Origin of the sequence: Stenotrophomonas maltophilia, from assembly GCF_023518235.1 — a bacterium.
GTDB lineage: Bacteria > Pseudomonadota > Gammaproteobacteria > Xanthomonadales > Xanthomonadaceae > Stenotrophomonas.
The window spans coordinates 3,535,997-3,651,339 of the sequence record NZ_CP090423.1 but is presented as its reverse complement, the minus strand read 5'-3'; the positions used below and the strand labels follow the sequence as shown (position 1 = coordinate 3,651,339).

Here is a 115,343-nt window from a genome sequence, read left to right as displayed (position 1 = left end):
ATGAGCTCTTCTTTTTCTGCCAAGGAAGGACCGCCGCTGTAGTACCCCACTCCGCGGACACCAATGAGGGGCTGCAGGAGTAGATAGAAGCGATGCCGCCAATGTTCTTCCTGTTCCTCCAGAACAAGCTTATGCGGGACGGAAGTCACCCGTTTCTTGATCCACTGATACTGGGTAAGTAGGCGTGCAGCACTAAGCCAGGCGATGCGATCTGGTTCAGGTGGATTGTAGGGCTTGGCATGTTGGCGCGCATCCAGAACTGACCCACTTTCGGCGGTGATGCGCGGGTAAAACTGACCCACCTGAAGCCCACATCCTGAGCATCTTTTGCTCGGGGGATTTCAGGAGTGATCACCATGGTCATGTTGGCCAAGATCCGGCGGATGCATTTCCGCGATGGCCTGCCGCTGCGCGAGATCGCCAAGCGCACGGGCCTATCCCGCAATACCATCCGGCGATGGCTGCGCAGCGGCCAGTCCGAGCCGGTCTATCCCAGGCGAGCCTCGCCCTCCCGGCTCGATCCCTACCGGTCCCAGTTGGAGACGTGGCTGCGTGCCGACAGCCATCGTCCCCGGCGGGAACAACGCACCGCCAAGGTGCTGTTCTCGCAGTTGCAGGCGATCGGCTATCCGGGCACCTACACCCGGGTGACGGCCTTCATCCGCCAGTGGAAGGCGGCCGGCGGCGCCAGCCGCCGCCCGGCCTTCGTGCCGTTGCACTTTCCTCCGGGTGAAGCCTTCCAGTTCGACTGGAGCCGCGAGTACGCCTTCGTCGGCAGCCACGCCAAGATGCCGCTGGATCTCGCCCACGTGAAGCTGGCCTGCAGCCGCGCCTTCTGGTTGGTGGCCTATCCCACCCAGAGCCACGAGATGCTGTTCGATGCTCATACCCAGGCGTTTACCGCCTTCGGTGGCGTGCCGCGCCGCGGCATCTACGACAACATGAAGACGGCGGTGGACGGGATCGGCCAGCACCGGGAACGGCGGGTCAACGCCCGCTTCCACGCCATGACCAGCCACTACCTGTTCGCCGCGGAGTTCTGCAACCGCGCCGCGGGTTGGGAGAAGGGGCGGGTCGAGAAGAACGTGCAGGACCGGCGCCGACAGATCTGGATCGAGGCCGGGGCCCGCCACTGGCCAGATCTGGACACCCTCAATGCCTGGCTCGCCAGCGAGTGCCGCGCCGCTTGGCCGATGCAGGCGCATCCGGATGCCTCCGACATCACCGTGGCCGAAGCTCTGGAGGACGAACAGCCCCACCTGATGCCGATGCCCGCGCCCTTCGACGGCTACATCGAGCGGCCGGTGCGGGTCAGTTCGACCGCGCTGGTCAGCTTCCAGCGCAACCGCTACAGCGTGCCGTGCGAACACGCCCACGCCGTCGCCAGCCTGCGCGTGTATCCCTTCGAACTGGCCGTGGTGGTCGGCGAGGCCGAGGTCGCCCGCCACCGGCGCAGCTTCGAGCGTGATCGGGTCCACTACGACTGGCAGCACTACATCGCCCTGGTCCAGCGCAAGCCGGGGGCACTGCGTGACGGCGCGCCGTTCCTGTCCATGCCCGATCCGCTGCGCAAGCTGCAGCAGGTGTTGCTGCGCCAGCCTCACGGCGACCGCGCCATGGCCCAGGTGCTGGCCGCCGTACCCGTGCACGGGCTCGAAGCGGTACTGGTGGCGGTGGAACTGGCACTCGAGTCCGGCCTGGTGCGCGCCGACCACGTGCTCAACGTGCTGGGGCGATTGCAGCATCCGGACCGCACGATCGAGACGGTCGCCTCGCGAGTGACGCTGCGTCATCCGCCGGTGTCCGATCCGGCCCGCTACGACGCCCTGCGGGAGGCAGATCATGTCGACGCCTGACCTGCCGCTGCGCATGCAGCAGCTCAAGCTGCACGGCATGGCCAGCCAGTGGCCCGAACTGCTGGCCAAGATGCGCCTGCACACCATGGAGCCCGAACACTGGATGGCCGAACTGCTGCAGGCCGAGTCCGCCGAACGGCAGGTTCGTGCCCAGGCCAACCAGATGAAGGCCGCACGTTTCCCCGTCCATCGTGACCTGCTCGGGTTCGACTTCGCGGCCAGTCCCGTTGATCGCGCACTGGTCGAACGACTCCACCAGGGTGACTTCATCCACACCCCCGAGAACGTCGTCCTTGTCGGTGGACCGGGCACCGGCAAGACCCACCTGGCCACCGCCATCGGCATCCAGGCCGTGCGCCAGCATCGCCTGCGCGTGCGCTTCTTCTCCACCATCGAACTGGTCAATGCGCTGGAGAAGGAACAGGCCCAGGGCAAGGCCGGGCAGATCGCCCTGCGCCTGACCTATGCCGACCTGGTCATCCTCGATGAACTGGGCTACCTGCCGTTCACCCCCTCAGGCGGCGCGCTGCTGTTCCACCTGATCAGCAAGCTCTACGAGCGCACCAGCCTCGCCATCACCACCAACTTGGCCTTCTCCGAATGGGGTCAGGTGTTCGGCGACGCCAAGATGACCACCGCGCTGCTGGATCGCATCACCCACCACTGCCACATCCTGGAGACCGGCAACGACTCCTGGCGGCTGCGCAACAGCACCGCCGCCAACAAGACCAAAGCCAGAATCAGGGCAAAGGAGGCCACCACCCAGACCACCAACTGATACCCTCAGCCCCGTACACCGGGTGGGTCAAAGTTCAACGCGCAGCCTGGGTCAGTTTTAAGTGCGCGCCAACAGCAACTCAAACCAGAACAGTCATTGATCAGACAAGGCCGAACGTTGGCAGCAGCTCAACCAAAGAAGGTTCTCCGCTTCACAGGTGGCACCCCCAGAAAGAGCCCACATGAATCATCTGGCTTGACGCGATCGCCACCGTCGCTCGCTAGTGCCGGCCCTTAATCTGGCTGCCGCGCACGCTCTGTAGCATCTTCATGACCTGATCAGATACCTCAGCCGGAGAGAACCCCAAGGCAGCAGCGATGAGGCAGAACTCCAATACGTCCAAGCGTCGGGCCCCAGACTCAACGGAAGAGACTCGCTGCTGAGGCCACCCCAGATGAGCGGCTAGCCGGGTTTGACTGATACCCAACGACTCACGTCGCTCGCGGAGCAGACCGACCAACCGAAGGTACGCACTTTGGTAGATCGTCTTGGTAGCCATCAGGTCCGCCTGGAGGAGCGGAACGAAATCTATGGCCGAGCCGGGCACTACATGAAAATTGTGTAGACGACTTTCCGGTGGCTTGCTAGCATCAGAGCCGGTTGAACTGCCGGGGATCGAGTGATCTATGGTCGTGACCAACAGACCCTCATCCCTCCGTGGCCAGACCTCGATGCGCTGCTAGTATCGCTTGGGCCGTTCTACGCGTGCGCGTGGTGTGCGCTCGAGCGCTCCACTTCGATTTCCGCACCTGTGGCCGCTGACACAGCAGTTGCGCAGCACTTGCTGCTGTTCCTTCAGACAGCGGGGGTCCTAGCTGAGACGAGCTCGTCAAATGGCTCTACAAGGCGATCTCTTTACGACCCTATTAGCTGGAGCTATCGGGAGAGCAGTCAGCTGCCTGACGACCTGAGTAGTTCACTAACCCATGCACTTAGAGCATGGCGCCCCTCGCTTGGAGCACAGGACCGACAGTGGCTCTGGCGTCAGCTTTCCGACCGCGAAGCTGCTGCCTATCTCGTGTCATTGCTACGCAAGCATCGGATCCGTACTCAACACGCCGAGGAGATCCTATGTGTACAGGAAAGAGAATGGCGTGAGCTGAGTTTGGGACGCAAGCGATACGTGCTTTGGTCGTCAGTCCGGGGAGCTGCGAGTGAGTTCTTAAGCACCGGCGGCGACGAATCCGCAGCATTGACCGTGCTGAGCCGCGAGATACGCAGTCGAGCAGATTGGCTATCTCGCAAGCAAGCATCAGGAACGCTAAGCAAGTCTGACTACTGCTTTCTGCCGGACCCTGCATGGCGGCGACCGCTGATGGTCGATGTCGCGCTGGAGTGCCTACTGCCTATTGGCGACGACTACTGGCTCGCCCCTCCTATTCTGGCTCGGCAGCAAGAGGGGCCAGGACTCAGATCGCGTCTCTTACGACGCACTCAAACGTAGATAGGCTCCTATCGCATGCGCCCCAGTATCCTCGCCCTCGATCTTGAGGGAACCCTGATCTCCAATGCGGTCAGCCAAATTCCTCGACCAGGACTTCGGGATTTCCTAGATTATGCTAGAACCACCTTTGATGAGGTTGTGCTTTTCACAACGGTATCTCGGCATATGTCGCTAAGAATCGCCTTACTTCTGGCTGAGGAAGGCCATGTGCCTGGCTGGTTCACAGGGGTCCGCTACGTCGAATGGACTGGGCCTACCAAGGACCTTCGATTCGTGTCTCCACTACTTGGCCAAGCTCTGCTGCTTGACGACCACCGCCCCTACATCCACCGGGGTCAACACAAGTTCTGGGTTGAGGCCCCGCTATTCGCATCACCGTACCTTGCTGATGACAGTGGGTTGCAGGCCGCCCAGCGACGCATCGGGGAGAGAGTGTCGCTGCTTTCTAGCTCGCCTGACTAAGCATCAATCGAAGCCATCGCGCCAGAGCCGCAGACGAAGCCACGTCTAGGTTCTCTGCATGACAGAGCGCGCCATTCAATCGCCGGAGTCAGCGTGACCAGAACCAGTCTTTCCCACCCCCTTCAGATTGCGACTCTCCCGGTTGGCCATTGCGGTGGGGCCATCGGGGTGACGTTCGCGCCTGGCAAGCATCAAGTCACAGCTATGACCGGATCGTGGTCGCGAGACTTGGATATGGACCTTCAAGCTATAAGTTCATGGGGCGCAAGTCATCTCATCAGTCTAATTGAGCCTTGGGAGTTCGAGGATCTTCAGATCGCCGCTCTGCCAGAGCGTGCAGCAGACCATGGTCTACGGTGGTACGGACTGCCGATCGTGGATGGCGCCGCGCCCGACTACGGGTTCCTCCAGCGATGGAAGGAGTTGGAGACGTCCATCTGCAACGCGCTACTTAACGGCAAACGGGTTGTCGTCCATTGCAAGGGCGGACTTGGCAGAGCAGGCACTGTCGCCTGCATGCTTCTCCTCAGCACCAAGACTTCCCTGAGCAGCGAGGATGCGATCAGGCGCGTGAGAATGGTACGCCTTGGTGCCGTTGAGACATTGGAGCAAGAGGAGTTCCTGCACAACTGGGCATCTGCCTCACATCACCTCTAGGGAAGCACTGATCAGCTTCCTGTCCTTCTGATAAGACCAACCCCAACGTGTCGCTGCTGAGGATCGTCGCGTTAGGAGAGGGCGCGGCAGCAGCCGGCGCAAGTCAGTATCGGGCGACTGACCAATGCCCGGCTTCGGTCAGAAGACGATAGCCCCCTCCCCCGATAGATCTTTCTTATCCACGACTAGCCTTGAGCCTACTGGTCCCGCGGAGAAGAGAAATAAGGGGCGGACGGATTCTGGCGTTAGCCGGATTGCCGCCAACGACCTAGATCTCTCCAAGATCCTTGAGCACGGCCTGTCCCTTCTGCAAGAACCCAGCCAGCAACCGGCCTCCCGCCACTCGCCGGCCAAGTTGCTCATTGAGGTAGCTGGCCTGCAGGCGTGCGTGGGCCAGCAGATCCTTCTGGGCCATGCTAGGAATCACGGCCCGGAGCGGTTCGCCTGGTGAGGCCAGCTGCCCCCGGATCGGCTGGACCACGCAAGGGTGCTGGCTGCCGCTCTTGGCATATGCCGTGGCCATCATCCGGTCGCTCTTCGACGACCAGCCACCAAACACCAACTCGGTCCCGAGCTGCTCGATCGGTAATCCTGCCTCGGCTGCCGCCTTCTCGTAGTTCGGCCACAGCTGGTCCACCACCAACCCCAGCTCGACAGATAACTGTTCCATTGTGAAATCTGCGCGGTAGCTAGCCTGCAGCGCCAGCTCATAAATGCGAAGGAAGAACTGCGTAGAACCTCGCGTAGCAAACATCAGGTTGTGCTGAGGGATCAGCAGCAGCTTTGCCCCGGCGGAATGTGCCCCTGTGAGAGCATCCTCTGCCAAGGTATCCACGGCGACGACAAGGTGATCACGAGTGAGCAGAAGGTTGAGGATGCTCATGGCGGACTCGTCCAGATGTTCGCAAACTATCGCCTTCCCACCCCTTGCCTGTCCAGACTGCCATGACCTCCGAGATCACAGAAATCCTTGAGCGCCTCCACGCTTGCGAGGCCGCACTTGAGATGCACCGCGGCTACCTCAAAGCAATGGAGTATGGGTTGCGGGTTTCGTTTCTAACACACCAAGACCCGGTGATTCTGCTCGACACGTGGACCAGACTGCTCCCCTCGATCGCCCATAGCCACGAGAGGGAGGGCAGCCAGCAATTCGCCGCCGCATTCCAGCAGTCCCTGACAGTTCTCACTGAGCAGATCGGCACCGAGTGCAAGAGACCCTAAGCAGCCAAGGCGTACGGCTCAACGAGGCGGGCAATGTCCGATCTCGGCCAGAAACGGACGTCCCAGCACACGGTGCCTGCACTGCGACTTCTGCATCAATGTGGCCCGACACTTACAGCCGGGCCACATTGCCCACCGCTTACTTCTTCTTAGCGCCCGAAGCCGCCTCGGCGTCGCAACGCTCCTTCAATGCCTTGGTCTGAGAGTCATTCAGATCAACCTTGTACTTCGATCGATCAGCCAGCTGCTCGCACGTCTTTGGCTTAGCTTGTGGCGCGGCGGCCGGCACCGGATCGGCATGCAAGGCAGGATCGTGGGCAGATGCGCCTGAGGACCATGTCAGGCCGGCAACGAGGCATACAGCGAACGTATAACGCAGTTTCATGGATTGACTCCTGGGTTGGTTCCGGCGGAATGCCGGGGGTGTTACGGCTGATACAGGTCGGCCTGATAGCCATTCAGTTCGATTGTGATGATCACCGGCGAGGTACCTCGGTTCTGCCAATACCAGCCATGTGTTCCATCGAAGGGAGCGATGAAAGTCCCCTCTGCTTTCGATTGGGCGCCCTCTACGGCGTAGCTGGTCCAGGCTCCCTTCACGTCAGGTCTCTCGCCATGCATGTCCACGGCAACCGGAGCGCTGGATGTCCAGCGGAACAGCATTCCTGCACCCGTGGTCATGTGGGACTTCAGCTCCATGCCTTTGCCTGGCTCGATTTCGATGGTCATGGTGTCCTGACGCAGCGCGCCAGAACCAAAACCTACAGCCGCTGGATCAAGGGATTGCCCCTTGTTCTCTCCGAAGGCGACCTTGGCCTTCTCGGACAAGGCCGCAATGGCTTCCGGGCGCCCATTTGAGGTTTGAGGAACGGCTTCAGATGCGGAGGAATCGCCGCTCGCGGCCAGCGCATCCAAACCGAGGGCACGACCCACGCCAGTCGGGTCAATGCCGTACTCGGCGGGCAGTACGGTAGTGATCAGAATCACACCAGCGACCGCCACGGCGAGCGCGGTCGATTTGAGCAGTCGGCGAGTGCTGGGAAGTTGCTGATTGATGGAAATGGACATTGAAAGCCTCGATCAAAGGTCAGGAAACGAAGTAGCCCGTCAGTTGCATGCCCATCAGCACGAAGCCGGCACACATCAGGACGGTATTGATGCTGTAGGCCTGCCGATGGAAGGACGGCAGGCGACGCCAGAAGCCCATCAGAATCAGGATGCCGGCCAAGGCCAGCAGCTGGCCCAGCTCCACGCCGACGTTGAACGCCAGCATGTTCGGGACAAGACCATCAGCCGACAGGGTGAAATCCTGCAACTTCGTTGCCAATCCGAAGCCATGGAAGAAGCCGAAGATCAGCACGGCTGCTTTGGTGTTGGGCTGCACGCCGAACCAGCGCTTGAACGCCCCCATGTTGTCCAGTGCCTTGTAGACCACTGACAGTCCGATGATGGCGTCCACCAAGTAGGCATTCACGTGGAAGCCACCCAACACGCCCAGCAGCAGCGTCGTGCTGTGACCAATGGCGAACAAGGTCACGTAGATGCTGACATCACGCATCCGGTACAGGAAGAAGATCACCCCGAACAGAAACAGCAGGTGGTCGTACCCTGTGACCATGTGCTTGGCACCCAGGTAGGTAAATGCAATCAGCTGGGTGCCCGTGCTGTCCTCCAGGAAGGCTTGGTCACCCTCACTGACACCGTGGGCGAACGCAGCCCAGGGAATCAACAGCGCGGCCAGCAGGAGGAGCCACGACAACGGTCTGTTCAACGGAATCAAGCGTAGGTTCCTCAACGTTGGAAAAAGGGAAAGCGTCATTCGGCTTCATCCTTGGACGTATCGCCCTCGCGATGGATGAGGCGGTAAAGCGCAGGAAGCACCAGCAGCGTCAGAAGCGTGGACGAGACGATGCCGCCGATGACCACCGTGGCGAGAGGACGCTGTACTTCAGCGCCGGCACCGACGTTCAGTGCCATGGGCAGGAAGCCCAGGCTGGCGACCAGGGCAGTCATCAGCACAGGTCGCAAGCGTCCCGCTGCCCCCTCGCTGACAGCGCGGTGGAGAGGCACACCCTGTTCCCGCAGGCTTTTGATGAAGCTGATCATCACCAGGCCGTTCAGTACCGCCACGCCCGAAAGCGCGATGAACCCGACACCGGCCGAGATGGACAGCGGAATGTCACGCAGCCACAGAGCCGCCACACCGCCGGTAAGGGCGAGCGGCACGCCGCTGAAAACGATGGCGGCATCACGTCCCGAACCAAACGCCATGAACAGCAGGCCGAAGATCATCACCAGCACTACGGGCACCACCACCATCAGCCGCTCGCTGGCCGAGATGAGCTGCTGGAACGTGCCGCCATACTCCACCCAGTAACCTTCAGGCAGCTGGACTTCATCTCCGACGGCGGCGCGCAGCTCCTCGACGAACGAGCCGAGATCGCGTCCGCGGACGTTGCTGGTGATAACCACACGCCGCTTGCCGTTCTCGCGGCTGATCTGATTCGGGCCTGGAGCCACCTCAACCTTGGCCAGCTGCCCCAGCGGAACGAAACCGCGATCAGCATCGGCCTCTGTCGAACCTGACACCGTTACAGGCAGTGATTCCAGCGTGCGCGTGTCCTGACGCAGGTTCTCGGGCAGCCGCACGACGATGTCGAAACGACGATCACCTTCGAATACTTGGCCAACGGACTCCCCACCCAATGCGACCGATACGGTCTTCTGCACATCGTCGATTGCCACGCCATAGCGCGCCAACGCGTCCAGGTCAGGCGTAATGGTCATCAACGGAAGGCCCGAGACCTGCTCCAGCTTCACGTCCGCTGCGCCGGTGATCCGGTTGGCAACGTCCTCGATCTGGCTGCCGATCTGTGCGAGTTGATCCAGATCGTCGCCATAGAGCTTGATCGCCACTTCCGCGCGCACGCCGGCGATCAGCTCATTCATGCGCATCTGCACCGGCTGAGTGAACTCGTAGTTGTTGCCGGGGATGGCTCTGACGGTCTTCTCCAGCTCGGCAATCAGCTGGGCCTTTGGTTTGCGCGGGTCCGGCCACTGGTCCCGATCCTTGAGCATGATGAAGGTGTCGGCGACCGACGGAGGCATCGGGTCGGTCGCCACCTCGGCAGTACCGATCTTGGCCACCACCTCGTCGACTTCAGGGAACTGCTTGATGGCAGCTTCCAGCTGGCGTTGCATGCCGATGGCTTGGGTAAGGCTGGTTCCGGGGATGCGCAGCGCGTGCAGGGCGATATCGCCTTCATCCAGGTTGGGGATGAACTCTGTACCCATGCGACTGGCACCGATGCCGGCCACCACGGTAAGTGCAACCGCTGCGCCGACCACCCACCTACGGGCACTGACCGCCCGCTCCAGCAGAGGGCCATACAGGCGGGTTACGCCACGCATGACCTTGGTTTCCTTCTCGGACACCTTGCCGGTGACGAACTGCGCCACGGCAGCCGGCACGAACGTCAGCGACAACGCCATGGCACCGGTGAGGGCGATTACCACGGTCAAGGCCATGGGATGGAACATCTTTCCTTCCACACCCGACAACGCGAAGATCGGGATGTACACCGCCGCGATGATGAACAGACCGAACAGGCTGGGCTTGATGACCTCGGCGCTTGCCGAAGCGGCCAGGGAGAATCGCTCCTCGCGCGTTAACAGGCGTCCCAGCGCATGCTGGCGTTCACCGAAGCGGCGCAGGCAGTTCTCCACGATGATGACCGCGCCGTCCACGATCAGGCCAAAGTCGAGCGCACCGAGGCTCATCAGGTTGGCCGATACCCGGTTCTGAACCATTCCGGAGATCGTTAGCAGCATGGTCAACGGGATGACCGCAGCGGTGATGAGCGCGGCGCGCAGATTGCCCAGCAGCAGGAACAGCACCGCGATGACCAGCAGCGCGCCCTCCAGGAGGTTCTTCTTCACCGTTTCAATGGTGCGATCCACCAGCTCGGTTCGGTCATACACCGGGTGCGCACGAACGCCCTCGGGCAGCGTGCCGTCGATCTCCTTCAGCTTGGCAGCGGTGCGCTGGGCGACGGCCCGGCTGTTCTCGCCGATCAGCATGAAGGCCGTGCCAAGCACAACTTCCTTTCCATCCTTGGTGGCGGCGCCGGTCCGCAGCTCGGTGCCTTCGTGGACATCAGCAAGATCGCCTACCCGCAGCGGCAGCCCCTCTCGATTAGCCACCACGATCTTGCGCAGGCCGTCCATGTCGGCAACCTGCCCAGGCACGCGTACCAGGTATTGCTCGCCGCTCTTCTCGATGTAGCCCGCACCGACGTTCGCATTGCTGCGGGCAACGGCCTCCATGACGTCCTGCAGGGTCAGGCCATAGGCCTGCAGCTTGCGGGGGTCTGGCGTGATATGGAACTGGCGGACGTAACCGCCCACGGTGTTGACCTCGGTCACGCCCTTCAGGTGCCGCATCTGCGGGCGTACCACCCAGTCCTGCAGGGTACGCAGTGCCATTGGCGTCCAGGTTTTCTCAGCTCCTGGTTCGGCCTCCACGGTGTACATGAAGATTTCGCCCAGGCCCGTGGCAACCGGTCCCAGTGTTGGCTTCAGGCCATTGGGCAACTGGGAGGCCGCCTGCTGCAGACGCTCAGCAACCTGCTGGCGGGCGAAGTAGATATCTGTCCCATCCTCGAATACCACGGTCACCTGCGAAAGGCCGTAGCGCGAGATTGAGCGTGTGTACTCCAGACGTGCCAACCCGGCCAGTGCGGTTTCAACCGGGAAGGTCACGCGCTGCTCGGCTTCCAGTGGCGAATAGCCAGGGGCTTCGGTGTTGATCTGTACCTGTACATTGGTAATGTCAGGCACGGCGTCGATGGGAAGCTTGCTGTAGTTCCAGATGCCCAGGCCGGACAGCGCCAGCACGAGCAGCAGCACAAGCCATCGATGCGCGATGGACGCGCGAATGATTCGCTCTAGCATGGGATGCCCCTCAGTGATCGTGGCTCGCGCCAGACTTTTCGATGTCCGCGCGAATCAGGTAGCTTTGCTCGCTGACATAACGGGTACCGGGCTTGAGGCCACCGAGTACCTCGACCAGCTGCCCATCGCGCTTGCCGAGCTCAAGCATGCGCACCTCATACGTGTCGCCCACCTGTGCGAAGACCACGGTGAAGTCACGGAAGCGCTGCAGCCCGGATTCCTTGACTGCCAACGGGACCTGGGTTTCGGACAACACGACCTCGGCCGACACGGCCATACCCGGGCGCCACCGGCCGTCTTCATTGGGGATGCTGACCCGTGCGACTACGCTTTGGCCGGCACTGGCCAAGGGGAGCAGGCTCTGCACCCGTCCTTGGGTTTCATGGGCGCCAGTGGCTGAGCGAAGCGTCACCACCTGGCCTGCAGCAAGCCGCTCGGCGTCGGTGCCCAGTGCCCGCAGGTCTACCCATACCTCGGAGAGGTCGGCGATCTCGAACAACGTGTTGTCTGCCGCCACGTCCCCAACGCTGGTATTACGCGCCAACACAATTCCGCCAAACGGCGCGATGACGGCATAGCTGCGCATGCTGTCGTTGCCTTCCACCGTGGCCAGAGTCTGGCCCGCACTGACTCGCTGGCCCATCTCGACTGCAACGCTGCGCACCACGCCGGGAAAGCGTGCTTTCACTGCGGCTTGCCGCGCCGTGTTGACCGTCACGTTGCCCATCAAGGTCACTGTGTCGCGGATGCTGGCACTGCCTGCTGCTTCCACCACGATGCCCGCGTCCTTAGCTGCTTGTGGTTCGATTCGCGTACGGCCTTCATAGGAGGGGTAGTTCCAGCGATGGGACTTGCCTGCTGCGGTGGCTTCGGCCACCACATCGAACGAGTGCGGCTCAGTGACCTCCCCACTGCCGACGAGGTAGCCGTTCTCCGGCTTGAAGCTGAAGGTATTGACCTCGCCGTCCAGACGCTTGAGCTGCATGCTCGCCTGCACTTCGGAAGGCGGAATCGGTTTGTCGTTGCGATACGCGTAAAGACGGAAGTGTGGCGGCGTGTTGGTTTCGTAAACGGTGATCTCGAGGGCAAAATCGCCGTCACGCAGCATGCGCCCTCGATTCGGCCCTCGTTCGTAGTCGGCGGATGCGGCAGCTGTCTCGGTAGAGGCTTCGGTCGCGGCTTTGTCACCGCCGCAGGCGGAAAGGACCAAGGGGAACATGATCAGGAATGCGTAGCGGTTCATGGGCGGATGTCCAGAGCGGAGGCGGTGAGGCGATCTGCCTCGACCAGCAGTCGGAGATAGCGGGCGGCGGCTTCAACTTCGCGCTCGCGAAGGTCGAACAGGGTCTTCTGCGCCTGGCCCAGCGCCAGATAGGAGAATCGGCCCTCCTCGAAGCCGCGCCGGCTCTGCTTCAGTGCTGCCTCGGCCTTGGGCAGCTGGCGTTCGCGTACCGACTCGACCTCCAGCTGCGCTTGCCGCAATTGCTGGTAGATATCGAAAAGTTCCTGTTGCAGTTCAACGGCCTGCGCTTGGCGCCGGGCACTGAGGGCAGACAGCTCGTGGTCGACTTCAGAAACGGAATACGCTGATCGCTTGCGGCTGCCCAATGGGACAGAAACCGACATCACCAATCCGCTGTCTTTGGTGGCTTCCAGCCGGCGAATGCCCAGGCCCACGCTGACATCTGGCCGGGCGGCGGCAAGCGCCACGTTACGGCGCGCGGTCAGCACGCCTGCCTGGGACTCAAGAAGCTGTTGCTGAGGTGTCGAAGGCAGCTTCGCGGCCATCGCCTGGAACTGCTCAAGGGGGGGCAGCACCGAGGTATCACCAGCGACGGCGCCAAAGTCGACCGTCAACGCACCCCATGAAGCTGCGAGCGCATGGCGTGTCGACTCCAGACGCTCCAGCGCCTGATCGCGCTTGAGTTCGGCGTCGGCAACTGCGATTTCTGCCGCTCGCAGGTCGGAATCAGGATTGCGCGCCGCCGAGACCCAACGCCCGACCTCTCGCTGCAGGGCGCGCGCCATCGCGATGCGCTCCTGCGCGTGTTCCACATGCTCCTGCGCGGCCAGCACATCGATGAACCGTCCTGCGGCTCGGGTGGCGATGGTTACGCGAGTCACGTCCCCTGCCCGTTGGGCCGCGTCGATCTCCGCGCCGCCCAATGCCTGTCGCGCAGCGCGCTTGCCGCCGAGTTCCAGCAGGCGGGATACGCGGAACGTTGCCTCAGCGGCATCCATCCCTGAAACGCTGCCGCTGCCAGCAACGTTCTCCAGTTCCCCGCCCAGAATGATTGGCGCCGGCAGGCCCTCCCGGGCTGCACGGCTGCGGGTTGCCTCCAGCTGGGCGGCATCAGCTGCGGCGCTCGGATGACTGCCCAGGGCGCGGGCGACCGCTTCCTCCAGGCGCAGAACTTCGGCGGCATGGCCAGGCACGGCCATACCGCAGGCGCCGGCAATGGCCAGCGCCCACACACTACGGAATTTCACGGAAGCCTCCGGAAAGATGTTAGAACAACGCGCTGCCGCCCGCTAAGGCAGGCAGCAGAACAGGCCGCGCGGACGCGGCAGGCGTTGTCAGACGATCGGAGGCCGGAAGGGCGAGGCGGGATAACCCAAAGGCACGCGCAGCAGCCGCAATGCGGGCACGTCGGCGCTCAGTGCGAGAGCGACTACCTGGTGGTGGCCATTGAACAGGCTCCCTGCGAAGCTTGCGTCTGCCTGGTGCAGCACGCTGTGCGCACCAGAGGCGTGGTCGTCGTCGAGGTTGTCACTGGCTCCGGCCGGATGGGAATGCCCATGGTCGAACGCAGCGGCGATGTCGTGCTCCAGACCATGCAGTTCGCTCAGCTGGATCACCATCGGCCGCGCCACAACACTCAGCAGCATCAGCGCGAAAAGGCTGATGCGGGCGAGCACACGGTGGCGGGCGGAAAGACGCATGGGATCTAGGGTAAATGTGGCACGTGGCCTTGTCGAGATGGTAGGACGAATGTTTGCAGAGGAGCGTACCCGGCTGCCCCGGGCACGCCCTCCTGGCCTGGTCTTACATTTTCTTCAGCTGTTCATACTGCCCGCCCGTACGCAGCAGCAGGGTGACCGGTTCCTCGCCGCGATTGCGCCAGAACCAGCCGTGGTTGCCCGTAAAGGCGGCCAGAAGTACGCCCTGGTCGGACGCCTCACCTCGCCCCTTCTCATAGCTGATGGCACGACCACCGCCGTCACCATGGGTGTCGAAGTTCACCACCCCGCCCTGGACCGACCAGGTGTAGGTCGCACGCTCGCCTTCCTTCATGGAAAGCTTGATTTCGGTACCCTGACCGGGCGCCAGCACGACTTCGGCTTCGTCACGCCACTCCGTAGCTGCGGGCGCTGAGGCCGAAGCAGCGGCCGGCTTGGAAGTGACTTCGACTGTCTGGCGATCCCGCGTGGAGACCTGGGTGAGCACGGCGAGGCCCTCCTCGGCCCGGGCATCCATGGCCGCATCCGCTGCGGCTTCTTCGGACAGTTGCTGCTTGATCTGTCCCATCTCGGTCAGACCCAGCATTCGGCCTATACCCAACGGATCCACGGCGTGTTCCGCAGGCAGCACGACACCGATGAGAAGCACGACGGCGATGCCGGCGGCGATGAGGGTAGTGCGCGCCAGCTGACGGCTGCTGGGGAGGTCACTTTCGAGGGGCTTGCTGTTGTACATGATGGTAGGGATCTCTCAAGGATTCAGGAAATGGCGTAGCCGGTCAGCTGCATGCCGATCAGGACGAAACCTGCGCAGAGCATTGCCGCGTTGGCGAAGTAGGCGTGCTTGAAGAAGCTGGCGGTGCGGCGCCAGTAGCCCATCACAATCAGGATGGCGCCCAGGGCAAGCATCTGCCCCATTTCCACCCCGACGTTGAAGGCGAGCAGGTTCGGCAGAAGACCATCGGGGGAGATGTCGTATTCGATGATCTTGGTGGACAGGCCAAAGCCATGGAACAGTCCGAACACCAGTGTCGCGACCTTGGTATTGGGCTGGAAGCCGAACCAACGCTGGTAGGCACCGAGGTTATCCAGCGCCTTGTAGACCACTGACAAGCCGATGATCGCATCGATCAGATAGCTGTTGATGCCCACATTGAAGAGCACACCCAGCAGCATAGTCGTGGAATGACCGATGGCAAACAGGGTGACGTACAGCGCGACATGCTTCATCCGGTAAAGGAAGAAGATCACGCCCAGCAGGAACAGAATGTGGTCATACCCGGTGGCCATGTGCTTGGCGCCCAGGTAAGCGAAGGCGATCAGATTTACCCCTGATATCTCTTGGATGTAACCCTTGTCGCCCTCGGCGATGGCATGCGCCAGAGCACCATCGGCAGTGAAAACAAGCAACAGCATGGTTATCGCTGCGAGCAGCGTGCGCGGCCAATGCGACGGCATGGCCATGGGATGGGTACGGGTGGATAGCCCGGAATGTGGTCTGGGGATCATGATGGAGTTCTTGAGTGACATGACATGCCACGGTCCTCCGCGCCGCGCCCCGCCACAGGCGCACGGCAACGCCATGCAGATGTGTGCCAGGGCACGCATGCACGTCGTTACCGCGCGGTGGCGCAGGAGTCAGCCGGATCGTGGCCGGAATACAGAGGGGAACCGCGATGCGTCTAGCCGCAAGCCAGCCGCATGCCCGCAGAAAGCAGGCAGCGCGGCAGACATGCGCCCGGCATCAGGCCGCGACGATGGGAGGCCTGAACAACGATGAGCAGTGATGGGCAATGAACGCTGCCTGGCGATGCCAAGGGTGCGCACCACGGCCGATGGCTGGATCGTGGAGTGCTACGTCCAGCAGGATGCCAAGTGACCCGCCCAGATCGGACTGGTGCAGCACGCCATGGCCGCCCGACGCGTGCAGAGGATCCCGATCTGCAGCATCACGATCGCCCGCGTGCGGATGTCCATGTTCGGCTGCGGTCTGCACCATGTGCTGCAGACCATGCAGCTCGCCAAGATGATTCAGCACCGGGCGCAGGAACATGCTTGCCACCAGCATCAGAAAGATGCTGGTGAGCAGTCGCACATTCGATATCCGGCGCAGTGATGTCATGCTCAAAGACTAGTGTGTTGCTGGATCAAAGTCGACACGAAAAAGGGGGGTTGTTCAGCGTGCGCGCGCTACTGGGCATCTCTGGTGACTCGTCGTTCAACCGGGCCAACGGGTATGGTTGTCATCGATGACAAAACGGTGCGAGTGGCCTTGTTCCGTATGCGCGTGTTCCTGCATGTGCGGGTGGTCCGCAGGGAGATCATCATGTCGGTGGGTGATTGCGTCAGGATCATTCGCAGGCCAGGTACGCCAGGCGAATAGAAGCCCCGCGCAGGCCACCACCGCGAGCGCCAGAACCGCCACCGGCATGCCCAGGCGTGCCCCCACGGTACCGGCCAGTGGGTAGGCAATCAGCCAGCAGACGTGGGAAAGCGAGAACTGCGCGGCGAACAGGAAAGGAAGGTCAGTGGACTCTGCCGAGCGCCGTAGCAGCCGGCCGCCTGGTGTCACCAAGCCGGCGTAGCTCATGCCCAGCAATGCCCAGCCGGACAGCACCAGGGGCCAGCCGATCGCGGAGGGCGTCAGCCACCACGTAACCCCCAAGGCGGTAAGCACCGCAAGCATCATGCTGGCTGCAGAGAGCATCACGCGACGGTCCGGTACGCGGTCCAGTACCTTGGGAAGAACCAACGCCATCAGCATCGAGCCGCCGCCGAACGCAGCCAGGGCCCAGGCGACCTGGGCTTCAGCACCGCCCAGCACGTTGCGCACGACCACCACCGTATTGACGAATACCATCGCACCACCCGCGGCAGCGCACAGGTTCAGCGCCAGCAGGCCTTTCAGTCGAGGCGTCTTCAGATAGATACGCATGCCACGGATGGCCCGTGCATAGGGGCCTTCCTTGCGCGGCGAGGCTGCAACGAAGGGGAATGCCGTGACCACGACCAGCAGCGCTGAGCAGACGAAGCCCACCGACGTACCGGCGAAAAGGCCATGGAAGCTGATCAGTGTCAGCAGGGCCGCCGCCAGCGCAGGGCTGAGCAGGCTTTCCAGGTCATACGCCAGCCGCGACAAGGACAATGCACGGGTGTAGTCGCGCTCTTCCTTGAGGATTTCCGGAATGGTCGATTGGAACAGCGGCGTGAAGCAGGCTGATGCCGACTGCAGAAGAGCGATGAGCAGGTACACCTGCCAGATCTGATTCACGAAAGGCAGGCACAGTGCCGCGGCCGCGCGCACCAGATCAAGCCCGATCAGGACCGGCTTACGCAGATTGGCTGGCACGACCGCGCCGGACATAGGCGCGAGCAGGACGTAGACCACCATCTTGATGGCCAGTGCCGTGCCGAGCACCTGGCCGGCCTGCGCGCCAGCCAGGTCATAGGCGAGCAGCGAAAGCGCCACGGTCGCCAAGCCAGTACCGACCAACGCAATCACCTGGGCAGCGAACAGATTCCTGAAGGTCGGAAAACGGAGAACCTCGATCATGGCTGTCCTCGGAGGAATGGAGTGCAGAAATGCCAATACCCTGCGGATCGTAGAACGATCCGCAGGGCCGGGCGTGAAACTGTGGAAGGGAACGTACTCAATCGGTTTCCGGCGCCGGCAGTGGGTCCTCGATGCCCGCTGCCTTCCTGCGCGCAGTCCTGCGCAGCACCAGCCCACACAGTGCCGGCAGGACGAACAGGGTCAGCACGGTGGCCGTGATGAGGCCGCCGATGACCACGGTTGCCAACGGCTTCTGCACTTCAGCACCCGTGCCGGTTGCGATCGCCATGGGCACAAACCCCAGTGAAGCAACCAAGGCCGTCATCAACACGGGCCGGACGCGCTCCATTGCACCCTGCTCCACCGCCTCGTCCGGCTCCATGCCGTCATGCAGACGCTTCTTGATGGCGGAGATCAACACCAGTCCGTTCAGCACCGCCACACCCGAAACAGCAATGAACCCCACTGCTGCCGAGATCGAGAACGGAATGCCACGCAAGGCCAGCGCGAAGAAGCCACCGGCCAGCGCCAGCGGTACGGCCGTCAGCACAGTGCCGGTCAACAGCCCGTTGCCGATGGCCATATACAGCACCGCGGCAATCAGGATGAAGCACAGCGGCACGATGATGGCCAAACGCTGGGTAGCTGCCTGCAGGTTCTGGAACTGCCCGCCCCACTCGATCCACGAGCCGGTCGGCAGTTGCACCTGCTGTGCGATCGCTACCTTGGCATCGTCCACGAAGCTGCCCAGATCACGCCCCACTACGTTGGCCTCTACATAGATCCGGCGCTTGCCGTTGTCACGACTCACCTCGTTCAGACCCTGCGTGAAGCGGAAGCTGACCAGCTCACGCAGCGGCACCGAAGGGCTGCCTTCCTGATTCCCCGGCGGCAGCATGACCGGCACCGCACCCAGGACGTCCAGATCACTTCGGTCGACGCGGGGCAGCCGAACCACCACATCGAAGCGGCGATCGCCCTCAAAGATCTGGCCCGCCTGGCGTCCGGCCAACGCGGCCGACACCGTATCAGCCACATCCTTCACGGTCAGGCCATAGCGGGCGATCGCTGCGCGATCAAACGCCATGTCGAAGGTCGGGAAGCCACCGGTCTGGGCCACACGCACATCCGATGCCCCGGGAATCTTCTTCAGCACAGCAGCAATTTTGTCTGCGCTGGTGGCCAAGGCCGTCAGGTCTTCGCCGTAGATCTTCACCGCCACGTCGCTGCGCACACCACCGATCAGCTCGTTGAAGCGCATCTCGATCGGCTGCGTGGCGTCGTAGTTGTTGCCCACCAGGAACGCGGTCTTCTCGCGGATGCGCTCGATGACCTGCTCTTTGGTCTTCACACCATCAGGCCACTGGTCCTTCGGTTTCAGGATGACGTAGTTGTCCGATGCGTTTGGCGGCATGGGGTCTGCGGCAAGGCTCGCCGTACCCGCCTTGGAGTAGACGGTCTGCACCTCGGGAAGCGTCAGCACAGCCCTTTCCAAGGGAAGATCGATGGCCACCGACTGTTCGATGGAGGTGGAGGGAATACGAACGGAGGACAGGTTCAGGTTCTGCTCGTCCAGTGTCGGCATGAACTCACGTCCGACGAAGGAGAACGCCACCGCGCCGGCCAGCAATACGCCCAATCCGCCGGCAAGATATGGCATCGGTTGCCGGATCGCATTGCGCAGCAACGGCTGGTAACGGCTCTTCGTGGCCGCCACTACACGCACTTCCTTCTCGGAGATGTGGCCCTTCAACATGACCGCGACCATCGCCGGAACGAATGTCAGCGAGAGGACAAAGGCCGATGCAAGCGCCAGCATCAGGGTGATCACCATCGGCGAGAACATCTTGCCTTCCACGCCCTGGAACGTCAGGCACGGAACAAAGACGAGGAAGATGACCGCCTGTCCGTAGATCGTCGGGCGGACCATCTCCTTGGAGGACGCGATGGTCTCGTGCAGGCGCTCGCTCAGAGTGAGGATTCTACCTTCGGCATGCTGACGCTCGGCCAATCGTCGCAGTGAGTTTTCGACAATGATCACAGCACCGTCGATGATCAGTCCAAAATCCAGCGCTCCCAGGCTCATCAGGTTGCCGGAGATGCCCAGCTTGTTCATGCCGATGGCGGTGATGAGCAGGGACAACGGAATTACCAGTGCAGCAATCACTGCCGCACGCCAGTTACCCAGCAACGCGAACAGGATGACCACCACCAGCAGCGCGCCCTCCGTCAGGTTCTTGGCGACGGTCTTGATGGTCGCCACCACCAACTGCGAGCGATCCAGCGTCGGGACGATGCTCACGCCCGGCGGCATGGTCTTGCTGATCTCCTTGAGCTTGTCGCCGACGGCGGCGGCCACGGTGCGGCTGTTGGCGCCCACCAGCATCAGCGCGCTGCCCACTACCGTCTCGTAGCCGTTGCGACTGGCGGCACCTCGCCGCAGCTCGCCGTCGATCACCACCCGCGCAACATCACCCACCGTGACCGGAACACCGTTGCGGTTACCCACCACGGCCCGCGCGATCTCATCCACCGAACGGATACGGGCATCAGCTCGCACCAGATAGGATTCGCCAGAGCGCTGGATGTAGTCCGCACCCACCGAAAGATTTGCATCCTGCAGCGCGTTCGCCAGGTCGGTGTAGGAGAACCCATACTCAGCAAGCTTGGCTGCATTGGGCTCGACCACATACTCCTTCACATAGCCGCCCAGGCTGTCGACGTCAGCCACGCCCGGCGTCGTGCGCAGCTGCGGGCGCACGATCCAGTCCTGTACCGTGCGCAGGTACGCTAGGCGCGCCATGTCATCGGCCAGGCGATCGCCCTGATCGGTCAGGAACGAGCCATCGCTCTGCCATCCGGGCTTGCCATCGTTGCGTGGCGCGTCCTTGCCATCGGGGTGTGTGAACTCGACGCTGTAGTGGAATACCTCGCCCAGGCCAGTGGAAACCGGCCCCATCAGCGGCTCGGCGCCTTCGGGAAGCTGCGGCCGGGCCTGGGTCAAGCGCTCGGTGACCTGCTGGCGCATGAAGTACAGATCGGCACTTTCATCGAAGATGACCGTCACCTGGCTGAAACCGTTGCGCGAGAACGAACGCGTGTTGGCAACGCCGCGCAGGCCCGCCATCGCGGTCTCGATGGGATAGGTCACCCGCTTTTCCACTTCCACCGGGCTGAGCGTGGGGATGACGGTGTTGATCTGCACCTGCTTGTTGGTGATGTCCGGGGTGACATCGATCGGCAGCATGTTCAACTGCCAGGCACCGATGACCGAGATCACCAGCGTGATGAACAACACCAGCCAGCGGTGCCGCACGGCACCTGTAAGCACCTGTTCGATCATCACTCGTCTCCGCCGGACTTGTTCATTTCCGCCTTCACCAGGAAGGCGTTGCGGGTTGCTACGCGGGTTCCTGCGGAAACACCGGAGAGGATCTGCGCCATTCCACCACTACGCACGCCTACGAACACGGGCTGGGCGTTGAACCCCTTCTCCGTGCGCACGAACAGCACGTCTTTGCCATCGATGTTCTGCACGGCTTCTTCGGGAACGGACATGCCACCGGACTGCCCGGCTGACGCCACAAGGCGCACCTGCACGCCGTCACCGACGACAAGTCCGGCGCCAGCGTTTTCCGGCGTAATCACCACGGTTGCAGCTCGAGTCAATCCTCCCACCGCCGTCGCTACAGAACGGACCTTGCCTGATACCACGGTGCCGTCAGAGCGCACGATGGTGGCAGGATCACCGGAGCGGATCCGGCTGGTATCACCCGCGCGCACCGATGCCTGCACCTCCACGCCGTTCGAGCCGGTGACGCGATAGAGGGTGGCCTGTGGTTCAACGAATACACCCAGTGTGGCCTGGGAACTGCTGATGGTCCCGGCGATGGGGCTGACCACCGAAACGCTGCCGCCGCCATCGACGTTGGCGGTGCGAGCCACCAGCGCAGCCCGTTGCGCTTCGGCCTGTGCCGACAGGTAGGCAGCTTGGCTGGCTTCGGCCTCCTGCCGGGCAAGCACCCCCTGCGCCAACAGCGACTGGTCCCGGCTGGCGTTCTTCTGCGCCAGGGAAAGACCGGCATTGGCCACGCGCAGATCTGCTGCAATGCGTGCGCCATCAGGGCTGGCGACCCGTGCAAGGACATCGCCCTTGGCGACCTTGTCGCCCACCTGGCGAAGCACCTCGGTCACGTTGCCTGCGGCCCTGGATACAACCACGGCTTCGCCACCCGGAATGGCAACGACGGAGCCTGCTGCGCCAATGTTGGCTGCCACGTCGGCAGAGGTGACAGCCTCCACGGCAATACCGGCTGCTCCAAGATATGCATCGGGAATGGCAACGGCCTGCACGCCGCCGGTATCTTCAGCGGCAGTGGGCGCAGCGTCTGCCGGGGCAGGCGCGCTGGAGGACTGCGAAAGGCGGGCGATGCCGAAGCCTGCGCCAAGCGCCAGCGCGGCGACGCCGAGCATGCCCAGAGTATTCACGGAAGGGGTGTTTCGCTTCATTCAACGGTCTCCGAAGACGATCTGGCCATTGGCCATTGCAAGTGATGCGTAGGCACGGACCCGGGCAAGGCGCGCATCGACCACGGTCAGCCGCGCTTCTGTCAACGTGCGGCGGCTGAGCAGCAGTTCCACCAGGGGCGTGCGGCCGGCCTCGTACCCCAGACGGCCCATGCGGTAGGCCTCGGCCGCGGCTTTTTCACCCTCGGCAGCTGCCTCGAGGCCGCGTCGTGCCGCAGCCACCTGGGACAACGCGGTAGCGCGATCTGCCTGGCTCTGCAGGCGCGCAGCGTCCAATCGCGCCCTGGCCGCGTCGGTACGGGCACGGGCGGCGCTGATGCCGCCACTGTTGCGGTCGAACAGCGGCACGGACAGCGAAAGGCCCACGACCAGCGCGTCCCCACCTGCTGCAAAGCTGCGACGCCCTGCAGACACGCTCAGGTCCGGCGCACGCTTGAGCCTTTCGATACGCAGTTGGGCTTCGGTAGCGTCCACGTCCGCCTTGGCTGTCAGCACCGCCGTGGCATCGCCTGCGGTTGCGCCCACCGTTGGCCAGTCGCGCTCTAGAAGGGACTGGCCCACACCTGAGTACGTCTCGGTCTGGCCGGCCAGCACCGACAACTGCTCAAGAGCAGCCGTCGTCTCGGCATCGCGACTGGCAGCAGCCGATTGCGCCGCGCTCAGGCCGGCCTGGGCTTGGGCGGAACGAAGGCTGGCCTCTTTGCCAGCTTCCACCAGAGCCTTGGCCGCACGCAGGTCGCCCTCGGCGCGCTCCACATCCTCCTGCGCGATTGCCCGGCGAATCAGGCTGGCCTCGGCAGCGGCGTAGGCCACCGCCAGCGCTGCCGAGAACTCAACCTGCGCTTGGTGTTGCCGAGCTTCGGCCGCCTGCAGGCCCTTCTCGCCCGCCTGGATACGCGCGCTCCGCTGGCCGAAGATCTCCAGCGGCTGGGTTAGGGTGTAGGTCGTCTGGCGCTGGCTGCTGCCATTGCTTAAGGGTGCGTTGAGATTCTCGACAAGGCCGTCGATAGTGGGGTTGCGCAATGCTCTGGCCTGCCGGGCATCGCCGGCGGCCGCTGCGGTGTCGAAGCGCTTTTCCTGCAGGTAAGGCGATTGCGCCCTGCTCTGTTCCAGTAGATCTTCGTAGGTGGGCGCGTCGGCGGCCCACGCCACCGATGTGCCGAACAGCGCCAGCAGTGTCGACAAGGCAAGCAATGAGTACTTCATCCAGGGGTCCAGTGCAGTGATGCCGCATCAGCGGTCGTCTCATGCACTACGCGGCCTGTGTGCCGCTCCCCTCACATCTGGGAGATTTTTTTCTAACGACCCAACGCCGAGGCCAGTTTTGCCCGGGCGCGAAGTACGCGGCCTTCGATCGTTTTCAGGCTGATTCCCAGCGCAGCGGCCGCTTCAACCTGGGACAGACCGACGAATGCCGTCAGCACCAGTGCCTCGCGTAAGGCGGGATCGATGCTGTCGAGCACGCGCATCACGCTGGCGAGTTCAAGGCTGGAACTGGCGCTCTGTTCCGGGCCGGCCTGGTCCGATACCAGCGTCCGGCTCTCTTCATCGTCGATGGGCCGGGCCTTGAATAGGAAGTAACGCACGCGGCGGAAACGCTGGGTATCGCGAACCTTGTTGATTCCGATACGCATCAACCACGGAAGCACCGGGCGAGCGGGGTCATACTCAGCCAACGCGCGCCACGCCGACACGAACGTTTCCTGCACGACGTCGTCCACGTCGGTTTCCGGAACGCCCATGCCTCGCACCATCTGTGTGATGGCCGGCGAGTGCCTGCGCACCAGGCGCGCGAATGCCGCTGGGTCACCCGCAGCAGCTTCGACGGCCCAGTTGTTGTCTTCCTCGATCGTCACGCTCAGGCCATGCTTTCAAGGGGAATCGTTGCGCAGTGCGTCCAGCAGCGCCTTGTCGTAGGCAGCGCGGTGATCGGGCTTCAGCCCTGCACGCATCTCGAAGACGTGCTCCAGCGTGATACGCTGCAGATCACCCGCCGCACGCTCGACCTCCCTGCTTGCCGCCTCTACCTGCGGACTCCAGCGAGGATCGGCCGCAATGGCATCGGCAAGTTGACGGTTGGCGATTCGCAAGCGCGCCTCGATCTCGCCCCTGCGCGTCGCAAAGAGCTGCTCTTTGGCCTGCAGGATGTCCTTCTCCGAATTGTCCAGGGGCACCACGGCGTGCAGCCGTTCATGCAGGTCGCTGTGGCCAGGGTTGAGGTAGTGCCAGCCCCAGCCGATCCCCAGGGCGCAAACCACGCCGATGACCGCGCCGGCCAAGGTCGCCAAAGGCAGGCGCATGGCGGTTCCGATAGCCATCAGCGTTCCACCAGCAGGGCGTAGGGGGACATGGCAGACGGCGCCGCGACCCAGGTGGGCCGCGGGTTGGACTGGGTGACGAGGAATGCAGAGCCCACCCCGCCACAGGTCAGCACCGCAGACAACGCAGCACAGGTCACAGCGCGGCGGAGCTCGCGGCGTCCCGCCCACTTGGCAGGTGGCGGCTCCTGGGCCAGGCGGGCCAGCAGCGCATCGGTTCCCGCGCTGGCATCTGCGCGCGTTGCGTTTGCGGCTTTTGCAAGCCAGTCATCAAGGTTGTTCATCTGCAGATCTCCTCGTCCACATACTTCATACGGCTGCCAGGGCGGCTTCCCCTCGAACACTAGCAGTTGATGAACGTGGTTTCTGAATAGGCCTTCCGGGAGCTCTGCCCCAGCGGGATTCGTCAACGATGTCTGCTTTCGGCCATAAGCGATCGCCTAACCCGGGCTAGACACCGCCCTACTCTGCCAGCGGAGCGAACGATGCTTGGCTTGGCGTCCCCATGACTTTCTGGACAAGCTCGTAACCAGAAACCTCCTCGTACCGTGAGGGTATTCTTGCCTTTAGCCCATGGAGGCGCCGGTTTGCTGTCAATGCGAGCTGGTTGTAAGTGGTCGCTGTTACCCGTCCGCGCTGGGCTCCGTTGTATTCCAGGTTATTGACAGTTGGGATATTGGATGCGACCGAATGGCCGACCACGAAGGCATGGAAGAAAGGCCCACCCTGTATGCCTCCGCTGGAGACAAGTTCATCGACATACTCTGCCGCCTGATTCATTTCTTTGCGACCGATTTCAGAACGCCCTTTTTTCAACTCGATGAGCAGGACATCGCGCATCATCACGAGCTGATCCTTGCCGGTATCAAAACTTTCCGTCCCGACGATTGAGAGAGTGGCATCGGAGAGGACGACGATGTCGGGGCGCTTCGCAGCATTAGCAAAGGTCTGATTCTGCTTTCTCGCTTTGAATAGACTGGTGGCGACTGTTCGCAGGGTGTTGTTCGACGCATACTCCGAACTGTCGAACTCCGGCCCAAACAGCCAACGCGCCTGCGTCACGAGCGGATGAAGGGTATGCAACTCGTCAGCTTCCGGGTCGCCGCTGAGCTTCTCCATGGCGGCAATGATGGACAAACGACTGTCGATCTCATCCAGAACCGTGAGCGCATCCTCCACAGTCCACTGTCCTAGCAATCGATCCAGCCCGTCGATGTCGTGCTCATCCAGCTGCATCAGCTTGTCAAGGAAACTTGAACCGCTTCGTGCCTTCTGAATCTTGATAACCGCTTTGACGACCTTGTTGAGGGTCTCCGGCGGTATCCCTGGCTGGTCATGCACCACGGTCTTTGTGAACTGGGCTACTTCAAGCATGGATCGCCTAGGTAGCGTCCGCAGATCCTCTCGATTCTTGTAGAGCGCGTCTTCTGAGTTCTCCTCGATCAGGTGGGCCGACAACTTCTCGACCATTTCCTGGGCATACCCGTTGGCCGCTTCGAAAAGGTGATCAGTTCGCTCCGTAGTCTTGAACTTCGACCAGTCTGGTTCGATTTCGGAAAGCCACTCCGATCCGCACTCAATCACGAGGGCATAGCGCTTGGCAAAGCGCACCCGCCCATCCAGAACGACCATCGGCCCAACGGTCCAACTCGGCAGCCCGACCAACCGATTGCTCACCCAAAACGCTACGCCTTGGTAGCGGGTGGATTTCGCTGTGCGTGTTGTGTCCACCACATACGCCGTGACATCAAAGCCAGGTTCGACCTGAATCTTGCGTTCCTCCAGAAGGCCCTCATGCTCAGACAGCGGGACGGACTGGCCGTTCACCGAAACGACGAACTGCGGATCGTGCAGGAAGCGTCCTGACAGGACCGTCCTGATCCGATCTGGATCTGGGCGGTGGCGTTCAACCTCCACCAACAACCGGGTGCCATGGCCCGAACGGGTGGCTGTCTCATGGCTTTGGATGTAGAACGGCGACGGCTGATTTCGGGTCCCAATCACGAAGGTAGAAAGAACGCCATTTGTCCAAGTTTCGACCGTGTAATGATCAGAAAAGCACAACAAGCCATGGCGACCAATACCGTTGCGTCCGAAGGCCATGCGTACCCAATCGTCGCGTTCGGAAGGAAACTGGACGTTCGCCCCTTGGCTTCGATGCCTGTTGTATCCCAAGGTCATCCAGCGCTTGCGAAACTGGTCCTCGGTCATCCCGTGGCCATCGTCTTCGACCGACAGCATGCCACTTGTTTCCTCGGGGATGATCACGGCAACCCTGGCAGCCCCTGCATCCCACGTGTTGGCCACCAGCTCAGTGAGCGCCATATCTGGGTCATAGCCAATCCGCCCGAGTGACCGCAGCACGTAGTCTTCCTCAAAGAGAGCTTGGTTGGCTGCCTTGCCCTTCTTGGCCATGGGAATATCCGCTAAGTGCTTGATCGGTAATATGTGCAAGACTATGCCGCCTTCCGCCGAGTTTGGCAAAAAGCTAAGCCCAGCCCATCTCACCTGCCGCGACGCCAGCCGACGCGTGTGCTATTGCCGGAGCGCCGTTCAATCCCTCGCCCGCTCCGCTTGACCCACTTGGTAATCTCCGTCAGCACGCCGACCAGGAATGTGCCGTATAGACAGCCACTGAGCTAAGCGTCCGCTTTCGGCCAGAAGCGGATATCAGAGTTTCACGTCAGCAGCCCAGCTGCACCCGCTCAGCTGATGCGCTTTGGGCTGGTTCCCGCGGGACGTTGAGCACAATCGGTATCGGCGCCAGCCCAAGCGCTCCTCCGGACTGTCCGGCCTCGCCCCCGCCCAAGCCGCTTTTCCAATGACCTCACCCATCCAAATAGAGTCAAATAGCGCTCCGAAAGCGGTTCGGTTCCGACCAGCAGCGCAACACGCGTGACCGAGCAATGCCTGGCCCAAGGCTCTGGGAACCTATAGCGAAGACGGTGCGGCCGACGATCAAGCACGCTACCGTTGCCCAGAATGCCTGAGCATCCAGCGGAGAGGGCACCGAGGGAAACGAGCTACACGCTCGAAGTACGACGCCAGCGAACAGCACGACCGCCAACGATTGAATTCCGGTCAGTGCAAGGGCGACTCGGAACGCGAACCATGTGCTTTCGGGCACTCACGCGCGCATCCATTATGGCTGTGAGCCCGTGTTGGTGATGCTTCGCTGGGACGCCTGGTGGGACGACCACAAGCGTGTGCATCGCATCCGCAAGGAAGAAGGCGCTTTTTACGGCGTCGCCGGCAACCGATCAAGGTGGTCACGACACCCAATACTCTGTAGGACATTCACTGTCCCCAGTGACGCCCTGTTCGATGGACGTCGCTTCCGGCTACTAGAGGTGCTGGATCGCCCGCACCACACCAACAGCAAAGGGCTCTCACCCATACCACCGGCGCCCCTGCACAAGCAGTTCATCCCAGCCCCATCCCTTGGTGGGCGAGTACACCCAGTTTCGGAGCCTTCTCAAGCTGCGAAGCAAGTGCGCTACGAACCCGGCTAAGCAGGGCTTTCCCTTCGGAGCTTTCTATCGCCGCATCACCAAAAACCTCCAGTTCCCGGATGAGCTCGCCAATCTCCAAGGTCCCGCGGTTCTCGGCATCCGAGGCCATTTCCTGATAGGCCCAGTCAATGTAGTCCCACATGCTAGTAGGATTGGAGTGGCCGCTTAAAGAAGCCACCTGTGCGAGTACCGTTGCTGCTGCCTCAACGCCAAGAATCCCAATGTTTCGAAGCCTCTTGATCCGATCGATGACCTGAAGAGTTATGTACCTGTGTCGAAGCATATGAGCCGTAGCGCGCTCTGAAACTCCGGCAAGCGCCCGCAGATCCGAGAAAGTCTGGCTCACCGTTGCAGCAGCTAGCCTTGAACCGCTCTGAGAGCAGAAGACCCAACCCTTGTCGCGACTCCCCCGTCCGGACTTGGTATGGCGGCGCATATGCATTTCCCGTTGCACCCTGATGTACTTCATGACCTCCTGCAAAGTTAGTGCGGGAACAGGAACCAGACGTATAGGGTTCCCCCTCCTCTTCGAGGTCCGCACCTTCAGCATGCCATCACCCTTCGATGCATCAAGTACATCGGTGACCCTGATCCAAACAAGCTCTTCGCGCCTGATCCCGGTATCCGCGAGTATCAGGAGCATCGCGCGATTGCGACTCTTTACAAAGGTGCGCTTCGCGCTTCGCTCGCACTGCGCCAGGAGTCGGCGAAATACCTCAAGAGGCATTGGTCGTACGACTCGCTTTGCACCACTTGGAAGCATCGCTGCATGCCTGTCCGAGGACACCCGGTCCAGCCGTTTCGTCCTCACCACGCGCCTTTCAACCGTGATAATCGCCTGCTCACCAAGCCGGCCGATCTGGGAAGGGCCGAGACTGATACATTCGGCCCAGCCAATGAAAGCGAGAACACGTGAGAGGATACGATTGATGTGCCTTGCGCTGGACTCATCCCGAACCACCAGCCAATCAGCAAACTCGATCAGATGATCATCATCGATCTCTCTCAGCTCCAGGCGACGCAAGTACAGAAATCGTACCAGCAGGCTTAGCTCACTCGCATAGGTGGATATCGTACCTACCGTCAGCCCAAGGCGTCGGCAATGAACTAGGTACGCATTCACTTCCCAGCAAGAACGGCCGTTTGGGAAGAACACCACCTTCATGCCTCCTGCGGCGCCCCTATCGAGGAACGAGGTGACGCGTCCAACCCCCGGTAACCGGAATTGATTGCTGGCCCTCCTACACAAACCACCATCAATCTTCACTTCACTACCCGCAGGGAGCTAGAGCCGCGGTACCGATCGAAGTGTCGCTTTAGCTCATCGGCTGCGACCTCCGATCCAAGAGCCAGCCTCTTGAAGCGTTGCACGAGATCACTGTACCTAGCGGTCATGTCCAGAACAGCATCCTCCAGCCAAGCCTCATCTTCCTGCTGTGCAACAGGCTTCCTCGCGGCCCCCAGAAGCTCTCCGATGGCACGCCTAAACGCTTCCATCCCGCCTGGGTACAGCGATTCCACATTGTTCCTGAGTGTTCGAACCGACATCGGAAAGATGCCTCGAGCCTCATCATTCATCCCGGCAAGATCACTCATGCGTCTAAAGAGATCACTATGCTCTTCAAGAAGGGACCCAACTGCCACCGCCTCGTCCAGGATGGCGATGATGCCCCGAACACTCCGTTCAGCACGAAGCTGCTTGTCCCGCACACCCGCAGCTACCTGTCCTTTACTGAGCCTTGGCATCATTCCCCTCTGTGCGAAATGAGGATTGTGAACGTACTACGATCGCCGGTTGTAATCTGAATCGGCTTGACACTGATCTTTCGCTCCTCAGAGAGCATCTCCAGATACTCCAAGACATCATCATGATCGAGAACAGCGAGATCGTCGCTTCCGAAGTGCTCGAGAAGAAGCGTCTTCAATTTTTGGGCAGATTCCGAGCCATCACCTGAGTTCACAGCCGCCATCGCCAAACAGGCTTCTGCATGACTGATCTCCTTGCCCGTCATAGACTCCTTCACGTATCTCCAAGTCTCCTCGACATCATGATGACCCATGAGCCACGCGAGCGCAGGTAGAGATGACTCTTCCCCCTCCGAATGAAAGAATGTCATAGCAAAGCTCCTTCGCAGTTGATGAGGCTCAAGCACCCATCGCTTTCCGTCGGGGCCACGGAGATCAAAGTAGTCACTTATGAGCTGGAGAACGACGCGCGGATGATTCTCACTGAATGGCCTGATGCCCTGCATTCCGACGAAGAACATCACGCGATCATCCAGCAACGCATCCTCCCTGGGCATCACCCGAAGTAGTTGCGTCCTGAGATTGTTCATGATCGATATCGCCATGGCAACGATACGTGGCACAGGCTTGTCAAACCTCGGCCTCTCGTTCCCTTCCCCCCGCTTTGCCTGGTGAATCGTCAAGTGGTAGCGACCATCAGATGTCAGGAGCGCATGCAACCCCATGTCAATGATCTCGGATCTCCTTGCACAAGCAAACAAGGCCACAAGTCCAAAGCAAACTCCTAGATGGATTCGGATCAGTCCGAGAACCAAAGGGAACAACCGATAGGGTTCCAAATCACAGTACCTGTCATCCCCTCTCTCCCTGAAACGCTGGGAAACGAACCTCGAACAGCGTACTAGTGGACCGGTTTCAATCAGCGCTTCCGCATCCTTCAACAATGCAGTTGGCGACCGGTGGCCAAGGTCACCACTTTGGGCGATTTCATCAATCAACCCTGCAAGGTGAGCCTCCAATGCAGGCGCCTCCTCAAGCATCCACGCACACGCTGACCTAACAAACTGCCTACAGACGGTCGGTGGCAATGTCGCCGTGCGGCCCGACTGTTCTCTGCGAAAAGGTCGGCAAGCATCGCGAACCTCGCGAACATTGCTCAAAGCCCACGCGCTCAGGCTCTGGACGGAGTGCGAGGCCTGAGCCAGTAGCGGAAAGATATCCGCATAGCCGCTGGTGGTACGAGCGCCGCGGCTTAAGTCGCGTTCTCCTCGGTACCCGTACTGGGTCAGATGGCTCCGAAATGCGGGACTACTGCGCAGCCTCTGCCAGTCCACCGATATAGCCGCGCCAATGGCGACCAAACTCAACTGGTTTGTTTCCGTCAAACCAAAGTGGTTCCTAACCTCATCCGCGTCTAACCGTTCCAACGGAATCTCAGCCGAAAGGTAAGAGCTAAGCCGCTCAATGAACCGCCCCGTCCCGCAAGACCCCGCCTCAGCATAGGACTCCATGAATGCCTCTACGTCGTCCAGATGAGCGACTAGGAGTCCGTCACGCAGGAACTTCTCTTCGTACTTAAGGGCCAAGAACTCTGCGAAGAGAAACAGTGCGCCGTGAACTGATCTGAGCGACCGGGTTGATCCACGGACCTTCGCTACGGCGATGATCAACGCCTTACATTGTTCACAGATAACTGCGTGAGATGATGTGCTCAATCGTCCCGTTGGTAGCAGTAGATCCCATCTCAGAACCTGCCCACCGCGACTCTTCTCACCGACTTGGCGCAGATCTCTCTTTCCCGTCTCAACTCTCCATACAGATTCGTGGACCGCGGATTTCAGCCACCACGGACGCACTAATGGGCTCAAACCGGTTTGGGTCCGACTGAAGAAGGACAGGACCTCCGAGGGAAGTTGAGCCATCACCGGATCTCCGGCAGCCGAATGCGAGAAATGATGACAGTCTTTCTAGCCAATGCACACTCGACAAGATCAGTGATCTCAATCAATGCCGGGGGCAATGGCGCAGTCAGCGCATCCACAAAGTCTCTCCAGAATCGCGGGGCAACTCCGGTCCGGAGATCAGGTCGATCCAGGAAGGTCGCACTGGCGCTTTCCAAGCGATCCCGGTAGAGCATTGCAACCGCCAGCGCATCAGGATCCTTACAGAGGATCAGTCCCGCGCCAGGAGAAGCGGCCTTGTACACACGGCGGGGAACCTGAGCTTCAGCAGCCTCGTCCGCGCTACCCGAGAGGAACAGGTGGAGGTCCTCAACCGTCGAGAAATCCGACACTTCAAGAAGCCGCTCGTGATCAGAAAATGCTTGAACGATCAGTCTGTTCTGGTGCCGCCTAACCTGCCTCTCAAACAAGGCGATGCGAAGGGCATTTGGGACGTAGTGCCCCAAGGTCGTCTTGACCGATCGGTGGCCAAATATCCTCGCCGCTACGACAAGATCACCATCTGCCTCAAGGAACTTTAGCACTCCGGAGTTCATTCGTAGATTCTTGTAGGTGAGCTTCTCTCTCCATGGAGCGAGCTCGGCATGGCGCTCCCCGAAGTTCGTTGCCCGGGTGACCATGCCGGCTCCCCTGACACTGCGCCAAGCTTCAGATGCACCAAGTGCATTCAGGAACGCTTTCTCCGAGAAGGCTTTCAAACGGTAGTCGAGGCTACTGATGCCAATCCAAAGATGGTTTGCATCCTTCCTTCTCCCTTCCTGGATCATCCGAGTACGTACGGGCTCGGTCCACTCGAAGACCTTCACAAGAACTCGCTGGGCAAGAGGCGAAAGCTCCACACTCTTCTCCTCACCCGCACGCAGCTTCTCCACGCTAAAGCGAATACCCCCTTTTCCGACAAGACCATCGGAGGAGATGTAGGTTCCACCATGACGATCCCTTTCTATCCTGGCCCTGTACAACGCCACCGGGTTAAGAATCGGGTGTTCAATGAGTAGGATCAGTATGCAGACCGCCGCCTGCTTGCTACTCATGATGCCAAGGTATGGCAGGAGCTCGTTCTTTCCGAACGAAGAAACGAAGTCCCAGATTCTGCTAGACCCATCTAAGATGGATGCCTTGCTCGACTTCACATCGAATTTGCGTCGCTGCCTAGGAATCCCGCCCATATCAAAGACGCATATCCCCAAGGCAATCCTGAGACCCTTCTCATATCGCTCTTGATTCAGCAGGTGCCCCCAGTTCTCTCGGGAGAATCCGCCTCGGCGATGCGCCTTAAGCTCATGTAGTGAACCTACATCGAAACGGCTAATTTCAGCCAAGCCTCTCTCTCGTTGAGCCACGAACTCCTCGAAGTCCTTCACTGCGCAGCGGAGAATCGTGTTTACTGCCTTCCCAAGTTTTTCCTGATAGCGATCTAGGTACTCTGCACTTCCATCAACGATTGAGATCGACTCGAAGAGATTGTCGTTGTATGAGTTCTGTGCCGAATTCAAAGTCTTTGGGGCGTTGTTCAGGCACACTGGTGAGTTTGCAGCATGCTCCCTATCCGCAATGATGAGCGCGCGAGGCGGAGCGGAGATGGCAGCCAATTTCGATTCGACGAAGTTGATTGCACCGGTCTGAACAAGACAGGGGATGAATCGAACAAAGCTGGTCCACTGATTCGTGATCGTAGTTAGCGCGACTCCAACCGCCGCTCTGGCCGCGTAGAACTCACCCCGAAGATCAGACAATTGCGCGACCAAGGCAGCGGAACTCATTCGACGACTTGGAGCCGACCACCCCCTTCTTGCACCGAGGGCCTGCCAGAACTGAAGGACGCAGCGAACCGAGTACGTGTTCTGGGCCGCGACGTAGCGCCTTGATAGCTTGACAATTGCATCGACAAATGCGGCTTGACCGCGAGGTCCGATCCAACTCCGAAGAAATGTGAAGTCAATCGACGCTACTCCATGCGCCCGACCGATCGCCCTTACCGTGATCCAAAGTCCGTCCGGGCCCGTTTGGACCTCGCCGACACTCTTCTTCTTTCTAGTTGCCATGCAATGTGAGCTACCGTGGTGAGCAGAGCTAATTTGCCGCACCTTATCTTTTTTCCCAAGCACTATTCCTCACAAAACATCTGGATGAACCCGTGCCCCTGCGGCTGGGCCGGTGACCGCAGCAATCGCTGCCTGTGCAGTGATGAGCGCATCAACCGCTATCGTGCGCGCGTGTCAGGGCCGCTGCTGGACCGTATCGACCTTCACATCAATGTGGCGCGCATGGATGCGGTGGAACTGCGCGAGAGCACGCCGCTGGGTGAGCCCAGTGCATCAGTGCGCATGCGGGTGGAAGCTGCCCATGCCCGGCAACAGGCGCGCGGCGGGCTCAATGCGCATCTGCCGCCCGCGGCGCTGCGCGCATGCACGCGATTGAGCGAGGCCGATCAGGACTTGTTGGAGCAGGCGATTGAACGCCTGCAACTGTCCGCGCGCGCGATGCACCGGATTCTGCGGGTGGCGCGCACGATTGCGGATCTGGCCGGTTGCGAGGTGATCCAGACTGCGCATCTGACTGAGGCGATCGGGTACCGGCAGTTGGATCGGGGGAAGCCTTAGCAGCACTGGTTGGAGAGGGCGTTGGTAGAGTCGACTGTTAGTCGACTCGCGCGCGAAGTGCGGTCGCCTGCGAGGTGGATGCGAAGAGCAGTCGACTAACAGTCGACTCTACCAAGAGCAGGTCATGGCAGCGGATAGATCAACGCCAGAGCAGGTCATGCCAGCGGATGGTGCGAGGTTGCCAGGGCGGTTCACGGCGGTCCGGCGACGCCAGCGCCATCCCCGCGCATCACGCCGCCGTACCCAGCCGCCCACGCTTGGCCAGCACCGCCACCCGACGGCTGACCAGCGCGTGGAGCTCCGCCAGCTCCGACGCGCGGTCAGCCGTCATGTTCCCGCCGAACACCACGCGCGACAGTGCCACCTCGTCACTGTCGTGCGGGTACTGCCAGCGGTCGCGGTAGACCTTCTGGCAGACCAGCCAGGCCAGCCGCAGCCCACCGCCAGGCAGCGGCTGCACCACACGCTCGTACACCTGCCAGAACTGGTATTCGGCCCGCAGGTCGATCGCAGGCGCCACGGACAGCGCCTGCCGGGGCCGTCCTGGGCCCCGGATGCCGAACAGCGGTGATTGCGTGTGGTGCTGTGCCATGCCGACAGGATGACGCAGCAACATTGTGGGAACCTTGCGCCGCCGCCAGAAAATCCCTGTTGATTGCGCAAGGCAGGGGTTGGGGGTCAGAACGCCATCGAGGTACTGAACATCAGCTGCCGCGGCGCGCTGCGCTGCAGGGTCTGGTAATCGCCCGAGAACGACGAGCCGGCGATGGTGGCGGTGCCGATGTTGTGGCGGTTGAACAGGTTGCTCACGTCCAGCCGCAGCTCCAACCCCGGCACTGCACTGTCCGCGCCGAACCGGTAGGCGGCGTAGGTGTTGACCTGCCAGAACGTGGGCACGCGGATGTCGTTCTCGTACGTGAACGGCTGGCGCAGGTACGAGGTGCTGGTGGCACCGAAACGCCAGTCACCGAAGTGGGCAGACAGGTCGCTGACCAGCGAGATCTGCGGGTAGCCCGGCTGGGCGTTGCCCTTGATCGGGTACACGGTGTCGCCCACCAAGAAATCGCTGTCGTAATACGAACGCGCCACCGCCACCCCCTGGTAGAACTGCAGGTGGTCGGTCAGGTCGGCGGTGATGCCCAGGTCGGCGCCGATCACGTGCATCTTCGGCATCAGCCGCACAGTGTTGATCTGCGCGAACTGGGTGCCGATGGCGGCCGACAGCAGGCGGTTGCGGATGTCGTTGTAGAACACATCGCCGGTGATGGTCAGCCGGTCGAAACGATGCGACGCGCCCACCGTCAGGTTCCAGTTCTTCTCCGGGCGCAGGGTGCCGGCCACGCGGTCGAACTCCTCCTGGTCGGTGATGGTCCATGCCGAGGCGGTGTAGCCGATGTTGCCGCGCTGGGCCACGCGGTAGCCGTTCATGGTGTTGGCCAGGTCGATGAAGGCGTCGGTGGATTCGGTCGGGCTCCAGAACAGCGAGACGTGTGGCAGGAAGTTGCTCTTCGCACGCAGCGTGCCGTTCACCGGCCGGTCCTCGGCATCGCCGAGGCCGCCGCCACCGGTGCGGAAATCCACGGCCTTGAAGCCGACGCCGAGCTTCAGCGTGTCATTCAGCACGATGTCGTCCTGCAGGTAGAACTGGCGCGAGCGGGTCACCCAGCTTGAGGCGTTGTCGGTCTTGAACGCCGGCCCGTACACATCGAACGGCCCGGTGGCCTTCAGCGGCGGGCCCTCACCCAGCAGCGGCTGCTGGTACCACTCGGTCTTGGCTGCGGCCTTGCTCTTCTCCTGCCAGAAACCGGCGGTGAGGGTATGCGCACCGGCTTCAAACTGCACATTGAACATGCCACCCAGCCGGTTCAGGCGTGGCGTCTGCACCTGCTCGGAGAACGGTGCACCATTGGGCGATGACACGGTGGGGTCGGTCAGCGTGGCCTGGGTGTGGCTGTTGGCGTTGTACAGCTGCACGTTGCCACTCAGTGCCGGGGTGATCTGGAAGCGGTGGTTGATCGAGGACACGCGGTCGCGGGTGATCTGGCCGGTGTCGTACGGAATCAGTTCGGACAGCTCACCGCAGGTGTAGGCGCCGCAGGATTTGTCTACGTTCTCCGGCGAGGCCACGTACCAGGCCCATGCGTAATCCGGGTAGAAGATGTCGGCCTTCCAGCCAAGCTTGCGGATCATGTCGAAGGAGATGTTGTTGTAGCCCCAGACTTTGGCCTTGCTGTCGGACAGGAACACGGTGACATCGCCCCAGGCCACGTCCTGCTGCAGCTTCAGGTCGCCGCGCAGGAAGTTCTGGGTGCCTTCGCCCTGGTACTTGTCGGCCGACACGCGTTGCAAGTCGACCAGCACTTTCGGGCCGTGTTCGCCCAGCTGGCCGCTCTGCCCGGACACGGTGGTGACCAGGGTGCTGTTGCTGCCCACGCCCTGCTTCACGCGCAGGCTGGGCGTGTCCTGCAGTTCGCGCAGGCGGTATTCCAGGCTGCCGCCGTTGACGCTGCTGGAGAACACGCTGACCGGTGCGCCGCCCGGGCTGACCGTGATCGCGCCGATGCCATCGGGCACGCCCACATTCACCACGCTGGTGCCGGTGAGCGAGAGGAAGCCGTTGTCGTTCAGCGGCACGCCTTCGAAGGTAATGCCCATTTCATTCATGCGGAAGCCGCGCACGAACAGGCTGGTGGCCGAGATATCCAGGCCCAGGCCATCGGTGGCGGTGTAGCTGGCGCCGGGCACCTGCTTGAGCATGGCCAGGCCGTTGTTGCCGGTGACCACCGCGTCGAGGTCTTCGGCCTGGATGATGTAACGGTTCGGGCCGACCACCTGGGTGGGCGCGACGGCGGCGCCGCGCGGTGTGGCGATCACCTGCAATGCGTTCAAGGTAGTGGGCGTGTCGTGCGCGGTGTCAGCCGATTCGGCGGCATGGGCCGGTGCAGCGATGGCGGTGAGGATCGCCAGCGCCAGGCGCGTCGTGGGTGGGGTGTTCATGGAAAGATCCAGCGTGCAGTGGGGAAAGAGGGCGCAGGCGCACGCCCAGCGCGGGGCGGCACCGGTGTCGGCGCGCTGGCTGGTGATGCGATTGCGTTGGGGGTGACGGCGCAGTGCGCGCCGGTCAGCGGCGGGGGAAGACGATCCTCAGCCGCTCAATGCGATGGCGTGATTTCGACGTGCGAAAGTCTTGCATCGCTCGGCCGCATCCGCCATCGCGCGGTGGTACAGCACCGATGGCGATGGGGATGGGTGGGGTATACGTGGGTATAGCCAGCGCGATTTACCGCAGCACGAAACGCTCGATCGCGCGTGCCACGCCGTCATCGGCATTGCTGGTGGTTTCAAACCGCGCCACGGCCTTCACCGCGTCAATGGCATTGCCCATCGCCACGCTGGTGCCGGCGTACTGCAGCATGGTCAGGTCGTTCTCCTGGTCACCGATGGCCATCACGTTGCGGCGGTCGATGCCCAGGTGCTCGGCCAGCTTCTGCAGGCTCGGCCCCTTGCCGGCACGGTGGTCGAACACTTCCAGGAAGAACGGTGCGCTTTTCAGCACGGCAAACCGCTCGGTCAGCTCGCTGGGCAGGCGTGCGATGGCCGCGTCCAGCACTTCGGGCGCATCGATCATCATCAGCTTGATGAAGGACATCGACCGATCCATGTCGGCCACGCGGCGGTACGACAGCGGCATCTGCGAGAGATGCGAGTCGGCCACGGTGTAGTAGCTGATGTCCTGGTTGGGGGTGTAGATGCGCTGGCTGTCCAGCGCCTGGAAGTGCACGCCCAGTTCGCGCGCCACCTGCTCGCAGAACAGGAAGTCATCGAAGCTGAGCGGATACTCGACCACGGTTTCGCCGGTGCCGATGCGCTGCACCAGGCCGCCGTTGCAGGCGATGCAGTAGTCGTCGTCGCCATCGATGCCCAGTTCGTGCAGGAACGGGGCCAGGCCGGGAACCGGGCGGCCGCTGGTCAGCACGATATGCACGCCCAGCGCGCGCGCCTGTGCGATGGCCTGCTTGGCCCGTGCAGTGAGCGCGTGGGCCGGGTCCAGCAGGGTGCCATCCATATCGATGGCGACCAGTTCGATGGTCGATTGCCGGCGGCCCATGTCCATTGCGTTGCACTCGTGCGGGGCGTGCCAGTTTAGCGCCTCATGCCCGGTTCACCTCTTTGCCCACATTGGCCGGGATACTTCAGGGGCCTGTGCGTCCCCCACCGCAGGACGGCCCCCTGACCGCCCTTCCCTGGAAACCCTTTCGACGCATGACCTACCGTGCCCCCGACCCCAACGACACCGCGCCACTGGCCCAGCAGATCGAGCAGATGATCGACGAACTGCCCGGCGAACGGGTCAGCGTCGGTACCCTGCTCAGCGCCCTGGGCGATGAGGGCCTGCTGCTGGTGGTGATCCTGCTTTCGGCCATCTTCATCATCCCGGTGTCGATTCCCGGGCTGAGCACGGTGTTTGGCGCTTCGATCCTGCTGATCGGCCTGAGCCGGCTGCGCAACCGCCCGCTGCGGGTGCCGCAGAAGCTGGCACGCCGCGAGATCGCCACCGAAACGCTGAAGACCAACCTCGGCCGTGCGTTGAAGTGGGTGCATCGCATGGAACGGCTGTCGCGGCCGATGCGGCTGGCGGTGATGGTGCGTTCGAAGAAGATGATGCGCCTGAACAACCTGGCGCTGGTGGTGGCCACGGTGCTGCTGATGGCACCGGCCGGCCCGATTCCCTTCAGCAATACGCTGCCGGCGCTGGCACTGATGTCCTTCGCCATTGGTTTCATCCAGCGCGACGGCGCGGCGGTGGCGGCCGGCTATGCCTTCGTGGTGGCCACGATGGTGTACTTCGGCGTGCTGCTGGGCGGCGTGGGGTTTGCCGCCGAATCGGTGTTCAGCGGGTTCCGCAGCGGTACCTCATCTGTGTAGCGTCGAGCTTGCTCGACGGCTCTTCGACCCGTACGCGGAAACCCCGCGCAGCGCGCGCAAGCCGAGCATGGCTCGGCTCTACAAAAAGCAGTCGAGCAAGCTCGACTCTACAGGGCTACTTGGCTGACACCCGCCACACCACATCGCCCACGTCGTCAGCCACCAGCAGTGCGCCCTCGGCGTCCATCGCCATGCCTACCGGTGCGCCCATCAGGGTCTTCTCATCCTTCGAGGCGAAGCCACTCACCACGGTCTGTGGCCGCCCGGTCGGCTTGCCATCCTTGAACGGCACGTACACCACTTCGTAGCCGCTCAATGGCGAGCGATCCCAGCTGCCGTGTTCGCCGATGAAGGCACCGCCGTGGTACTGCGCGGGCAGCGCCTGGCCGGTATAGAACAGCAAGCCCAGCGGCGCCACGTGCGAGCCGATGGCGTAATCCGGCACGATCGCCTTGGCTACCAGGTCCGGCCGCTGCGGCTGCACGCGCTCGTCCACGTGCTGGCCGTAGTAGCTGTAGGGCCAGCCGTAGAAGCCGTCTTCCTTCACCGAGGTGAGGTAATCGGGCACCAGGTCGGCACCGATCTCGTCGCGCTCGTTGGCCACCGCCCACAGCGTGCCGGTGCTCGGCTCCCAGTCCAGGCCAGTGGGGTTGCGGATGCCCGAGGCGAAGATGCGGCTGCCACGGGTGGCCACGTCCACTTCCAGCACCACCGCGCGGCGGTACTCCACCGCCAGGCCGTTCTCGGTGATGTTGCTGTTGGAGCCCACGCCCACGTACAGCTTGCGGCCATCACGGCTGGCCAGCAGCTCCTTGGTCCAGTGGTGGTTGATGGTGCTGGGCAGATCGGTGAACTCGCGGCCCTTGTCGGTCATGCGGGTTTCGCCGGGCACGTAGTGGAACTGCACGATGTTGCCGGTGTTGGCCACGTACAGGGTGTCACCGATGAGCTGGATGCCGAACGGCGAATGCAGGCCCTCGATGTAGACGTGCTGGGTCCAGGTGTTGGTGCCGGGCGTGCGCCGCAGCAGGGTGACCTGGTTGCCGCCCTTGCCGGCCTTGCCCGAGCGCGCCTTCACCTTGCCGGCGATCCACTGCTTGGGCGTGGTGACCGGCTCTTCACCCGGGCCGTTGCCCTCCACCACCAGCACATCGCCGTTGGGCAGGGTCAGCAGGCGGCGCGGATGCTGCAGGTTGGCGGCGATGCGCTCGATCTTCAGGCCCTCGGCCACCGTGGGCGATTGACCTTCGGCCCAGCCGACGCCCTTGGGCACCTGCATGGGCGGCATCAGGAAGTTCTGCGGTGCCGGCAGCGGCGGCTTCGCGCCGGACTGGTCGGTGGGGTGGTACTCGGCCTTGCCCGCGCAGGCCGACAGCATCACCGCCAACGAAAGCATCGCAAGGGTGGGCAGGAAGGGCTTAGCCATGACGACCTCCGTGCCGCACCGGCGGCTGCAGCGACAGCAGGATGAGCCCCAGCGCGATCAGCGCCACAGTCAGCGCCGACAGGATCGTGCCCGGCACGGCAACGGCGTAGGCGTCGCGGCTGTGCACGAAGGCGTTCCAGATGGCCAGCAGCACCGCCACCAGGTTGAGGAAGAAGTCGATGCGGTCGATGCCGGTGGCACTGCCGTTACGGCGCCAGACCGCGAACAGGTTGATCAGGCGCGGCACGATGGCGATCAGCAGGCCGAAGGTGATCAGCCAGGCGGCGGCCTTGCCCCACATCACCTCGGCGCTGTTGAGGTAGATCGCATCGAAGATCAAGGCGCCGACAAAGAACCCGAACGGAATCGGGTTCAACAGGCTGAACAGGGTGGTGCCAAGGCCGCGATGGGCCTGGGCCAGGGGATTGACCATCATCGTGCTCCGCGCGGAAGGGGCTCGGGCTGTAGTAGCACAGCCGGATGTGAAGCCGCGCGATGAGACCCGGTCGATCCACGCCATGCACGGATGCGGGGTGCCAACAGAAATGTGTAGTCGTTATTACCGTGCGTCATGAGTGTTTGTGACGCATCTCCCATATCGAAACATTCGTGCCCATTCGACGTAGGGGGGGACTCGTGGTGTCGCGTTTGGCTCGTTGCGATGGGGCAGTTCCGCCCCGCCGTCCTGCCATGCCGATTCACAACAGAAGGATTCGTGTATGAAGCGACACACGCAACGCTCCGCGCCACCGCGCTCCGCGCGCCTGGCCCTTGCCACTGCCCTGGTGCTGGGCAGCCTGGCCGCCACCGCCCAGGCCCAACAGGCCGATCCACTGGCCGGAATCCAGTGGCATCTGCTCAATACTGGGCAGACGGTGCCGGCCGATACGCTGCCGGTGGCCGGCAACGATCTGAACGTGGATGGCCTGTTCCGCAATGGCATCCGCGGCCAGGGCGTCACCATCGCCATCGTCGATGACGGCCTGCAGATCGCCCACCCGGACCTGGCCGCCAACGTGGCGGCGGTAGCCGGCAAGAACTTCGCCAATGGCTCCAACAACCCCACACCCTCCAACCCGGACGCCGACAACCACGGCACCATGGTCGGCGGCATCGCCGGCGCGGTGGGCGCCAACAACCGCGGCGTGCGCGGCGTGGCCCCGGCGGCGACGCTGAAAGGCTTCAACCCGATCTCGAGTTCGGCCCAGGGCAACCAGCAGAGCAACATCGAGTACGCCTGGTGGGATGGCGCCGAATCGGCCGATGTGCAGGTGTTCAACAACAGCTGGGGCGCTGGCCCGGGCAATCCGAACCTGCCCTTCGCCTACAGCCAGAACGACATCAGCGCCTACGAACAGGCCCTGTCGGGTACCCGCGGTGGCCGGGGTGGCATCTACGTGAAGTCGGCCGGCAACAACCACAACAACGGCACGCTCTCCACCGGCCAGGACATCTGCACCGCCGACACCAAGAACCGCAACACCGGCTGCGTGCCCGCCGGGCGTGACCCGCGCAACAACCTGTTCAACGTGATCACCGTGGGTGCGGTGCGCGCCGACGGCGTGCGTTCGTCGTATTCCTCCACCGGTTCGGCGCTGTGGGTGTCGGCCTTCGGCGGCGAGTACGGCCTGCAGGCGCAGTACGCGCCCGGGCTGGTGGCGCGTGCCTACGACCCGGCCATCGTCACCACCGACGTGACCGGGTGCGCGCAGGGCAGCAACAAGAACACCAACCGCCAGAACACGCTGGACAGCAACCAGTCGGCCATCGACAGCACCTGCAACTACACGGCCAAGATGAACGGCACGTCCGCTTCGGCACCGATGGTGTCCGGTGTGGCGGCGCTGGTGCTGGAAACCAATCCGAATCTTTCCTACCGCGATGTGAAGTACATCCTGGCCACCACCGCCACCCGCACCGACCCGAACCGGGCGGCGGTGACGCTGGCCGATGGCCGCGTGCTGGTGCCGGGCTGGACGGTGAACGCCGCCGGACGCGCCTACAGCAACTGGTACGGCTTCGGTGTGGTCAACGCCGCGCGTGCAGTGCAGGTGGCGGAGAACTTCCAGTCGCTCGGCGCGCTGGTGGACAGCGGCTGGCGCAACACCACACGTACGGTGGCCATCGGCAACACCTCGGCCGCCGCCGCGCGCCTGACCTTCCAGCTGGCCAATGGCGCGCGCAACATCGAGAGCGTGCAGCTGGGCTTCCGCGTCAACCACAGCAACACCCGCCAGCTGCAGTTCGTGCTGGTCTCGCCCAGTGGCACGCGCAGCGTGGTGCAGCCGGCGTTCACCGCCATCGGCTCGGGCACCAATGGTGTGCAGCGCAACTTCACCAGCTGGGACCTGCTGTCCAGCAATGCCTTCCTGGATGAGAACGCCACCGGCACCTGGACGCTGGAAGTCACCGACATGGGGCAGGCCGCGAACGCTGCATCGCGTGGCAACCTCGAATTCTTCAAGATCCGCGTTCTGGGGCACTGATGATGAAGACGACCATTCTGTTGAGCACCCTCGCCTTCGCGGCGATCACCTCCACCGCCTGGGCACAGAGCTCCGGCCAGGCCCCCGCTGCAAGGACCCTGTCGACCGTGGACGCACAGGCACTGAAGGCCGAAGCCACCGGGCGTAGTTTCGATGTGGGCGGCAACCGCTTCCGCCTGGCACCGTCGGCCACCGTGCAGCAGGCCAGTGGTGGTCAGTTCAGGATCACCCCGGCTGCGGAAGCCGCCGCGGCAAGCACTGGTGCCCGTAGCAAGCGCTCGCTCGATGCCGGCAACACCGGTGCGGCGGCGCGGCTGGATGCCGGGGCCGGCAAGTTCGCCGCGGCCGTGTCCAATGATGGCGCACCGGTGGTGGCGACTTCGCGGGTCAAGGTGTTCTTCACCGATGCGGCCTCGGCGCAGCGTGCGGCGACCGCCACCAGTGGCACCGTGGTGAAGGTGTCCAAGGCTTCCGGCCGGGCGATTGTCGAATATCCGTCGGTGAACGCGGCGCTGGATGCAACCACCACCTTGCTGTCGACCGCCGGCATCAAGGCGGCCGAGCCGGACGTGGTGCAGTGGGAAGAAACCAAGTAAGGCGTTGAGTGGTGCCCCCGGCCGGTTGGCTCTCCTGGCCGGCCGGGGGATTGGTTCTGCCAGGGCGTGCCGACCAACGGTCGGCACCCACCGGGCGGCGAGCAGGTAGAGCCGAGCCTATGCTCGGCTGCTGTCTGCAGGGTGCACGGTGAACGCTGAGCCGAGCACGGGCCCGGCTCTACAGCTGTGCCAACCAAGGTTGGCACCTACCAGGAGCAGATCCGGATGTGCCGACCAACGGTTGGCACCCACCATTTTCCCGACCTGCCGACCAACGGTTGGCATCCACCGGCGTCAGCGCGCGGCGAGTGTTCCGGTGTGCTTGAGGCTGCAGCTGGCCAGTGCGTCGTTGCCGGCGGCCGGATGAGCCGGTTCCAGCAGCAGGCGCTGCACATCGGAGAACAGCTTCTCCACCGGCATGCCGTAGGGCGCGAACAGGCGCAGGCGGCCCTGGCGATCGAACACGTAGCCACCGGCGATGTGGCTCATCGTGTAGGTGTCGGGCAGCTGGCCCGGTTCCTTCTCGTAGAACGCCTTGAAGTCGCTGGCCATCGCGGCCAGCTGCGCTTGGTTGCCGACCAACGCCATCGCCTTGGGATCGAACGCTTCCACATAGATGCGCGCGACCTCGGGCGTATCGCGGGCCGGGTCGACACTGACGAACACCACCTGCAGCTGGTCGGCATCCTTGCCCATCAGGTGCTTGACCTGACCCAGCTCGACCATCGTGGTCGGGCACACATCCGGGCAGCTGGTGAAGCCGAAGAACAGATAGGTCACCTGGCCCTGCAGATCCTTCGGGCCACGTACGGTGCCGTGGCTGTCGGGCATCGACCACTGCTGGCCGAGTTCCTCGCAGGCGATGTCCTTGGAATAGAAGTCCATGCGCGACTGCGCGCTGCAACCGGCCAGCAGGCCGAGCAGCAGGCCTGCGGCCAGCCGCAGGCCACGATGGGGGAACGCAATGCCTTTCACGGTTCGCAGGCTCAGTTGATCATCATGTGGTAGTGCATGCTCCAGATGATCCAGACCGACAATGCGACGACGATGAACAGGATCACCAGGGTGAACACAAAGCTGGCCAGGTTCCAGCCACCTTCGGACTTGCGGTCCATGTGCAGGAAGAACACCAGCTGCACCAGGATCTGCGCCACCGCGAAGCCCACCAGCAGGAACAGCGTGAGCGGCCGCGACAGCACCGGGTTCATCACCAGCGCGAACGGCACCATGGTCAGCAGCGCGCACAGCACGAAGCCGATCAGGTAGGACTTGGTGGAGCCGTGTGCATTGCCGGCGCGCGAGGTTTCGACGTGGGCCATGTCAGAAGGCTCCGATCAGGTAGACGAAGGTGAAGACGCAGATCCACACCAGGTCCAGGAAGTGCCAGAACAGGCTCAGGCACGAGACGCGGGTGATGTTGGTCGGGGTCAGGCCACGGCGGTACACCTGGTGCATCACTACCGCCATCCAGATCAGGCCGCTGGCCACGTGCAGGCCGTGGGTGGCGACCAGCGCGAAGAACGCCGACAGGTAGGCGCTGGTGCTGGGGCCCGCGCCTTCGTGGATCAGGTGCGAGAACTCGTAGATCTCCATGCCGATGAACGAGGCACCGAGCACGAAGGTCACGCCCAGCCAGCGCAGCACGGCCGAGGCATCGTGGCGGTGCATGGCCAGCACGGCCTGGCCGTAGGTGATACTGGAGACCAGCAGCAGGAAGGTTTCGGTCATCACGAACGGCAGCGAGAACAGCTCCTTGCCGGTCGGGCCGCCGGCGTAGGCGGTGCTGAGCACCGCATACGAGGCGAACAGCGAGCCGAACAGCACCAGGTCGGACATGAGGTAGACCCACATGCCGAACACCTTCATGCCGCCCTGCTCGTGGGCGTGGTCGTGCGCGTGCAGTTCCTCGTGCACCTGCGTGTTGCTGGCCAGCTCCGGGCGGGTCAACAGGTTCATGCGCGTAGCTCCTTCAGCTTGGCCAGATTGGCCGCTTCGGTGCGCGCCACCTCTTCGGAACTGACGTAGTAATCCACGTCCTCATCGTAGGAGCGCACGATCAGGGTCACGATCATGGCGATGAAGCTGGCCGCGGCCATCCACCAGATGTGCCAGACCAGGGCAAAGCACAGCACCAGGATCCAGACATTGAGGATCAGCGGCACGCCGGTGTTCTTCGGCATGTGGATCGGCGCGTACTTCTTCGGCGGTGGCGGCAACCCACGTTTCTTCGCTTCATGGAAGGCGTCCAGCGCATCGGCCTTGGGCACCACGGCGAAGTTGTAGAACGGCGGCGGCGACGGCGTGGCCCATTCCAGCGTGCGTGCATTCCATGGGTCGCCGGTCAGGTCCAGGTTGCGCTTGCGGTCACGCACGCTGACGTAGATCTGCACCAGCATCAGGATGATGCCGGCGAACACGAACAGTGCACCGATGAAGGCGGCGATCAGGTACGGCGTCCACGCCGGGTTGTCGTACTGGTTCATGCGTCGGGTCATGCCCATGAAGCCGAGCATGTACAGCGGCATGAAGGCCAGGTAGAAGCCGATCACCCAGCAGGCGAACGACCACTTGCCCAGACGCTCGTTGAGGGTGAAGCCGAACACCTTCGGGAACCAGTAGACGAAACCGGCCAGGTAGCCAAACAGCGCACCACCGATGATGGTGTTGTGGAAGTGCGCAACCAGGAACAGGCTGTTGTGCAGCAGGAAGTCCGCGCCCGGAATGGCCAGCAGCACGCCGGTCATGCCGCCGATGGTGAAGGTGACCAGGAAGGCGATGGTCCACAGCATCGGCACGCTGAACTCGACGCGGCCGCCGTACATGGTGAACAGCCAGGTGAAGATCTTCACGCCGGTGGGGATGGCGATGATCATCGTCATGATGCCAAAGAAGGCATTGACGCTGGCACCGGAGCCCATGGTGAAGAAGTGGTGCAGCCAGACCACGAACGACAGGATGCCGATCGCCAGCGTAGCGCCGACCATCGACTTGTACCCGAACAGCTTCTTGCGCGCGAACGTGGCGGTGACTTCAGAGAAGATGCCGAACGCCGGCAGCACCAGGATGTACACCTCCGGATGGCCCCAGGCCCACACCAGGTTCACGTACATCATCGGGTTGCCACCCAACGTGTTGGTGTAGAAGTTGAAGTCCAGGTAGCGGTCCAGGGTGAGCGCGCCCAGCGCCACGGTCAGGATGGGGAACGCGGCGATGATGATCACGCTGGTGACCAGCACGGTCCAGGTGAACACCGGCATCTTCATCAGGGTCATGCCCGGCGCACGCATGCGCAGGATGGTGATGAACAGGTTGACGCCGGTCAGCAAGGTGCCGATGCCCGAGGCCTGCAACGCCCAGATGTAGTAGTCCACGCCGACGCCGGGACTGAACTCGATGCCCGACAGCGGCGGATAGGCGACCCAGCCGGTCATGGCGAATTCGCCAACGCCCAGCGAGATCATCATCAGCGCCGCACCGACCACGAAGATCCAGAAGCTGAAGGCGTTGAGGAACGGGAATGCCATGTCGCGCGCGCCGATCTGCAGCGGCACGATGATGTTCATCAGGCCGACCACGAACGGAGTGGCCACGAAGAAGATCATGATCACGCCGTGCGCGGTGAAGATCTGGTCGTAGTGTTCGGGCGGCAGGAAGCCCTCACTACCCGGCCCGGCCGCCGCCAGCTGCGCGCGCATCATCAGCGCGTCGGCAAAGCCACGCACCAGCATGACCAGCGCCACTACCACGTACATGATGCCGATCTTCTTGTGGTCCACGGTGGTGAACCAGTCGCGCCACAGCGGGCCCCACAGCTTGAAGTACGTCACCGCGCCCAGCAGCGCGAGGCCGCCCAGCACCATCGCCGCCAAGGTGACCACGACGATCGGCTCGTGCAGTGGCACGGCCTCCCACGTCAATTTGCCCAACATGTTCGTTACTCCTGGGAAACCTGGACGCCAGCGGCAGCGCCAGCCGGGGCCGCGGCAGTGGTGTTCTCACCGACACCGATGAACTGGTCGATGACTTTCTTGAACAGCAACGGTTCAACGCTGGAGAAGTGCTGCACCGGTGCGTTCTTCGACGGTGCGGCCAGCGCCTTGAACTGCGTGAAGCTGAGCGCGTCCGGCGCGCTGCGTACCTCGGCCACCCAACGCTCGAACTCTTCGTTGCTGCTGGCGGTGGCGATGAACTTCATGTTCGAGAAGCCATGCCCGCTGTAGTTGCCGGACATGCCGCGGAACTGGCCCGGCTCGTTGGCGATCAGGTGCAGCTGCGTGCGCATGCCGGCCATCGCGTAGATCTGCCCACCCAGCTGCGGAATGAAGAAGGTATTCATCGTCGAGTTGGAGGTGATGTTGAACGCCAGCGGTCGATTGGCCGGGAAGTTGAGCTGGTTCACCGTCGCGATGCCCAGGTCCGGATAGACGAACACCCACTTCCAGTCGGTGGCGATCACCTCCACGTGCAGCGGCTCACCGGCCACGTCCAGCGGCTTGTACGGGTCCAGTTCATGGGTGGACTTCCACACGATCACCGCCAGCACCGCGATGATGATCAGCGGCACGCCCCAGACCACGATCTCCACCTTGGTGGAGTGCGACCAGTCCGGCGTGTATTTCGCCTTGGTGTTGCCGGCGCGGAAGCGCCAGGCGAAGACGAAGGTCAGCACGATGGCCGGTATCACAACGATCAGCATCAGGCCGATGCAGATCAGGATCAGGTCGCGCTGGGCGAGCCCGACCATGCCCTTCGAATCCAGCAGCACCCAGTCACAGCCCGACAGGCCGACGCAGGCCAGGGCGACCAGCGCCAGGCGGATGCGGTTCCAGCAGATATTCATTGGAGGTCAACCCTGTTGAAAAAGCGCGCTTGACCGGCTCGCCTGCGCGCAGCGCCCGGGCGTGGAGCGGCTACACTGTGGGTACGAGGTCGCCCACAAGAAGGCGATCCACTCCAATCAAGCCCATACAAGATACAACATTGTATGGACTTGTGCACTCGCACGTATGGAAAAATCTGACCGATGACGCCTCCTGCCGCCGGCCGCCGCCTGAAGCACCCCAACCGGACCTGGGTTCGCCCCTTCCGCGAGGGCGGCGGACCGCTGTACCTGCAGATTGCCCAGCAGGTACGCGAGGCGGTGGATGACGGCGTGCTGCGCCCGGGCGACCGCCTGCCCCCGCAGCGTGATCTGGCCCAGCAGGTCGGGGTCGACCTGACCACCGTCACCCGCGCCTTCGCCGAGCTGCGCCAGGCCGGGCTACTGGACGCGCAGGGCGCCGGCGGCACCTTCATCGCGCTGTCGGCCGGCAACCGCAGCACCTCGGTCGACCTGAGCATGAACATCCCGCCGCTGCTGGGCAGTGCGCCGTTCGCGCAGGGCATGGAGGCCGGCTTCCAGCACCTGGGCCAGCAGCTGGGCCAGGGCGAGCTGATGAGCTACCACGTCGGTGCCGGCAGCCGCGAGGACCGCGCCGCCGCCGTGCAGTGGCTGGCGCCGATGCTGGGCACGGTGGGTGCCGACCAGGTGGTGATCTGCCCCGGCGCGCAGACCGCGCTGTGCGCGCTGATCCTGGCCCGTACCCAGCCGGGCGAGCTGGTTGCCGCCGAACCGCTGACCTACCCCGGCCTGCTGGCCGCCGCGCGCGTGCTGCAACGGGGCGTGGTGCCGGTGGCGATGGACGCCGAGGGCATGCTGCCCGACGCGCTGGAGGAGGCCTGCCAGCTGCGCCGGCCGCGCCTGCTGTACCTGGTGCCGACCATCCAGAACCCGACCACAGCAACCATGTCCGCGCGGCGCCGGCAGGCCCTGCTGGCGGTCGCCAGGCGCCACGATCTGACCGTGATCGAAGACGATCCCTACTGGTTGCTGGCCGGTGACGCCCCACCGCCGCTGGCCGCGCAGCGCGATGCCGGCTGCCCGGTCTACTACATCTCCACCCTGTCCAAATGCCTGGCCCCGGGCCTGCGCACCGCCTACCTGGTAGTGCCGGGCGGCGAGCCGATGGAGCCGGTGCTGGACGCGCTGCGCGCGATCGCACTGATGCCGACCCAGTCGATGGTGGCGGTGGCCTCGCAGTGGATCCGCAGCGGCCAGGCCCAGGACATGGTGCAGCGCTTCCAGCAGGAGCTGCGCGAACGCCAGGCCATTGCCGCGCAGTACCTGCCCTCCCGCGCGCGCGCGCACCCGGCCGGCCTGCACGTGTGGCTGCCGCTGCCGCCACGGCTGGACCAGTACCGGCTGATCCAGGCTGCGCAGGAACAAGGGCTGGGCATCGCCAGCTCGGATGCCTTCAGCGTGGAGGAGCCGCCGCCGGGCAACGCGATCCGGCTGTCGCTGGGCGGCGCCGTCGACCAGGGCACCCTCGCCAGGGCGCTGGCCAAGCTGAACGAGATCCTGTCTGAAGCGCCCGAGGCCCGGCACAGCGCCATCGTCTGATCGGCCCGCATGGCGCAATATCCATACAAAGTGATATTTTGTATGCAATGTATGGATGAAGGGACGTGCATCGATGCGCGCCGAAAAACTGAGGTTCCACCTGGTCATGGCGGCCTGCGGTGGCTTCGTGGTGTTGATGCTGGCCGCGCTGGCCTGGGTGTGCCTGCAACCGCAGACCGCCAGCGTGCAGGCCGCCGAGCGCCACGCCATCGAGCAGTGCGTGCAGCGCAGCGAGGATCCCTCGCGTAGCGAGATCCAGCGTCGCGCGCAGGCCGATTCCTGCCGCGAGATGCGCAAGCAGTACGTGCACAAGTTCGGCCGGGAAGACTCCTGATGGGCGCAGCCGCGCCGCGCCGCCGCTGGCTGCTGCCGGCGATGATCGCCCTCGCCTGCCTGTTCATGGCCGGCGTGGCGGCAGCCCTGTGGCAGTACTTCGGCTACAGCGCGCAATCGACCTTCACCGAACAGGCCATCGTCTTCGACGACGCGCAGCTGCGCCTGCCGCCCAAGTTGGCCGGTGACACCGGCCGTATCCGCGTGGTGCATTTCTGGGACCCGGCGTGTGCGGTCTGCAACCGCGAAACCGGCGCGCACCTGAGTTACCTGATCAGCATGTACCGCCGCGCCGGCATCGACTTCTATGCGATCCGCCGCCCCGGCACGCAGGGCGAGCTGCCCGAGCCGCTGCGCAGCAAGGTGATCACCTTGCCGACGCTCGATGGCATCGAGAATATTCCGGCCAGCCCGGCCGTGGCGATCTGGGACCGCCGCGGCCACCTGGCCTATGCGGGCCCGTACAGCATCGGCATGGTCTGCAACTCGGCCAACAGTTTCGTCGAACCGCTGCTGGACAAACTGGTGCGCGGCGAAACCGTGCGCCCGAAAGGACTGCTGGCCGTGGGCTGCTACTGCCCATGGCAGGCCAAGCGCTGAGGACGCGCAATGACATCACTGGCTCCGGGTGGCGTGGCCGCCGCAAACAACAACGGCGGTCACCTGTCCGAACCGACCGATGGTTATGGACAGGCTCCCGCCGTTGGAAGCCACGATACGCCCCGACATGCTCCGTACATGCCGCGACCGGATGTCGCAGCGCGCGAATGGGTGCAGGACGTGTTCGCGCACAGCGGTCCGATCTACCTGCGTATCGTCAATTCGCTGGAACGCACGGTACGTCGCGGCGGCCTTGCGCCGGGCCAGCGCCTGCCGTCGCAGCGCGCGTTGGCGCAGCAGCTGGGCATCGACCTGACCACCGTCACCCGCGCCTTCGATGAAGCACGCAAACGCGGCCTGATCGAGGCGCGCGGCCCCCAGGGCAGTTTCATCGCGCCGCCCAAGGCCGGCTTCGAGCAGCGGGTGGACCTGAGCATGAACGTGCCCCCGGTGCCCGATGCCGACGCGCTGGCCGAGACCCTGCGCCGTGGTGCCGCCGCCGTGCTTGCGCGCAGCAACGCACCGAACCTGATGACATATCACCTGGGCGGCGGCAACCCGACCGATCGCCACGCGGCGGCACGCTGGCTGCAGCCGATGCTCGGCGCGGTGGACGACAGCTGCCTGCTGCTGACCGAAGGCGCGCAGGTGGCGTTGGCCGCGATCCTGGTCAGCCAGGGCCGCGATGGCGATGCCATCCTGTGCGATGCGCTGGTCTATCCGGGGCTGCTGCAGGCGGCTGCCGCACTCGGGCGGCGACTGCTGCCGGTGGCCAACGACGAACACGGCATGTGCCCCGAGGCGCTGGCCCGGCAGGCACGCGAAAGCGGCGCGCGGCTGGTCTATCTCAACCCCACCTGCCAGAACCCGACCGCGCTGACGTTGCCGCTGCAGCGACGCGAAGCGCTGGCACGCGTGCTGGAACGCGAGGGTCTGCTGGCGATCGAGGATGATCCGTACTGGCATCTCGCTGAAGATGCACCGACACCGCTGGCGGTGCTGGCACCGCGCCATGTGTTTCATGTGGCAACCCTGTCCAAGGTGATCAGCCCGGGGTTGCGTACCGCCTTCGTGCGCTGCCCGGGCAGCACGCAGGCCGATGCGATGGCCTCGGCGCTGAGGGCCACCCGCCTGATGGGTCATCCACTGGTCTCGGCACTGGCCAGCCAGCTGCTGCTGGACGGCTCGGCGCAATCGCTGCTGGCGCAGGTACGCAGCGAGGCGCGCGAGCGCATCGGCATGGCGCGCTATCTGCTGGCGCCCTCGCTGCTGGTACGTGCAGAAGGCCTGCATGCCTGGTGCCGGGTGCCAGCGCCCTGGACCGATGCCACGCTGGTGCGTACCGCACAGCTGCAGGGGCTGGCGATCGCGCCGTCATCGGCGTTCTGCCCGCCCGGGGTGGAGCATCACAATGGCGTACGACTGTCACTGGGGCTGGCAGCGGACCGCCGGCAGCTGGAGAGTGCGTTGCGGCGGATTGATCGGCTGTTGTTGTCGGACGGGTTGCCGGCAATTGATCGGTAGGCGGGGAGGATCCACGCGGGGCGTTGATGGGATGTGCCGATCAACGGTCGGCACCCACCAGACCGGTAGTGCCGGCCGCTGGCCGGCACCACCGTTCATTGTCAGGCCAACGCGGCAAGCGCCTGCACCAGTGCGTCCATCTGCGCCGGCCGGGTGAACACCGACGGCGTCACCCGCACGCAGGCGCCCGATTCCAGCCCATCACGATGGGTGGTGAACACCCGATGTTCATCCAGCAGCCGCTTCTGCAATGCAATGTTGTCGGCCACGCTCGTGCGCCCGCGCAGACGGAAGCTGGCCAACGCACTGGCCAAGGCCGGGTCGGGCGACGACAACACTTCGATATGCGCCATCTGCCGCGCCGGTACCGTCCAGCGTTCACGCAGGTAGCGCAGGCGCGCCTGCTTGTTCGCGGCGCCGATGCGCTGGTGCAGGGCGATCGCCTCCGGCAGCGCCAGGTAAGCAGCGAAGTTGACCGTGCCGGTATGTACCCGGCTGCCGACGCGGCCATCGTCGTTCTCGCCCATGTACGGGTCCAGATCCGTCACGCGTCCCTTGCGCACGTACATCGCACCGACACCAACCGGCGCACCGATCCACTTGTGCAGGTTGATGCCAACGAAATCGGCCTTCAGCTGCGGCACTGCGTAATCGATCTGGCCGAACCCGTGCGCGGCATCGATGATCGCATCGATACCGCGTGCGCGGGCACGCTCGGCGATCTCCGCCACCGGCAGCACCAGCCCGTGGCGATGGCTGACCTGGGTCAGCAGCACCAGCTTCAGGCGTGGCAGCCGTGCGAACGCGGCCTCATAGGCCTGCACGATCTGCGTGTGGTCCGGCACCGCCGGCAGCGCGATGCGCTCGACCTGCACGCCACGGCGCTGCTGCAGCCAGCGCATCGCGCCGATCATGCTGTCGTAGTCGATGTCGGCATACAGCACCTGATCGCCGGGCTGCAGGCGGTTGTAGCCGCCGATCAGCGCCTGCATCGCCTCGGTGGCACCCCGGGTCAGCGCGATCTCGTCGCTGCCCACACCCAACAGTTCGGCCGCCAGCTGCTGCACTGCCACGTACTGCGCCGGGAATTCCCGGCGCCCATACCAGGCGTTGCCACGGTTTACCTCGGCCGTGTGGCGCTGGTAGCTGGCCAGCGTCTCGCGCCCCATCGCGCCCCAGTAGCCGTTCTCCAGGTGGTTCACTTCATCGGTGATGTCGAAGTGGCTGGCCACGGCGGACCAGTAGCCTTCATCGCGGGCCAGCACGTCCGGCGCCACGGTCGTCGCGGGAATCTGCATGGGTGCAGCGTAACGCGCAGCAGCCGTGGCAGGCAGTGAAGACAGAGCGGCCGCAGCCGGCAGCAAGGCACCGGCACGCAGCAGGTTGCGGCGACGGCGGTCCATCAGAAGGTCAGCCGATACTGCGCGTACAGGTTGGCACCATCGGTGTCGTACGGCGCATTGCGCGAATACACCAGGCCACGGCTGGCCTGGAAGGTGGCCTCGTCCGGATAGCGGTCGAACACGTTGTCGGCGCCGACGCGCAGGCTGTGGTGTTCGTTGATGCGATAGCCCACCGCCAGATCGAGGAAGCTCATCGCACCGAAGCGCTGATAGATGTCGCCCACCGCGTTGCCACTGGAATCAGTCCAGGCACCGTAGTAACGCATGCGCGCCATCAGCGACCAGGCGCCGATGTCCCAGCTGCCGGTGAGGCTGCCCTTGTGCTCGGGCAGGCGGTCTTCGAACAGCACGCGCTGGGTCTCGTTGGTGGCCACCGAGGTGCTGCCGTTGTCCACGCGGGTGCGGTTGTAGTTGTAGGCCAGGGTCAGCGTCATGCGGCCGGCGCCGAGATCACGCAGGTAGTTGCCCACCACGTCCACACCGGTGGTGGTGGTATCGAAATCGTTGGTGAAAAAGTTCACCGAGGTGTAGCCCAATGGATTCGGTGTGCCGGCCGGGATGGCAAAGCTGGCCGACTGGCTGAAGCGGTCGGTGAGCTTGATCTGGTAGACATCCACCGAACCGGACAGGCCCAGGTCGGTGCGCCAGGTCAGGCCCAGCGAGGCGGTGCGCGATTCTTCCGGCTTCAACGGCCTGGCCCCGAGCAGCTGCGCCAGCGGGTCATTCGGCGACAGGCGGCCACTGGTGAAGATCTGCAGCGTGCGCGTATCCAGGCCCTGGCTGGTGCTGGTGGTGTTGAGCTGGGCCGGGGTGGGCGCGCGGAAGCCGGTGGACACGGTGCCGCGCAGGGCCACGTCCGGGGTGATCGCAAAGCGCGCCGACAGCTTGCCATCCAGTGTGCTGCCGAAGCTGGAGAAGTCCTCGTAGCGGCTGGCCGCGCCGATGCTCCAACGCTCGCCCAGTGGCACTTCCATATCCACGTAAGCGGCCTTGCTGCGTTGGCTCCACTGCCCGGCCTGGCTGGCCGAGAAGCCCGGTGCGCCATTGGAATTGGCCTCCAGGCCGGCCACGGCGCCCGGACCCACCGCGTAAGAGGCCGGATCGCCAGCGCGTACCTGGTAGGTCTCCTGGCGGAACTCGCCACCGAAGGCGACGTTGATCGGCTTGGACAGCGCGCCCACATCCCATTCGTAGTTGAAATCGGCGTTGGCGTTCTTCTCGGTCTGGGTCAGGCGGCCGAGATCGAACGCGGTCGGGCTGGCCGGGCCGAGCGAGGCATTGATCGAGTTCTTCAGGCTGTAGTCGATGGCGTTACGACCATACGAGGCGCTGACATCCCAGCGCAGCTTCGGCGTGATCTCGCCACGCACGCCGGCCACCAGCTGCAGGTCGTTCTGCACGTTGCCGTACTGCGGGCTGAAGCCCACCGGATAGATCGAGCGCAGGTTCCATCCCGGGAAGATCGTGGTGGTGCGGTAAGCACCGGTGGTGGTGTCCGGGTTGCGCCAGTTGAAATCGCTGACGCCATCACTGTGGCTGTACAGGCCGAACGCATACAGCTCCAGCGTATCGCTGGCGTTGGCCTTCACGTTGAAGCCGACGCGGCGGCTTTCCAGCTCCGGCTGGCCCCAGCGCTGCACCGGGTTGGGCACGACCAGCTCGGGGTGCGCGGCCTGGAAGGCGATGGCATCCGGGCGCTGGCGGGTACGCGAGGTAGCATCGGAATTGGACGATTCGGCGAACAGCACCAGGCTGCCGTAGTCACCCAGCGACCAGCCGGTGCGCGCACTGAAGTCGCGCGACGCGCCATCGCCCTGCGCATACTGCGAATAGCCGGCCGTGATCTCGGTACCGGGGCCGTCTTCGAGAATGATGTTGATGACACCGGCGATGGCATCCGAGCCGTACTGCGCCGATGCACCATCGCGCAGCACTTCGATGCGCTTGATCGCACTGGTCGGAATCTGCGCCAGGTCGGCCGCCTGCGCCCCGCGGTTGCCGAGCAGCGCACTACGGTGGAAGCGGCGGCCGTTGACCAGCACCAGGGTCTGGTCCGGCGACAGCCCACGCAGGGTGGCCGGGCGCACGAACACCTGACCATCGGCCATCGGCAGGCGCTGCACCACGAACGACGGCACCAGCTGGGCCAGCACGTCCTTCAGGTCGGTGGATTGCACCGAACGGATGTCTTCCTTGCTGAACACATCCACCGGTGCCAGCGTTTCAAACTGGGTGCGGTTGGAGGCACGGGTGCCGGTAACCAGCATCGCATCGAGCTGGGTCGGCGCGGCGCGGTCGCCACTGCTGGCATCGGCCTCCGCTGCCATCGCGCCTCCTGCGCTGGCCATGGAAAGGGCAAGGAGGATGGAACGCGAAAGCTTCGAACGATGCACGGCAGGGCTCCGGGAGAACGCGACAGGGCCAGCGCCGTTGCGGACGGTGCAGGGCTGGACAAGGCGCGCAGTCTCGGCGCGATCTGTGAAGGAGGCATGACGTCAGTGCGACAGCTCGGTGCCAGCGATGCGCAAGAACTGCTAAACGCCGCGCCCGTCGATCCGCTACTGTGCCAGGCATTGGAATCGGGGAACGGCAGGATGAGCGCGGCAGGCAAGGCGTTGTGGTACATCGAAACCCATGCGGATCTGCCGCTGGCACTGGCCGATATCGCCGCCGCGGCCGGACTGTCGCCGTTCCACCTGTCGCGCCTGTTCCAGGCCCGCACCGGCACGTCGGTGGTGCGCTACCTGCGTGGACGGCGACTGACCGCTGCCGCGCAGCGCCTGGCCAACGGTGCGGGCGACATCCTGCAGGTGGCGCTGGGCGCCGGCTACACCACCCACGCCGCGTTCACCCGCGCCTTCTGCGAACAGTTCGGGCAAACCCCTGAACGGGTGCGCGAACAGGGCACCGATGGGCTGGCACTGGTGCAGGCGATCCGCGTGGACGATGCCCCGGCTGCCTGCGCTGAGGCACCATGGCTGCTCGACACGCCCGCCTTCCAGCTGGCCGGGATCGGCATGCGTCACACCCGCGACAGTGGCGGTGCGATTCCCGGGCAGTGGGCCCAGCTCAATCGCGAATGGCCGGCGCCGGCCCCGATCAGTTTCGGCGTGTGCTGCAACAGTGATGACGACGGTGGCTTCGACTACATCGCCACGCTGCCGGTGGGCTCGCTTCGCCCTGTGCCTGCGCACTGGCAGCGCGTGGACGTGCCCGCACGACGCTACCTGGTGGCCTGGCATGCTGGGCACATCTCGGCCATCCGCTCGACCTGGTTCTGGCTGCTGGACCACTACCTGCCAGGCTCCGGCCTGAGCCTGGCCGACGCGCCGGACCTGGAACGCTACGACACCCGCTTCGATGAGCACACCGGCCACGGCGGCGTGGAGATCTGGTTGCCCGTGGACGAACGCCCCTGCTGACATGGAACTGGATATGCGCATGAGAACCACAGCTTTCGGCGTGCTGCTGATGACAGCCTCCCTTTGCGCCCATGCCGACGGCGCACGGGTGGCCGGCGAACGCCACGGCAGCACAACCGTGGCCAGCGCCGCGGTGCGCGATGCGCAGCACCGCGACAGCCTGCGCTACACGGTCTGGTATCCAGCGCCGGCCCGTAGCCGGGAAACCGCCCTGACCATCGGCCCACCCGATGCGCCGCTGTTCGATGTCGGCCGCGCGGCGATGGCGGCTCCCGTCGCCGGCGAGCGCCTGCCGACGCTGCTGCTGTCGCATGGCAATGGCGGCAGCGCGCGCATGATGGGCTGGTTGGGTACGGCGCTGGCGCGTGCCGGCTATCTGGTGATTGCGGTCGATCATCCCGGCAACAACGGTGCCGATGAGATGACCCTGCCCGGCAGCCTGCTCACCTGGCTGCGCGCGGACGATCTGCACGCCGCGTTGGCGGCGGTGAAGGCCGATCCAATTCTGGGACCCCACATCGACACCCAACGGCTGGGCGTGGTTGGCTTCTCCGCTGGCGGCTACACGGCGCTGCTGGCCGCCGGCGCGCGCCCGGATCTGCAACGTCTGCTGGCATTCTGTCGCGCGCATCCCGACGACGGCGTGTGCCAACCGCAGCAGGAAGCTGCCACGCACACAATGGAAGCACGCCTGGCCGCTGCGGCTTCGCCCGCGCTCGCTCCCTGGATCGCCGAGGCCGACAGGTCTCGCGCGATTCCCGGCGTGCGGGCGGTGTTCCTGCTGGCACCGGCCATCGTGCAGGCATTCGCGCCTGAACAGCTGTCCTCCTTGCGGCAGCCGGTGTCGATCCTGCTGGGCGACGCTGACAAGGTTGCCCCACCGGCGAGCAATGGCAACGCTGCGCAGGCAATGATTCCGGGTGCGACGCTGACGCGCCTGCCGGATGTTGGCCACTACGATTTCCTGTCCGAGTGCACTGCACCCGGCCGGCAACGGCTGGCGGCGCTGTGCAGCACCGCCGTGCCGAAGGCGCAGACCCACGCACAGACGATTGATGCGACAGAACGTTTCTTCGGCGATGCCCTGCGCTAGTGGCCGCCGGGCAGGGCGCGGCGCTACAGTGGAGGCATACAGGGAGGATGGGCCATGCGTCTGCTGCACCTCACGCTGCCGGTGTCCGATGTTGGCGCGGTCGCTGCGTATTTCCACGATGTGCTGCAACAGCGCGTGGTCGGCCACCATGTGCACATCGGCTGGAGCACGATCGAGCTGCAACCGGCCGAGGGGCGTCCGGTCGGCGGCGTGCACCTGGCCTTCAATGTGCCCGACAACCGCTTCGGCGAGGCGATGACCTGGTTGCGCGAGCGCACGCCATTGCAGCGCAATCCTGCCGGGCTGGACTACTTCGCGCTGGAAAGCAACTGGCAGTCGCAGTCGGTGTACTTCACCGGCCCCGACGGCCTGATCCTGGAGCTGATCGGTCGCCGCCGCCTGCCGGCCAGTACGCGCGCAGGCGCTTTCCACGGCAGCGAGCTGACCTGCCTGAGCGAAGTCGGTCTGCCCAGTCATGCTGTTGATGCGGTGCGCGAGCAATCCCACCTGCACTTCGGCCTGCAGCCGATCAGCCCACCTTCGGCGCAGTTCGCCCCCATGGGCGACGACGAGGGGCTGCTGATCGTGGTGGCGGCCGATCGCCGCTGGTTCCCGGAACAGAAAGACCTGCCCAACGCACAGGGCCTGCAGCTTCAGGTCGGTGATGTGGCGGGCCCCGGTGTTGTGGAAGACCTTGCGCTGGGCTGGCGGGTAGAGGCGGCCTGAACTACCAGCTGCCCGACGCGCCTCCGCCACCGCTGCGGCCGCCGCCCCCGGACCAACTGCTGGAACTGCTTGAGGATGCGCTGGACGATGTGCTGCTGGAGGCGCTGCGTTGGCCAGCGGATGAGCCGCGGCCACCGCGCGCCCTGTCAGCCGGCAGCAAGGTGAAGATCCACGCGAAGTACAGCAGCAGCGTGCCCGCACTCCAGCCGATTGTTGCCGCAAGACGTGCAGCCGGCTCGGCCCGTTCGATGGCCAGCAGTGCGCAGAGTGCGTAACCAGCGCTCAGCAGCAACAACACTGCGAACCGAAGTGCGAAGCTGCGGCGATCCTTGTGCCAGCGCGCGCGACCGGCCTGTACGAGGAAAAACACCAGCATCGCGGCAATGCCCACGGCCAGGTCCAGCACTGTGTGCAGGGCCAGGCTGGGCGGCAACTGGCCCCGCAGCAGCATCACCACGAAGAAACCTGCATTGACCGCAAGCAGGCCCAGCAACACCACGCGCAGCGCGCGGCTGCGGCGCCAGCACCAGCCGAGCAGGCTCGCCACCGGTACGCACAGCGCCAGCACGAAGCACAGCGCCGCCAGCGCAGCCCGGGGCGCCCACAGCGCCGCCGCCAGCATCCCCATGGCCACGACAGCGGTCACCAGCATCGGGCGGCCCCAGGCCGGCAACCGCTTCGCTCGCGCCTGCGCCGGGGTGGCCGCACGCGATGTTCCGCGCCGGCGCTGGTGATGCCTGCGTGCGAAGTCGTCCGCTGTCTTTGCCGCCGGTCGTGTGGACGGCGAACGCCACAGACCGGCGAGAAAGCCGGCCAGCAGCGTCAGTGCAACCACCGAATCGGCGCTGCGCCAGTCCGGCGGGAGCACGTTGCGTGCCGACGGTTCTTCCCATTCCGGCAGCGACTCGCCGTCGATCAGCGCGACCAGCACGTTCGTTCCTTCCAGGAGGCCCTGGTCGAGGTCGCCTTCGCGGAAGCGCGGCACGATCGCCTTGTCGATGATGCGCGCAGCGTAGGCGTCGGGAATCGCGCCTTCCAGGCCGTAGCCGGTCTGGATGCGCACGCGGCGGTCCTGCACGGCCACCAGCAGCAGCACGCCATCATCGACACCGTCGCGGCCCAGCTGCCACTGCTCGAACACCCGCTGTGCATACGCTTCGATGCCCTCCTCGCCAACGTGGTCGACCACCAGCACCTGCAGCTGCGCGCCGGTGCGCGCCTGCAGCTGTAGCGCCTGCGTACGCAGCGTGTTGCGGGTGTCGGCCGACAACGCGTGGGCGCTGTCTACCACCGGATCATCCAGCGCAGGCACTGCAACGGTGGCCATCACCCCCAGCGGCAACAGGCACAGCAGCAGCAACAGCCATGCCGTGGCCCAGGTCCACTTCACCCCGCGCGGCCCGCTCATGCACCCTGTCCTTGCTCGATCCGCGCATGCAATGCCCGCAGCTGTGCGGCCAACTGGTTGAACACCTGCAGATCGGCCTCCACCAGGGCCGGCCAATCCGGTGTCTGCCCCAGCAGTTGGGCCACCTGTTCGTTCGGCGCGCGATCAAAGCCTTCGCCCAGCACGGCCAGGTAGCGCTGGCCGAAGCCCTCCGGGTCGCGCTGATCCTGCACATAGAACTGCACCGCCAGCAGACCCGCATACAGGTAATTGACCAGATAGTTCGGATCGTCGTACATCAGGCGCTTGCTGATCCAGCTGCTGCGCAGCGGCGGGTAGCGCTCGGGCTCCTGGCCGAAGCGCGCCAGCACTTGCCCGGTGAGGGCATCGAGATCATCGGCGGTGCCCAGCGACTGGGCGGCCACGCCCTGGTAGATCGACTGCTCCAGCTGCGCCTCCTCCGACGAGGTGAACAGCTGCAGCACCATATCGTCCAGCAGTGACTTCAGGTAGTAGGCCCTGGCCCTCGGGTCCTGCGCCTGCTGGTACAACCGGTCGCGGAAGCGCAGCTCGTTGTAGATGGCGAACGCCTCGGTCAGCCACGGGCTGCCGTTGCGCTGCAGCGGCGATGCATGGCCACGCTGCATCCATTCACCGTGCAGGGCATGGCCGGCTTCGTGGGCGATCTCGACGTCGCTTTCCAGGTCGCCACTGCGCACGCCGACGAACAGCATCGACGGCGCGCCGGGGGCATTGATCGGGAACGCATCCGCACTGCGGTCGCCACGCTCGGTGGCCAGGTCCATACGGTGGTTGGCCGGATCAAGCAGCGCACGCAGTTCGGCGACGTACGCGGGCCCGAGACCCTGCATCGCTTCGGCGGCGTTGTCGCGCAGCTGCGTCAGTGTCAGCACCGGCGGCGTATACCCGGCGTCGGGCACCGTGGTATCCCAGATCTGCGGTGCATCGATGCCGGACTGCGCCGCGTGGCGCAGCAGCATGTCCTGGTAGGCGCGGCGATCCCCTGCATGCTGTTCGATCGCCCGCAACGTGGCGTCCACGGTCGCTGCATCCAGGCCCATGTGCTGATAGCCCCGCGCCGGCGCGGAGCCCTGCCCCTGCAGACGCGCGGTCGCATCGTTCACCTGCACCAGGCCCAGCAGCACCGAGGCCATCGGCTCGCGGCGCGATTGCAGGCCCTGCCAGTAGCCCTTCCAACCGGCCTCGCGCAGCGCGCGGTCGCGATGCTGGGCCAGCGCCTGCCTGTCGCGCCCGGTATCCCAGTGCTGCCCGTCGCGTTCGATCTGCGGGTACTCAGCCGTGCGCAGGATCTGCCCACGCAGGCGCGCGAAGCTGTCCAGCGCCGGATCGGCCAGGGCATCCACGGCCTGCTCCAGCGCGGGGTTGGCCGGGGCGGCGGCTTCTTTCAGCGCGCGCGCGCGAAGCAAGCCATAGGGCCGCGCCCAGGCAGCGTCCGCAGGCACCTCGCGCAGCGTGGCGCGGCCAGTACGGGCGATGCGGCTGCACAGCCCCATCACCTCGTCCAGCGCCTGTGCCGGGCGATGATCGCGCGCATTGCGGGCGGCCTGCAGGTGCAGGTAGCTGTGATGGCGCAGGCACTGCGCTTGCATCGCCTCGGCCTGCTGGAAGCGCTCCGCGGGCGCGATGCCGGTCGCGTGCTGCAGGGTCTCCAGCTGCCTGCCCAGTGCATCACGGGCGGTCTGTTCAGCCGTGGCGCTGGCGAAGTAGGCGCGGTCGTCGGCGCGCAACGACGGCGCGCCCAGGCTGGTGAAAGGCGCCATCGCCAGCAGCACGGCAATGGCGGTGGTGGTGCGCATCCTGCGAGCGTGCATCGGCGTCTCCCTGCCTGGACCAGGCATCGAGCCTAGCAGCCATCCGCCTTCCCCGCCTGTGCCCGGTCTGGCGTCAGATCGCCTCATCCTCACGCTTGACCAGCGTCCAGCACGGCGCCTGCGCAAAGGTATAGCTCTGCTGGTCGCTGCTGTCCGGCGTGCGGATCTGTACCTGGCGCTGTCCATCGGCCAGCGTGCTGACCTGCAGTTCGCGCCCCTGCCCGGCCAATGCGGCCGGATCGGGCATCACCGGCCATTCAACGTCGGCCAGCGCCAGACGGCTTTCCACCTTGCGCGGTTCGGGTTCGGCCTCGGGGTCGATGTAACTGTCCAGCAGTGGATCGGCGGTGGCTTTTTCCTGCAGCGCGATCTCGCTGCCGAAGTGCGCCAGGAAGGCATCGAATTCCGGGTACGGGCAGTCCGCACTCGCGCGCGCCGGTGCGGGCTGCACCACGGCCGCCTTGGTCGCCGGCGCCGCTGCGGCGGGCGCGGCTTCGGCGGGAAGCGCCTGCGGTGCAGGTGTGCAGGCCGCCGCACCCAGCCCTGCGACAAGCACCAGTACAGCGGATGCGCGATAGCGACGCATGGGATCATCCTGAATCCGGTTCGGTCACCCCATGCTACCGCGCGCCCTACACTTGCAGCCTTCCGCCTGTCCGAGACTCCCATGCATCGCATCCTGCTCCTGATCGGCCTGCTGCTGCCCGCACTGTGGCCGGCCGTGGCGTTGGCCGTAGACCTCCGCGAAGGCGACCTGCTGTTCGTCACTGCCGGCCACAGCGGCCTGAGCGCGGCCATCGACGATGCCACCGGCACGCGGGGCAGCACCGGCTTCGACCACGTGGCCCTGCTGGCTGCCACGGCGAAGGGCTGGGAAGTGCTGCATGCCGACGAGAAGGGATCGCGCCGGCAACCGCTGTCCGCGTTCCGCCAGGAGGCGCAGGCCAAGCAGCGGCAGATTGTGGTCTATCGCCTGCGTGCACCGCAGCAGGCCGCGATCAAGAACGCGGTGGCCACCGCGCGCACGATGCTGGGCAAGCCGTACAACACCTCGTATGTGTTGAACGAGGACAGCTACTACTGCTCGGACTTCATCGAGCGCGCGTTCCGTGCGCATCACGTTTTCACATTGCAGCCGATGAACTTCCGCAATGCGCAGACCGGTCAGATCGCCCAGCACTGGATCGACCTGTACCGCGGCATGGGCATGGACGTGCCGAAGGACCAGCCCGGCACCAACCCCAACGACATGTCGGCCGCGCCGGTACTGCAGCGCGTCGGCGTGCTGGAATAAGCGAACTGGAACAAGCGAAGCCCCGCACAGGGCGGGGCTCCAACGGTCACACTGCGCGTGTGGCGCGGTCATTCTTCTTCGTCGTGGCCGCCCTGCTGCTGGTTCTGGTTGCGCTTCTGCTGTTCCTGCTGCTGTTGCTGCTGCTGGTCGCGGCCACGGCCCTGCTGCTGATCCTGCTGGTTCTGCTGGCCCTGCTGGCCCTGCTGCTTCTGGTTCGGGTTCTGGTTCTGCTGTGCCATGTCCGATCTCCAAAGCCACGCGCGGAATGCGGTGGACGTGGCCATCGTCTGCAGCGGTTGGTTAATCACGCGTGGGTGCGCGGCTACATCCATGTGTACGGGCGTGAATGAACACGCGCGGACCCTTGCGGCACAAGCCACTGAAGGATTCATGCGGGTTCGGCATGTGCTCATGCCCGGGTCAGCCGGGCACCCATTCATGGCCCAAGCGGGCGGAAACGCGCGCTGAACGGGTTGGCGTCAGGGCATCACCGGCGGCACATAGGTCAGGGTCATGCCCAGCAACCACAGCAGGCCCAGCACCAGCGGGATATGCACCAGCAGCTGGATGAAGGTGAAGCCCACGATGTCGCGCGCCTTCAGGCCCAGCACACCCAGCAGCGGCAGCATCCAGAACGGATTGATCAGGTTCGGCAGTGCTTCGGCGGCGTTGTAGACCTGCACCGCCCAGCCCAGGTGCGCCTTCAGTTCGTTGGCGGCCTGCATCACGTACGGCGCCTCGATGATCCACTTGCCGCCACCGGACGGCACGAAGAAGCCCAGCACCGCCGAGTAGACGCCCATCACCAGCGCGAAGGTATCGGTGCTGGCCACGTGCACGAACAGGCTCGACAGCCGGTGCGCCAGCGTCTGCCCGTCACCGCCGGCGGCGTGGGTGAGGATCATCGCGATGCCGCCGTACAGCGGGAACTGGATCAGCACGCCGGTGGTGCTCGGCACTGCCTTGGCCACCGCGTTGAGGAAGCTGCGCGGGCGCCAGTGCAGCAGCAGGCCCAGCGAAATGAACAGGAAGTTGTAGGTGTTGAGGTTGGCGATGGCGGTGACCAGCGGCTTGTTGGCGAACTCGTTGAACAGCCAACCGAAGGCGAGAAACGAGAGCAGCACGGTCAGCAGCGGACTGTATTCGAGCCACTCGCCCGGGCGCGTGCGCTGCTGCAACGGTTCCGGCTCGGCCTGTGCGGCGCCGGGGAAATCCTCGGCGGTACGCGCACTACCGGCAGCCGGCGCGGTGAGCCAGGCAATCAGCAGCGAGACCAGGATCAATGCCGCGGTCAGTGCGATCGACTGCCACAGGAAGATGGTTTCGGTGAACGGCAACACGCCGGTGATCTCGACCAGCCCCGGCGGCATGCTGGCCGGGTTGGCCTGCAGCTGCGCGGCCGACGAACTCAAGCCCATCGCCCACACTGCGCCCAGCCCCAGGTACGCCGAAGCACCGGCGGCGCGATAATCCATGTGCAGTTCGCTGCGGCGGGCCAGCGCGCGCACCAGCAGGCCGCCGAACACCAGCGAGAAGCCCCAGCTGAGCAGCGAGGCCAGCATGCTGATCAGGCCGACGTAGACCACCGCGCCACGACCGGTACGCGGCACCCGTGCCAGGAAGTCGATGAAGCGCGCGACCACCGGCGCGGTGGCCACCGCGTAGCCGCCGATGACCACGAAGGCCATCTGCATGGTGAACGGAATCAGGCTCCAGAAGCCATCGCCGAAGGCGCTGGCGGTGGCCTGCGGGGTCGAGCCGAAGCCCAGCGCAGCCAGCGCGACGATGACCACGCCCAACACCGCGAACACGTAGGCGTCGGGGAACCACTTTTCCGCCCAGGCGGCCGAGCGCAACGCTGCGCGCGCCATCCAGCCGTCCTGCACTGCTGCCGTCGAGGCCATCACCTACCCTCCCAGGTTCGATGACCGGATTCTGGGCGGTGGCCTGCGGACTGTCAGTCGCCTATTGGTCGTAGGTCACGGCCAACGGCCGGCGCTGCCAAACCCCGGGATCAGCGCAGCGCCAGGTCCACGGCGATGCCGGCAAACAGCGCGGCGCCGACCCAGTTGTTGTGCAGGAACGCCTTGAAGCACGGGCCGCGCTCGCGCTTGCGGCAGATCCAGAACTCGTACACCACCAGCGCGGTGGCCACCGCCACGCCCGCCAGGTAGTAGCCGCCCAGCCCACCGCGCACGCCGACCAGCGCCATGGTGGCCAGGAACAGCGCGTACAGCACGCCCTGGATCACCAGGTCCAGGTCGCCAAACAGGATCGCGGTGGAGTGCGAGCCCATCTTCAGGTCGTCCTCGCGATCGACCATGGCATACCAGGTGTCGTAGGCGGTGGACCACAGGATGTTGCCGGCATACAGCAGCCAGCCCAGCATCGGCACTTCACCCTGCACGGCGGCGAACGCCATCGGGATGCCCCAGCCGAACGACATGCCCAGGTAGACCTGCGGCAGGTGGGTGTAGCGCTTCAGGTACGGGTAGCTGGCGGCCAGGAACACGCCGATGAAGCTCAGGCCGATGGTCAGCCCGTTCATGGTCAGCACCAGCCCGAACGCCACCAGCATCAGCACCGCGAACAGGGCCAGCGCGGCGCGGCCACTGATCGCACCGGTGGCCAGCGGGCGCGCCTTGGTGCGTTCCACATGCGGGTCGAGCCAGCGATCGGCGTAATCGTTGATGACGCATCCGGCCGAGCGGGTCAGCCAAACACCGGCGGTGAACACGAACAGGGTCCACAGCGGCGGCAGCCCGCCAGCGGCCAGCCACAGCGCCCACCAGGTGGGCCACAGCAGCAGCAGCGTGCCGATCGGGCGATCGGCGCGCATCAGACTCCAGTAATGCCGCCAGCGCGGCGTCGCCGGCGATTGCGGCGAAGTGAGGGGGGTATCAGCCATGCCGATAGGATACTCCTGGCCCTCCGGCAGGGCTTTGCATGACGGGGGGAGATTTGTTCGGCGAAACTGGATAGAATGCCCCTCCCGCACCGCCTCATGGCGATGCGATGCCCGCCCCGGCACTGGCCGACGGCGCGGCGGTTCTACAACGCGCCCGTAGCTCAGCCGGATAGAGTAGTGGCTTCCGAAGCCATTGGTCGGGGGTTCGAATCCCTCCGGGCGCGCCATCTCCCCCTGCTCCACCCCGTTCCTGCACCTAGGGCATGCGTCGAGCGTAGCTTCGATTCGGATCCGGTGTAGCGCGGCAGATCCGGCTGCGTGCGTGCCTGATCACGCCGGGCAGCCAGCACAGCACTGACACCAGGGCCCAGATCCCTGCCAGCCAGAACCACCGCCCCAGGGTGTAGGCCCAGATCACGGGAAATACAGCCAGCGTGGCGATGAACTGTGTGTACAGCAGATAGAGCGTGTGCATGCCCAGACGTGGGTCCGAGCGCAGCACCACGCCACACCCGCGGCAGGCTGTCCTCGCTTGGCGTTTCACTGCGGAGTGCAGTGGAAACCGCTGACCTGCCGCGTCGCAGAGCGGGCAGGTGAAGGTCATCAATCGCATGCGCTGTCTGCCCTTGCACATCCTGAGGGATGCCACAGCATACGGCGGATGCAGCAACGCCGGGCATGGCCCGGCGCTGCCGTTGGTACGCAGATCAGTATTTACCGTCGAACGCGAAGATCGGCTTGCGCTGCTTCCATGCACCGGCGGTGAAGTCCGGGAACTCCAGCGTCTGGAAGCTGTTGGCGATCGACTGCTCGCTCAACGGGGTGATCGCGCTCCAGGTCACCGCGTCGTAGATGTCGATCGGCATCGGCGCCTTGGCCTTCACCGCTTCCACAAAGGCGTGGATGACGAACCAGTCCATGCCACCGTGGCCGGCACTGGCGGCGGTATCGGCATTCTGCTTCCACAGCGGGTGCTCGTATTCGTCCTGGTACTTCTTGAACTCTTCCCACTGGTGCGGCGGGCTGCGGCCTTCGATGTGGATCGAGTGGTTCACGTCCATCCACAGACCCTTGGTGCCCTGCACGCGGAAGCCCATCGAATACGGGCGCGGCAGCGAGGTGTCGTGCTGCAGCAGGATGGTCTCGCCGTTCTCGCAGGCCAGCGTAGTGGTGACGATGTCACCCAGCTTGAACTTGACCTGGGTGCTGGGGTGGGTGGTGCCGCCACTCTTGGCCACGGTGTACTCGTGCAGACCACGGGCCTTGGTCGCGAAGGCATTGATGTGGGTGAAGCGGTTGCCACGGTTGATGCCGGTGTACATCGCGCACGGGCCGATGCCGTGGCTGGGGTACAGCTCGCCGTTGCGCTGCACCGAATGCTCGGTGCGCCAGCGCGCTTCGCTCCAGCCCTTCGGGCCGAATTCCACGCCGCTGTCGTAAGGCTGGTTCGGGTCGCCGGAATTGAACTTCACGCCGCGCAGGTCGTGCTGGTAGCCGGCCTGCAGGTGTACCAGTTCGCCGAACAGGCCCTGCCGCACCATCTGCAGCGTCGCCATCACGTCGCGGCGATAGCAGACGTTTTCCAGCAGCATGTACGGCGTGCCGGTGCTCAGCTGGGCCTTCAGCACGTCCCAGTGGTCCTGCAGGGTGATGCCGGCCACCACTTCGCAGCCTACGGCCACGCCGGCCTGCATCGCGGCAATCGCCATCGGCGCGTGGTACTCCCACGGCGTGGCGATGATCACGCCATCGATGCCCTTCTGTTCCAGCAGGCGCTTCCAGGCTTGGGTGTCACGGTCCTGGCCGTAGGTCTTCGGCGCCGGCTTGCCGGCCTTGGCCACCATCTCCATGGCGCGGCCGAGCATGATCGGCTCGATATCGCACAGCGCGACCACGTCCACGTCGTCGCGGCGTACCAGTTCCTTCAGCAGCACCAGGCCGCGCATGCCGGTACCGATCATGGCCAGGCGCACCTTGCGTCCGCGTGCCCATGCCGGGGTCTGCGGCAGCAGGCTGCTGGCGGCGACAGCGGCGCTGGCCGCGATGAATTCCCTACGTTTCATGGCAAACATCTCTCCTCTTGGCAGCGTGCCGGCCGCAGCCGGCACGCCAGGTCACGCAAACGGAATTACTTGAAACGGTAGCCGATGGTCACACTGTAACCACGGCCGAAGATGGTTGCGTAGTCACTGGAGTCACCCAGGAAGCTGTTCGGATCGTAGAACGGCAGGCGATTGAACAGGTTCTTGACGGTGAAGCTCAGGTTCCAGGCGTCATCCGGGCGCCAGGTGACGCTCATGTTGGCCGTCCACCACGACGGTGCGCCGTCGCACTTGCTCTTCTGCAGGGCCAGGTAGCCGCCGGTGCAGGTTTCCTTGTTGTTGCTCTCTTCGTCGATCTGGTCGGTGGCCCACTTGGTGCCACCCACATAGTTGACGAACATGCTGGTGGTGACCTGCTTGTAGGTCCAGTCAGCGTTGAGCGTGGCACGCAGGCGCGGGTTGTTGTAATAGCCCACCACATCGCCGTAGTACCAGCCGCTGGCTTCATCCATGTAGAAGCGGTTGCGGTTGGCGATGGTGGCGGCCAGGCCGAGGTTCAGGTTGCCCCAGTCACCCAGCGAGAAGCGGCTGCGCGCATCGATGTCGAAGCCATCGATCAGGGTCTTGCCGCGGTTCTTGTACTGGCCCACCACGCTGGCCACGTTGCCGGCCGAGTAGCCCGGCAGCACCGACGGGCAGTTCACGCCGCTGGCCGGGTCCGAGCACATCGAGGCCAGCTGCGCCAGGTTGGCGCGATCGCTGTCGGTGATCGGCGAGCGCGACATCGAGATGATGTCTTCCATGCGGCGGTAGTCCGGCGCGACGATTTCATTGTCGCGGTAGATGAACCAGTAGTCGGCCGACACCGACAGCCAGGTCGCCGGCTCGTAGACGAAGCCGAGGGTGGCGATCTTGGCCTTCTCCGGCTTCAGATCCTTGTTCGGCTGGGTCATGCGCGCCACGGTGCGGCTGCAGTCCACGTTCAGCAGGTTCTTGCCCAGGTCGACGTCACCCGGACGCTGCGAGCGCAGCAGCAGATTGGCGATGGCGTTGGTCTCGTTGCAGCGCAGCTCGTCGCGGAAGCCGCCCAGCTGCGCGAACACGCCACCATTGCCGGACTCGGCCAGGCTGGGTGCACGGAAGCCGGTGGAATAGGTACCGCGCAGCATCAGCTGGTCGAAGGCCTGGTACTTGAAGCCGATCTTCGGTGCCACGTTGGCACTGAAGTTCGGGTACTTGTCCACGCGCACCGCCGCATCCAGTTCCAGCTTGTCGGTGATCGGCGCCACGGTCTCGGCAAACAGCGCGTAGGTGTTGCGCTTGCCGTCGAACCAGGAGCCACCCTGCTGGGTGATCAGGCCGTTGGCGGCGTCGGCGTTGCCCGGGGTGTAGAAGGTTTCGCGGCTGGCGTTGAAGCCGAAGGCCGCACGCATCTCACCGGCCGGCAGCTGGAACAGCGGGCCTTCGATCTTACCGTCGAGGGTGTGCAGGCGGGTCCACGACTGGATGTCGAAAGTCGGGAACGCTTCACGGATCAGCGCGGCGTTGGCTTCACTGATCTCACCGAACTTGTACGCCGGATGGTCGGAGATGATCACCCGGCCGGTGCCCGGATCGATCGTGTACGGACCGAAGGCCTTCTCGAAGCCCTTGGTGTTGACGTTGATCGTCTGGTAGGTGGTGGAGTGGGTACCGGCGCTGGCGAACGCGGTCTCCCAGTTCCAGTCACCGCGGCTGCCACGCGCACCGGCCAGCACGCGGTAGCTCTTGTCGGTGTTGCGCTGGCCGAAGTAGCTCGGGCCGGCGTCCTGCAGCAGGTAGTTCAGGCCGACCACGCCGCCCATCATCGCCTTCATCTGCGGGCTGGCATGGTTGTACTCGTTGTTCGGGCCCAGGAACGGGTACAGGAACTGGTTGACGGTGTTGCCGGTGTTGCGCGAGAACCAGCTGGTCGGGTTGCCGGTGGTGGTGCCGTAGGTCCGCGGGGTGCCGCCGTTGGCGCGCAGGTCGATGTCGGTGTAGGTCGCCTCGGCGAAGATCTCGGTGCTGTCACCGACCAGGAAGGTGCCGTTGAGGTAGGCAGTGTTGCGCTCGGACTTGGCGCCGGCGTCGATCTCGTTGTTCATCCAGGTTTCCCAGACGCAACGCGGACCGGCCGCTTCACTGGTCAGCACATTCTTGCAGCCCGGTGCAGCTTCCTGCACGCGGCGGCCGGTGACCGGATCGAAGGCGAAGTAGCTGCCCGGATTGAACTCGCCCGGCTTGCTGCCCACGCCCAGGCGCAGGTTGTTGAGATAGTTCGGGTTGTTGACGTAATACTGCTCGGGACGCTTGTCGTAGAAGTCGCTCAGCGGGATCGCGTCGCGGCGGTACATGTTCACCGCGCCGTAGATGTTGAAGCGGTTCTCGGTCAGGTCGCCGAACCCTGCGGTGATGCTGGCCTGGCGCTCACCGTAGGAGTCGATGCGCGATGAGGTGTCGTTGGTGAAGTTGATCTCGGCGCCCTGGAAGTTGCGCTTGGTGATCACGTTGATCACGCCGGCCACCGCGTCGGTGCCGTACACCGCCGAGGCGCCGTCGGTCAGCACTTCCATGCGCTCGATGGCGGCGGCCGGGATCGCATCGATGTTGACGAACTGGGTCTGGAAGCCGGCCGGTGCGCCGTAGTACGACAAGCGGCGGCCGTTCAGCAGCACCAGCGTGCCCTGCGCGCCCAGGCCACGCAGGTTGGCCTGCGAGGCACCGTCGGAACCGGTGAACAGCGAACGCGCATCCTGCTGTGCCGGGCGTGCAGCCGGCAGGTTGTCGAGCACCTGAAGCAGCGTGCGCGCGCCCATGTTCTGGATGTCCTGCTTGCTGATCACCTGCACCGGCGAAGCGGTTTCAACGTCGGTGCGGCGGATGTTGGAACCGGTGACCTCGATACGGGCCAGGTCGGTGGCCTTGTCCTTGCTCTCCTGGGCGAAGGCGGGAACGGCGACCGACAGCAGCACGCCGGCGATGGCCAGCGACAGCGGAGCGATTGAACGACAGGGGGGGCGGTGGTGGCGTGCGGGCAACATCGGGGTTCTCTCCTGGCAGGGGTGCAGCGCAAAAAGTGAGCGCGTAGGCGTTCGGCGGGCAAAACGCTCCCGGGCCACGGCCATGAGGGCCGCAGTCGGAATGGGCGGGGGGAGGAGCGGTGTTACGTAGGGGTCATGGGGCGACGATGCTGGCGGAGTCGCCCTCCTGGCCGATCAGCACGGCGTTGGCCCAGTTGGCACAGACCTGGGCGGGTTGGCTGCCCTGCGCACCCAGCGTGCGCAGGCTCAGGCGGGAAAGGCCACGGATGTCCAGCTCCGGCTTGACCACGCCGGGCGCCTTCACCAGGCCACTGTCGTACAGCAGGCGGTTGTCACCCCAGACCTGGAACTGCAGGCCACCGGCGTTGCGGCAGGCGTCGTCGATGCCGAGGTCGGCACGCAGCAGGTGCCAGCCGCCCTGCAGGCGCAGGTCGATGCGGCTGTTGGCACCTACGCCCAGGCCACGGCGGAACTGCAGGCCGTTCATGCGCATGCCGGCATCGCCACGGAACGACTGGTCGGCGCGCACCTGGCTGGCCAGCGCGGCCGGCACCGGCAGCTCGGAGAGATAGCGCTGCCGGGCCGGTCGCTCCGGTTCCTGATGTTCGAGGATGTGGAAGGTGGACAGCGCGATCGGGCCGACGTCGCGCGGTTGCAATGCGTCAAACGCGCGGGCGCTGCCCTGTGCCGCCGTGACCATCGGGTCGGTGCTGCTGGCGCCGTCGCCCTCGGGGTTCTGCACGCTCAGCACGCGGAAGCGCAGCAGGCGGCCGGCGTGGGCCGGGAAGTCGATGCGCTGCACGCCCTCCTTCAGCTGCAGGCGGCCACGTGCGATCGGTTCGCCCCACTCGCCGTTGCTGTCACCCAGGTAGACCTCGTAATCGCGTACCTGGCCATGCTTCCAGTTCTTGTCGTTGCGCGGTGCGATGTCGATGCCATCGATCATTTTCCGCTCGCCGAAGCCGATCACCCATTCATGCGCACCGGTACGCACGGCCTGGTTGCGCACACTGCGGAACCAGGTACCCGGGTCATCATCGAAGGCGTTTTCCAGGGCATGGCCGGGCTCTTCGGCCGGGCGGTTGACCACCAGCAGGCTGTCGGCGGGCAGTTCGCGGCCGAGCACCGGTGCGGCCGGATAGGCATCGTCGGCAGTGGCGGCAGCGACTGCGAAGTCCAGCTGCAACTGCAGCGGCTGGCGGATGTCCTGGCTGGCGGTGCGCACATGCAGCGTGCCGCGACGCTCGGCAGCATCGAAGTACCAGCCTTCAGCCGCACCGTTGAACGCAGCGGCATCAGCCAGCGCCGGCAGCGCGCGGCCAGCGGCCTGCACCGCACGCGGCGCCTGCCGGCTGAGCACGCGCAGGCCATAGCGACGCTGCGCCAGCTGGCCGTTGTACTGGCCCTGCACCGCATCGATCTGCACCTGCACCGGGCCACTGCCCTGCGCCGGCGCCTGCACGCGGATCCGCTGCGTGCTCGACTCGCCCTGCTGGTAGCGGCGGGTGTTGCCATCGTCTTCGTACAGCGTGTACTGCGAATCGCCCTGCGGGTACAGGTCGAAGGTCACTTCATCGAGCGGTTTTTCGCCGTCGAACAGCATCGACGGGTACATCGGCAGGATCGCGCCGGCGCGCACGAATACCGGCAGCGTGGCCAGGTCCACCTGGCGGTCGAGCTGGCGGCCGTCGGCACCGGCCTGCACGCGGCGGCCATCCCAGTAGTCGATCCAACCGCCGGCCGGCAGGTGGATGTCACGGCGCCAGCCACGGCTGGCGGCCTGGCTGCGGTACACCGGCGCCACCAGCAGGTCGCGGCCGAGCAGGAACTGGTACTTGTAGGTTTCATCCTGCGCATGCGGGTCGCGCGGGTTGTCCCACATCAGCCCACGCACCGGCGGCGCGCCGGTCTGCGCAGCGTCGTGCACCAGCCCGTACATGTACGGGGTCAGGCGCATCTTCAACTTCAGGTAATCGCGGTTGATGCTGCGGTAAGGTTCGTCGTACCACCACGGATGCTTGCGTGCGTTCGACGACCAGCCGCTCATACCCATCAGTACCGGCGTGAACGCCTTCCACTGCAGGTCGCGGGTGAAGGTCTCGGCGCTGCCGCCGAAGATCGCATCCACATCGCCGCTGGCGTAGGCCATGCCGGACAGGCCGGAGCCGACCAGGGTCGGCACGTGCCAGCGGATGTAGTCCCAGCTGCTGCTCTGGTCGCCGGTCCAGGCCACCGCATAGCGCTGGATGCCGGCCCAGCCCATCACCGTCCACAGGAACGGGCGCGAATCGGAATTGTCGAGGATGCCGTTGAACGCCTGGCGGTTGGCATCCATCGCGAACTGGTAGCCCTTGCCGGTCCAGGCCACGTCCAGCTTCTGCACGCGGCTGCCGGCCTTGCCTACTTCCCAGGCGATCTTGTCCACGCCGTTCTCGGTCCACAGGCCGGTGCGGAAACCGTAGCCGGCCAGCCCCTTCACCGTTTCCGGCAGCTGTTTGTAGCCACAGCCGTAGCCATCGTTGGGCAGGATCCAGCCGCCGGGCATGTCGTGGGCGCGGTACTGCTTGGCCACGCTGTCGATCACATCCGGCGTGGTGCCGGTCGGGCCATCGCTCCAGCCTTCGGGCACGGTGCCGGGCTTCTTGCTGTTGTCACCGTCGTTGTAGCAATCGGCATCGCCGTAGGACAGCGCCCAGCGCGCCACCATGTTCGGGCGGCCGGTCAGCTGGGTGTAGCGCTCGATCAGTTTCGGCAGGTCCGCGCCGACGAAGTAGTAGGCATCGAAACGGTCTTCGCGATGCAGCAGCGTGGCCTGGTCGCTCTGGCGCAGGTCGTAGCTGCCATCGCTCCAGGTGTTGCGCAGCATGCCCCAGCCACGGCTGCTCAGCAGCATCGGCGCCGGGCTCGGGCGGTCGCCCTCTTCCCAGCCGCCGGAATAGGACACCTCCAGCTCGCGGCCCTTGAACTGGTAGCGGCCGTTCTGCTGGCCACCACCGTAATAGCCTTCATCGGCCTGCGAAGACAGCACCTGCACGCTCTGCGTGGCATCCAGGTCCAGCGGTTGCAGTTCCTGCCACAGGGCGGTCGGCTGGCCGTTGTCCAGGCGTTCCAGGCGCAGGCGCAGCGGCTGCCGCTGCACATGCAGCACCAGCGCATCGGTACGCACGCGCATTTCCTGCGCGTCTTCTTCCAGCTGCACCTGCACGTTCGCCCTGGGCTGCGGCAGCACGATCGGCGCGGCCTTGTCGCCGGCGCCGGTCAGTTTGCCGTTGCGGCCGGCCTGCACGCGGATGATGTCGGCAGCCGGCAGTTCGATGCGAATGCGTGCGCCGCTGTCGGTCTGCAGGTCCCAGCCGCGCACACCGTCGCGGTTGTCGCTGGTGCTCACCGAACGCAGGTTGCCGACCGGCTCGGCACGGCCCGACGTGGACGCCAGCATCAATGCCGGCAACAGGGCCAGCAACAGCGGCGAGCGACGAACGCAGTTTTCCACGCGGACTCCCAACCCGTTCACCGGGCGTTTCGAAAGCGATTGGGCCGACTCTAGGGCAGCGATTCGAAAGATGTCAACAAATTGAAAGGAAAAAGGAAGATATATTTCTTTGAAACGAAAGTTGTTGCGTCGCAACACTTTGTGTAAGCGATTGCAGGCGCCTGTTAAGCATTGTGCGATACGGCATGTGGCCGTTTCTTGCGTTTCCCCGCAGGGGCGGCACAGGGCGAAGCCGATGTCAGCTTTTCTTTCTTTTTGCTTTCGCTATTTGACATTTCGAAAGAAAACACAGATGGTGCGCTGGCCCAACTGGAACCTCCGAATGGACGTCACCCTGCTTTCCGATGTGTCCGCCTGGCAGCGCCGGGGCGGAGCCGATACCGCTACCGAAATCGCCCAGCAGCCTGCGCTGTGGGAAACCCTCGCCCAGGACCTGCCGCGTGCCCGCGACCGCCTGCAGGCCTTCCTCGGCGACAGCCTCAACGATCCCAACCAGCGCGTGCTGTTCACCGGCGCCGGCAGTTCCGGCTTCATCGCCGAGATGGTGGCCGATGCGATCAACGCACAGTGGGCCGCCGACGTGCGCGTGGTGCACACCACCAGCCTGCTGACCCATCCGGCGCTGTACCTGCAGCGCGACCGCCCGACCCTGCTGGTGTCGTTCGGCCGCAGCGGTTCCAGCCCGGAAAGCGTGGCAGCCGTGGAGCGTGTGCGCAGCGATGTGGATGACGCGCGCTTCCTCGACATCACCTGCAACGCCGATGGCGAACTGGCCCGTCGCGGTGCCGGCCGTGCCGACACCTGCACGCTGCTGATGCCCTCGGCCAGCTGCGACCGCGCCTTCGCCATGACCAGCAGCCTGACCTGCATGGTGCTGGCTGCACTGACCGTGTTCGACCGCTCGCCGTGGGATGCGCGCGTGGCACGCCTGAAGCAGATTGCCGCCCTGGCCCGCGAAGGCCTGGCGCAGTGGGACGCGCCGGTGGCAACGCTGGCACAGCGTCCGTTCAATCGCGTGATCTACCTCGGAAGCGGTCCGCTGGAAGCCTTGGCACGCGAGTGCGCACTCAAGGTGCTGGAGCTGACCGCCGGCCGCGTGCTGGCGCTGGCCAACACCCCGCTCGGCTTCCGCCACGGCCCGAAGTCCACGCTGGACGGCAACACCCTGGTGGTGGTGCTGCGCAGTGTGCAGCCGCTGGCACGCCGCTACGAACAGGATCTGCTGGAAGAACTGCGCCGCGACGGCGTGGCCGGCCAGGTGCTGGCGATCGGCCCGCATTCGGATATCGGTGCCGATGACGAGTACACACTCGTGGTGCCGCCGCTTCACACCACGTTCGACGATCCATGGCTGGCGCCGGTGTGGCTGGGCTTTGCGCAGCTGTTCGCACTGCAGCGCTCGGCCGCGCTGGGCCTGACCCCGGACAACCCGTTCCCGGACGGCACCGTCAACCGCGTCGTCAAGGGCGTCACCATCCATCATGGCTGAGCTGATCGCCCACGCCTGCTACGGCATCGACATCGGCGGCACCAAGATCGAACTGGTGGCGTGCGATGCAGCGATGCAGGTGACCTGGCGCCGCCGCGTCAGCACACCGCAGGGCGACTACGACGGCTTCCTGCAGGCCATGCTGGGGCTGGTGGCCGAGGCGGATACCGCGCTGGGCCGCAGCGACGCGGCCATCGGCATCGCACTGCCGGGCGTGCGTGACCGCCGCACGGGCCGCCAGCTCAGCGCGAACGTGCCGGCGTTGACCGGGCACAGTGTGGCGGCGGATCTGCAGGCGCGGCTGCAACGCCGGCTGCACTTCGGCAACGACCTGCAGTGCTTCGCCTTGTCCGAGGCACACGGCGGTGCCGCCGAGGGTTACCCCAGCATGTTCGGCGCCATCCTCGGCACCGGTGCCGGCGGCGGCTTCTGCCTGCAGGGCCGCCTGCTGTCCGGCTTCAACGGGTTGGCCGGCGAATGGGGCCACTGGAGCGTGCCCGGCCACCTGCTGCAGCGCCACGGGCTGCCGCTGATCGACTGCGCCTGCGGCCTGCAGGGCTGCGTGGAGCGCTACGTGTCCGGCAGCGGGCTGGCGATGATCGAACGTCACCTCGGTGGCAACGCCGCCGACGCCAGCGCGGTGATCGCCCTGGCCGAGGCCGGCGATGCGCGTGCACGCCAGGCGCTGGACATCCACCGCGACCTGCTCGGCCACAGCCTGGCCGCACTGGTGCTGGCGCTGGACCCGCACGTGATCGTACTGGGCGGCGGCCTGTCGCAGTACGTGCCGCTGTACCAGCAGCTGCCGGCGGCCATTTCGGCCCATCTGTTCAACGGCGTGCAGGTCCCGCCGATCGTGCCGCCGCGCTTCGGTGATGCCGGCGGCGCACGCGGTGCCGCCCTGCTCGCCTGCCAACCTTCGTTTTCCTGATCGACCGGAGCCTGACCATGTCCCCGTTGCAGACCCTGCTTGCCTCCCACCGCGCCGGTGCCAATGTCGGCCTGTACAGTGTCTGCTGCAGCAACGAGCAGGTGCTGCGCGCGGCCATGCACGTGGCGCTGGCGCACGGCACTGTGCTGCTGGTCGAGGCCACCTCCAACCAGGTCGACCAGTTCGGCGGCTACACCGGCATGACCCCGCCGCAGTACCGCGACTATGTGGGTGCACTGGCCGATGAGGAAGGCTTCCCGCGCGAACGGCTGATCCTGGGCGGTGACCACCTCGGCCCGAATGCCTGGCAGAAGCGCCCGGCCGCCGAAGCGATGACCCATGCGCGCGTGCTGATCGAAGCCTACGTCGCCGCCGGTTTCCACAAGATCCACCTGGACTGCAGCATGTCCTGCGCCGATGACCCGGTGCCGTTGCCCGATGCCATCGTCGCTGCGCGTTCGGCCGAGCTGGCCGAGATCGCCGAGCGCACCGCAACCGAACACGGCCTGCCGCCGCCGGTCTATGTGATCGGTACCGAAGTACCGATTCCCGGTGGCGAAGCCTCGCTGGCCGAAGGCCTGCAGGTGACCACGCCGGCCGCCGCCGCGCAGACCCTGGCCATCCACCAGCAGGCCTTCGATACGCCGCAGCTGCGCGATGCCTGGCAGCGCGTGATCGCGATGGTGGTGCAGCCGGGCGTGGACTTCGACCACAGCAGCGTGCACGAGTACGACGCCGCGGCCGCCAGCACGCTGGCCGATTTCCTCGAGCAGCAGCCGCGCATCGTGTTCGAAGCGCACTCCACCGACTACCAGCGCGAGAGTGGCCTGCACACCCTGGTACGCGACCACTTCGCCATCCTCAAGGTCGGCCCGGCCGCCACCTTCGCCTACCGCGAAGCACTGTTCGCGCTGGCCGCGGTCGAAGCCGAACTGTTGCCGGCCGCGCAGTGCTCGCGCCTGCCGCAGGTGCTGGACGAGGTGATGGTGGCGCAGCCGAAGTACTGGCAGTCCTACTACCAGGGCGATGAGGCCGCGCTGCGCCTGCTGCGCGCGTTCTCCTTCAGCGACCGCTGCCGCTACTACTGGGGCGAGCCGGCGCTGGTACAGGCGGTGCAGACCCTGTTCGCCAACCTGGAACAGCATGTACCGCCACTGGTACTGCTCAGCCAGTACCTGCCGGAACAGTACCGCGCCGTGCGCGAGGGCACCCTGGCCAACACGCCCACCGCGCTGGTGCAGCACCGTATCGGCCTGTGCCTGGGCGAGTACGCCCGTGCGTGCAGCGCCAACCAGGCCGGAACCCGCGCGCATGCTGCACGCTCGGCTGCCGCCGCTGCGGCGAACGGCTAATCTCTACCTTTCCCCGCGAAACCGAGAATGGCCATGCGCAACACCCGCTCCCGCCGGCAACAGATCCTGCAACTGCTGATCGAGCATGGCTCGGTGCAGGTGGCCGATCTGGTCGAGCGCTTCGGCGTGTCGGCGGTGACCATCCGCGCCGACCTGACCCACTTCGAAGCGCAGGGCCTGGCCAACCGCACCCACGGCGGCGCCACCCTGGTGCGCACGCCGCCGCAGGAACAGGACATCCACGAGAAGGACGCGCTGAACCTGCCGCTGAAGGAATCGATCGGTGCGAGCGCCGCGCGCCTGGTGCGGCCCGGCGACAACATCATCATCGATTCCGGCTCGACCACGATGACGCTGGCCCGCCACCTGCGTGCCCATCGCGATGTGACGGTGATGACCAACGGGCTGAACATCGCCTGGGAACTGGCCAATGCACCCGGCATCAACGTGCTGCTGACCGGCGGCCTGCTGCGCCAGCAGTCGCTGTCGCTGCAGGGCAGCCAGGCCGAGGCCAGCCTCAACTCGTACAGCTTCGACACCCTGTTCCTGGGCGTGGACGGCCTGGACCTGCAGTTCGGCCTGACCACCCACGACGAGGCCGAAGCCCGCCTCAACCATCGCATGGTCGAGCGCGCGCGCCGCGTCGTGGTGCTCACCGATGCCTCCAAGTTCGGCCGCGTGAGCCTGCACCGCATCGCCCGGCTGGACCAGATCCACACCATCATCACCGACGCCGGCATCGACGATGCGACCCGTGAGGGCCTGCAGCGTCTCGGCATTGAAGTGATCATCGCCGAGCCACCCGCATGACCGACACCCGCTCCCTGCACGGCCGCATCCTCACCCCGCTGGGCTGGCGGCGTGGCCAGGTCCACTTCGATTCGCAGGTGCGCCAGCTGCAGGTGGATGACCACAGCGGCGGCGATGATCCGCAGCTGCCGGTGATCCTGCCCGGCTTCATCGATCTGCACGTGCATGGCGCGGCGGGCGTGGACCTGATGCAGGGTGGCGACGTGGCGCGCACCATTGCCCGCACCCACCTGCGCTTCGGCACCACCACGCTGCTGGCGACCACCATGACCGCCGGCCTGGACGAGATCGAGCACGCGCTGCAGGGCGTGGCTGCAACCATGGCGGTACCCGATGCGGAAGCCGCCTGCATCGCCGGCGTGCATCTGGAAGGCCCCTTCATCAGCCCGCAGCGGCTGGGCGCGCAGCCCAACCGCACGATCGAGGCGACGCTGGCACTGGTGCAGCAGCTGCATGCGCTGGCGCCGATCCGGGTGATGACGCTGGCGCCGGAGATCGGCGAGCACACCGCCCTGATTCCCGCGCTTTCCGCGATGGGTATCCGCGTGCAGCTCGGCCACAGCGCCGGCACCTACGAGGACGGCGTGGCCGCGCTGCAGGCCGGTGCCTCCGGCTTCACCCATCTGTTCAATGGCATGACCGGCGTTGATCACTATCGCCCGGGCATCGCTGCGGCCGCGCTGGCGCACGCGCAGTACGCTGAGATCATCCCCGACCTGCAGCACATCCACCCCGGCGTGATCCGTCTGGCCGCGCGCGCGATCCCGCGCCTGTACGCGGTGACCGACGCCACGGCGGCCACCGGCATGCCCGATGGCGAGTACGCACTGGGCGAGCAGCGCGTACACAAGTGCGGAGGCTGCGTGCGCCTGGCCACCGGCTCGCTGGCCGGCAGCGCGCTGACCATGGACCAGGCGCTGCGCAACCTGGTGCGCGTCGGCCTGGAGCTGGCCGATGCCTCGCAGCGCGTTTCCACCTTCCCGGCCGATTACCTGGGCCTGGGCGATCGCGGCCGCATCGCGCCCGACGCCCGCGCCGACCTGGTGGTGCTGGACGCCGAACTGCGCCTGCAGCAGGTGGTGGTGGGCGGGCGTGTAGTTGATTTGAACTGACACACGCGATGCGGCCCGGACGCCGCGCGGGCTCCCTGTAGAGCCGAGCCATGCTCGGCTCACCGCGCGAGGCGCGGCACGGGGAACCTGGATACCGGAACGGAAAGCAGCCGAGCATGGCTCGGCTCTACTGAAAGCACTCTGCGACGAACCGCCGCCGGGCGTGGCCCGGCGCTACCACAGGAACCTGCCGATGACTGCAAGCACCGCCCCGCGCTGGCCCGTACGCTACCTGCTCTTCATCGGCGGCCTCGGTGGCCTGCTGTACGGCATCGACATCGGCATCATCGCCGGCGCCCTGCCCTACCTGGAGGCCACCGCCAGCCACGCCTGGCAGCTCAGCAGCCAGCAGCTCGGTTTCGTCGTTGCGGCGGTGCTGCTGGGCAGCGTGTTGTCCTCACTGTTCGCCGGCATGGTCGCCGACCTGATCGGCCGCCGCGGTGCGATGCTGCTGGCCGGCGTGCTGTTCACCGCGTCGATTCCGATCATGGCGCTGGCCTCCGGCTACACGCCCCTGTTGCTGGGCCGCCTGCTGCAGGGCGTCAGTGGCGGCCTGATCGGCGTGGTGGTGCCGCTGTACCTGGCCGAGGTACTCAGCCCCGAGCGGCGCGGTCGTGGCGCAGCGATGTTCCAGCTGCTGCTGACCATCGGCCTGGTGCTGGCCGCGTTGATCGGCCTGTACCACGCGCATGCGGTGGATGCCGCCGCCGAAGCGGTGCGTTCGCTGCCGGTCACGCAGCAGGCGCAGGAACTGTTCACGGTGAAGGACCACGCCTGGCGCACCATCTTCTGGAGCTGCCTGGCACCCGGCCTGCTGTTCTGCGCCGGCATCTTCTGGCTGTCCGAATCGCCGCGCTGGCTGGTGCGTCGCGGCCGCGTCGACGATGCCCGTCGCAGCCTGCAACGCGTGTTGCCGGCGGCGCAGGTGGAGACCACGCTGGCGCAGATCCAGGCGCCGGAATCGAGCAGCAGCGACGGCAAGCGCGACCCGCTGCTCAGCCGCCGCTACGTGGTGCCGTTCCTGCTGGCCTGCGTGGTGCTGGCCTGCACCCAGGCCACCGGCATCAACTCGGTGCTGGCCTACGCGGTCAACATTCTCAACCAGGCCGGGCTGTCCGGTTCGGTGGCCAACAGCGCCGACGTGGCGATCAAGCTGCTCAATGCGGTGATGACCGTGGTCGCCCTGCTGCTGGTCGACCGCAAGGGCCGCAAGTTCCTGCTGATGCTGGGCAGCGGCGGCATCTGCGTGGCCCTGCTGGCCGCGGCCACGTTGTTCTTCCAGGCCGAGCGTGGCCGCGCTGACGTGCAGCCGCAACTGCAGGCCGCTGTCAGTGGCGATGGTCTGCAGCTGGTGCTGGATGACGCACAGTGGCAGCGCCTGGGGGGCGGCATCGACGGCGAAGGCCGGCCGATGCAGCTGACCGTGTCGTACGCCTATGGTGACTTCACCAATGTGCGCGCCCTGCGCAGCGACAACCTGACCGATCGCGAGCTGCGCATCGAACGCGCCGGCACCGTGCAGCCGGACAGCGTGATCGGTGCGTTCTTCCGCAAGCTGCACCTCAACCCGTTCGCCGACCCGGCCAGCGCCGTGCAGGCACCGCTGCGCATCGAACAGGCCCGCATCGGGCCGGTGCCGCCGCCCGCACACGGCTGGGCGGTGGCCACCTGCATCCTGGTGTTCGTCGCGTTCTTCGCGGTCGGTCCCGGCGTCTGCGTGTGGCTGGCGCTGTCCGAGCTGATGCCCAACCGCATCCGTTCCAACGGCATGAGCATCGCGCTGCTGATCAACCAGTTCGTGTCCACCACCATCGCCGCGATCTTCCTACCCACGGTGGGCCACTACGGCTACGCCAGCATGTTCGTGTTCTGGGCAGCGTGTACCTTCGTGTTCTTCCTGGTGGCCGCGTTGTGGCTGCCGGAAACCAAGGGCAAGTCGCTGGAGGAGATCGAAGCAAGGTTTGCAGGGAAGCGCGGTTGATTGCCGCGTCGTGAATGCACCGCCCGGTTCTTAGGAGCTTGTCGCGAACGGCCTGATCTGATGTCGGCAAGCGTGATCCGCTCCACAGGATTGCCCTGACACGTCGTCACCGGTGGCGCCCTGCCCAACAGTTCTCCCACTACCCGAGGGAGATTCTGCATGGGCACGGAAGCCGCTGTTGCCGCACTGCTGCGGGCGATCACGCTCGACGCCCGACAGCCACGCCAGCTGCGCCTGCTGGGGCTGCACGAGGCGTGGGTGGTCGAGCGCTTCGAAGGTACCGAAGCGGTCTGCGGCGACAACCGCCTGCAGATCGACTGCCTGGCCACCGATGCGTTCCTGGACCTGGACCCGTGGCTGGAACAGCCGCTGACCCTGCAGCTGCGCCAGGCCGACGGCGCGCTGCGGCAATGGCATGGGCTGTGCACCGAAGCGGCGCAGCTGGGCAGTGATGGCGGCCTGGCCCGCTACCGGCTGATCCTCGAACCGTGGACCGCACTGCTCCGCCTGCGCCGCAATGCGGTGATCTTCCAGGACCTGGACACCCGCGCGATCTGCGAACAGATCTTCGCCGACTATCCGCAGGCCGTGTTCCGCTTCGACGTGCAGGCTGCACTGCCGGTACGTGCGATCACCACCCAGTACCGCGAAACCGACTGGGCCTTCGTCACCCGGCTGCTGGCCGAGGCCGGCCTGGCCTGGCGCATCGAGCAGGCGCAGGGCGATGAGGCCGCGCACACGCTGGTGGTGTTCGAGCCGGGTGCCGAACTGCCCGACACTGGCCGGGTGCGCTTCCATCGCGCCGACATGGCCGAGGCCAGTGATGGCATCACCGCCTTCGCCGAGCGCCAGCAACTGGTGCCCAACGCCAGCACCGTGGCCAGCTGGCACAGCGAGCAGGTCACGGCGGTGGCCGCGCAGTCCAGCGCCGACGCCGGCAGCCTGCCGGCGCTGGAAGTCTATGTGCAGCCACGCGCCGGGCGCTTCGCCCAGGCCGGCTGGGCCGATGCCGAAGCGCAGGCGCGGCTGGACGCGCTGCGGGTGGGCCAGGTGCTCTACAGCGGCAGCGGCAGTGAGCGCCAGTTGGCCGCCGGCAGCACCTTCCGCCTGGCCCAGCACCCGCAGCACGAAGGCCAGGCCTTCCAGCTGCTGGCGGTGCAGCACGTGGCGCTGAACAACCTCGACCAGGGCATCGCCGAGCTGCTGGGCAGCCCGGCGCTGGAGCGCGGCGCCTACCGCAACAGTTTCCTGGCCACCGGCGCCGGCGTGCCGCTGCGCGCCCTGCCGCAGGACCGGCCAACCCTGCATGGCCCGCAGACCGCCCGCGTGGTCGGCATCGCCAACACTGCGGTCACGCCCAACCGCGAGCATCAGGTGCGCATCCAGTTCGGCTGGCAGCGCGGCAGCCAACCCAACCCGGGCGGCCTGACCGACACCGGCAGCGCGCAGCCCGGCCATGCCCCCGGCGACCACACCAGCGGCAGCTGGGTGTCGGTGGCCGAATGGGTGGCCGGCCCGAACTGGGGCACCGCGTTCCTGCCGCGGGTGGGCAGCGAGGTGCTGGTGGAATTCCTGCACGGCGACATCGACCAGCCGCGCATCACCGGCCAGCTGTACAACGGCGAGGTGGCCCCGCCGTTCGGCGGCGGCATCGACGAGAACGCGCGCCACCCCGGCGTGCTCAGTGGCCTGCATACCCAGGCCCATGACGGCAGCGGCACCCAGCAATGGCTGATGGACGATACGCCGGGCCAGCTGCGCACCCGCCTGCACAGCTCGCTGGCCGACAGCCGGCTGGAGCTGGGCTACCTGATCGCGCACCAGGACACGGCCCGCGGCGCACTGCGTGGCGAAGGCTTCGAACTGGCCACCCAGGGCTGGGGCAACGTGCATGCCGGCGAAGGCCTGCTGCTGTCGGCCAGCCTGCAGGAACGCGCGGCCTCCACGGTGATGGACAACGCCAGCGTGGTGGCCCAGCTCAAGGGTGCCGAGCGCAGCCTGGAACAGATGCAGCAGACCCTGGCCCAGCAGCAGGTGCCGGGCCTGGCCGAGTACCAGCGCACCAAGCAGTTGCGCGAGCAGATCGACCCGAAGGCGCAGGGCCGCTTCCAGGGCGAGGTGAACGGGCAGAGCGCGATGAAGCCCGGCAGCGATGGCCGCAGCCCCGGCGAGCAGCCGGTGGAACGGCTGGGCACACCACTGCTGCTGGCCGAAGCGCCGCACCACATCGCCTGGACCACCCCAGCCAGCGCGGTGGCCTATGCCGGGCAGAACCTGCAGATGACGGTGCAGCAGGACCTGCACGTCAGCGCCGGCGAAACCCTGGCCACCGTCTCCGGCGAGCATGTCTCGCTGTTTGCGCAGAGCGGCCCGCTGCGGGTGATCGCCGCGCAGGGTCCGGTCAGCCTGCAGGCCAACGATGGCGAACTGGAACTGCTGAGCGATCAGGCACTGACCATCACCGCCACCGACGACCGCATCGACGTGCTGGCGCAGACCAAGGTGGTGCTGCAGGCCGGCAACAGCGCGATCACGCTGGAGGGCGACAACATCACCTTCAGCTGCCCGGGCGAGTTCAAGGTCAAGGCGGGTGAGCATCCGTTCATGGCTGGAGAGTTCAAGCCCGCAGGCATCGTCGCGTTGCCGAGGCAGCTTGCGCCGCGCTTGAAGTATCGCGGGAAGCTTCGGGTGGTGGATGCGCAGCAGCGGGCGCGGCCCGGTACGTACTACAAGATTGTCACCGCTGCTGGCGAGGTGTTGGCCCAGGGCGTTACCGATGACAGTGGGCGCAGCATCACGGTGGGAACTGAATCCGGCGATGCGCTTACGGCCTACATCGGCAATGGAGGCTGGACCATCGAAACATTGATCGATGGACAGGGTGACGCATGCGACTGCTGAGTCTTGATATGGGGAAATATCCAGGAGAAACCACCCGTGCACGCATTCTCTGATGCCTGTTCAACAGGCTCGACGCAGCTTCACTTTGCGACCAGTTTCGGCGAGCCGCTGGACAGAGTCACATACCGACTGAGAGACGGTCGAGGGAATACCTATGTTGGCAGCACCTCAACGGATGGCCGGGGTGTCAGGCTGTCTTCCCACCCCGACGGCGGCCCGGTGGAGCATGAAGGAACCTGGCGGCTGTCCGGCTCTGGCCATGTGCAGATCGATATACGTCGCGACGATGACTCCTGGAAGCACATCGGAAGCTTCTGCCATCACGCTCACCAGCGCAGCAACGTAGTGATCACGGCCAACGCTACCGCCTTCCCCTTCCAGGTGGAAATCGCATGACCTCAGCCAAGCAGAGGAAGAACTGATGCGGCATCGGAATCAGCCGCCCGCCGGGGCCATCGTGGTCCCTGATCGCGACAACGTGGCCATGAACGTCTACCACGTTCCAGTCACGCACCATGTCGAGATCACCTTCATGATGAGAGGCGGGAATGACGGGAAGACTACTCAGCTGACCAAGGGCCTGCCCTACGTCGTAGTACATGCTCGACCGGAGGACCCCAGCCACTGGCGTGTCCTGGAGCGCCCAAGGAACACTTCAGGGAAGACGTCCTCGCAGGGAAAAGCACATGTGCTCCTCCAGGGTGCGGGGAAGTACAGAATCTACATCAACGAGCCCACAGAACAGTTTCTTCCGCGCAGCACTTTTTCGATACAGCAGCATGCACTTGCCGACGGTCGAAGTAGCGGTCGTGACGTGCAGCCACTGGTCGAGCTGGATGTCGTCGAAGCAGCCGACCTGAGCCTGTCTGTCCGCACTACCCACCCGAATGGCCTGCTGCGCACTCGTGGCGTGGCAGCTGACTCCATCGCAGCGGATGGCGCCGTCCTACAGTTGACGAACCATCAAGAGGCCAATGGTAAGAAGATCAAACCCTTGGATCTTGGGCGGCACCTTATCTCCTTCCAGGCGTGGGCTGATGCCTCTCGCACCTATGGCAGCGACCACCCTCTCATCGAGGCCAGCGACTATCGCGAGCAACTGCGCATCATCTATGGCGAGCGATTGACGATGAACAGCGCACACGACGCTCACTTGCATGACCGGATATTTGAGCATGGCGACAAACGGATTGAGTTCAACCACCAGTCAACCACCGGCGGACGCGGGCGACTCTCCTTCCGCGAAGATAACGGCCATGCAGGAAACCGCATGACTGCAGATGAGAGCCTACGCAGGACACATCCAGCAGCCATGGAGTTCCTCTTGAGGATGATGCATGACCTGGACATCTCGTACATTCGATCTACCGGTGCGTGGCGCCCGCACTTCGGTTCCGTTCTGCATCGCTATGCTTCTGCACTGGATATTACCGAAGCAACGTCCACAATTGTGTCGAACGATGAGCAACGGCATGACGTAACGATCCAGTTTCATCGAACCAACTCGCCCAACTCGCATCCATTGCAGATAGCGGCGACAGAAACGCCAGCTCGGGTACGCATGCGAGAGCTCTCATGCAGACTGCATTCCTACCTGGCGCAGGGTCAAGCAAATGGAGAACTGGGCTGGCTGGGAGGTCCATGGGAACTGAGCTACGCGAAGCTGGGGATCCATGACGCTGAGAATCCAAACAAGGTTTCGATAAGAACAGATGCCACCCACATTCATCACATACACATCAGTCTGGGCGACAAACAGCCATGACGGAATTCCTCATACCCGTACTGATGATATCGCAGGTAATTGCTGCGGTATCAGCACCCATTGAGGGCAGGCTCTGCCCCGCCCCGTCAGTCACCTTGAATTCCACAGAGGGACGCGTCTACATCTGTCAACCGCGCAATGGGACGATTGTTCCGGTAGACGTAACCCCGCCCGATGACGAGGCACACTGGCGACTCGGCTTCGGGCTTTCGGCCAAACGTCCCAACGGCTCCGGGTCCTACCATCCCGTACAGGATTGGCCCTTTCGCTCGATGTATGCAACGCAGACGCTTCTTCTGAACAGCAATGAGTACTTCTACATCTTCGATCGCAATGGGCGAATCACTGAATCCAGCGAAGCCGACGCCGTTGGTCAACGCATGATGGAGATCCGGATTTCCGGCCTTCGAATCTGGCCCACTGCGAATGTGTACTACCGCCTCCCGGATTCAATTGAGAGAGGCGACCACCTGATCATGGGGACCGGAGACACATCAATCGGCACGATGAAGTATGCCGTAGTGGTCGATGGCAGGATGCTGTGCCCCGCGCTGGATGACAGTGGATATTCCGAGTGGAAGAATGATGATCGCCATCGCTCGACCGGCGGGTTCCACATCAATGGTCATTGCAAGGATGCGAGAAAACACCAAACCTCTCCACTTGAACCTGATCAGGAAACTCAGGTCTTGTACACCTACCCGGGGCTTCCTGACGACCGACAGCCGTTTGAGTGGAGCTTCCAGCGCCACGATGAGCCAGAACGCCCTGTTCGCAACAAGCAGGGCGAATGCATCGCGCTCTGCATGCCGTCAGGCAATGTGCTTTAACCAAATGCCAATGAACGCACGATGCAGATCATCCCACTCTGGTGCAGCCAATGAAGCGCCTTTCACCGCTCCCCCTGTTGCTGTTCGCTTCATCCATTCACGCCACGGATGATTCCGAGAAGATGGCGGCACCCTCGTTCGAATGCCCGCCAGCTCCGGCGACGATCCATGTCGTCGCCGACGGCAGGATGCTGCGCTGCGCGGGACCTGGTCATGACGCATACCGGCACCTTCCTTTCCCTGATGACGCGTCACATTGGCAACATCTGCTCGGCTTGAACGGCTTTTCTGAGCCGGACCTGCTCAGCTACGCCTCCATCCAAGCTTGGCCATTCAGGGCTATCGTTGTTTCCAAGCAACCTGGCGCGCGAGAGGAGGATCGCTATTTCGTGTTTGACCAAATTGGCACTGTGATTGATTCCAATGATGTCAGTGCCATCGGCGAACAGATGATGGAGATTCGATTGTCAGGCGTACTTCTGTGGCCTCGATCGCGCGTCTACTATCGCGTGCCAGCGACTTCTGCGTTGCGCGCGGAGAAGGACTTCGACGTCGACGTGCGTGTTGCTGCTACATCGCAGTACGCAATGGTCATTGAGGGCGGCACACTGTGCCCGACGCTCTACAGCCGTCTATACGACGACTGGCAGCATCCCAGTGCTCCTCAGGATGTTTCAGCCGCCTACATCCACGGACACTGCGCGCAGGCGTTCCCCACGACTTCTGCGTTGATTCCAGATTCGCACGGGCAATGGCTCGCTTACCCGGGGTCTTCGATCGATGGCCTCAACATGATCTGGAGCGTGCAGCGCCATGACTCGCCTGTACGACCGATCATGGGCCGAGATGGGACGTGTCTGGCGCAGTGCGATGCCGACAAGGGCGAACTCCCATCGGCTGACCGCTCATGAACATGATCGCGTTCTGTCTTGTTGCAGCGCTTGCGGGCGTCCAGATGGACTTTGATCGACTACCCGGCAGTGCACTCGGCCCCATCAACTGCCCGGAACCACCCGCCACCATCTACACGGCAGAAGGTCGCATCCATGAGTGTCGATCGGCCACGCTACTACACCTGCCCGGGATTCAAGGCCGGCGGCCTCGATCTCCTATGGAGCTTCCAGCGTCATGATGGGCCGGAGCATCCACTCCTCAACCGAGACGGTGAATGTGTAGCCTTCTGCACGCATCTACCTGCCTCTACCGCTCCACCGGCGCAGACCCGGTGATGTGCTTCTCCAACGCCGTGGCATCACTACCGGCCAACCCACTCAGATTCATCGATTCAGAGAACGGTCCCTGCACCGTGGCCACCATCAGCACCCGGCCATCCACGCTGATCGCCATACGCTGACCGACCATGGCCGCCGTGCCATCGTGGAGGCGCTGGTGCGCCTCGGGTCGATAGCGGATCTGCAGCGCCGTCAGGCCGTAGTCATCCTGCACAGAGCGCACATCGGCGATGTCCGCGCTGCTGGCAATCGGGGGCTCGCGCAGCGTCAATGTCTCGTCCTGCCACTGCACCGGCACGCCCTTGCCGGCCGCATCGACCGCGCTCAGGCGCACATCCACCCCGGGAAGTGGCGGGCGGTCCGCCCCCACCCGCGTACCGGGCGGGGCCGCTGGCGTGCAGCCGGCCAGAGCCATCGCCGCGCCCAGCAACACCGGAAGCAGCGCCCTCACCTCAGCTTCCGCAGCTTGAATGCCACCAGCACCTGCAGCAGCCCGTACAACAGGCTGCCGATGCCGATCCACAACGTGGTCACGGCCACACCCGCATACGGGTTGGCGGCGAACAACAGGCCCAGCACCACGGCCAGCACGCCACTGAGAATCAGCAGCCACTCGCCCTGGATCTGCTTGCGTACGCGGATCGCGAACACGATGCGGTAGATGCCGGCCACCAGCAGCCACGCGGCCAGGAACAACACCAGCACACTGGCGGTGGCCAGCGGATTGATCACCGCCAGGATGCCGAAGCCCAGCGAGGCGATGGCATACAGGGCCAGCCAGCCACGCGGAGCGCCACTGCCTCCGCTCACCAGCGCGAACAGGCTGATCACGCCTTCGACAATGGCCACCACGCCCAGTGTCCACGCCAGCGCCATCGCCGCCGACAGCGGCCAACCGACAGCAACAATGCCGAAGCCCAACGCAGCCAGGCCGTACAGCAGCAGGATCCACCAGCTGCGCCCAACCGCCGACAACAAGGGAGACAATGGGGAATTCATGGCCACTCCTTCGATCCGGAATCGGCCCCATCCTAGCCGCTCCACATGAAAGCGGCGATCACGGCACCCGCGCGCAGACCCATACGCGCACCTCGTCGGCGCCCGCCAGGCGCAGCGTCTCGGCGATCTCCATGACCGTGCTGCCGGTGGTCATCACATCGTCCACGACGGTCAACCGTGCAGGTACCGGCCCGCGCACATCGAAGGCATCGAACAGGTTCTCCCGGCGCTGTTCGGCGCTGCGTTCGGACTGCGGTGCGGTATGCCGGCGCCGGTACAGCCCGTGCCAGACCGGCATCGGCAACAACCGGCACAGTTCCGCGGCCTGGTTGTAGCCACGCTGGCGCAGGCGCCGGTTGTGCAGCGGCACCGGGGCCAGCGGCGGGCATGACCACGGCGGTGCAGCACGCAGCATCAGCTGCACCAGCAGGCGCCCGGCGGCCAGATCCTGGTGGAACTTGAAGCGCACCAGCAACTGATCGACCGGTGGCAGGTACAGCAGGCTGGCATGGGTGGCGGCCTGCGGTGGTGCTTCCTCGCGGCAACTGCTGCAGACGATCAGCGCGGTGTCCGGCAGCGGCAGTGCGCAGCGCAGACAGGCACGGCCGGACCAGGGCAGATCGGCGAGGCAGGCGCGGCAGAGGTCGAGATCATCGTGGCCCCGGTCACCACAGACCAGGCAGCGCAACGGCATGAGAAGATGAAGCAGCGAGTGGAACATGCCGTGGAGGGCGTTGGTAGGTGACAGACGCATGGCCCAGCCTTCCATGGCATCACGCGCGTAACCATCGCCAGACGCCGCATCCCGCTGTCAGGCCTCGCTGCCCATGCCATCGGTGCGCGCCGGGTCAGCATTCCCTCGATGCGACTAGCTGGCGCGTTCGCGCGCTGCCGCCGGCACCATCAGCAACTCCGCCAACCCGCGATAGATCGGCACCCGGCACACCAGCCCGGATACGCCGCGCGCAATCAGTACCGTGGCAAGGATCGGCAGCAGCAGATCGCCGCTGTCGGTCAGTTCCAGCGAGATCACCGCCGAGGTCAGCGGTGCCTGGGTGACGCCGGTGAGGTACGCACACATGCCCAGCAGCACGAACGCGCGCGGGTCCACGCCGGGCATCAACACGGCGAGGTTGTGCCCCAGTCCCGCGCCGACCGCCAGCGCCGGCGAGAACAGGCCACCGGGAATGCCCGCCACATACGACGCCAGATTGGCCAGCAGCTTCATCAGCCCGAACTCGTGGCCAACCAGCGCCTGGCCCTGCACCAGGCTGCGCGCCTGCTCGTAGCCGGTGCCGAACGCCCCTTCGCCGAACACCAGCGCCAGCAGCACCACCACCAGGCCGCAGCCAGCGGCCAGCAGTACCGGATGACGCTGCCGCAGCTGGCCCAGCCAACGCGGCCGACCCGCCGCACTGGCCAACACCGCGCGTGCGAACAGGCCACCCAACAGGCCCGCCACCACCCCACACAGCAGGATCGCCAGCCAGCCCTGGCCCAGCGGCAGGCGCGCGCTCACATGGCCGAAGTAGGTGTAGTTGCCGAGCAGGCCCAACGACACCACGCCACCGACGATCACCGCGGTCAGCAGCGTGCCGGAGAAGCGATGCTCGAAGCGGCCACTGAGTTCTTCGATGGCAAACACGATGCCGGCCAACGGCGTATTGAACGCGGCAGCGATGCCGGCCGCGCCACCGGCCAGCAGGAAGTGCGAGAGCTCGCGCGGATCCTTGAAGCCGGACCAGCGCCCGAACAGATACATCAGGCTGGCGCCCACGTGCACGGTCGGGCCTTCGCGGCCCACCGAGGCGCCGCCCAGCAGCGACAGCGAGGTCAGCAGCAGCTTGCCGGCCGAGACCGCAGGCGAGAGATTGGTGCTGCGGAATGACTCATCCGGCTTGTCCAGCGCGGCGATGACCTGCGGAATGCCACTGCCGCGGGTTGGTTTCAGCACACCTGCGGTCAACCAGGCCAGCAGCGCGAAGATGCCCGGCGTGAGCAGCAGGGCCCACCACGGGGAGTGCGCGGTGATGCGCTGGAACAGATGGAAGGCGGCGTCGCTGGCCTTGGCGAACAGGATCGCCACCAGTGCCACGGCTACGGCGCCGCCCCACAACGCGGCACGTCGGCGCCAGGCCTCGCTGAGGACCAGCGCGGTGATGCGGCCGCGAAGGCGATGGAGATCGGTCATGCTGGGCAGTCTGGACGCGGCCGGAGCACGCGGACAGCGGCTACTGTGGCTGAAGGCCTTGCAGAATGCGGTGAAATGCAGCGCCCACCGCAGCGCGACGGACAATCAGTCCTCGCCCAGCGTCTCCGGCACCGCCACTTTCCGCAGCAGTTTCAACGTATGCCCTTCCAGCACATAGAAGTAGGCGTAGTGACCGGTCCTGTCGTAGTTGCTGTCGTACTCGCTGCCTTCGGCCACCACCAGCGCGCTGTGCGGATCGATCCTGACGATGTTCGGGCCGAGTTCCCCGCCCAGGCTCTGCGGCAGCGGCTTGCCGGTGCGCAGGCTGATGAAGGTCTGCGAGAAGCAACTGGTGCCGCAGCCCCAGCCGGCGACGGTGTACTCGCCCGCGAACTCGACCTTGCCGTCCTTCAGTGCCGCCGACATCCGTGTCTTGAACATGCGCGCTTCACGCGTACTCATGTCCAGCGCAGCGGCTGGCCCCCTGTAGACCTTCGCCACCGGATAGTCGGCGAGCTTCAGGCCACCTGCCTCGCCACTGAAGATCGCCTCGCGGATACGGGCGTTCTCGCCGATTTCCGCAGCCGTGGGCTCGTCCGACGCATCCTCCGCTGCCAGCGACTGTGCGGCCTGCGTCTGCACGTCGGCGCGCTGCCGCAGACGCTCGTCGCTCGCCTGGAAGCTCTGCGCCAGCGCATCACAGTCAGGTGTGGAGACGCCGCACTTCACCGACATCTGCATGGCCACCTGACCGTCTTCGGCCACCAGCTCGCGCCGGACAATCGAGGGATGCCAGCCATTGGCCGGCGTGGTCACGGACCAGAACACCGGCCCGGCCGGATCGTACAACACGATCCAGTCGTTCTCCTGCCGCTCGCTGATCGAGGGCTGCGCACGCAGTGCGGCCAGCGCCTGCTGCGGGGAGGCGTAGGTAATGGCGCCGCGCGCGCGGCCTTCCGCGTGGACCTGCACGGCCCACCCCGTACACAGCAGCAGCGCGGTGATCACCCCGGCCCATCTGCGCCTGCCTGGCACCGGCAATGTCTGCATTCCCTGCTGTCCGAAGGTGGCTCCGGCCGATGGTAGCGCCCGCCGCGATGGGCCGGAAATGGCTTTATTTCTGTAAACCATGGAAATAACATTTAGGTTGACAGCAAATCCTCCGCCACCCACACTGCCGCCCTCGCTCCACTCGTACCCAAGGTCCCGCCATGGCTGTTGCCATCCGCCACGACTGGCAACACGACGAACTGCAGTCGCTGTTCGAGCTGCCGTTCCCCGAGCTGCTGTTCCGCGCCGCAGCGGTCCATCGCGAGCACTTCGACCCGGCCCAGGTACAGGTCTCCACGTTGCTGTCGGTGAAAACCGGCGGCTGTCCGGAAGACTGCGCGTACTGCCCGCAGGCGCAGCGCTACAGCACAGGGGTGAACGCGCAGAAGCTGATGGAGACCGACGCTGTGCTGGCCAAGGCGCGCCAGGCCAAGGCCGCCGGCGCCTCGCGCTTCTGCATGGGCGCCGCATGGCGTTCGCCCAAGGACCGCGACATCCCGAAGGTGGCGGCAATGATCGCCGGGGTGAAGGCGCTGGGCCTGGAAACCTGCGCCACGCTGGGCATGCTCAGCGGCGAACAGGCGCGCGCCCTGAAGGACGCCGGGCTGGACTACTACAACCACAATCTGGATACGGCGCCGGACTACTACGATTCGATCATCCACACGCGCCAGTACCAGGACCGCCTGGATACGCTGGAACACGTGCGCGATGCCGGCCTGAAGACCTGCTGCGGCGGCATCGTCGGCATGGGCGAAACGCGCGCGCAGCGCGTTGGGCTGCTGCTGGCGCTGGCCACGCTGCCGGCACATCCAGATTCGGTGCCGATCAACAAGCTGGTGCAGGTGGCAGGCACGCCGCTGCATGGCAGTGCCGAGCTGGATCCATTCGAGTTCGTGCGCATGATCGCCGTTGCGCGCATCGCCATGCCGCGCGCGATGGTGCGGCTGTCGGCCGGTCGCGAGGCGATGAGCGACGAGTTGCAGGCGCTGTGCTTCCTGGCCGGGGCCAATTCGATCTTCTACGGCGACAAGCTGCTGACCACCGGCAACCCGGAAAGCGAGCGCGACCTTGGCCTGTTCGCCCGGCTTGGGCTGCAGCCGATGGCGGTGCAGGTCGATGCCCAAGGGCATGACCACGGCGGCACCGTGCATGCCGATATCAGTGCCGATGCGCCCGGCTGCGGCTGCGCTCACGCGGCCTGAGACGCGGCACAGGCAGGCGCGGCAGCAACGCGCTACCCTAGCCGCCCCGTCGCCGCATTCAGCCGCCATGGCCCGCCCGGACCTGACCGCCCGCCTCCACGCCCAACGCGCCCTGCGCGATGCCCAAGGCCGACGCCGCACGCGGCGCACGGTCAGCCGCCGTGATGGCGTCCGCCTGGAAGTGGACGGCCAGTGGCTGACCGGCTTCTGCAGCAACGACTATCTGGGCCTGGCCCAGCAGTTCAGCGTGGTCAACGCACTGCAGGATGCCGCCGCGCGCGAAGGCGCCGGTGCCGGTGCCTCGCACCTGGTCTGCGGCCACCACGCGATGCACGACGCGCTGGAGCGCGAAGTGGCCGAGTGGCTGGGCTACCCGCGTGCGTTGCTGTTCGGCAGTGGCTTCGCCGCCAACCTGGCGGTGCAGCAGGCGCTGCTGAGCGAAGAGAACGACGTGTGCGTGCAGGACAAGCTCAACCACGCCAGCCTGCTCGATGCGACGCGGCTGGCCGGTGCACGCCTGCGCCGCTATCCGCACCTGGATGCGGAAGGGGCGATGCGCCAGCTCAAGCATGCGCCGGAGGGCGCGGCGATGCTGGCCACCGATGGTGTTTTCAGCATGGACGGTGACATCGCGCCGTTGCGTGCGCTGTCGCTGGTGGCACGCCTGCAGCAGACGTTGTTCTATGTGGACGATGCGCACGGTGTGGGCGTGGTCGGCGACGGCCGTGGCGCGGTGGCCGCCGCCGGGCTGGGCGTGGACGACGTTCCGCTGCAGCTGGTGACGCTGGGCAAGGCGCTGGGCGGTTCCGGCGCGCTGGTGCTGGGCCGCGACGACCTGATCGAACATCTGGCCGAGACCGCTCGCCCCTACGTCTACACCACCGCCCTGCCACCGGCGATGGCCGCTGCTGCACTGGAAGCGGTGCGCCTGGCGCGCCGGGACAACTGGCGGCGTTCCAAGCTGGCCGACCTGATCGCCCTGTTCCGCGGTGAAGCGCGCCGCCACGGGCTGGATCTGATGGCTTCGGAAACGCCGATCCAGCCGCTGCTGTGCGGCGATGACCACACCGCCGTGACGATGTCCCACGCACTGGAACAGGCCGGCTGGCTGGTCGGTGCGATCCGCCCGCCGACCGTGCCGGAAGGCAAGGCACGGCTGCGCGTCACCCTGTCCGCGCTGCACACGCCGGAGCAGGTGCGCGGCCTGGTCGAAGCCATCGCCAGCGCGCGCGACCGCGTGGCCCTGTCCATGCGCGAAGCCGCGCCGCCGCCGCTGCCCGCCTTTGCCTGAGTCTGCTGTCGTTCCCCCATGCATATCGAAGTGACCGGCCAGGGGCCGGACCTGGTACTGATCCACGGCTGGGCCCTGCAGGGTGGCGTGTTCGCGCCGCTGGTGGAGCGCCTGGCGGATCAGTTCACCCTGCATCGTGTCGACCTGCCCGGTCACGGCCACAGCCGCGAAGACACCACGCCGCTGCGCCTGCCGTTCGTGGTCAACGCCATTGCTGCGGCCACGCCGCCGGCGGTGTGGTGCGGCTGGTCGCTGGGTGGCCTGTTCGCGCTGCACGCCGCGGCGACGCTGCCCAAGGTGCGCGGGCTGGCGATGATCGCCGCCACGCCGCGATTCGTGCGCGGCGAGGACTGGCCGCATGCGGTGGAACCGGCGGTGTTCGAGCAGTTCGGGCGCGAGCTGGCCACTGACTTCGGCGGCACCCTGGAACGCTTCCTGGCGCTGGATGTGATGGGCTCGGCGCATGCCCGCGAGGAGCTGCGCACCCTGCGCCAGCGCCTGGTCGAACGCGGCGCGCCAACCGAACGCGCCTTGCTGGAAGGCCTGCGCCTGCTGGAAGGCACTGATCTGCGCGGCGCGCTGCCCTCGCTGGGCAAGCCCAGCCTGTGGATCGCCGGCCAGCGTGACCGCCTGGTGTCGCCGGCGGCGATGCAGGCCGCTGCGGCGCTTACCCCGGGCGCGCAGGCGCGGACCATCGCCCACGGCGGCCACGCGCCCTTCCTCGGCCATGCCGACGAGGTGGCCGCCGCCCTGCAACACTTCGTTGCCGGCCTGTCACCGGCCGATGGCGGACAATGAGCGCCTTCCGAATTCGGCAGGACTGACGCATGGATCTGGGTATCACTGGCCGCTGGGCACTGGTCTGCGGCGCCAGCAAGGGGCTCGGCCTGGGCTGCGCGCGTGCACTGGTGCGCGAGGGCGTGAACGTGGTGATCGTCGCCCGCGGCGACGCCGCGCTGCAGGCAGCGGCCGCTGGACTGCGTGCGCTGCCCGGTGCGGGCGAGGTGCGCGCGGTCGCCGCCGACGTCACCACTGAAGCCGGGCGCGCCACCGCACTGGCTGCATGCCCGCAGGTGGACATCCTGGTCAACAACGCCGGTGGCCCGCCGCCGGGTGACTTCCGCACCTTCGAGCGCGACGACTGGATCGCTGCGCTGGACGCCAACATGCTGGCGCCGATCGCCCTGATCCGTGCCACCGTGGACGCGATGATCGAGCGCGGCTTCGGCCGCATCGTCAACATCACCTCCTCGGCGGTGAAGGCCCCGATCGATATCCTGGCGCTGTCCAACGGCGCGCGCAGCGGCCTGACCGGCTTCGTCGCCGGCCTGTCGCGGCGCACCGTGGCCCACAACGTCACCATCAACAACCTGTTGCCAGGCCAGTTCGACACCGACCGCCTGCGCGCCAACTTCGCCCACAGCGCGGGCAAGGGCGGCGACGCGGGTGAAGTGGCCGAGCGCCGCCGCCAGCAGATTCCCGCCGGCCGCTTCGGCACGCCGGACGAATTCGGCGCCGCCTGCGCCTTCCTGTGCAGTGCGCAGGCCGGCTACCTCACCGGGCAGAACCTGCTGATCGACGGCGGCGCCTACCCTGGTACGTTCTGAGAGACTTTCGCAATGCCGTCCCACTTCGATGCACGCCATGTCCGCCGCGCGTTCTCGCGTGCCGCCACCCGCTACGACGCCGCTGCGGCGCTGCAGCGCGAGGTGCAGTCGCGGTTGATCGAATCGCTGGACTACCTGGAGGCACGCAAGCCGGAGGTGGTGCTGGACATCGGCGCCGGCACCGGTCACGCCAGTGCGCTGATGAAGAAGCGCTGGCCGAAGGCGCAGGTGATCGCCCTGGACATGGCGCTGCCGATGCTGGACCAGGCCAAGCGCCAGGCCGGCTGGTGGAAGCCGCTCCAGCGCCTGTGCGGTGACGCCACTGCGCTGCCGCTGGCCGACAACAGCGTGGACGTGATCTTCAGCAACCTGTGCCTGCAATGGGTGGACGACCTGCCGGCCGTTTTCGCCGGCTTCCGCCGTGTGCTCAAGCCCGGTGGCCTGCTGCTGTGCTCGACCTTCGGCCCGGAAACGCTGGTCGAACTCAATGAGGCCTTCGCCGCTGCCGATGACCGCCCGCACGTGAGCCGATTCGCGCAGATCGCGCAGTTTGGCGACGCGCTGATGATGGCCGGTTTCCGCGACCCGGTGCTGGACCGAGACCTGTTCACCCTGACCTACGACGACCTGCCTTCGCTGATGCGCGAGCTGCGCGCGATGGGCGCGACCAACGCCCGCGTGGACCGCCGCCATACCCTGACCGGGCGCGGTCGTTTCGCCGCCGCCGCAGCGGCGTACGAGCCGATGCGTCGCGCCGACGGCAAGCTGCCGAGCAGCTGGGAAGTGATCTACGCCCACGCCTGGGCGCCGGACCCTGGCGCGCCGATCCGCGAAGGCGGGCATGATGTGGCCTCGGTGCCGGTGTCGGCGATTCCGATCCGGCGCAAGCAGACCTGACGGCCTGGTAGTGCCGGCCGCTGGCCGGCAACCTCACGTTTCCATGGTGGGCATCTGCCGGCCAGCGGCCGGCACTACCGCATGCCACGCCGAACGCGAATCGCTCTGGTAGATGCCGACCTTGGTCGGCACCCAGCTCAGCTAGGCTCCGGCCCTCAGGTATTGGCCGGTGAGCTCAGCGGCGGGCGCACCAGATCGCGGTGGAAGAAGTAGATTTCCTGCACCAGGAAGCGCCAGCTGGTGTGGAAACTGCGGAAGCGCGTGCTCGGCGTGGACGAGGCCAGCGCATCGATGCCCAGCGCCTTGCTCAGGCGCAGCGCGCGCGCCATGTGCAACGGGTCGCTGACGATGATCACCCGGCGCAGATGGCGCTGGTCCATCAGCCGCTTGGCCTCGACCAGGTTCTGTACGGTGTTGCGCGAGGCGGTCTCGATCAGGATCGCGTCGTCCGGCACGCCATGCTTGAGCGCGTAACGCCTTGCCACCTGCGACTCGGAGAAGCGCGCACCGGTGCCGCCATAGCCACCGGTGAAGATCAGCAGCGGCGCGTAGCGGGCGTCATACAGATCCAGGCCATGGCGGATGCGCTCCTCGAACACCGGTGACGGCTTGGCGTCATAGGCGGCGGCACCCAGCACGATGATGGCGTCGGCCTTGGCCGCCTGGTCACGCTCACCGATCCAGACGATCCAGGCGGTCACGCCCAGCAGCCAGATCACCAGCACCACGAACAGCCGCCAGATCCAGCCCAGCAGGCCGGTACGCCGCCGCTGCCGGTCGCGACTCATGGCGGGCCCCAGCGCAGTGCCGGCAGGTCGACATTGCCGCCGGACAACACCAGCCCCACGCGCAGCCCCGCAAAGCGCTGCGGCTGCGCCAGTACCGCCGCCAGCACGGTGGCCGAAGACGGCTCCACCACCTGCTTGAGGACCTCCCACAGCAGGCGCATCGCGGCCATCGTGGCCGCGTCATCGACCACGATCACCTCGGCACCGGCAGCGCGCAGCAACGCGAAGTTGGGCGCACCGATCAGCGTGCGCAGGCCGTCGCAGATCGTGTCCGGAGTGAATGCGCCCTGGCGTTCGCCGGCGGCCAGCGAGCGCGCCGTGTCATCGGCACCGGCCGGCTCGGCCAGCACCAGCCGGGTCTGCGGGCTGGCATGCTGCAGCGCAAGGGCGGTGCCGCTGGCCAGCCCCCCGCCGCCCACCGGAACCACCAGCACGTCGAACGGACCGTCGCTGTGCAGCAGTTCCAATGCGGCGGTGCCCTGCCCGGCCATGACCGCCGGGTCGGTATAGGGATGGACCAGAGTTGCGCCGGTATCGGCCTGCACCTTGGCACAGGTGGCCTCGCGGTCGGCGATGGTCGGCGGGCAATGCCAGAGCGTGGCGCCGTGGCGGGCGATGTTGGCCAGCTTGGCCGCGACCGCGCCTTCCGGCACCACCACATGGCAGGGAATGCCCCGGGTCCGGGCGGCCAGCGCGAGGGCGGCGCCGTGGTTGCCGGAAGAATGGGTGACCACGCCGGCGCTGGCGCGATCAGCATCCAGCGACCACACCGCGTTGCAGGCACCACGGAACTTGAACGCGCCGCCGCGTTGGAGATGCTCGGCCTTGAACGCCAGCTGCGCGCCCGCCAGCGCATCGAGCGTCCGCGAACGCAGCACCGGGGTCACGCTGGCATGCGGGGCGATCCTCGCAGCAGCAAGCAGGACGTCTTCGACTCGGGGCCACAGTGAATCGCTCATGACGCAAGATTAACGTATGGCTCCACGCTGGCGACCCCGGCACAGGTCATGCCAGCATGGATGCCTTCGCCTCCATTCATCCTGGCCGGTGGAATTAAGGGCCGATTCAATGCCCGCGCATGAAGCTGGCCTCACACCCGTCCTCTGGGGGGACCCACGATGAAAACGCGCCTGTTGCTTGCCGGTGGCCTGTTGCTGGCCCTGACCGGCTGCACCACCTACGACTACGTCGGCGGCGGACGCAGTGGCAGCTACTACCACGGCGCGCCGTCGGTGGAGTACCGCTACCCGGCCGGCTATCCGTACAACTACGGCCCCTATTACGGAGGCTACGGCGGCTATTATGGCGGCTACGGCTATCCGTACTACTCGCGCCCGGTCTACCGCCCGCCGCACAACCACCGGCCGCCGCCGCGTCCGCCGGGCAACGGGGGCGAGCATCGGCCGCCGCCGCGCCCGAACAATGGCGGTTCGCCCTGGCGCAACATGGACTCGATGCGACGCCCGCCGCAGGCGGACATGCCCCGACCGGCGCCGCCGGCACGCCCGGCGCCGGCACCGAGCGCGCCGAGGATGAACGGTTCCCCCTGGCGCAACATGGATCGTGGGACGCAGCGCACACTTGAGCGCTGAACCGTCTTGCATTTCACACGGTCCAAGCCGCAATCTACGGGGACAGTGACGGCCCGCGTCACAAAGTGACAAAAACGACATGGGCCGTCGCAAACAGCTCTACGTCGATATCCGACAGGAACATCTGGATCCCCCCTGTTCCGGCCCTGTCGGATGTCGGCACCTCTGATGGCAGACGGCCCCGCATCGCGGGGCCGTTTGTTTTGGGTGCCCGGGACGCCCGCAAAAAAACAGGGCCGGACAGTCCCCCGACTGCCGGCCCTCTGCTCCCCCACCGTGCGCCTGTACCGGCCCCTGTTCCAATTCCGGTCACGGGCGCCTGCGGCGCCAGCCACGGTGGGTGCTATTGGGTTATCCGCAAAAAACCTGCCAACTTTAGTGTTGATTTCGTCGCCGGCCCGATGGCGCCGACGACGCCACCCCGATTGGCGCTAAAATCGCCACCCCGGCGCCGCCCCCGGTCGCGCCCGCCCCCAGCTGAACAGCCTCCATGAACCCGTCCTTCCATCGTTACGACGTCATCGTCATCGGCGGTGGCCACGCCGGCACCGAAGCCGCGCTGGCCGCAGCCCGCACCGGCGTGCGCACCCTGCTGCTGACCCACAACATCGAAACGGTGGGCGCGATGAGCTGCAACCCGGCCATCGGCGGCATCGGCAAGGGCCATCTGGTGAAGGAGATCGATGCCCTGGGCGGGGCCATGGCCCACGCCGCCGACCGTGCCGGCATCCAGTGGCGCACCCTGAACGCCTCCAAGGGCCCGGCCGTGCGCGCCACCCGCTGCCAGGCCGACCGCAACCTGTATCGCATGGCGATCCGCGCCATCGTGGAAGGCCAGGCCAACCTGACCGTGTTCCAGGCCGCCGTGGATGACCTGGTCATCGAAGGCGACGCCGTGCGCGGGGTCATCACCCAGACCGGCCTGCGCTTCGACGCCGAGGCGGTGGTGCTGACCGCCGGTACCTTCCTGGCCGGCAAGATCCACGTCGGCCCCACCCAGTACGCTGCCGGCCGTATGGGCGATCCGCCGGCCACCACGCTGGCCGCGCGCCTGCGCGAGCGCCCGTTCCAGGTCGACCGCCTGAAGACCGGCACGCCGCCGCGCATCGATGGCCGCTCGCTGGATTACAGCGTGATGGACGAGCAGCCCGGCGACACGCCGCGGCCGGTGATGTCCTTCCTCGGTTCGGTGGACGAGCATCCGCAGCAGGTCAGCTGCTGGATCACCCACACCACCGAACAGACCCACCAGATCATCCGCGACGCGCTGCACCGCTCGCCGCTGTACAGCGGCCAGATCGAAGGCATCGGTCCTCGCTACTGCCCGTCCATCGAAGACAAGGTGGTGCGCTTCGCCGAGAAGGCCAGCCACCAGATCTTCGTCGAACCCGAAGGCCTGGGCATCGTCGAGATCTACCCCAACGGCATCTCCACCTCGCTTCCGTTCGACGTGCAGCTGGAGATGGTGCGCAGCATCGTCGGTTTCCAGAACGCGCACATCACCCGCCCCGGCTATGCGATCGAGTACGACTTCTTCGACCCGCGCGGACTGAAGGCCTCGCTGGAGACCAAACTGGTCAACGGCCTGTTCTTCGCCGGCCAGATCAACGGCACCACCGGTTATGAGGAAGCCGCCGCGCAGGGCCTGCTGGCCGGCCTCAACGCCGCACGCCAGGTGCGCGGGCTGGATGGCTGGTGCCCGCGTCGCGACGAGGCGTACCTGGGCGTGCTGGTGGATGACCTGATCACCCACGGCACCAACGAGCCGTACCGCATGTTCACCAGCCGCGCCGAGTACCGCCTGCAGCTGCGCGAGGACAATGCCGACCAGCGACTGACCCCGACCGGCCGCGAAATGGGCCTGGTCGACGACCGCCGCTGGAGCGCGTTCGAAACCAAGCAGGCCGCCGTCGCCGCCGAGCGTGCGCGGCTGGGCGCGCTGTGGGCGACCCCGGCCAATGCGCTGGGCCGTGAAGTGCAGGAAACGCTGGGCGTGGCGGTCAGCCGCGAAACCAACGTGCTGGACCTGATCAAGCGTCCCGAGCTGGACTACGCGCAGCTGATGCAGGTGCCGTCGCTGGGCCCGGCGGTGGCCGACGGCAAGGTGGCCGAACAGGTGGAGATCGGCGTGAAGTACGCCGGCTACCTGGACCGCCAGCGCGAAGAGATCGAGCGCCAGCAGCGGCATGAAGCCACGCCGATTGCCGAGGCGTTCGACTATGCGACGGTGCGCGGGTTGTCGGCCGAAGCGCTGCAGAAGCTGGAGCGCGTGCGCCCGCAGACCATCGGCCAGGCACAGCGCATTCCGGGCATGACCCCGGCGGCGATCTCGCTGCTGCTGGTGCACCTGGAACGCGCGCGACGCGGGCGCGTGGCGTAAGCGGTCGAACCTGCTTCTGGTGGGTGCCGACCTTGGTCGGCACATGACTCTGCTCCGGTGGGTGTCGACCTTGGTCGACACAAATCATCCGATCGCGATGCTGCATGGCATGTGTGCCGACCAAGGTCGGCACCTACCAGAACCTCCCGCCCCGGTAGATCCACGCCATGCGTGGATCAAGGCCTCCGTGCCGACCAAGACCGGCACCCACCGGAGCGGAAGACGCACCCACATTGGCGAACGCGCTACCGTGCGTCGGCGCCGCCGCCCAGTACCTTGAACAACGTCACCCGGTTGCCCGCCTCCTGCTGCTGCAACGCGATCAGGTCCTGCTGCGCGGCATACAGGTTGCGCTGTGCGTCCAGCGACTGCAGGTAGCCGTCCAGCCCGGTGCGGTAACGCGCATCGGCCAGCGTGTAGCTGCGCTGGCTGGCAGCCACCAGCGCGCGTTGCGCGTCCATCTGCGCGGTCAGGTGATCGCGCGTGGCCAGCGCATCGGCCACTTCACTGAACGCCTGTTGGATCGCCTTCTGGTACTGCGCGATGCCGATGTCCCTGCCGATCTTCGAGGCATCCAGCGAGGCCTTCAGTGCGCCGGCATGGAAGATCGGCGCGGTGATGCTGGGCGCGAACGACCAGCCACGGGTACCAGCCGAGAACAGCGTCGACAGCGCGGCAGAGCTGTGGCCGTAGTTGGCGGTCAGGGCCAGCGTGGGGAAGAACGCCGCGCGTGCGGCACCGATATCGGCATTGGCCGCCTGCAGCGCGTGTTCGGCGGACAACACGTCCGGGCGTTGCAGCAGCACGCTAGAGGGCAGGTTGGCCGGCAACGGCGCCAGTGCCACGCTGCCCTCCAGCGCCTGCGCGGTCGGCAGCAGGGCCGGATCCAGCGGCGACCCCACCAACAGCTGCAATGCATCGCGATCCTGAGCCTGCTGCGTCTGCAGCTTGGCGAGCGCGCCGCGCGCGGCTTCCACGCTGGTCTGCACCTGCGACAGGTCCAGTCCCGAGGCCAGCCCCTGCGCATGACGGGCTTCGGTGCGCTGCAGGGTCTGCTGCTGGCTGTCCAGCGTCTGTTGCGTCAATGCCAGCGACTGCCCATCGGCGGCCAGCGCCAGCCATGCCGTGGCCACTTCGGCCACCAGACTGGTGCGCGCCGCACGCTGGTTCTCGGCACTGGCCTGCCAGTTCTGCAGGGCTTCGTTCTTCAGGCTGCGGATGCGCCCGAACAGGTCCAGCTCCCAGTTGCTGATGCCGACCTGCACCGCGTCGGACTCGGTCACCTGGGTGGCCCCGGTCTCACTGTTGGCATCACTGACCCGCGAACGGGTGACGCTGCCGCCGGCATCCACCGATGGCAGCAGCGCTGCGCGCTGGATGCGGTACTGCGCGCGCTCCTTCTCCACCTGCAGCACCGCCACACGCAGGTCGCGGTTGTTCTGCAGCGCCAGCGCAATTACCTGCTGCAGGCGCGGTTCGAGGAACACCTCGCGCCATGCCGGCATCGCCAACGCCGGGTCGGCCTCGCCGGTGGCGGCATTGCCGAACTGCACCGGCACCGGGGGCTCGGGCCGCTGGTAATGCGGGGCCATGCTCATGCAGCCACCGAGCACGGTGGTCATCGTTGCGGCCGCCAGGGCGCGCAGCAGCATCGGCTTCATGGGCTTGCCTCCGCGGCAGTGGCTTCGGCCGGCGCGCGGCCCGGGAACAGGCGGCGCACCAGCAGGTAGAACAACGGCACGAAGAACATGCCCAGCACCATCGAGGCGACCGTACCGCCGGCCACGCCGGTGCCCAGCGAACGACGTGCGGCCGAGCCGGCGCCGCTGGCGAACACCAGCGGCAGCACGCCCATCAGGAACGCCAGCGAAGTCATCACGATCGGCCGCAGCCGCAGGTAGACCGCCTGCAGGATCGCCTCGCGGGTGCTCCTGCCCTGCTGTTCGAGGATGCGCGCGAACTCGACGATCAGGATGCCGTTCTTGGCCGCCAGGCCAATCGTGGTCAGCAGGCCGACCTGGAAGTACACATCGTTGTTGAGGCCGCGCAGGTTCATCATCAGCACCGCGCCGAACACGCCCACCGGCACCGCCAGCATCACCGCGAACGGCACCGCCCAGCTTTCATACAGCGCGGCCAGGCACAGGAACACGAACAGCAGCGAGATGGCGTACAGCATCGGCGCCTGGTTGCCCGACAGCTGTTCCTGGTAGGCCATGTCCGACCAGGCGTGGCTGAAGCCTTCCGGCAATGTGTCGGCCAGGCGCGCGATCTCGGCCATCGCCTCACCGGAGCTGACGCCCGGCGCCGGCTGGCCGGTGATCTCCATCGCCGAGATGCCGTTGTAGCGCTGCAGTGCGGCCGGTGCGCTGGTCCAGTGCGCGCTGACCAGCGATGACAGCGGCACCATCTGCCCGGCCTGGTTGCGCACGCTCCAGCGCTCGATGTCCTGCGGCTGCATGCGCGCTTCGGCGGTGCCCTGGATGAACACCTTCTTGATGCGGCCCTTGTAGATGAAGTTGTTGACGAAGTCGCCGCCCAGCGCGGCATTCAGGGTGTCATTGATGTCCTGCGGGTTCACGCCCATCGCCTGTGCCTTGGCGTCGTCCACCTTCACCGCGTATACCGGCGCGTCTTCCAGGCTGGCATAGCGCACGTTGACCAGCTTCGGATCCCTGGCGGCTTCCTTCAGCAACGTATTGCGCGCAGCCACGGCGGCCGCATGGCCGGCACCGCCTTCGTCCTGCAGCTCCAGGGTGAAGCCGCCGGCATCACCGAGGCCAAGGATGGCCGGCGGCGAGGTGATGAACACCTGCGCATCGGGCACGCCGGCCATCGCCTGCGTCAGCCGTGCCGCGATGGTATCGGCATCGTCCTTGCGGTCATCCCAGTCCTTCAGGCGGATGAAGGCCTGGCCGACGTTCTGGCCGCTGCCGGTCACGCTGAAGCCGGCGGTGGCCTGGATCGACAGCACGCTGTCATCCTTCACCGCCGCTGCGCTGAGGCGGTCCATCACCGCACGGGTCTGTTCGAGCGTGGCGCCGGCCGGCAGCTTCACCAGCGCGTTGAGCATGCCCTGGTCTTCATCAGGCAGGAACGCGCCCGGCAGGTGCCACAGCAGCAGGCCGGTGACCACGCTCAGCACCAGGTAGAACACCACGCCCAGCGTGCGCCGGCCCAGGAAACCATCCACACGCCGGCGCAGGCCGTTCGAGGTGCGCTCGAAGCGGTGGTTGAACCAGATGAAGAACTTGCCCAGCAGGCTCGGTTCGCCGCCGTGGTCGCCGTGCGGATGCCCGCCCTTGGGAATCGGGTGCAGGATGCTGCCGCACAGCGCCGGGGTGATGGTCATCGCCACCAGCACCGACAGGATCATCGCTGCAGCAATGGTCACCGAGAACTGGCGGTAGATCACCCCGGTGACACCGCTGAAGAACGCCATCGGCAGGAACACCGCGGTCAGCACCAGCACGATGCCGACCAGCGCGCCGGTGATCTGGCCCATCGCCTTCAGCGTGGCCGGCTTCGGCGCCAGCCCTTCGAAGGTCATCACCCGTTCCACGTTCTCCACCACCACGATGGCATCGTCCACCAGCAGGCCGATGGCCAGTACCAGCGCGAACATGGTCAGCGTGTTGATCGAATAGCCGAACGCGGCCAGCACGCCGAACGTGCCCAGCAGCACCACCGGCACCGCGATGGTCGGGATCAGGGTGGCGCGCCAGTTCTGCAGGAACAGGTACATCACCAGCACCACCAGGATGATCGCCTCGATCAGGGTGATCACCACTTCCTTCAGCGAAATGGTCACGAACGGAGTGGTGGTGAACGCCACGTGGGCGGTGTAGCCATGCGGCCAGTACTTCTGCAGCTGCTGGAGCCGTGCATCGATGGCCTTGGACACGGCGATGGCGTTGGCACCGGCATTGAGTTCGATGCCCAGCGACGCCGACGGCTTGCCGTTGAAGGTGCTGATGCTGTCGTAGCTCTCCGGACCCAGGCCGATCGTCGCCACATCGCCCAGATGCACCACGCTGCCGTTGGCATCGGCCTTGAGCACCACCTGCGCGAACTGCTCAGGGGTGTGCAAGCGGCTGCGCGCGGTCACCGTGGCGTCGAGCTGCTGGCCCTTCAGCGCCGGCTGGCCGCCGAGTTCACCGGCGGAGACATCGGTGTTCTGCGCCTGCAGCGCGCTCTCGATGTCCGAGGGCATCAAGGCGTACTGGCGCATCTTCTCCGGGTCCAGCCAGATGCGCATGGCGTACTCCTGGCCGATCGGCTGGATGTTACCGACACCACTGACGCGACTGATCTGGTCGTCGATGCGCGCTTCCATGAAGTTGGCAACGTCGAAGTTGTCCATGCTGCCGTCTTCGCTGGTGAACGACAGCACCTCGAAGATCGAACCACTGGACTTGGTGATGGTCAGGCCGTTCTGCTGCACCGCCTGCGGCAGCGTGGCCATGGCGGCCTGCAGCTGGTTCTGCACCTGCACCTGCGCCGTGTCCGGATTGGTGCCGGTGGCGAACACCAGGTTGACCTGCGCCGAGCCGTCGGAGGCACTGGTGGAGGTCATGTACATCAGGTGATCGAGGCTCTGCTGCGACTGCTCGATGACCTGGGTGACCGCGTTTTCCACGGTCTGCGATGAAGCGCCGGTGTAGGTGGCGCGGATGGTGATGGTCGGTGGCGCGATCTGCGGATAGCGGTCCACCGGCAGGATCAGGATCGCAAGCAGGCCGAGCAGGCTGACCGCGATGGCGATCACCCAGGCGAAGATCGGCCGGTCGATGAAGAAACGAACCATGCGTGGCAGACCTCAGTGCGACTTTTCGTCGGTGTTGCCGTTCGGGTCGATCGCCGGCATCGCTGCCAGCTGCGCCGTCGTGGCCGCCACCGCCTTGACCTGCTGGCCCAGCGATACCGCACTGCCGTTGCTGACGATCACCCGTTCGCCGGCCTTGAGGCCGTCGGTGATCTGCCACAGGTTGCCGACTACCTGGCCGGTGCTGACCCGGCGCTCGACCACGTGGTCCCTGGCATCGAGCAGGCGCAGCAGCGGCTCGCCGCGCTCGTTGCGCAGCACCGCTTTCTGCGGTACCAGCAGCGCGCGCGCGTCGGTGGCCATCGGCAGCACCGCCTTCAGGTACATGCCCGGCAGAAGCAGGCCCTCCGGGTTCGGAATGACCGCGCGCAGCACGACGTTGCCGGTGCCCGGATCGACCGCGCTGCCGACGAACTCCAGGGTGCCTTCATGCGCATAGGTGCTGCCGTCCTCCAGCAGCACCTTCACCTGCGCCTTGCCATCGATGGCCTTCACCAGGCCGGCGTCGAGCTGCTTGCGCAGCGCCAGCATCTGCGTACTGGACTGGGTGACATCCAGGTACACCGGGTCCAGCCGCTGGATGGTGGCCAGCGCGGCGTCCTGGCCGGCGGCGACCAGCGCACCAGCGGTCACGCTGGAGGTGCCGATGCGACCGTCGATGGGGGCGGTCACGCGGGTGTAGTCGAGGTTGATGCGCGCGGCCTGCACTGCCGCGCGCGCTGCAATCACGTTGGCTTGTGCCTGCTTCAATGCCGAGGTGGCATCGTCGGCATCCTGCTTGCTGGCTGCATCCATGCCCAGCAGCGCGCGGGTGCGCTCGGCCTTCGGCTGCGCCGACAGCACGGTGGCCTCGGCCTGCGCCAGCTGGCCACGGGCGGTATCGAACGCCGCCTGGTAGGGCGCCGGATCGACCTGGTACAGCAGCTGCCCCGCCTTGACCTGCTGGCCTTCGGTGAACAGCCGCTGGCGGATCAGACCACCGATCTGCGGGCGCACCTCGGAGATCTCGAACGGCACCGCCCGGCCCGGCAGCGTCTGCTGCAACGCCAGCGGTTGCGCACTGGCCGTGATGACGCCGACCTCGGGCGTGGCCGGGGCGTCGGTCCTGCCTGCCGAGCAGGCCGCCAGGGCCAGCAGCAGGGGCAACAGCAGTGGACGGGACGTACGTAAAAGCGAGCGCAGGAGTGGCATGGGGGGCGTGGGGGCCTTGCGTTGACCCCGGCACGCTGCCGTGAAACTGTGCAGAGAATATGGAGATTGTGCGACCGGCTCAGCTGGCGCTTGCTTTCAGCGCTGCATGCGCCGCTAATGGCCCGGCAATGGCGAAGATTCGACTCACATTCGGCCTGACCGCGAAGACCTTCCTCGCGATCTTCACCGCCTGCCTGCTGGTGCTGGCAGTGAACGGCATTGCCAGCCGCGTGGCCTTCCAGACCGGCTTCCTGGATTACCTCAACGACCAGGGCGACCTGCGCATGCAGCGCCTGATGCCGCACCTGCAGCGCGAGTTCCGCGAGCACAGCGGCTGGGAGCACCTGCGCGGCAATGCCGATCGCTGGGCACGCATGTTGCGGCCGGATCTGGCCCATGGCCACGAAGGCCCCGTGCCCCCGCTGTCCGACCAGACCGGCGTGCCCTCGCGGCTGGGCCTGTTCGATGCGCAGCACCGCTGGGTGGCCGGCAACCCGGACGCCACCAGCGATGACGAACCGCATGCGGTGCAGGTGGACGGGCAGACCGTGGGCTGGCTGGGCATGGTGCCGTTCCAGACCGTCATCGCCACCAACGATCTGAATTTCTACAACACCCAGGTGCGCGCCTGGTGGGTGATCGGCATTTCACTGCTGCTGGTGACCGTGCTGCTGGCCTGGCTGGTCTCGCGCGCGCTGCGGCAGCGCCTGGCCAAACTGGCTGCGGCCACGCACCGTCTGGCCGCCGGCGATTACGCCACCCGCATCGAGCGCACCAGCGATGATGAACTGGATGCGCTGGTGAACGACTTCAACCGGATGGCGCAGGCGCTGGACGATACCGAACGCAACCGCCGCGCCTTCATCGCCGATATCTCGCACGAGCTGCGCACACCGCTGGCGGTGGTGCGCGCCGAGCTGGAGGCGATCGAAGATGGCATCCGCCCGCTGGACCGCACCAACCTCGGCGCCCTGCAGGGTGAGATCCGCCAGCTGGGCAAGCTGGTCGACGATCTGCACGACCTGTCGATGACCCAGTCCGGCGGCCTGGCCTACCGCTTCGCGCCGCTGGACCTGGGCGCACTGCTGCGCAGCGAGCTCAATGGCATGCGTGTGCGCTTCGCCCATGCAGGTCTGGCACTGGAAGAAGACCTGCCCGCCACGCCGTTGCAGGTGTCCGGTGACGAACGGCGCCTGCAGCAGGTACTGGCCAACCTGCTGGAAAATGCGCTGCGCTACACCCACACCGGTGGCCACGTACACGTGCAGGCTGCGCGCGTGCCGGCCGGCGTGCAGCTGATCGTGGAAGACACCGCGCCGGGCGTGCCGGCCGACAAGTGCGCACTGCTGTTCGAGCGCTTCTACCGGGTGGAAAGCTCGCGCAACCGCGCCAGCGGCGGCAGTGGGCTGGGCCTGGCGATCAGCCACAACATCATCCTCGCCCACCACGGCCACATCCACGCCGAACCGTCGCCACTGGGTGGCCTGCGCGTGGTCATCATCCTGCCGGAGCCTGCATGAGCACGTCCCCCGCCGACGCCGCGAAGATCCTGATTGTCGAGGACGAGCCGCGCCTGGCCTCGGTGCTGCGCGACTACCTGGCCGCCGCCGGTATGGCCAGCCACTGGGTGGACGACGGCGGCCAGGTGATCGAGGCGTTTGCGCGCTACCAGCCGGACCTGGTGCTGATGGACCTGATGCTGCCGCAGCGCGATGGCGTGGACCTGTGCCGCGAACTGCGCGCCAGCAGCGATGTACCGGTGATCATGGTGACCGCGCGGGTGGAGGAGATCGATCGCCTGCTGGGCCTGGAGATCGGCGCCGACGACTACATCTGCAAGCCGTTCAGCCCGCGCGAGGTGGTGGCGCGGGTGGTGGCGGTGCTGCGCCGCTACCGTCCCGATCCGGCCACGCGTGCCAGGGCCGGCCTGTGCATCGATGAGCCGGCCGCGCGCGCCACCTGGAACGGCAAGGGGCTGGACCTGACCCCGGTGGAGTACCGCCTGCTGCGCACCCTGCTGGCCACGCCGGGCCGGATATGGGCGCGCGATGAACTGCTCGACCGCTTGTACCTGGACCATCGGGTGGTAGTCGACCGCACCGTCGACAGCCACGTGCGCAACCTGCGCCGCAAGCTGGCCGACGCCGGCATGGACGAAGATCCGATCCGTTCGGTGTATGGAATGGGGTACAGCTACGAGCCGTGATCGCGTTCGCCGGGCACGGCCCGGCGCCCCCCCCCGCCAGGCCTCGCCGGCGAATGTCGCCCCCCTGCGCCGGTAACGCCGGGCCATGCCCGGCGGGCGCAGCGATGCACACCTGCGTTACAGTCGAGCACGCTCGACTATCAACACGACTGCATGGACGACATCCACCCGATCGCGCCGGACAAGCGCGCCGCCATCCTTTCCACCCTGGCCGAGATCGAACGACGCCACGACGTGCGCGTGCTGCTGGCCTGCGAATCGGGCAGCCGTGGCTGGGGCTTTTCCTCACCGGACAGCGACTACGACGCGCGTTTCATCTACGTGCACCGCCAGCCGTGGTATCTCAGCGTCAACGAGAGCACCGGTCCCGGCGAAGCGCAGCGCGATGTGATCGAACTGCCGATCGACGATGAGCTCGACGTCAGCGGCTGGGACCTGCGCAAGGCACTGCGGCTGGTCTCAAAATCCAATCCGACACTGATCGAATGGCTGCGTTCGCCGATCATCTACCAGCAGGATCACACCGCGGTGTCGCAGTTGTGGAAGGCTGCTGAGTCGTTCTATTCACCCCTTGGCACGTGGTGGCACTACTTCAACATGGCGCGCTCGAACCATCGCGGTTACCTGCGTGGTGACACGGTGCGTACGAAGAAGTACCTGTACGTGCTGCGCCCGCTGCTGGCCTGCCAGTGGATCGAACACGAACGGACACCCCCGCCGATGGCCTTCGAGGATCTGCTGGACCGGCTGCTGCCGCACGGCCCGGTGCGTGAAGCCATCGATGGCCTGCTGGCGGTTAAACGCGCCAGTGCCGAGGTCAGTGCCGGACCACGCATCGCGGCGATCAGCGATTTCATCGATCGTGAACTGGCTGCCCGTGCCGAGCAGGCCCCCCACCTGCCTGCTGGCCAGGGCGACAGCGCTTGGCTGGACGGGCTGTTCCGGCAGATGCTGGCCGAGCATGCGCCGACCTGAGCGGCCGCACCTGCTTCTGGTAATGCCGGCCGCTGGCCGGCAATCGCGGAAATCCAGTCGGGCTCATGGGGTTGCCGGCCAGCGGCCGGCACTACCGATGCTTCTGCCGCGTATCATCGTCGCGAACGACCTGATTTCCGGAGACACCGATGAACCCGCTGCGCCCCTTCCGCGACAAGATGCCCATCCTCGGCGAGCGCGTGTACATCGATCCGGCCTGCACGGTCATCGGTGACGTGGAACTGGCCGAAGACGTGTCGGTGTGGCCGGGCACGGTCATCCGCGGTGACGTCAACTACGTGCGCATCGGCGCGCGCACCAACGTGCAGGACGGCACCATCATCCATGTCAGCCACCACAGCCCGTACAACAAGGCCGGCTACCCGACCCTGATCGGCGAAGGCGTGACCGTCGGCCATGGTTGCATCATCCACGCCTGCACCATCGGTGATTACAGCCTGATCGGCATGGGCGCCTGCATCCTCGACGGTGCCCGGGTGGAACGCCATGCGTTCGTGGGTGCCGGTGCGGTGGTCGGCCCGGGCAAGGTGGTCGGCGAAGGCGAGCTGTGGGTCGGCAACCCGGCACGTCCGGCACGCACGCTCAGCGACAAGGAGATCGAATCGCTGCACTACTCGGCCGACCACTACGTGCGGCTGAAGGACCAGTACCTGGCCTGAGCGGGCAACAGCGCCACGCGGCTCTGCTAAAGTCTGGGCCCGACCAGGACCTGTCGAGACGCCCATGCCCGTGGCTGCCTGCCGGAGAGGACTCCCGCACCCACACCCCAGGCCACGCTGCTGATGGCCGCCCCGATGCTCGACACCTACCGCGAGGTGGTGACGCCGGAGGGTGTACCGCTGCAGCTGCCGGCCGCCGGCCCGGTGCCGCGGGCGATGGCCTGGCTGGTCGACCTCGGCATACGCTTCGCCGTGCTGGTGGTGATGTCGTTTCCGCTCGCGCTGCTGGACGAGTTCGGCTCCGGGCTCTACCTGGCGCTGATGTTCCTGGTCTATTGGCTCTACCCGATCATCTGCGAGGCGCTGTGGGGCCGCACCCTGGGCAAGCGCGCACTGGGCCTGCGCGTGCTCGCCCGCGATGGCGCGCCGGTGGGCTGGATGGCGGCGATCACCCGTAACCTTCTGCGCACCGTGGACATGCTGCCGTTCGGCTACGCACTGGGCCTGGTCAGCAGCCTGTTCGACGCGCATGGCCGGCGCCTCGGCGACCTGGTGGCCGGCACCGTGGTGGTGCACGCGCCGGCGCTGTACCTGCCGCCACCCCCGACCATCGACAGCGTGCTGGTACCGCCGCAGCCGCTGCGGCCGGAGGAACAGGCCGCGGTGCTGGCCTTCGCCGAGCGCGCGCCGCGGCTGTCGCCGGCACGCCAGCAGGAGCTGGCCGGCATTGCCGAACCCCTCACCGGTACCCACGGCCAGGTGGGCGTGCTGCGCCTGTATGCAATGGCCAACTGGCTGTTGGGGCGGCGATGAAGCAGGAGCAGTTCGTCGCCCGTTACCAGCAGGAATGGCAGGACCTGGAGCAATGGCTGCGGCTGCGCGCAGATGTGTCGCGCCGCCGGCGCCGCCAGGCCAGTGAACTGGCCCTGGACGATACCGCCTTCCCGCAACGTTACCGGCGCCTGTGCCAACAGTTGGCCCTGGCCCGCGAGCGTGGCTACAGCCCGCAGCTGGTACAGCGCCTGCAGCAGCTGATGCAGCACGGGCACAGCGCGCTGTACCGCACGCCGCCCACGCGCTGGCGTGCGGCACTGGAATTCCTGGTCGGCGGCTTCCCGCAGCTGGTGCGCAGCCAGGCGCGCAGCATGGGCGTGGCACTGGTGATGTTCGCGCTGCCGACCGTGGCCTGCTTCGTGCTGGTGCAGCTCTACCCGGACCTGATCCATCAGCTGATGGACAACCGCCAGATCGCCGAGATGGAGCGCATGTACGACCCGGCCGCCGAGCGCCTGGGCCGCGACAGCGGCACCGACTGGATGATGTTCGGCCACTACATCATGAACAACATCAGCATCGCCCTGCGCACCTTTGCCAGCGGCCTGCTGGCCGGGCTGGGCACGCTGCTGGTGCTGCTGTTCAACGGCGTGATCTTCGGTTCGGTGGCCGGTCACCTGCAGCACATCGGCCACGGCGACCCGTTCTGGCGCTTCGTGGTTGG

Annotated in this window: 96 protein-coding genes, 1 tRNA gene and 1 pseudogene (2 of these 98 running past the window's edge); 41 read left to right on the top strand and 57 right to left on the bottom strand. The window is 65.5% G+C overall.

The features are described from left to right. Positions 1-302, bottom strand: the 5' portion of a protein-coding gene (locus LZ605_RS17010) for a hypothetical protein (RefSeq protein WP_177179487.1). The gene continues 181 nt to the left of window position 1, outside the view; only the first 302 of its 483 coding nucleotides appear in the window; the start codon lies at positions 300-302; its stop codon lies off the left edge, out of view. Positions 303-356: 54 nt separating this feature from the next. On the opposite strand from LZ605_RS17010, the gene istA reads away from it, so the two are divergent. Then, the gene (gene istA / locus LZ605_RS17005) at positions 357-1,856 is read left to right on the top strand and encodes an IS21-like element ISPa36 family transposase (RefSeq protein ID WP_003097546.1); all 1,500 of its coding nucleotides are present in this window, start codon (positions 357-359) and stop codon (positions 1,854-1,856) included. After that, positions 1,843-2,634, top strand: coding sequence for an IS21-like element ISPa36 family helper ATPase IstB (gene istB / locus LZ605_RS17000; RefSeq protein ID WP_003097544.1), 792 nt, complete (start codon positions 1,843-1,845; stop codon positions 2,632-2,634). Before istA ends, istB begins: the two co-directional genes overlap by 14 nt. A gap of 220 nt (positions 2,635-2,854) precedes the next feature. Here istB and LZ605_RS16995 read toward each other — a convergent pair whose 3' ends face one another. After that, positions 2,855-3,133, bottom strand: coding sequence for a helix-turn-helix domain-containing protein (locus LZ605_RS16995; protein ID WP_071227721.1), 279 nt, complete (start codon positions 3,131-3,133; stop codon positions 2,855-2,857). A 1,500-nt stretch (positions 3,134-4,633) separates the two neighbouring features. Between LZ605_RS16995 and LZ605_RS16985 the strand changes: the two genes are divergently transcribed. After that, positions 4,634-5,197: a cyclin-dependent kinase inhibitor 3 family protein gene (locus LZ605_RS16985; RefSeq protein ID WP_049441974.1), complete on the top strand. Its 564-nt coding sequence runs from the start codon at positions 4,634-4,636 to the stop codon at positions 5,195-5,197. 268 nt (positions 5,198-5,465) lie between these two features. Here the strand turns inward: LZ605_RS16985 and LZ605_RS16980 are convergent, their stop codons facing one another. Further along, a complete protein-coding gene (locus tag LZ605_RS16980) occupies positions 5,466-6,080 on the bottom strand; it encodes a hypothetical protein (RefSeq protein ID WP_071227704.1) in 615 nt (204 codons plus the stop codon). Between the two features lie 62 nt (positions 6,081-6,142). On the opposite strand from LZ605_RS16980, the gene LZ605_RS16975 reads away from it, so the two are divergent. Next, positions 6,143-6,418, top strand: coding sequence for a hypothetical protein (locus tag LZ605_RS16975; RefSeq protein ID WP_046984184.1), 276 nt, complete (start codon positions 6,143-6,145; stop codon positions 6,416-6,418). 139 nt (positions 6,419-6,557) lie between these two features. Here the strand turns inward: LZ605_RS16975 and LZ605_RS16970 are convergent, their stop codons facing one another. The 22 genes from LZ605_RS16970 to LZ605_RS16865 all read right to left on the bottom strand — a co-directional run bounded on the left by LZ605_RS16970 (position 6,558) and on the right by LZ605_RS16865 (position 33,712). Continuing rightward, positions 6,558-6,803, bottom strand: coding sequence for a hypothetical protein (locus tag LZ605_RS16970; protein ID WP_046984183.1), 246 nt, complete (start codon positions 6,801-6,803; stop codon positions 6,558-6,560). Positions 6,804-6,844: 41 nt separating this feature from the next. Continuing rightward, on the bottom strand, positions 6,845-7,486 hold the full coding sequence (locus tag LZ605_RS16965) for a hypothetical protein (protein WP_046984182.1): 642 nt from the start codon (positions 7,484-7,486) through the stop codon (positions 6,845-6,847). A gap of 19 nt (positions 7,487-7,505) precedes the next feature. Continuing rightward, the gene (locus LZ605_RS16960; RefSeq protein ID WP_197652578.1) at positions 7,506-8,177 is read right to left on the bottom strand and encodes a HupE/UreJ family protein; all 672 of its coding nucleotides are present in this window, start codon (positions 8,175-8,177) and stop codon (positions 7,506-7,508) included. Positions 8,178-8,233: 56 nt separating this feature from the next. Next, a complete protein-coding gene (locus LZ605_RS16955) occupies positions 8,234-11,371 on the bottom strand; it encodes an efflux RND transporter permease subunit (RefSeq protein WP_071227706.1) in 3,138 nt (1,045 codons plus the stop codon). 10 nt (positions 11,372-11,381) lie between these two features. Next, entirely contained in the window at positions 11,382-12,614 is a 1,233-nt protein-coding gene (locus LZ605_RS16950) for an efflux RND transporter periplasmic adaptor subunit (protein ID WP_046984179.1), read from the bottom strand. Then, entirely contained in the window at positions 12,611-13,861 is a 1,251-nt protein-coding gene (locus tag LZ605_RS16945; protein ID WP_176422360.1) for a TolC family protein, read from the bottom strand. Before LZ605_RS16945 ends, LZ605_RS16950 begins: the two co-directional genes overlap by 4 nt. Positions 13,862-13,948: 87 nt before the next feature. Then, positions 13,949-14,314 carry a hypothetical protein gene (locus tag LZ605_RS16940; RefSeq protein ID WP_046984178.1) on the bottom strand — a complete coding sequence of 122 codons (366 nt, stop codon included), beginning with the start codon at positions 14,312-14,314 and terminating at the stop codon, positions 13,949-13,951. Between the two features lie 103 nt (positions 14,315-14,417). Next, positions 14,418-15,068 (bottom strand): transmembrane anchor protein, encoded by a 651-nt coding sequence (locus tag LZ605_RS16935; protein ID WP_071227707.1) that lies wholly within the window; start codon positions 15,066-15,068, stop codon positions 14,418-14,420. Positions 15,069-15,091: 23 nt separating this feature from the next. After that, entirely contained in the window at positions 15,092-15,715 is a 624-nt protein-coding gene (locus tag LZ605_RS16930) for a HupE/UreJ family protein (protein WP_197593503.1), read from the bottom strand. Between the two features lie 361 nt (positions 15,716-16,076). Next, positions 16,077-16,454 (bottom strand): hypothetical protein, encoded by a 378-nt coding sequence (locus tag LZ605_RS16925; RefSeq protein ID WP_143048168.1) that lies wholly within the window; start codon positions 16,452-16,454, stop codon positions 16,077-16,079. 96 nt (positions 16,455-16,550) lie between these two features. Then, entirely contained in the window at positions 16,551-17,885 is a 1,335-nt protein-coding gene (locus LZ605_RS16920; RefSeq protein WP_046984174.1) for an MFS transporter, read from the bottom strand. Between the two features lie 97 nt (positions 17,886-17,982). After that, positions 17,983-21,228: a CusA/CzcA family heavy metal efflux RND transporter gene (locus LZ605_RS16915; protein WP_071227708.1), complete on the bottom strand. Its 3,246-nt coding sequence runs from the start codon at positions 21,226-21,228 to the stop codon at positions 17,983-17,985. After that, positions 21,228-22,358, bottom strand: coding sequence for an efflux RND transporter periplasmic adaptor subunit (locus tag LZ605_RS16910; RefSeq protein ID WP_279923481.1), 1,131 nt, complete (start codon positions 22,356-22,358; stop codon positions 21,228-21,230). Before LZ605_RS16910 ends, LZ605_RS16915 begins: the two co-directional genes overlap by 1 nt. A gap of 36 nt (positions 22,359-22,394) precedes the next feature. Then, positions 22,395-23,618 carry a TolC family protein gene (locus LZ605_RS16905; protein WP_065428117.1) on the bottom strand — a complete coding sequence of 408 codons (1,224 nt, stop codon included), beginning with the start codon at positions 23,616-23,618 and terminating at the stop codon, positions 22,395-22,397. 92 nt (positions 23,619-23,710) lie between these two features. Next, a complete protein-coding gene (locus tag LZ605_RS16900) occupies positions 23,711-24,268 on the bottom strand; it encodes an RNA polymerase sigma factor (RefSeq protein ID WP_143048169.1) in 558 nt (185 codons plus the stop codon). 15 nt (positions 24,269-24,283) lie between these two features. Beyond that, complete coding sequence (locus LZ605_RS16895; protein WP_046984169.1) at positions 24,284-24,730, bottom strand: periplasmic heavy metal sensor; 447 nt, start codon at positions 24,728-24,730, stop codon at positions 24,284-24,286. Next, a complete protein-coding gene (locus tag LZ605_RS16890) occupies positions 24,730-25,014 on the bottom strand; it encodes a CnrY/NccY family anti-sigma factor (RefSeq protein ID WP_046984168.1) in 285 nt (94 codons plus the stop codon). The genes LZ605_RS16895 and LZ605_RS16890 overlap by 1 nt, the downstream gene beginning before the upstream one ends. Before the next feature lie 178 nt (positions 25,015-25,192). After that, positions 25,193-27,145: an ATP-binding protein gene (locus LZ605_RS16885; RefSeq protein WP_071227722.1), complete on the bottom strand. Its 1,953-nt coding sequence runs from the start codon at positions 27,143-27,145 to the stop codon at positions 25,193-25,195. Between the two features lie 1,008 nt (positions 27,146-28,153). Further along, the gene (locus LZ605_RS16880; RefSeq protein WP_081352257.1) at positions 28,154-29,407 is read right to left on the bottom strand and encodes a tyrosine-type recombinase/integrase; all 1,254 of its coding nucleotides are present in this window, start codon (positions 29,405-29,407) and stop codon (positions 28,154-28,156) included. A 98-nt stretch (positions 29,408-29,505) separates the two neighbouring features. Further along, positions 29,506-29,952 carry a hypothetical protein gene (locus LZ605_RS16875; protein ID WP_046984166.1) on the bottom strand — a complete coding sequence of 149 codons (447 nt, stop codon included), beginning with the start codon at positions 29,950-29,952 and terminating at the stop codon, positions 29,506-29,508. Between the two features lie 35 nt (positions 29,953-29,987). After that, positions 29,988-31,028 (bottom strand): tyrosine-type recombinase/integrase, encoded by a 1,041-nt coding sequence (locus LZ605_RS16870; RefSeq protein WP_164145927.1) that lies wholly within the window; start codon positions 31,026-31,028, stop codon positions 29,988-29,990. Between the two features lie 881 nt (positions 31,029-31,909). After that, positions 31,910-33,712, bottom strand: a complete 1,803-nt coding sequence (locus LZ605_RS16865) for a hypothetical protein (RefSeq protein WP_143048170.1) — start codon at positions 33,710-33,712, stop codon at positions 31,910-31,912. 366 nt (positions 33,713-34,078) lie between these two features. Here LZ605_RS16865 and LZ605_RS16860 point away from each other — a divergent pair. After that, positions 34,079-34,552, top strand: a pseudogene (locus LZ605_RS16860) (ATP-binding protein); the annotation flags it as partial. A 229-nt stretch (positions 34,553-34,781) separates the two neighbouring features. Here the strand turns inward: LZ605_RS16860 and LZ605_RS16855 are convergent. The 3 genes from LZ605_RS16855 to yidA all read right to left on the bottom strand — a co-directional run bounded on the left by LZ605_RS16855 (position 34,782) and on the right by yidA (position 38,666). Then, entirely contained in the window at positions 34,782-35,168 is a 387-nt protein-coding gene (locus LZ605_RS16855; protein ID WP_249842601.1) for a hypothetical protein, read from the bottom strand. Between the two features lie 62 nt (positions 35,169-35,230). Continuing rightward, positions 35,231-37,549 carry a TonB-dependent receptor gene (locus LZ605_RS16850; protein ID WP_249842600.1) on the bottom strand — a complete coding sequence of 773 codons (2,319 nt, stop codon included), beginning with the start codon at positions 37,547-37,549 and terminating at the stop codon, positions 35,231-35,233. A gap of 283 nt (positions 37,550-37,832) precedes the next feature. After that, positions 37,833-38,666: a sugar-phosphatase gene (gene yidA / locus LZ605_RS16845; protein ID WP_249842599.1), complete on the bottom strand. Its 834-nt coding sequence runs from the start codon at positions 38,664-38,666 to the stop codon at positions 37,833-37,835. Between the two features lie 149 nt (positions 38,667-38,815). Between yidA and LZ605_RS16840 the strand changes: the two genes are divergently transcribed. Next, on the top strand, positions 38,816-39,478 hold the full coding sequence (locus LZ605_RS16840; protein ID WP_249842598.1) for an exopolysaccharide biosynthesis protein: 663 nt from the start codon (positions 38,816-38,818) through the stop codon (positions 39,476-39,478). A 115-nt stretch (positions 39,479-39,593) separates the two neighbouring features. On the opposite strand, the gene LZ605_RS16835 is transcribed toward LZ605_RS16840, so the two are convergent. Together LZ605_RS16835 and LZ605_RS16830 are read right to left on the bottom strand one after the other, a co-directional pair. Continuing rightward, complete coding sequence (locus tag LZ605_RS16835; RefSeq protein ID WP_249842597.1) at positions 39,594-40,904, bottom strand: PQQ-dependent sugar dehydrogenase; 1,311 nt, start codon at positions 40,902-40,904, stop codon at positions 39,594-39,596. Further along, positions 40,897-41,337 carry a DUF2231 domain-containing protein gene (locus LZ605_RS16830; protein ID WP_249842596.1) on the bottom strand — a complete coding sequence of 147 codons (441 nt, stop codon included), beginning with the start codon at positions 41,335-41,337 and terminating at the stop codon, positions 40,897-40,899. The genes LZ605_RS16835 and LZ605_RS16830 overlap by 8 nt, the downstream gene beginning before the upstream one ends. A 286-nt stretch (positions 41,338-41,623) precedes the next feature. Here LZ605_RS16830 and LZ605_RS16825 point away from each other — a divergent pair, with 286 nt between their 5' ends. Beyond that, positions 41,624-43,390 (top strand): S8 family serine peptidase, encoded by a 1,767-nt coding sequence (locus tag LZ605_RS16825; protein WP_249842595.1) that lies wholly within the window; start codon positions 41,624-41,626, stop codon positions 43,388-43,390. Continuing rightward, positions 43,390-43,986, top strand: coding sequence for a DNA breaking-rejoining protein (locus tag LZ605_RS16820; protein ID WP_295367450.1), 597 nt, complete (start codon positions 43,390-43,392; stop codon positions 43,984-43,986). Before LZ605_RS16825 ends, LZ605_RS16820 begins: the two co-directional genes overlap by 1 nt. Before the next feature lie 294 nt (positions 43,987-44,280). On the opposite strand, the gene LZ605_RS16815 is transcribed toward LZ605_RS16820, so the two are convergent. From LZ605_RS16815 to cyoA, 5 genes are read right to left on the bottom strand one after another with little or no spacing between them, the layout of a single operon-like run. Beyond that, on the bottom strand, positions 44,281-44,961 hold the full coding sequence (locus LZ605_RS16815; protein ID WP_249842593.1) for an SCO family protein: 681 nt from the start codon (positions 44,959-44,961) through the stop codon (positions 44,281-44,283). A gap of 11 nt (positions 44,962-44,972) precedes the next feature. Continuing rightward, on the bottom strand, positions 44,973-45,305 hold the full coding sequence (gene cyoD / locus LZ605_RS16810; RefSeq protein ID WP_249842592.1) for a cytochrome o ubiquinol oxidase subunit IV: 333 nt from the start codon (positions 45,303-45,305) through the stop codon (positions 44,973-44,975). 1 nt (position 45,306) lies between these two features. Further along, positions 45,307-45,942, bottom strand: coding sequence for a cytochrome o ubiquinol oxidase subunit III (gene cyoC / locus LZ605_RS16805; RefSeq protein ID WP_249842591.1), 636 nt, complete (start codon positions 45,940-45,942; stop codon positions 45,307-45,309). Continuing rightward, positions 45,939-47,915 carry a cytochrome o ubiquinol oxidase subunit I gene (gene cyoB / locus LZ605_RS16800; protein WP_249842590.1) on the bottom strand — a complete coding sequence of 659 codons (1,977 nt, stop codon included), beginning with the start codon at positions 47,913-47,915 and terminating at the stop codon, positions 45,939-45,941. Before cyoB ends, cyoC begins: the two co-directional genes overlap by 4 nt. Before the next feature lie 5 nt (positions 47,916-47,920). Continuing rightward, positions 47,921-48,826, bottom strand: a complete 906-nt coding sequence (gene cyoA, locus LZ605_RS16795) for a ubiquinol oxidase subunit II (protein WP_249842589.1) — start codon at positions 48,824-48,826, stop codon at positions 47,921-47,923. A gap of 183 nt (positions 48,827-49,009) precedes the next feature. Here cyoA and LZ605_RS16790 point away from each other — a divergent pair, with 183 nt between their 5' ends. Genes LZ605_RS16790 through LZ605_RS16775 form a run of 4 tightly spaced genes read left to right on the top strand, consistent with a single transcriptional unit; the run spans position 49,010 to position 52,882 of the window. After that, positions 49,010-50,425 (top strand): PLP-dependent aminotransferase family protein, encoded by a 1,416-nt coding sequence (locus LZ605_RS16790; RefSeq protein ID WP_249842588.1) that lies wholly within the window; start codon positions 49,010-49,012, stop codon positions 50,423-50,425. A 55-nt stretch (positions 50,426-50,480) separates the two neighbouring features. Next, entirely contained in the window at positions 50,481-50,759 is a 279-nt protein-coding gene (locus LZ605_RS16785; protein ID WP_249842587.1) for a hypothetical protein, read from the top strand. Continuing rightward, a complete protein-coding gene (locus tag LZ605_RS16780; protein WP_249842586.1) occupies positions 50,759-51,358 on the top strand; it encodes a DUF6436 domain-containing protein in 600 nt (199 codons plus the stop codon). The genes LZ605_RS16785 and LZ605_RS16780 overlap by 1 nt, the downstream gene beginning before the upstream one ends. 9 nt (positions 51,359-51,367) lie before the next feature. Next, positions 51,368-52,882 carry a PLP-dependent aminotransferase family protein gene (locus LZ605_RS16775; protein WP_249842585.1) on the top strand — a complete coding sequence of 505 codons (1,515 nt, stop codon included), beginning with the start codon at positions 51,368-51,370 and terminating at the stop codon, positions 52,880-52,882. Between the two features lie 101 nt (positions 52,883-52,983). On the opposite strand, the gene LZ605_RS16770 is transcribed toward LZ605_RS16775, so the two are convergent. Then, positions 52,984-54,285 (bottom strand): aminotransferase class V-fold PLP-dependent enzyme, encoded by a 1,302-nt coding sequence (locus LZ605_RS16770; protein WP_249842584.1) that lies wholly within the window; start codon positions 54,283-54,285, stop codon positions 52,984-52,986. Beyond that, positions 54,285-56,678, bottom strand: a complete 2,394-nt coding sequence (locus tag LZ605_RS16765; protein ID WP_249842583.1) for a TonB-dependent receptor plug domain-containing protein — start codon at positions 56,676-56,678, stop codon at positions 54,285-54,287. Before LZ605_RS16765 ends, LZ605_RS16770 begins: the two co-directional genes overlap by 1 nt. 201 nt (positions 56,679-56,879) lie before the next feature. Here LZ605_RS16765 and LZ605_RS16760 point away from each other — a divergent pair, with 201 nt between their 5' ends. Genes LZ605_RS16760 through LZ605_RS16750 form a run of 3 tightly spaced genes read left to right on the top strand, consistent with a single transcriptional unit; the run spans position 56,880 to position 59,526 of the window. Then, entirely contained in the window at positions 56,880-57,707 is an 828-nt protein-coding gene (locus LZ605_RS16760) for an AraC family transcriptional regulator (protein ID WP_249842582.1), read from the top strand. Between the two features lie 13 nt (positions 57,708-57,720). Further along, positions 57,721-58,800 (top strand): alpha/beta hydrolase family protein, encoded by a 1,080-nt coding sequence (locus LZ605_RS16755; protein ID WP_423172579.1) that lies wholly within the window; start codon positions 57,721-57,723, stop codon positions 58,798-58,800. Between the two features lie 54 nt (positions 58,801-58,854). Further along, positions 58,855-59,526: a VOC family protein gene (locus tag LZ605_RS16750; protein ID WP_249842581.1), complete on the top strand. Its 672-nt coding sequence runs from the start codon at positions 58,855-58,857 to the stop codon at positions 59,524-59,526. 1 nt (position 59,527) lies between these two features. Here the strand turns inward: LZ605_RS16750 and LZ605_RS16745 are convergent, their stop codons facing one another. The 3 genes from LZ605_RS16745 to LZ605_RS16735 form a co-directional block, all read right to left on the bottom strand. Then, on the bottom strand, positions 59,528-60,934 hold the full coding sequence (locus tag LZ605_RS16745) for a TPM domain-containing protein (RefSeq protein WP_249842580.1): 1,407 nt from the start codon (positions 60,932-60,934) through the stop codon (positions 59,528-59,530). Continuing rightward, entirely contained in the window at positions 60,931-62,766 is a 1,836-nt protein-coding gene (locus tag LZ605_RS16740; RefSeq protein ID WP_249842579.1) for a M3 family metallopeptidase, read from the bottom strand. Before LZ605_RS16740 ends, LZ605_RS16745 begins: the two co-directional genes overlap by 4 nt. Positions 62,767-62,839: 73 nt before the next feature. Further along, complete coding sequence (locus tag LZ605_RS16735; protein ID WP_249842578.1) at positions 62,840-63,352, bottom strand: hypothetical protein; 513 nt, start codon at positions 63,350-63,352, stop codon at positions 62,840-62,842. Between the two features lie 81 nt (positions 63,353-63,433). Here LZ605_RS16735 and LZ605_RS16730 point away from each other — a divergent pair, with 81 nt between their 5' ends. Then, the gene (locus LZ605_RS16730) at positions 63,434-64,060 is read left to right on the top strand and encodes a YiiX/YebB-like N1pC/P60 family cysteine hydrolase (protein ID WP_249842577.1); all 627 of its coding nucleotides are present in this window, start codon (positions 63,434-63,436) and stop codon (positions 64,058-64,060) included. Between the two features lie 68 nt (positions 64,061-64,128). Here LZ605_RS16730 and LZ605_RS16725 read toward each other — a convergent pair whose 3' ends face one another. The 3 genes from LZ605_RS16725 to ubiA form a co-directional block, all read right to left on the bottom strand. Further along, positions 64,129-64,299, bottom strand: a complete 171-nt coding sequence (locus tag LZ605_RS16725; protein WP_249842576.1) for a hypothetical protein — start codon at positions 64,297-64,299, stop codon at positions 64,129-64,131. A gap of 240 nt (positions 64,300-64,539) precedes the next feature. Beyond that, positions 64,540-65,964, bottom strand: coding sequence for a short-chain fatty acid transporter (locus LZ605_RS16720; RefSeq protein WP_249842575.1), 1,425 nt, complete (start codon positions 65,962-65,964; stop codon positions 64,540-64,542). Between the two features lie 110 nt (positions 65,965-66,074). Beyond that, positions 66,075-66,968 carry a 4-hydroxybenzoate octaprenyltransferase gene (ubiA, locus tag LZ605_RS16715; protein ID WP_107232834.1) on the bottom strand — a complete coding sequence of 298 codons (894 nt, stop codon included), beginning with the start codon at positions 66,966-66,968 and terminating at the stop codon, positions 66,075-66,077. 150 nt (positions 66,969-67,118) lie between these two features. Here ubiA and LZ605_RS16710 point away from each other — a divergent pair. Next, positions 67,119-67,195: transfer RNA gene (locus LZ605_RS16710), tRNA-Arg, on the top strand. A gap of 29 nt (positions 67,196-67,224) precedes the next feature. Here the strand turns inward: LZ605_RS16710 and LZ605_RS16705 are convergent. From LZ605_RS16705 to LZ605_RS16690, 4 genes are all read right to left on the bottom strand, one after another. Beyond that, positions 67,225-67,581 (bottom strand): hypothetical protein, encoded by a 357-nt coding sequence (locus tag LZ605_RS16705; RefSeq protein WP_249842574.1) that lies wholly within the window; start codon positions 67,579-67,581, stop codon positions 67,225-67,227. A gap of 94 nt (positions 67,582-67,675) precedes the next feature. After that, a complete protein-coding gene (locus tag LZ605_RS16700) occupies positions 67,676-69,031 on the bottom strand; it encodes a Gfo/Idh/MocA family protein (RefSeq protein WP_249842573.1) in 1,356 nt (451 codons plus the stop codon). A gap of 65 nt (positions 69,032-69,096) precedes the next feature. Beyond that, positions 69,097-72,072: a TonB-dependent receptor domain-containing protein gene (locus LZ605_RS16695; RefSeq protein WP_249842572.1), complete on the bottom strand. Its 2,976-nt coding sequence runs from the start codon at positions 72,070-72,072 to the stop codon at positions 69,097-69,099. A 133-nt stretch (positions 72,073-72,205) separates the two neighbouring features. Further along, positions 72,206-75,565, bottom strand: coding sequence for a TIM-barrel domain-containing protein (locus tag LZ605_RS16690; RefSeq protein ID WP_249842571.1), 3,360 nt, complete (start codon positions 75,563-75,565; stop codon positions 72,206-72,208). A gap of 322 nt (positions 75,566-75,887) precedes the next feature. Between LZ605_RS16690 and LZ605_RS16685 the strand changes: the two genes are divergently transcribed. The 11 genes from LZ605_RS16685 to LZ605_RS16635 all read left to right on the top strand — a co-directional run bounded on the left by LZ605_RS16685 (position 75,888) and on the right by LZ605_RS16635 (position 89,647). Next, the gene (locus LZ605_RS16685; protein WP_249842570.1) at positions 75,888-77,054 is read left to right on the top strand and encodes an SIS domain-containing protein; all 1,167 of its coding nucleotides are present in this window, start codon (positions 75,888-75,890) and stop codon (positions 77,052-77,054) included. Beyond that, positions 77,047-77,985, top strand: coding sequence for an ROK family protein (locus LZ605_RS16680; protein ID WP_249842569.1), 939 nt, complete (start codon positions 77,047-77,049; stop codon positions 77,983-77,985). The genes LZ605_RS16685 and LZ605_RS16680 overlap by 8 nt, the downstream gene beginning before the upstream one ends. Positions 77,986-78,002: 17 nt before the next feature. Next, positions 78,003-79,337, top strand: a complete 1,335-nt coding sequence (locus tag LZ605_RS16675; protein WP_249842568.1) for a D-tagatose-bisphosphate aldolase, class II, non-catalytic subunit — start codon at positions 78,003-78,005, stop codon at positions 79,335-79,337. Positions 79,338-79,370: 33 nt separating this feature from the next. Beyond that, the gene (locus tag LZ605_RS16670) at positions 79,371-80,147 is read left to right on the top strand and encodes a DeoR family transcriptional regulator (RefSeq protein WP_249842567.1); all 777 of its coding nucleotides are present in this window, start codon (positions 79,371-79,373) and stop codon (positions 80,145-80,147) included. Further along, on the top strand, positions 80,144-81,259 hold the full coding sequence (locus LZ605_RS16665) for an N-acetylglucosamine-6-phosphate deacetylase (RefSeq protein WP_249842566.1): 1,116 nt from the start codon (positions 80,144-80,146) through the stop codon (positions 81,257-81,259). The genes LZ605_RS16670 and LZ605_RS16665 overlap by 4 nt, the downstream gene beginning before the upstream one ends. A 193-nt stretch (positions 81,260-81,452) precedes the next feature. After that, on the top strand, positions 81,453-83,240 hold the full coding sequence (locus LZ605_RS16660) for an MFS transporter (protein WP_249842565.1): 1,788 nt from the start codon (positions 81,453-81,455) through the stop codon (positions 83,238-83,240). Between the two features lie 159 nt (positions 83,241-83,399). Beyond that, positions 83,400-86,141, top strand: a complete 2,742-nt coding sequence (locus tag LZ605_RS16655) for a type VI secretion system Vgr family protein (RefSeq protein ID WP_249842564.1) — start codon at positions 83,400-83,402, stop codon at positions 86,139-86,141. A gap of 36 nt (positions 86,142-86,177) precedes the next feature. Continuing rightward, positions 86,178-86,537: a hypothetical protein gene (locus LZ605_RS16650; protein ID WP_249842563.1), complete on the top strand. Its 360-nt coding sequence runs from the start codon at positions 86,178-86,180 to the stop codon at positions 86,535-86,537. A 25-nt stretch (positions 86,538-86,562) separates the two neighbouring features. After that, positions 86,563-87,906, top strand: coding sequence for a hypothetical protein (locus LZ605_RS16645; protein WP_249842562.1), 1,344 nt, complete (start codon positions 86,563-86,565; stop codon positions 87,904-87,906). Then, entirely contained in the window at positions 87,903-88,736 is an 834-nt protein-coding gene (locus LZ605_RS16640; RefSeq protein ID WP_249842561.1) for a hypothetical protein, read from the top strand. The genes LZ605_RS16645 and LZ605_RS16640 overlap by 4 nt, the downstream gene beginning before the upstream one ends. A 50-nt stretch (positions 88,737-88,786) precedes the next feature. Next, a complete protein-coding gene (locus LZ605_RS16635) occupies positions 88,787-89,647 on the top strand; it encodes a hypothetical protein (protein WP_249842560.1) in 861 nt (286 codons plus the stop codon). A gap of 289 nt (positions 89,648-89,936) precedes the next feature. Here LZ605_RS16635 and LZ605_RS16630 read toward each other — a convergent pair whose 3' ends face one another. The 5 genes from LZ605_RS16630 to LZ605_RS16610 form a co-directional block, all read right to left on the bottom strand. Further along, on the bottom strand, positions 89,937-90,419 hold the full coding sequence (locus LZ605_RS16630; RefSeq protein ID WP_249842559.1) for a SecDF P1 head subdomain-containing protein: 483 nt from the start codon (positions 90,417-90,419) through the stop codon (positions 89,937-89,939). Further along, entirely contained in the window at positions 90,416-90,967 is a 552-nt protein-coding gene (locus tag LZ605_RS16625) for an HdeD family acid-resistance protein (RefSeq protein WP_249842558.1), read from the bottom strand. The genes LZ605_RS16630 and LZ605_RS16625 overlap by 4 nt, the downstream gene beginning before the upstream one ends. 58 nt (positions 90,968-91,025) lie before the next feature. Beyond that, positions 91,026-91,721 (bottom strand): ComF family protein, encoded by a 696-nt coding sequence (locus LZ605_RS16620; RefSeq protein WP_249842557.1) that lies wholly within the window; start codon positions 91,719-91,721, stop codon positions 91,026-91,028. Positions 91,722-91,835: 114 nt separating this feature from the next. Beyond that, positions 91,836-93,158 (bottom strand): chloride channel protein, encoded by a 1,323-nt coding sequence (locus tag LZ605_RS16615; RefSeq protein ID WP_249842556.1) that lies wholly within the window; start codon positions 93,156-93,158, stop codon positions 91,836-91,838. Between the two features lie 105 nt (positions 93,159-93,263). Beyond that, complete coding sequence (locus tag LZ605_RS16610) at positions 93,264-94,166, bottom strand: hypothetical protein (protein WP_249842555.1); 903 nt, start codon at positions 94,164-94,166, stop codon at positions 93,264-93,266. Positions 94,167-94,369: 203 nt separating this feature from the next. On the opposite strand from LZ605_RS16610, the gene bioB reads away from it, so the two are divergent. The 5 genes from bioB (at position 94,370) to bioC (ending at position 99,208) form a co-directional block, all read left to right on the top strand. Further along, on the top strand, positions 94,370-95,413 hold the full coding sequence (gene bioB, locus LZ605_RS16605) for a biotin synthase BioB (protein ID WP_249842554.1): 1,044 nt from the start codon (positions 94,370-94,372) through the stop codon (positions 95,411-95,413). A 67-nt stretch (positions 95,414-95,480) separates the two neighbouring features. Continuing rightward, complete coding sequence (bioF, locus tag LZ605_RS16600) at positions 95,481-96,704, top strand: 8-amino-7-oxononanoate synthase (protein ID WP_249842553.1); 1,224 nt, start codon at positions 95,481-95,483, stop codon at positions 96,702-96,704. 18 nt (positions 96,705-96,722) lie between these two features. Beyond that, complete coding sequence (gene bioH / locus LZ605_RS16595; RefSeq protein ID WP_249842552.1) at positions 96,723-97,502, top strand: pimeloyl-ACP methyl ester esterase BioH; 780 nt, start codon at positions 96,723-96,725, stop codon at positions 97,500-97,502. 29 nt (positions 97,503-97,531) lie between these two features. Further along, entirely contained in the window at positions 97,532-98,311 is a 780-nt protein-coding gene (locus LZ605_RS16590; RefSeq protein WP_107232503.1) for an SDR family oxidoreductase, read from the top strand. A gap of 12 nt (positions 98,312-98,323) precedes the next feature. Further along, positions 98,324-99,208, top strand: a complete 885-nt coding sequence (gene bioC / locus LZ605_RS16585) for a malonyl-ACP O-methyltransferase BioC (protein WP_249842551.1) — start codon at positions 98,324-98,326, stop codon at positions 99,206-99,208. A 155-nt stretch (positions 99,209-99,363) separates the two neighbouring features. On the opposite strand, the gene LZ605_RS16580 is transcribed toward bioC, so the two are convergent. Together LZ605_RS16580 and LZ605_RS16575 are read right to left on the bottom strand one after the other, a co-directional pair. Next, positions 99,364-99,996, bottom strand: a complete 633-nt coding sequence (locus LZ605_RS16580) for a YdcF family protein (protein WP_107232505.1) — start codon at positions 99,994-99,996, stop codon at positions 99,364-99,366. After that, positions 99,993-100,955 (bottom strand): pyridoxal-phosphate dependent enzyme, encoded by a 963-nt coding sequence (locus LZ605_RS16575; RefSeq protein WP_249842550.1) that lies wholly within the window; start codon positions 100,953-100,955, stop codon positions 99,993-99,995. The genes LZ605_RS16580 and LZ605_RS16575 overlap by 4 nt, the downstream gene beginning before the upstream one ends. 159 nt (positions 100,956-101,114) lie before the next feature. On the opposite strand from LZ605_RS16575, the gene LZ605_RS16570 reads away from it, so the two are divergent. Further along, entirely contained in the window at positions 101,115-101,588 is a 474-nt protein-coding gene (locus LZ605_RS16570) for a hypothetical protein (protein WP_249842549.1), read from the top strand. A 490-nt stretch (positions 101,589-102,078) separates the two neighbouring features. Continuing rightward, entirely contained in the window at positions 102,079-103,968 is a 1,890-nt protein-coding gene (gene mnmG / locus LZ605_RS16565) for a tRNA uridine-5-carboxymethylaminomethyl(34) synthesis enzyme MnmG (RefSeq protein WP_249842548.1), read from the top strand. A gap of 245 nt (positions 103,969-104,213) precedes the next feature. Here the strand turns inward: mnmG and smeC are convergent, their stop codons facing one another. The 3 genes from smeC to smeA are packed head-to-tail and all read right to left on the bottom strand — an operon-like array spanning position 104,214 to position 109,984. Further along, positions 104,214-105,629 (bottom strand): multidrug efflux transporter outer membrane subunit SmeC, encoded by a 1,416-nt coding sequence (gene smeC, locus LZ605_RS16560; RefSeq protein ID WP_249842547.1) that lies wholly within the window; start codon positions 105,627-105,629, stop codon positions 104,214-104,216. After that, on the bottom strand, positions 105,626-108,775 hold the full coding sequence (gene smeB / locus LZ605_RS16555) for a multidrug efflux RND transporter permease subunit SmeB (protein ID WP_249842546.1): 3,150 nt from the start codon (positions 108,773-108,775) through the stop codon (positions 105,626-105,628). Before smeB ends, smeC begins: the two co-directional genes overlap by 4 nt. Positions 108,776-108,787: 12 nt before the next feature. Then, a complete protein-coding gene (gene smeA, locus LZ605_RS16550) occupies positions 108,788-109,984 on the bottom strand; it encodes a multidrug efflux RND transporter periplasmic adaptor subunit SmeA (protein WP_249842545.1) in 1,197 nt (398 codons plus the stop codon). Between the two features lie 128 nt (positions 109,985-110,112). Between smeA and baeS the strand changes: the two genes are divergently transcribed. The 6 genes from baeS to LZ605_RS16520 form a co-directional block, all read left to right on the top strand. Next, a complete protein-coding gene (gene baeS, locus LZ605_RS16545; protein WP_249842544.1) occupies positions 110,113-111,504 on the top strand; it encodes a sensor histidine kinase efflux regulator BaeS in 1,392 nt (463 codons plus the stop codon). Then, positions 111,501-112,190, top strand: coding sequence for a response regulator (locus LZ605_RS16540; protein WP_249842543.1), 690 nt, complete (start codon positions 111,501-111,503; stop codon positions 112,188-112,190). Before baeS ends, LZ605_RS16540 begins: the two co-directional genes overlap by 4 nt. 153 nt (positions 112,191-112,343) lie before the next feature. Then, positions 112,344-113,165 carry a nucleotidyltransferase domain-containing protein gene (locus LZ605_RS16535; RefSeq protein WP_249842542.1) on the top strand — a complete coding sequence of 274 codons (822 nt, stop codon included), beginning with the start codon at positions 112,344-112,346 and terminating at the stop codon, positions 113,163-113,165. Positions 113,166-113,314: 149 nt separating this feature from the next. Continuing rightward, on the top strand, positions 113,315-113,845 hold the full coding sequence (locus LZ605_RS16530; RefSeq protein ID WP_249842541.1) for a gamma carbonic anhydrase family protein: 531 nt from the start codon (positions 113,315-113,317) through the stop codon (positions 113,843-113,845). Positions 113,846-113,968: 123 nt separating this feature from the next. After that, the gene (locus tag LZ605_RS16525) at positions 113,969-114,658 is read left to right on the top strand and encodes an RDD family protein (protein ID WP_249842540.1); all 690 of its coding nucleotides are present in this window, start codon (positions 113,969-113,971) and stop codon (positions 114,656-114,658) included. After that, positions 114,655-115,343, top strand: the 5' portion of a protein-coding gene (locus LZ605_RS16520) for a stage II sporulation protein M (protein WP_249842539.1). The gene runs 304 nt beyond the window's last position; the window shows 689 of its 993 coding nt (coding positions 1-689); it begins with the start codon at positions 114,655-114,657; its stop codon lies off the right edge, out of view. Before LZ605_RS16525 ends, LZ605_RS16520 begins: the two co-directional genes overlap by 4 nt.

Coding starts and splice junctions, on each gene's coding strand:
- istA (WP_003097546.1), top strand. CDS start 357: ATGGTCATGTTGGCCAAGATCCGGCGGATGCATTTCCGCGATGGCCTG.
- istB (WP_003097544.1), top strand. CDS start 1,843: ATGTCGACGCCTGACCTGCCGCTGCGCATGCAGCAGCTCAAGCTGCAC.
- LZ605_RS16995 (WP_071227721.1), bottom strand. CDS start 3,133: ATGGCTACCAAGACGATCTACCAAAGTGCGTACCTTCGGTTGGTCGGT.
- LZ605_RS16980 (WP_071227704.1), bottom strand. CDS start 6,080: ATGAGCATCCTCAACCTTCTGCTCACTCGTGATCACCTTGTCGTCGCC.
- LZ605_RS16975 (WP_046984184.1), top strand. CDS start 6,143: ATGACCTCCGAGATCACAGAAATCCTTGAGCGCCTCCACGCTTGCGAG.
- LZ605_RS16970 (WP_046984183.1), bottom strand. CDS start 6,803: ATGAAACTGCGTTATACGTTCGCTGTATGCCTCGTTGCCGGCCTGACA.
- LZ605_RS16965 (WP_046984182.1), bottom strand. CDS start 7,486: ATGTCCATTTCCATCAATCAGCAACTTCCCAGCACTCGCCGACTGCTC.
- LZ605_RS16955 (WP_071227706.1), bottom strand. CDS start 11,371: ATGCTAGAGCGAATCATTCGCGCGTCCATCGCGCATCGATGGCTTGTG.
- LZ605_RS16950 (WP_046984179.1), bottom strand. CDS start 12,614: ATGAACCGCTACGCATTCCTGATCATGTTCCCCTTGGTCCTTTCCGCC.
- LZ605_RS16940 (WP_046984178.1), bottom strand. CDS start 14,314: ATGCGTCTTTCCGCCCGCCACCGTGTGCTCGCCCGCATCAGCCTTTTC.
- LZ605_RS16935 (WP_071227707.1), bottom strand. CDS start 15,068: ATGTACAACAGCAAGCCCCTCGAAAGTGACCTCCCCAGCAGCCGTCAG.
- LZ605_RS16925 (WP_143048168.1), bottom strand. CDS start 16,454: ATGACATCACTGCGCCGGATATCGAATGTGCGACTGCTCACCAGCATC.
- LZ605_RS16920 (WP_046984174.1), bottom strand. CDS start 17,885: ATGATCGAGGTTCTCCGTTTTCCGACCTTCAGGAATCTGTTCGCTGCC.
- LZ605_RS16915 (WP_071227708.1), bottom strand. CDS start 21,228: ATGATCGAACAGGTGCTTACAGGTGCCGTGCGGCACCGCTGGCTGGTG.
- LZ605_RS16910 (WP_279923481.1), bottom strand. CDS start 22,358: ATGCTCGGCGTCGCCGCGCTGGCGCTTGGCGCAGGCTTCGGCATCGCC.
- LZ605_RS16905 (WP_065428117.1), bottom strand. CDS start 23,618: ATGAAGTACTCATTGCTTGCCTTGTCGACACTGCTGGCGCTGTTCGGC.
- LZ605_RS16895 (WP_046984169.1), bottom strand. CDS start 24,730: ATGGCTATCGGAACCGCCATGCGCCTGCCTTTGGCGACCTTGGCCGGC.
- LZ605_RS16890 (WP_046984168.1), bottom strand. CDS start 25,014: ATGAACAACCTTGATGACTGGCTTGCAAAAGCCGCAAACGCAACGCGC.
- LZ605_RS16885 (WP_071227722.1), bottom strand. CDS start 27,145: ATGGCCAAGAAGGGCAAGGCAGCCAACCAAGCTCTCTTTGAGGAAGAC.
- LZ605_RS16880 (WP_081352257.1), bottom strand. CDS start 29,407: ATGAAGGTGGTGTTCTTCCCAAACGGCCGTTCTTGCTGGGAAGTGAAT.
- LZ605_RS16870 (WP_164145927.1), bottom strand. CDS start 31,028: ATGCTTGAGGAGGCGCCTGCATTGGAGGCTCACCTTGCAGGGTTGATT.
- LZ605_RS16865 (WP_143048170.1), bottom strand. CDS start 33,712: ATGAGTTCCGCTGCCTTGGTCGCGCAATTGTCTGATCTTCGGGGTGAG.
- LZ605_RS16855 (WP_249842601.1), bottom strand. CDS start 35,168: ATGTTGCTGCGTCATCCTGTCGGCATGGCACAGCACCACACGCAATCA.
- LZ605_RS16850 (WP_249842600.1), bottom strand. CDS start 37,549: ATGAACACCCCACCCACGACGCGCCTGGCGCTGGCGATCCTCACCGCC.
- yidA (WP_249842599.1), bottom strand. CDS start 38,666: ATGGACATGGGCCGCCGGCAATCGACCATCGAACTGGTCGCCATCGAT.
- LZ605_RS16840 (WP_249842598.1), top strand. CDS start 38,816: ATGACCTACCGTGCCCCCGACCCCAACGACACCGCGCCACTGGCCCAG.
- LZ605_RS16835 (WP_249842597.1), bottom strand. CDS start 40,904: ATGGCTAAGCCCTTCCTGCCCACCCTTGCGATGCTTTCGTTGGCGGTG.
- LZ605_RS16830 (WP_249842596.1), bottom strand. CDS start 41,337: ATGGTCAATCCCCTGGCCCAGGCCCATCGCGGCCTTGGCACCACCCTG.
- LZ605_RS16825 (WP_249842595.1), top strand. CDS start 41,624: ATGAAGCGACACACGCAACGCTCCGCGCCACCGCGCTCCGCGCGCCTG.
- LZ605_RS16820 (WP_295367450.1), top strand. CDS start 43,390: ATGATGAAGACGACCATTCTGTTGAGCACCCTCGCCTTCGCGGCGATC.
- cyoD (WP_249842592.1), bottom strand. CDS start 45,305: ATGGCCCACGTCGAAACCTCGCGCGCCGGCAATGCACACGGCTCCACC.
- cyoC (WP_249842591.1), bottom strand. CDS start 45,942: ATGAACCTGTTGACCCGCCCGGAGCTGGCCAGCAACACGCAGGTGCAC.
- cyoB (WP_249842590.1), bottom strand. CDS start 47,915: ATGTTGGGCAAATTGACGTGGGAGGCCGTGCCACTGCACGAGCCGATC.
- cyoA (WP_249842589.1), bottom strand. CDS start 48,826: ATGAATATCTGCTGGAACCGCATCCGCCTGGCGCTGGTCGCCCTGGCC.
- LZ605_RS16790 (WP_249842588.1), top strand. CDS start 49,010: ATGACGCCTCCTGCCGCCGGCCGCCGCCTGAAGCACCCCAACCGGACC.
- LZ605_RS16785 (WP_249842587.1), top strand. CDS start 50,481: ATGAAGGGACGTGCATCGATGCGCGCCGAAAAACTGAGGTTCCACCTG.
- LZ605_RS16780 (WP_249842586.1), top strand. CDS start 50,759: ATGGGCGCAGCCGCGCCGCGCCGCCGCTGGCTGCTGCCGGCGATGATC.
- LZ605_RS16775 (WP_249842585.1), top strand. CDS start 51,368: ATGACATCACTGGCTCCGGGTGGCGTGGCCGCCGCAAACAACAACGGC.
- LZ605_RS16770 (WP_249842584.1), bottom strand. CDS start 54,285: ATGGACCGCCGTCGCCGCAACCTGCTGCGTGCCGGTGCCTTGCTGCCG.
- LZ605_RS16760 (WP_249842582.1), top strand. CDS start 56,880: ATGAGCGCGGCAGGCAAGGCGTTGTGGTACATCGAAACCCATGCGGAT.
- LZ605_RS16755 (WP_423172579.1), top strand. CDS start 57,721: ATGCGCATGAGAACCACAGCTTTCGGCGTGCTGCTGATGACAGCCTCC.
- LZ605_RS16750 (WP_249842581.1), top strand. CDS start 58,855: ATGCGTCTGCTGCACCTCACGCTGCCGGTGTCCGATGTTGGCGCGGTC.
- LZ605_RS16745 (WP_249842580.1), bottom strand. CDS start 60,934: ATGAGCGGGCCGCGCGGGGTGAAGTGGACCTGGGCCACGGCATGGCTG.
- LZ605_RS16740 (WP_249842579.1), bottom strand. CDS start 62,766: ATGCACGCTCGCAGGATGCGCACCACCACCGCCATTGCCGTGCTGCTG.
- LZ605_RS16735 (WP_249842578.1), bottom strand. CDS start 63,352: ATGCGTCGCTATCGCGCATCCGCTGTACTGGTGCTTGTCGCAGGGCTG.
- LZ605_RS16730 (WP_249842577.1), top strand. CDS start 63,434: ATGCATCGCATCCTGCTCCTGATCGGCCTGCTGCTGCCCGCACTGTGG.
- LZ605_RS16725 (WP_249842576.1), bottom strand. CDS start 64,299: ATGGCACAGCAGAACCAGAACCCGAACCAGAAGCAGCAGGGCCAGCAG.
- LZ605_RS16720 (WP_249842575.1), bottom strand. CDS start 65,964: ATGGCCTCGACGGCAGCAGTGCAGGACGGCTGGATGGCGCGCGCAGCG.
- ubiA (WP_107232834.1), bottom strand. CDS start 66,968: ATGGCTGATACCCCCCTCACTTCGCCGCAATCGCCGGCGACGCCGCGC.
- LZ605_RS16705 (WP_249842574.1), bottom strand. CDS start 67,581: ATGCGATTGATGACCTTCACCTGCCCGCTCTGCGACGCGGCAGGTCAG.
- LZ605_RS16700 (WP_249842573.1), bottom strand. CDS start 69,031: ATGAAACGTAGGGAATTCATCGCGGCCAGCGCCGCTGTCGCCGCCAGC.
- LZ605_RS16695 (WP_249842572.1), bottom strand. CDS start 72,072: ATGTTGCCCGCACGCCACCACCGCCCCCCCTGTCGTTCAATCGCTCCG.
- LZ605_RS16685 (WP_249842570.1), top strand. CDS start 75,888: ATGGACGTCACCCTGCTTTCCGATGTGTCCGCCTGGCAGCGCCGGGGC.
- LZ605_RS16680 (WP_249842569.1), top strand. CDS start 77,047: ATGGCTGAGCTGATCGCCCACGCCTGCTACGGCATCGACATCGGCGGC.
- LZ605_RS16675 (WP_249842568.1), top strand. CDS start 78,003: ATGTCCCCGTTGCAGACCCTGCTTGCCTCCCACCGCGCCGGTGCCAAT.
- LZ605_RS16670 (WP_249842567.1), top strand. CDS start 79,371: ATGCGCAACACCCGCTCCCGCCGGCAACAGATCCTGCAACTGCTGATC.
- LZ605_RS16665 (WP_249842566.1), top strand. CDS start 80,144: ATGACCGACACCCGCTCCCTGCACGGCCGCATCCTCACCCCGCTGGGC.
- LZ605_RS16660 (WP_249842565.1), top strand. CDS start 81,453: ATGACTGCAAGCACCGCCCCGCGCTGGCCCGTACGCTACCTGCTCTTC.
- LZ605_RS16655 (WP_249842564.1), top strand. CDS start 83,400: ATGGGCACGGAAGCCGCTGTTGCCGCACTGCTGCGGGCGATCACGCTC.
- LZ605_RS16645 (WP_249842562.1), top strand. CDS start 86,563: ATGCGGCATCGGAATCAGCCGCCCGCCGGGGCCATCGTGGTCCCTGAT.
- LZ605_RS16640 (WP_249842561.1), top strand. CDS start 87,903: ATGACGGAATTCCTCATACCCGTACTGATGATATCGCAGGTAATTGCT.
- LZ605_RS16635 (WP_249842560.1), top strand. CDS start 88,787: ATGAAGCGCCTTTCACCGCTCCCCCTGTTGCTGTTCGCTTCATCCATT.
- LZ605_RS16625 (WP_249842558.1), bottom strand. CDS start 90,967: ATGAATTCCCCATTGTCTCCCTTGTTGTCGGCGGTTGGGCGCAGCTGG.
- LZ605_RS16620 (WP_249842557.1), bottom strand. CDS start 91,721: ATGCGTCTGTCACCTACCAACGCCCTCCACGGCATGTTCCACTCGCTG.
- LZ605_RS16615 (WP_249842556.1), bottom strand. CDS start 93,158: ATGACCGATCTCCATCGCCTTCGCGGCCGCATCACCGCGCTGGTCCTC.
- bioB (WP_249842554.1), top strand. CDS start 94,370: ATGGCTGTTGCCATCCGCCACGACTGGCAACACGACGAACTGCAGTCG.
- bioF (WP_249842553.1), top strand. CDS start 95,481: ATGGCCCGCCCGGACCTGACCGCCCGCCTCCACGCCCAACGCGCCCTG.
- bioH (WP_249842552.1), top strand. CDS start 96,723: ATGCATATCGAAGTGACCGGCCAGGGGCCGGACCTGGTACTGATCCAC.
- LZ605_RS16590 (WP_107232503.1), top strand. CDS start 97,532: ATGGATCTGGGTATCACTGGCCGCTGGGCACTGGTCTGCGGCGCCAGC.
- bioC (WP_249842551.1), top strand. CDS start 98,324: ATGCCGTCCCACTTCGATGCACGCCATGTCCGCCGCGCGTTCTCGCGT.
- LZ605_RS16580 (WP_107232505.1), bottom strand. CDS start 99,996: ATGAGTCGCGACCGGCAGCGGCGGCGTACCGGCCTGCTGGGCTGGATC.
- LZ605_RS16575 (WP_249842550.1), bottom strand. CDS start 100,955: ATGAGCGATTCACTGTGGCCCCGAGTCGAAGACGTCCTGCTTGCTGCT.
- LZ605_RS16570 (WP_249842549.1), top strand. CDS start 101,115: ATGAAAACGCGCCTGTTGCTTGCCGGTGGCCTGTTGCTGGCCCTGACC.
- mnmG (WP_249842548.1), top strand. CDS start 102,079: ATGAACCCGTCCTTCCATCGTTACGACGTCATCGTCATCGGCGGTGGC.
- smeC (WP_249842547.1), bottom strand. CDS start 105,629: ATGAAGCCGATGCTGCTGCGCGCCCTGGCGGCCGCAACGATGACCACC.
- smeB (WP_249842546.1), bottom strand. CDS start 108,775: ATGGTTCGTTTCTTCATCGACCGGCCGATCTTCGCCTGGGTGATCGCC.
- smeA (WP_249842545.1), bottom strand. CDS start 109,984: ATGCCACTCCTGCGCTCGCTTTTACGTACGTCCCGTCCACTGCTGTTG.
- baeS (WP_249842544.1), top strand. CDS start 110,113: ATGGCGAAGATTCGACTCACATTCGGCCTGACCGCGAAGACCTTCCTC.
- LZ605_RS16540 (WP_249842543.1), top strand. CDS start 111,501: ATGAGCACGTCCCCCGCCGACGCCGCGAAGATCCTGATTGTCGAGGAC.
- LZ605_RS16535 (WP_249842542.1), top strand. CDS start 112,344: ATGGACGACATCCACCCGATCGCGCCGGACAAGCGCGCCGCCATCCTT.
- LZ605_RS16530 (WP_249842541.1), top strand. CDS start 113,315: ATGAACCCGCTGCGCCCCTTCCGCGACAAGATGCCCATCCTCGGCGAG.
- LZ605_RS16525 (WP_249842540.1), top strand. CDS start 113,969: ATGGCCGCCCCGATGCTCGACACCTACCGCGAGGTGGTGACGCCGGAG.